General features: G+C 69.9%; 124 protein-coding genes (1 of these 124 only partly in view). 67 read left to right on the top strand and 57 right to left on the bottom strand.

Annotation, left to right across the window (positions count from 1 at the left end; genetic code table 11):
* The 6 genes in view from AC0693_RS31635 to AC0693_RS31610 are tightly spaced (at most 20 nt apart) and all read left to right on the top strand, a layout consistent with a single transcriptional unit that may run on beyond the window.
* On the top strand, positions 1–183 hold the final stretch of the coding sequence (locus AC0693_RS31635) for a cytochrome P450 family protein (protein ID WP_478803633.1). The gene continues 1,083 nt to the left of window position 1, outside the view; the window shows 183 of its 1,266 coding nt (coding positions 1,084–1,266); its start codon lies beyond the left edge, outside the window; it ends in the stop codon at positions 181–183.
* 20 nt (positions 184–203) lie between these two features.
* Positions 204–707 carry a LuxR C-terminal-related transcriptional regulator gene (locus AC0693_RS31630; protein ID WP_478803632.1) on the top strand — a complete coding sequence of 168 codons (504 nt, stop codon included), beginning with the start codon at positions 204–206 and terminating at the stop codon, positions 705–707.
* Positions 704–1,381: a hypothetical protein gene (locus AC0693_RS31625; protein WP_478803631.1), complete on the top strand. Its 678-nt coding sequence runs from the start codon at positions 704–706 to the stop codon at positions 1,379–1,381. Before AC0693_RS31630 ends, AC0693_RS31625 begins: the two co-directional genes overlap by 4 nt.
* Entirely contained in the window at positions 1,378–1,548 is a 171-nt protein-coding gene (locus AC0693_RS31620) for a hypothetical protein (RefSeq protein WP_478803630.1), read from the top strand. The genes AC0693_RS31625 and AC0693_RS31620 overlap by 4 nt, the downstream gene beginning before the upstream one ends.
* On the top strand, positions 1,545–2,477 hold the full coding sequence (locus AC0693_RS31615; RefSeq protein ID WP_478803629.1) for an SAM-dependent methyltransferase: 933 nt from the start codon (positions 1,545–1,547) through the stop codon (positions 2,475–2,477). The genes AC0693_RS31620 and AC0693_RS31615 overlap by 4 nt, the downstream gene beginning before the upstream one ends.
* Entirely contained in the window at positions 2,474–3,040 is a 567-nt protein-coding gene (locus AC0693_RS31610) for a hypothetical protein (protein ID WP_478803628.1), read from the top strand. Before AC0693_RS31615 ends, AC0693_RS31610 begins: the two co-directional genes overlap by 4 nt.
* A gap of 14 nt (positions 3,041–3,054) precedes the next feature.
* Here AC0693_RS31610 and AC0693_RS31605 read toward each other — a convergent pair whose 3' ends face one another.
* Complete coding sequence (locus tag AC0693_RS31605) at positions 3,055–4,521, bottom strand: peptide deformylase (RefSeq protein WP_478803627.1); 1,467 nt, start codon at positions 4,519–4,521, stop codon at positions 3,055–3,057.
* A gap of 215 nt (positions 4,522–4,736) precedes the next feature.
* Between AC0693_RS31605 and queC the strand changes: the two genes are divergently transcribed.
* The 32 genes from queC (at position 4,737) to AC0693_RS31445 (ending at position 39,580) form a co-directional block, all read left to right on the top strand.
* Positions 4,737–5,447, top strand: coding sequence for a 7-cyano-7-deazaguanine synthase QueC (gene queC / locus AC0693_RS31600; protein ID WP_478803626.1), 711 nt, complete (start codon positions 4,737–4,739; stop codon positions 5,445–5,447).
* Positions 5,444–6,145 carry a 6-pyruvoyl trahydropterin synthase family protein gene (locus AC0693_RS31595; RefSeq protein ID WP_478803625.1) on the top strand — a complete coding sequence of 234 codons (702 nt, stop codon included), beginning with the start codon at positions 5,444–5,446 and terminating at the stop codon, positions 6,143–6,145. The genes queC and AC0693_RS31595 overlap by 4 nt, the downstream gene beginning before the upstream one ends.
* Positions 6,142–6,858 carry a 7-carboxy-7-deazaguanine synthase QueE gene (locus AC0693_RS31590; protein ID WP_478803624.1) on the top strand — a complete coding sequence of 239 codons (717 nt, stop codon included), beginning with the start codon at positions 6,142–6,144 and terminating at the stop codon, positions 6,856–6,858. The genes AC0693_RS31595 and AC0693_RS31590 overlap by 4 nt, the downstream gene beginning before the upstream one ends.
* Positions 6,848–7,297: a DUF6884 domain-containing protein gene (locus AC0693_RS31585; protein ID WP_478803623.1), complete on the top strand. Its 450-nt coding sequence runs from the start codon at positions 6,848–6,850 to the stop codon at positions 7,295–7,297. The genes AC0693_RS31590 and AC0693_RS31585 overlap by 11 nt, the downstream gene beginning before the upstream one ends.
* Entirely contained in the window at positions 7,294–7,863 is a 570-nt protein-coding gene (locus AC0693_RS31580; protein WP_478803622.1) for a phosphoribosyltransferase, read from the top strand. Before AC0693_RS31585 ends, AC0693_RS31580 begins: the two co-directional genes overlap by 4 nt.
* Before the next feature lie 51 nt (positions 7,864–7,914).
* Positions 7,915–8,613 (top strand): PIG-L deacetylase family protein, encoded by a 699-nt coding sequence (locus AC0693_RS31575; protein ID WP_478803621.1) that lies wholly within the window; start codon positions 7,915–7,917, stop codon positions 8,611–8,613.
* On the top strand, positions 8,613–9,320 hold the full coding sequence (locus tag AC0693_RS31570; protein ID WP_478803620.1) for a WbqC family protein: 708 nt from the start codon (positions 8,613–8,615) through the stop codon (positions 9,318–9,320). Before AC0693_RS31575 ends, AC0693_RS31570 begins: the two co-directional genes overlap by 1 nt.
* The gene (gene folE / locus AC0693_RS31565) at positions 9,320–9,916 is read left to right on the top strand and encodes a GTP cyclohydrolase I (RefSeq protein ID WP_478803619.1); all 597 of its coding nucleotides are present in this window, start codon (positions 9,320–9,322) and stop codon (positions 9,914–9,916) included. The genes AC0693_RS31570 and folE overlap by 1 nt, the downstream gene beginning before the upstream one ends.
* Before the next feature lie 134 nt (positions 9,917–10,050).
* On the top strand, positions 10,051–10,602 hold the full coding sequence (locus AC0693_RS31560; protein WP_478803618.1) for a formylglycine-generating enzyme family protein: 552 nt from the start codon (positions 10,051–10,053) through the stop codon (positions 10,600–10,602).
* Positions 10,599–11,702 (top strand): glycosyltransferase family 4 protein, encoded by a 1,104-nt coding sequence (locus AC0693_RS31555; RefSeq protein WP_478803617.1) that lies wholly within the window; start codon positions 10,599–10,601, stop codon positions 11,700–11,702. The genes AC0693_RS31560 and AC0693_RS31555 overlap by 4 nt, the downstream gene beginning before the upstream one ends.
* On the top strand, positions 11,699–12,502 hold the full coding sequence (locus tag AC0693_RS31550) for a reverse transcriptase domain-containing protein (protein WP_478803616.1): 804 nt from the start codon (positions 11,699–11,701) through the stop codon (positions 12,500–12,502). The genes AC0693_RS31555 and AC0693_RS31550 overlap by 4 nt, the downstream gene beginning before the upstream one ends.
* Before the next feature lie 18 nt (positions 12,503–12,520).
* Positions 12,521–13,900, top strand: a complete 1,380-nt coding sequence (locus tag AC0693_RS31545) for a glycosyltransferase family 4 protein (protein WP_478803615.1) — start codon at positions 12,521–12,523, stop codon at positions 13,898–13,900.
* On the top strand, positions 13,897–14,724 hold the full coding sequence (locus AC0693_RS31540; protein WP_478803614.1) for a 5'-3' exonuclease: 828 nt from the start codon (positions 13,897–13,899) through the stop codon (positions 14,722–14,724). Before AC0693_RS31545 ends, AC0693_RS31540 begins: the two co-directional genes overlap by 4 nt.
* Positions 14,721–15,491 carry an HAD family hydrolase gene (locus tag AC0693_RS31535; protein ID WP_478803613.1) on the top strand — a complete coding sequence of 257 codons (771 nt, stop codon included), beginning with the start codon at positions 14,721–14,723 and terminating at the stop codon, positions 15,489–15,491. Before AC0693_RS31540 ends, AC0693_RS31535 begins: the two co-directional genes overlap by 4 nt.
* 64 nt (positions 15,492–15,555) lie before the next feature.
* Positions 15,556–16,878, top strand: coding sequence for an aminotransferase class I/II-fold pyridoxal phosphate-dependent enzyme (locus AC0693_RS31530; RefSeq protein WP_478803612.1), 1,323 nt, complete (start codon positions 15,556–15,558; stop codon positions 16,876–16,878).
* Between the two features lie 330 nt (positions 16,879–17,208).
* Complete coding sequence (locus tag AC0693_RS31525; protein ID WP_478803611.1) at positions 17,209–19,209, top strand: ATP-binding cassette domain-containing protein; 2,001 nt, start codon at positions 17,209–17,211, stop codon at positions 19,207–19,209.
* Between the two features lie 86 nt (positions 19,210–19,295).
* Complete coding sequence (locus AC0693_RS31520; RefSeq protein WP_478803610.1) at positions 19,296–19,742, top strand: HIT family protein; 447 nt, start codon at positions 19,296–19,298, stop codon at positions 19,740–19,742.
* Complete coding sequence (locus AC0693_RS31515) at positions 19,739–20,776, top strand: phosphotransferase enzyme family protein (protein WP_478803609.1); 1,038 nt, start codon at positions 19,739–19,741, stop codon at positions 20,774–20,776. The genes AC0693_RS31520 and AC0693_RS31515 overlap by 4 nt, the downstream gene beginning before the upstream one ends.
* Complete coding sequence (locus AC0693_RS31510; protein ID WP_478803608.1) at positions 20,760–22,139, top strand: MFS transporter; 1,380 nt, start codon at positions 20,760–20,762, stop codon at positions 22,137–22,139. Before AC0693_RS31515 ends, AC0693_RS31510 begins: the two co-directional genes overlap by 17 nt.
* A 113-nt stretch (positions 22,140–22,252) precedes the next feature.
* Positions 22,253–23,734 carry an NUDIX domain-containing protein gene (locus AC0693_RS31505; protein WP_478803607.1) on the top strand — a complete coding sequence of 494 codons (1,482 nt, stop codon included), beginning with the start codon at positions 22,253–22,255 and terminating at the stop codon, positions 23,732–23,734.
* Between the two features lie 147 nt (positions 23,735–23,881).
* Positions 23,882–25,132, top strand: a complete 1,251-nt coding sequence (locus AC0693_RS31500) for a protein-L-isoaspartate O-methyltransferase family protein (RefSeq protein ID WP_478803606.1) — start codon at positions 23,882–23,884, stop codon at positions 25,130–25,132.
* Entirely contained in the window at positions 25,129–25,941 is an 813-nt protein-coding gene (locus AC0693_RS31495) for a class I SAM-dependent methyltransferase (RefSeq protein ID WP_478803605.1), read from the top strand. The genes AC0693_RS31500 and AC0693_RS31495 overlap by 4 nt, the downstream gene beginning before the upstream one ends.
* Positions 25,938–27,320 (top strand): phosphotransferase, encoded by a 1,383-nt coding sequence (locus AC0693_RS31490; RefSeq protein ID WP_478803604.1) that lies wholly within the window; start codon positions 25,938–25,940, stop codon positions 27,318–27,320. The genes AC0693_RS31495 and AC0693_RS31490 overlap by 4 nt, the downstream gene beginning before the upstream one ends.
* Before the next feature lie 33 nt (positions 27,321–27,353).
* A complete protein-coding gene (gene fxlM, locus AC0693_RS31485) occupies positions 27,354–29,729 on the top strand; it encodes a methyltransferase, FxLD system (RefSeq protein ID WP_478803603.1) in 2,376 nt (791 codons plus the stop codon).
* Positions 29,726–30,592 (top strand): hypothetical protein, encoded by an 867-nt coding sequence (locus AC0693_RS31480; protein ID WP_478803602.1) that lies wholly within the window; start codon positions 29,726–29,728, stop codon positions 30,590–30,592. The genes fxlM and AC0693_RS31480 overlap by 4 nt, the downstream gene beginning before the upstream one ends.
* Positions 30,593–30,625: 33 nt before the next feature.
* The gene (locus AC0693_RS31475; protein WP_478803601.1) at positions 30,626–31,510 is read left to right on the top strand and encodes a glycosyltransferase family 2 protein; all 885 of its coding nucleotides are present in this window, start codon (positions 30,626–30,628) and stop codon (positions 31,508–31,510) included.
* 60 nt (positions 31,511–31,570) lie between these two features.
* Positions 31,571–32,338 (top strand): PIG-L deacetylase family protein, encoded by a 768-nt coding sequence (locus AC0693_RS31470; protein ID WP_478803754.1) that lies wholly within the window; start codon positions 31,571–31,573, stop codon positions 32,336–32,338.
* 948 nt (positions 32,339–33,286) lie between these two features.
* Positions 33,287–34,180, top strand: a complete 894-nt coding sequence (locus tag AC0693_RS31465; RefSeq protein ID WP_478803600.1) for a hypothetical protein — start codon at positions 33,287–33,289, stop codon at positions 34,178–34,180.
* A complete protein-coding gene (locus AC0693_RS31460) occupies positions 34,177–35,910 on the top strand; it encodes a hypothetical protein (RefSeq protein ID WP_478803599.1) in 1,734 nt (577 codons plus the stop codon). Before AC0693_RS31465 ends, AC0693_RS31460 begins: the two co-directional genes overlap by 4 nt.
* A complete protein-coding gene (locus AC0693_RS31455; protein ID WP_478803598.1) occupies positions 35,907–38,051 on the top strand; it encodes an integrase in 2,145 nt (714 codons plus the stop codon). The genes AC0693_RS31460 and AC0693_RS31455 overlap by 4 nt, the downstream gene beginning before the upstream one ends.
* A gap of 47 nt (positions 38,052–38,098) precedes the next feature.
* On the top strand, positions 38,099–38,464 hold the full coding sequence (locus AC0693_RS31450) for a hypothetical protein (RefSeq protein WP_478803753.1): 366 nt from the start codon (positions 38,099–38,101) through the stop codon (positions 38,462–38,464).
* A gap of 249 nt (positions 38,465–38,713) precedes the next feature.
* A complete protein-coding gene (locus AC0693_RS31445; RefSeq protein ID WP_478803597.1) occupies positions 38,714–39,580 on the top strand; it encodes a helix-turn-helix domain-containing protein in 867 nt (288 codons plus the stop codon).
* Positions 39,581–40,035: 455 nt separating this feature from the next.
* Here AC0693_RS31445 and AC0693_RS31440 read toward each other — a convergent pair whose 3' ends face one another.
* The 10 genes from AC0693_RS31440 to AC0693_RS31395 form a co-directional block, all read right to left on the bottom strand.
* Positions 40,036–40,230 carry a hypothetical protein gene (locus AC0693_RS31440; protein WP_478803596.1) on the bottom strand — a complete coding sequence of 65 codons (195 nt, stop codon included), beginning with the start codon at positions 40,228–40,230 and terminating at the stop codon, positions 40,036–40,038.
* 31 nt (positions 40,231–40,261) lie between these two features.
* On the bottom strand, positions 40,262–40,495 hold the full coding sequence (locus AC0693_RS31435) for a hypothetical protein (RefSeq protein WP_478803595.1): 234 nt from the start codon (positions 40,493–40,495) through the stop codon (positions 40,262–40,264).
* A complete protein-coding gene (locus AC0693_RS31430; RefSeq protein WP_478803594.1) occupies positions 40,492–40,668 on the bottom strand; it encodes a hypothetical protein in 177 nt (58 codons plus the stop codon). The genes AC0693_RS31435 and AC0693_RS31430 overlap by 4 nt, the downstream gene beginning before the upstream one ends.
* On the bottom strand, positions 40,665–40,925 hold the full coding sequence (locus AC0693_RS31425) for a hypothetical protein (protein ID WP_478803593.1): 261 nt from the start codon (positions 40,923–40,925) through the stop codon (positions 40,665–40,667). Before AC0693_RS31425 ends, AC0693_RS31430 begins: the two co-directional genes overlap by 4 nt.
* Positions 40,922–41,104, bottom strand: a complete 183-nt coding sequence (locus tag AC0693_RS31420) for a hypothetical protein (protein WP_478803592.1) — start codon at positions 41,102–41,104, stop codon at positions 40,922–40,924. Before AC0693_RS31420 ends, AC0693_RS31425 begins: the two co-directional genes overlap by 4 nt.
* Before the next feature lie 242 nt (positions 41,105–41,346).
* Entirely contained in the window at positions 41,347–41,715 is a 369-nt protein-coding gene (locus tag AC0693_RS31415; RefSeq protein WP_478803591.1) for an STAS domain-containing protein, read from the bottom strand.
* A 124-nt stretch (positions 41,716–41,839) separates the two neighbouring features.
* Positions 41,840–42,283: a response regulator gene (locus tag AC0693_RS31410; RefSeq protein ID WP_478803590.1), complete on the bottom strand. Its 444-nt coding sequence runs from the start codon at positions 42,281–42,283 to the stop codon at positions 41,840–41,842.
* Positions 42,280–43,950, bottom strand: a complete 1,671-nt coding sequence (locus tag AC0693_RS31405; RefSeq protein ID WP_478803589.1) for a sensor histidine kinase — start codon at positions 43,948–43,950, stop codon at positions 42,280–42,282. The genes AC0693_RS31410 and AC0693_RS31405 overlap by 4 nt, the downstream gene beginning before the upstream one ends.
* The gene (locus AC0693_RS31400) at positions 43,947–45,182 is read right to left on the bottom strand and encodes a PP2C family protein-serine/threonine phosphatase (protein WP_478803588.1); all 1,236 of its coding nucleotides are present in this window, start codon (positions 45,180–45,182) and stop codon (positions 43,947–43,949) included. Before AC0693_RS31400 ends, AC0693_RS31405 begins: the two co-directional genes overlap by 4 nt.
* A gap of 81 nt (positions 45,183–45,263) precedes the next feature.
* Positions 45,264–46,430, bottom strand: a complete 1,167-nt coding sequence (locus AC0693_RS31395) for a PP2C family protein-serine/threonine phosphatase (protein WP_478803587.1) — start codon at positions 46,428–46,430, stop codon at positions 45,264–45,266.
* Between the two features lie 149 nt (positions 46,431–46,579).
* Between AC0693_RS31395 and AC0693_RS31390 the strand changes: the two genes are divergently transcribed.
* Entirely contained in the window at positions 46,580–47,056 is a 477-nt protein-coding gene (locus AC0693_RS31390; RefSeq protein ID WP_478803586.1) for a MarR family winged helix-turn-helix transcriptional regulator, read from the top strand.
* Between the two features lie 163 nt (positions 47,057–47,219).
* On the opposite strand, the gene AC0693_RS31385 is transcribed toward AC0693_RS31390, so the two are convergent.
* Entirely contained in the window at positions 47,220–47,669 is a 450-nt protein-coding gene (locus AC0693_RS31385; protein WP_478803585.1) for a MarR family winged helix-turn-helix transcriptional regulator, read from the bottom strand.
* A 625-nt stretch (positions 47,670–48,294) separates the two neighbouring features.
* Between AC0693_RS31385 and AC0693_RS31380 the strand changes: the two genes are divergently transcribed.
* The 3 genes from AC0693_RS31380 (at position 48,295) to AC0693_RS31370 (ending at position 50,611) form a co-directional block, all read left to right on the top strand.
* Positions 48,295–48,735 carry a GFA family protein gene (locus AC0693_RS31380; protein ID WP_478803584.1) on the top strand — a complete coding sequence of 147 codons (441 nt, stop codon included), beginning with the start codon at positions 48,295–48,297 and terminating at the stop codon, positions 48,733–48,735.
* Between the two features lie 379 nt (positions 48,736–49,114).
* Positions 49,115–49,447, top strand: coding sequence for a GFA family protein (locus AC0693_RS31375; RefSeq protein WP_478803583.1), 333 nt, complete (start codon positions 49,115–49,117; stop codon positions 49,445–49,447).
* A 234-nt stretch (positions 49,448–49,681) separates the two neighbouring features.
* A complete protein-coding gene (locus AC0693_RS31370) occupies positions 49,682–50,611 on the top strand; it encodes a carbon-nitrogen hydrolase family protein (RefSeq protein ID WP_478803582.1) in 930 nt (309 codons plus the stop codon).
* Positions 50,612–51,103: 492 nt separating this feature from the next.
* Here the strand turns inward: AC0693_RS31370 and AC0693_RS31365 are convergent, their stop codons facing one another.
* Positions 51,104–52,402 carry a sporulation protein gene (locus AC0693_RS31365; RefSeq protein ID WP_478803581.1) on the bottom strand — a complete coding sequence of 433 codons (1,299 nt, stop codon included), beginning with the start codon at positions 52,400–52,402 and terminating at the stop codon, positions 51,104–51,106.
* Between the two features lie 280 nt (positions 52,403–52,682).
* Here AC0693_RS31365 and AC0693_RS31360 point away from each other — a divergent pair, with 280 nt between their 5' ends.
* The 6 genes from AC0693_RS31360 to AC0693_RS31335 all read left to right on the top strand — a co-directional run bounded on the left by AC0693_RS31360 (position 52,683) and on the right by AC0693_RS31335 (position 60,870).
* Entirely contained in the window at positions 52,683–53,525 is an 843-nt protein-coding gene (locus AC0693_RS31360) for a class I SAM-dependent methyltransferase (protein WP_478803580.1), read from the top strand.
* Between the two features lie 94 nt (positions 53,526–53,619).
* Entirely contained in the window at positions 53,620–54,963 is a 1,344-nt protein-coding gene (locus AC0693_RS31355) for a UDP-glucose dehydrogenase family protein (RefSeq protein WP_478803579.1), read from the top strand.
* A gap of 1 nt (position 54,964) precedes the next feature.
* Positions 54,965–56,305: a putative PEP-binding protein gene (locus tag AC0693_RS31350; protein ID WP_478803578.1), complete on the top strand. Its 1,341-nt coding sequence runs from the start codon at positions 54,965–54,967 to the stop codon at positions 56,303–56,305.
* 90 nt (positions 56,306–56,395) lie between these two features.
* The gene (locus AC0693_RS31345) at positions 56,396–57,859 is read left to right on the top strand and encodes a Gfo/Idh/MocA family oxidoreductase (RefSeq protein WP_478803577.1); all 1,464 of its coding nucleotides are present in this window, start codon (positions 56,396–56,398) and stop codon (positions 57,857–57,859) included.
* A gap of 32 nt (positions 57,860–57,891) precedes the next feature.
* Positions 57,892–59,448: a glycosyltransferase family 4 protein gene (locus AC0693_RS31340; RefSeq protein WP_478803576.1), complete on the top strand. Its 1,557-nt coding sequence runs from the start codon at positions 57,892–57,894 to the stop codon at positions 59,446–59,448.
* Between the two features lie 135 nt (positions 59,449–59,583).
* Complete coding sequence (locus AC0693_RS31335) at positions 59,584–60,870, top strand: UDP-glucose dehydrogenase family protein (protein WP_478803575.1); 1,287 nt, start codon at positions 59,584–59,586, stop codon at positions 60,868–60,870.
* A gap of 503 nt (positions 60,871–61,373) precedes the next feature.
* Here the strand turns inward: AC0693_RS31335 and AC0693_RS31330 are convergent.
* The 4 genes from AC0693_RS31330 to AC0693_RS31315 all read right to left on the bottom strand — a co-directional run bounded on the left by AC0693_RS31330 (position 61,374) and on the right by AC0693_RS31315 (position 65,445).
* Positions 61,374–62,618: a cytochrome P450 family protein gene (locus tag AC0693_RS31330; protein WP_478803574.1), complete on the bottom strand. Its 1,245-nt coding sequence runs from the start codon at positions 62,616–62,618 to the stop codon at positions 61,374–61,376.
* 2 nt (positions 62,619–62,620) lie between these two features.
* On the bottom strand, positions 62,621–63,952 hold the full coding sequence (locus AC0693_RS31325) for an MAB_1171c family putative transporter (protein WP_478803573.1): 1,332 nt from the start codon (positions 63,950–63,952) through the stop codon (positions 62,621–62,623).
* A 3-nt stretch (positions 63,953–63,955) separates the two neighbouring features.
* Positions 63,956–64,495: a toxin gene (locus AC0693_RS31320; RefSeq protein WP_478803572.1), complete on the bottom strand. Its 540-nt coding sequence runs from the start codon at positions 64,493–64,495 to the stop codon at positions 63,956–63,958.
* Positions 64,496–64,689: 194 nt separating this feature from the next.
* A complete protein-coding gene (locus AC0693_RS31315) occupies positions 64,690–65,445 on the bottom strand; it encodes a helix-turn-helix domain-containing protein (RefSeq protein WP_478803571.1) in 756 nt (251 codons plus the stop codon).
* Positions 65,446–65,744: 299 nt separating this feature from the next.
* On the opposite strand from AC0693_RS31315, the gene AC0693_RS31310 reads away from it, so the two are divergent.
* The 3 genes from AC0693_RS31310 to AC0693_RS31300 are packed head-to-tail and all read left to right on the top strand — an operon-like array spanning position 65,745 to position 68,008.
* Positions 65,745–66,239 carry a hypothetical protein gene (locus AC0693_RS31310; RefSeq protein WP_478803570.1) on the top strand — a complete coding sequence of 165 codons (495 nt, stop codon included), beginning with the start codon at positions 65,745–65,747 and terminating at the stop codon, positions 66,237–66,239.
* Positions 66,236–67,507 (top strand): MAB_1171c family putative transporter, encoded by a 1,272-nt coding sequence (locus AC0693_RS31305; protein WP_478803569.1) that lies wholly within the window; start codon positions 66,236–66,238, stop codon positions 67,505–67,507. Before AC0693_RS31310 ends, AC0693_RS31305 begins: the two co-directional genes overlap by 4 nt.
* A 45-nt stretch (positions 67,508–67,552) precedes the next feature.
* A complete protein-coding gene (locus tag AC0693_RS31300; protein ID WP_478803568.1) occupies positions 67,553–68,008 on the top strand; it encodes an NUDIX domain-containing protein in 456 nt (151 codons plus the stop codon).
* Positions 68,009–68,014: 6 nt separating this feature from the next.
* On the opposite strand, the gene AC0693_RS31295 is transcribed toward AC0693_RS31300, so the two are convergent.
* A complete protein-coding gene (locus AC0693_RS31295; RefSeq protein ID WP_478803567.1) occupies positions 68,015–68,914 on the bottom strand; it encodes a helix-turn-helix domain-containing protein in 900 nt (299 codons plus the stop codon).
* A 1,086-nt stretch (positions 68,915–70,000) separates the two neighbouring features.
* Between AC0693_RS31295 and AC0693_RS31290 the strand changes: the two genes are divergently transcribed.
* From AC0693_RS31290 to AC0693_RS31250, 9 genes are all read left to right on the top strand, one after another.
* Positions 70,001–71,359, top strand: coding sequence for a hypothetical protein (locus AC0693_RS31290; protein WP_478803566.1), 1,359 nt, complete (start codon positions 70,001–70,003; stop codon positions 71,357–71,359).
* On the top strand, positions 71,356–72,027 hold the full coding sequence (locus AC0693_RS31285) for a DciA family protein (protein WP_478803565.1): 672 nt from the start codon (positions 71,356–71,358) through the stop codon (positions 72,025–72,027). Before AC0693_RS31290 ends, AC0693_RS31285 begins: the two co-directional genes overlap by 4 nt.
* Positions 72,024–72,188, top strand: a complete 165-nt coding sequence (locus tag AC0693_RS31280; RefSeq protein WP_478803564.1) for a hypothetical protein — start codon at positions 72,024–72,026, stop codon at positions 72,186–72,188. Before AC0693_RS31285 ends, AC0693_RS31280 begins: the two co-directional genes overlap by 4 nt.
* Positions 72,185–72,436 (top strand): WhiB family transcriptional regulator, encoded by a 252-nt coding sequence (locus tag AC0693_RS31275; RefSeq protein WP_478803563.1) that lies wholly within the window; start codon positions 72,185–72,187, stop codon positions 72,434–72,436. Before AC0693_RS31280 ends, AC0693_RS31275 begins: the two co-directional genes overlap by 4 nt.
* Before the next feature lie 130 nt (positions 72,437–72,566).
* Positions 72,567–72,788, top strand: a complete 222-nt coding sequence (locus AC0693_RS31270; protein WP_478803562.1) for a hypothetical protein — start codon at positions 72,567–72,569, stop codon at positions 72,786–72,788.
* 14 nt (positions 72,789–72,802) lie between these two features.
* Positions 72,803–73,177 (top strand): fic family toxin-antitoxin system, toxin component, encoded by a 375-nt coding sequence (locus tag AC0693_RS31265; RefSeq protein WP_478803561.1) that lies wholly within the window; start codon positions 72,803–72,805, stop codon positions 73,175–73,177.
* Between the two features lie 779 nt (positions 73,178–73,956).
* Complete coding sequence (locus tag AC0693_RS31260) at positions 73,957–77,406, top strand: DNA polymerase III subunit alpha (RefSeq protein WP_478803560.1); 3,450 nt, start codon at positions 73,957–73,959, stop codon at positions 77,404–77,406.
* Positions 77,407–77,411: 5 nt separating this feature from the next.
* The gene (locus AC0693_RS31255; RefSeq protein WP_478803559.1) at positions 77,412–78,431 is read left to right on the top strand and encodes a DNA polymerase Y family protein; all 1,020 of its coding nucleotides are present in this window, start codon (positions 77,412–77,414) and stop codon (positions 78,429–78,431) included.
* Between the two features lie 403 nt (positions 78,432–78,834).
* Positions 78,835–79,878, top strand: a complete 1,044-nt coding sequence (locus AC0693_RS31250) for a hypothetical protein (RefSeq protein ID WP_478803558.1) — start codon at positions 78,835–78,837, stop codon at positions 79,876–79,878.
* A gap of 333 nt (positions 79,879–80,211) precedes the next feature.
* Here the strand turns inward: AC0693_RS31250 and AC0693_RS31245 are convergent, their stop codons facing one another.
* A complete protein-coding gene (locus AC0693_RS31245) occupies positions 80,212–80,790 on the bottom strand; it encodes an MmyB family transcriptional regulator (RefSeq protein WP_478803557.1) in 579 nt (192 codons plus the stop codon).
* A 550-nt stretch (positions 80,791–81,340) separates the two neighbouring features.
* Between AC0693_RS31245 and AC0693_RS31240 the strand changes: the two genes are divergently transcribed.
* Positions 81,341–82,573 carry an MFS transporter gene (locus AC0693_RS31240; protein WP_478803556.1) on the top strand — a complete coding sequence of 411 codons (1,233 nt, stop codon included), beginning with the start codon at positions 81,341–81,343 and terminating at the stop codon, positions 82,571–82,573.
* A gap of 76 nt (positions 82,574–82,649) precedes the next feature.
* Positions 82,650–83,093: a hypothetical protein gene (locus tag AC0693_RS31235; RefSeq protein WP_478803555.1), complete on the top strand. Its 444-nt coding sequence runs from the start codon at positions 82,650–82,652 to the stop codon at positions 83,091–83,093.
* Positions 83,094–83,181: 88 nt separating this feature from the next.
* Here the strand turns inward: AC0693_RS31235 and ligA are convergent, their stop codons facing one another.
* The 3 genes from ligA to AC0693_RS31220 all read right to left on the bottom strand — a co-directional run bounded on the left by ligA (position 83,182) and on the right by AC0693_RS31220 (position 86,468).
* Positions 83,182–85,239, bottom strand: coding sequence for an NAD-dependent DNA ligase LigA (gene ligA / locus AC0693_RS31230; protein ID WP_478803554.1), 2,058 nt, complete (start codon positions 85,237–85,239; stop codon positions 83,182–83,184).
* Positions 85,240–85,469: 230 nt separating this feature from the next.
* Positions 85,470–85,943: a hypothetical protein gene (locus tag AC0693_RS31225; protein ID WP_478803553.1), complete on the bottom strand. Its 474-nt coding sequence runs from the start codon at positions 85,941–85,943 to the stop codon at positions 85,470–85,472.
* Between the two features lie 36 nt (positions 85,944–85,979).
* Positions 85,980–86,468, bottom strand: a complete 489-nt coding sequence (locus AC0693_RS31220) for a hypothetical protein (RefSeq protein ID WP_478803552.1) — start codon at positions 86,466–86,468, stop codon at positions 85,980–85,982.
* Positions 86,469–86,781: 313 nt separating this feature from the next.
* Between AC0693_RS31220 and AC0693_RS31215 the strand changes: the two genes are divergently transcribed.
* The gene (locus tag AC0693_RS31215; RefSeq protein WP_478803551.1) at positions 86,782–87,681 is read left to right on the top strand and encodes an ATP-dependent DNA ligase; all 900 of its coding nucleotides are present in this window, start codon (positions 86,782–86,784) and stop codon (positions 87,679–87,681) included.
* 118 nt (positions 87,682–87,799) lie between these two features.
* Here AC0693_RS31215 and AC0693_RS31210 read toward each other — a convergent pair whose 3' ends face one another.
* Positions 87,800–88,744: an alpha/beta fold hydrolase gene (locus AC0693_RS31210; RefSeq protein ID WP_478803550.1), complete on the bottom strand. Its 945-nt coding sequence runs from the start codon at positions 88,742–88,744 to the stop codon at positions 87,800–87,802.
* Complete coding sequence (locus tag AC0693_RS31205) at positions 88,741–89,298, bottom strand: N-acetyltransferase family protein (protein WP_478803549.1); 558 nt, start codon at positions 89,296–89,298, stop codon at positions 88,741–88,743. The genes AC0693_RS31210 and AC0693_RS31205 overlap by 4 nt, the downstream gene beginning before the upstream one ends.
* A 188-nt stretch (positions 89,299–89,486) precedes the next feature.
* On the opposite strand from AC0693_RS31205, the gene AC0693_RS31200 reads away from it, so the two are divergent.
* Complete coding sequence (locus AC0693_RS31200; protein ID WP_478803752.1) at positions 89,487–89,768, top strand: HU family DNA-binding protein; 282 nt, start codon at positions 89,487–89,489, stop codon at positions 89,766–89,768.
* Between the two features lie 135 nt (positions 89,769–89,903).
* Positions 89,904–90,170, top strand: coding sequence for a hypothetical protein (locus AC0693_RS31195; RefSeq protein ID WP_478803548.1), 267 nt, complete (start codon positions 89,904–89,906; stop codon positions 90,168–90,170).
* A 102-nt stretch (positions 90,171–90,272) separates the two neighbouring features.
* On the opposite strand, the gene AC0693_RS31190 is transcribed toward AC0693_RS31195, so the two are convergent.
* From AC0693_RS31190 to AC0693_RS31170, 5 genes are all read right to left on the bottom strand, one after another.
* Positions 90,273–91,949, bottom strand: coding sequence for a serine/threonine-protein kinase (locus tag AC0693_RS31190; RefSeq protein ID WP_478803547.1), 1,677 nt, complete (start codon positions 91,947–91,949; stop codon positions 90,273–90,275).
* A gap of 82 nt (positions 91,950–92,031) precedes the next feature.
* On the bottom strand, positions 92,032–92,814 hold the full coding sequence (locus AC0693_RS31185) for a DUF4097 family beta strand repeat-containing protein (RefSeq protein ID WP_478803546.1): 783 nt from the start codon (positions 92,812–92,814) through the stop codon (positions 92,032–92,034).
* Positions 92,815–93,261: 447 nt separating this feature from the next.
* A complete protein-coding gene (locus AC0693_RS31180; protein ID WP_478803545.1) occupies positions 93,262–93,822 on the bottom strand; it encodes a hypothetical protein in 561 nt (186 codons plus the stop codon).
* 661 nt (positions 93,823–94,483) lie between these two features.
* A complete protein-coding gene (locus AC0693_RS31175) occupies positions 94,484–94,855 on the bottom strand; it encodes a hypothetical protein (RefSeq protein ID WP_478803544.1) in 372 nt (123 codons plus the stop codon).
* A gap of 693 nt (positions 94,856–95,548) precedes the next feature.
* Positions 95,549–95,836, bottom strand: coding sequence for a hypothetical protein (locus AC0693_RS31170; RefSeq protein ID WP_478803543.1), 288 nt, complete (start codon positions 95,834–95,836; stop codon positions 95,549–95,551).
* Between the two features lie 257 nt (positions 95,837–96,093).
* Here AC0693_RS31170 and AC0693_RS31165 point away from each other — a divergent pair, with 257 nt between their 5' ends.
* Entirely contained in the window at positions 96,094–96,414 is a 321-nt protein-coding gene (locus tag AC0693_RS31165; protein ID WP_478803542.1) for a hypothetical protein, read from the top strand.
* Between the two features lie 189 nt (positions 96,415–96,603).
* On the opposite strand, the gene AC0693_RS31160 is transcribed toward AC0693_RS31165, so the two are convergent.
* From AC0693_RS31160 to AC0693_RS31075, 18 genes are all read right to left on the bottom strand, one after another.
* Entirely contained in the window at positions 96,604–97,035 is a 432-nt protein-coding gene (locus AC0693_RS31160) for a DUF6354 family protein (RefSeq protein ID WP_478803541.1), read from the bottom strand.
* Positions 97,036–97,274: 239 nt separating this feature from the next.
* The gene (locus AC0693_RS31155; protein WP_478803540.1) at positions 97,275–97,466 is read right to left on the bottom strand and encodes a hypothetical protein; all 192 of its coding nucleotides are present in this window, start codon (positions 97,464–97,466) and stop codon (positions 97,275–97,277) included.
* Between the two features lie 383 nt (positions 97,467–97,849).
* On the bottom strand, positions 97,850–98,059 hold the full coding sequence (locus tag AC0693_RS31150) for a hypothetical protein (protein ID WP_478803539.1): 210 nt from the start codon (positions 98,057–98,059) through the stop codon (positions 97,850–97,852).
* Positions 98,060–98,146: 87 nt separating this feature from the next.
* The gene (locus AC0693_RS31145; protein WP_478803538.1) at positions 98,147–98,482 is read right to left on the bottom strand and encodes a hypothetical protein; all 336 of its coding nucleotides are present in this window, start codon (positions 98,480–98,482) and stop codon (positions 98,147–98,149) included.
* 83 nt (positions 98,483–98,565) lie between these two features.
* Positions 98,566–98,724 carry a hypothetical protein gene (locus AC0693_RS31140; protein ID WP_478803537.1) on the bottom strand — a complete coding sequence of 53 codons (159 nt, stop codon included), beginning with the start codon at positions 98,722–98,724 and terminating at the stop codon, positions 98,566–98,568.
* On the bottom strand, positions 98,721–99,392 hold the full coding sequence (locus AC0693_RS31135; protein ID WP_478803536.1) for a DUF6354 family protein: 672 nt from the start codon (positions 99,390–99,392) through the stop codon (positions 98,721–98,723). Before AC0693_RS31135 ends, AC0693_RS31140 begins: the two co-directional genes overlap by 4 nt.
* Before the next feature lie 469 nt (positions 99,393–99,861).
* Positions 99,862–100,059 carry a hypothetical protein gene (locus tag AC0693_RS31130; RefSeq protein WP_478803535.1) on the bottom strand — a complete coding sequence of 66 codons (198 nt, stop codon included), beginning with the start codon at positions 100,057–100,059 and terminating at the stop codon, positions 99,862–99,864.
* 20 nt (positions 100,060–100,079) lie between these two features.
* Complete coding sequence (locus tag AC0693_RS31125; RefSeq protein WP_478803534.1) at positions 100,080–100,595, bottom strand: hypothetical protein; 516 nt, start codon at positions 100,593–100,595, stop codon at positions 100,080–100,082.
* Between the two features lie 75 nt (positions 100,596–100,670).
* A complete protein-coding gene (locus tag AC0693_RS31120) occupies positions 100,671–100,940 on the bottom strand; it encodes a hypothetical protein (RefSeq protein ID WP_478803533.1) in 270 nt (89 codons plus the stop codon).
* 372 nt (positions 100,941–101,312) lie between these two features.
* Positions 101,313–101,543: a hypothetical protein gene (locus tag AC0693_RS31115; protein WP_478803532.1), complete on the bottom strand. Its 231-nt coding sequence runs from the start codon at positions 101,541–101,543 to the stop codon at positions 101,313–101,315.
* A gap of 74 nt (positions 101,544–101,617) precedes the next feature.
* Positions 101,618–101,962: a hypothetical protein gene (locus AC0693_RS31110; protein ID WP_478803531.1), complete on the bottom strand. Its 345-nt coding sequence runs from the start codon at positions 101,960–101,962 to the stop codon at positions 101,618–101,620.
* 105 nt (positions 101,963–102,067) lie between these two features.
* Positions 102,068–102,259, bottom strand: a complete 192-nt coding sequence (locus AC0693_RS31105) for a hypothetical protein (RefSeq protein ID WP_478803530.1) — start codon at positions 102,257–102,259, stop codon at positions 102,068–102,070.
* Between the two features lie 170 nt (positions 102,260–102,429).
* A complete protein-coding gene (locus tag AC0693_RS31100; RefSeq protein ID WP_478803529.1) occupies positions 102,430–103,473 on the bottom strand; it encodes a hypothetical protein in 1,044 nt (347 codons plus the stop codon).
* A gap of 147 nt (positions 103,474–103,620) precedes the next feature.
* Complete coding sequence (locus tag AC0693_RS31095; RefSeq protein ID WP_478803528.1) at positions 103,621–103,752, bottom strand: hypothetical protein; 132 nt, start codon at positions 103,750–103,752, stop codon at positions 103,621–103,623.
* 107 nt (positions 103,753–103,859) lie between these two features.
* Positions 103,860–104,612 carry a hypothetical protein gene (locus tag AC0693_RS31090; protein ID WP_478803527.1) on the bottom strand — a complete coding sequence of 251 codons (753 nt, stop codon included), beginning with the start codon at positions 104,610–104,612 and terminating at the stop codon, positions 103,860–103,862.
* Positions 104,613–104,742: 130 nt separating this feature from the next.
* Positions 104,743–104,964 carry a hypothetical protein gene (locus AC0693_RS31085; protein ID WP_478803526.1) on the bottom strand — a complete coding sequence of 74 codons (222 nt, stop codon included), beginning with the start codon at positions 104,962–104,964 and terminating at the stop codon, positions 104,743–104,745.
* A gap of 350 nt (positions 104,965–105,314) precedes the next feature.
* Entirely contained in the window at positions 105,315–105,641 is a 327-nt protein-coding gene (locus tag AC0693_RS31080) for a hypothetical protein (RefSeq protein WP_478803525.1), read from the bottom strand.
* 262 nt (positions 105,642–105,903) lie between these two features.
* Positions 105,904–106,488 (bottom strand): LPD29 domain-containing protein, encoded by a 585-nt coding sequence (locus AC0693_RS31075; RefSeq protein ID WP_478803524.1) that lies wholly within the window; start codon positions 106,486–106,488, stop codon positions 105,904–105,906.
* A gap of 467 nt (positions 106,489–106,955) precedes the next feature.
* Between AC0693_RS31075 and AC0693_RS31070 the strand changes: the two genes are divergently transcribed.
* Entirely contained in the window at positions 106,956–107,297 is a 342-nt protein-coding gene (locus AC0693_RS31070; RefSeq protein ID WP_478803523.1) for a hypothetical protein, read from the top strand.
* A gap of 177 nt (positions 107,298–107,474) precedes the next feature.
* Here the strand turns inward: AC0693_RS31070 and AC0693_RS31065 are convergent, their stop codons facing one another.
* From AC0693_RS31065 to AC0693_RS31020, 10 genes are all read right to left on the bottom strand, one after another.
* On the bottom strand, positions 107,475–107,714 hold the full coding sequence (locus AC0693_RS31065) for a hypothetical protein (protein ID WP_478803522.1): 240 nt from the start codon (positions 107,712–107,714) through the stop codon (positions 107,475–107,477).
* 102 nt (positions 107,715–107,816) lie between these two features.
* Positions 107,817–108,128 carry a hypothetical protein gene (locus tag AC0693_RS31060; protein WP_478803521.1) on the bottom strand — a complete coding sequence of 104 codons (312 nt, stop codon included), beginning with the start codon at positions 108,126–108,128 and terminating at the stop codon, positions 107,817–107,819.
* Between the two features lie 163 nt (positions 108,129–108,291).
* A complete protein-coding gene (locus AC0693_RS31055) occupies positions 108,292–108,435 on the bottom strand; it encodes a hypothetical protein (protein WP_478803520.1) in 144 nt (47 codons plus the stop codon).
* Between the two features lie 439 nt (positions 108,436–108,874).
* Positions 108,875–109,537 (bottom strand): hypothetical protein, encoded by a 663-nt coding sequence (locus tag AC0693_RS31050; protein WP_478803519.1) that lies wholly within the window; start codon positions 109,535–109,537, stop codon positions 108,875–108,877.
* A gap of 199 nt (positions 109,538–109,736) precedes the next feature.
* Positions 109,737–110,111, bottom strand: coding sequence for a hypothetical protein (locus AC0693_RS31045; RefSeq protein ID WP_478803518.1), 375 nt, complete (start codon positions 110,109–110,111; stop codon positions 109,737–109,739).
* Positions 110,112–110,137: 26 nt separating this feature from the next.
* On the bottom strand, positions 110,138–110,404 hold the full coding sequence (locus AC0693_RS31040; protein ID WP_478803517.1) for a hypothetical protein: 267 nt from the start codon (positions 110,402–110,404) through the stop codon (positions 110,138–110,140).
* Between the two features lie 104 nt (positions 110,405–110,508).
* Entirely contained in the window at positions 110,509–110,844 is a 336-nt protein-coding gene (locus tag AC0693_RS31035) for a hypothetical protein (protein WP_478803516.1), read from the bottom strand.
* 68 nt (positions 110,845–110,912) lie between these two features.
* Positions 110,913–111,164, bottom strand: coding sequence for a hypothetical protein (locus AC0693_RS31030; protein WP_478803515.1), 252 nt, complete (start codon positions 111,162–111,164; stop codon positions 110,913–110,915).
* A 60-nt stretch (positions 111,165–111,224) separates the two neighbouring features.
* Entirely contained in the window at positions 111,225–111,464 is a 240-nt protein-coding gene (locus AC0693_RS31025; protein ID WP_478803514.1) for a hypothetical protein, read from the bottom strand.
* Positions 111,465–111,543: 79 nt separating this feature from the next.
* Positions 111,544–111,816, bottom strand: a complete 273-nt coding sequence (locus tag AC0693_RS31020) for a hypothetical protein (RefSeq protein WP_478803513.1) — start codon at positions 111,814–111,816, stop codon at positions 111,544–111,546.
* Positions 111,817–111,963: the final 147 nt, after the last annotated feature.

The following is a 111,963-nucleotide window of genomic DNA, read 5'->3' as shown; positions in this document are numbered from 1 at the left end:
GCCCACCTCTGCCTCGGCGCCGAGCTTGCCCGCATCGAGATCCGCACCGCCCTCGACGCGCTCTTCACCCGATTCCCCCACCTCCAGCTCGCCGTCCCGGCCGCCGACCTCGTGCCGCTGCCGAGCTTCATCTCCAACGGCCACACCGCCATCCCCGTCCGCCTCGGCCGCCCGGCCGCCTGACCACCTGACCTGGAAACCTGATGGCCACGACCCACGCAGCTCCCATAACCCCGCTCACCGCTGCTCAAAAGCGGATCGCGGGCCACCTCGTCTGCGGGCTCACCAACAGCGAGATCGCGGGCGAGGAACACCTGGCCCACGACACGGTGAGCTCCCACATCCGCGTGATGCGCCAGAACCTGCACTGCCCCGCCCGCGCCTCCCGCGCGGTCCTCGCGCACGCCCTCCTCAGCCACCAACAGGTGGCCCCGCCCCCGCCCGCGCTGCACCGAGCCTTCGAGGCGGATAAAGACGACAAGCGGCTCATCCGAGCCATCGCCGAGCACTCATCACCGGCCGACATCGCCCGCGCCGCAGGCATCCCCGCCGGTGAACTCCGCAACCGGACCGACGGCCTCGTGCGCAGGGCGGGCGCTGGCAATGTCGCTCACCTCATCGGACTCGCCCACTCCCTGGTCCTCCTCGGCGGCCCCGGACAGGCCGAGCCGAACCGAGCCGCCAACCCCGAGGGAGTGGACCGGTGACCAACGCCAGCACCACACCAGCCGCCACGGACCGGGCGGAGTCCCCGATGAACGGCGTACCGGCGCGCTCGCCGTACGAGATGCGACCGCTGAACACCGACGCCGAACGCGTGGCCGCCGCCACACTCGTCGAAGAGCGCGCCGACTGGCTCGCCGACCGCGGGATCGCGGTGCCCTACCACCACGAGGCCGCGTACCGGGACGCCTGGGCGGAGGCCGTGGGCCTGTACGAGGACAACACCGACGGCGAGAAAGTCCTGGTCGGGTGCCTGCTCCTGAACCGGCAGCCAGACCTGCGCCCTGGGGACACCGACACGGAGGGGCCCGGTCTGGGTATCTCGCTCGTCTACACGGCACCCGGCCGCGACGACAAGGTCGGGTGGCTGATCACGCTCTGGGCCTCGGACTTCGCCGACCGGATCAACGCGCGGTGGGTGCACGCCGAGGTGCCGTCCCGGCGCGCGGGCGGCGACAACACCCCGAGGCGGCTTCTCGATCACCTCCGCTCCATCGGATGGCTGGTCACCGGTACGGGGCTCAGCAGAGACGGCGAAGACGTCACCCGACTGCGGCTGACCGCACAGGACCGGCACGGCCTCGCTGCGATGGTCCACTGCACCGTCCCCCTCAAGCACACCGGCAACCCGGAGCCGAAGGACGAGGACCCGCGATGAACACCTCCACCCTCCCCGGCCGCACGCACGGCCCCGGCCTCGCACCGTCGCCGGACCGCGCAGCGGCCCGGGCACGGGAAGTCGAGTCCGCGCCGCTTCCCGAGACGACCCTGCTTGCCCCGTGGCACACCGCCTGTCTGGCCGCCTCCGTCGGCGATCTCCTGTGATCCAGCTCTTGCCGCACCGAACCGACTTGGAAGCCCGCATGCGACCACCTTCCGGTCCCTACGCCCGCCGCTCCCGTATCGACGTCTCTGTCCCAACCAGTGCTCGTGTCCACGATGTTCTCCTCGGCGAGCAGCACTACCAGGCAGACCGCGACTTCGTGGAAAAGGTGTTACGGGTCGCGCCCTGGATCAAACAGGCTGCCCGGGACAACCGTGTGCACGGCCTGCGTGCTGCCGAGTACCTGGCCCGGGCCGGCATCACCCAGTTCGTAGACCTGGGCGCCGGCATTCCGCGCGGCAGCCGGGACGGGGACGTCCACCACGTCGTGCGAGCGGTGCAGCCCACCGCCCGTGTCGTATCCGTCGACGCCGATGCCATGGCCGACGCACACCGTCGGACGCAGAACGAGGACCTGCGGGACGCCGCGATCCAGTACGACATCGCGGATATGGCCGGGCTCTTGGCGCACCCGGCGCTGCAAGCCCTCGACCGGCGACGGCCGATCGGCGTCCTCGCCCACGAGGTCCTATCCGAGATCCCGGACACGGACACGGCGGTTCGCCTCATGGCCGAACTGCGCGAATGGCTGCCCCCGGGCAGTGCGATCTCGCTGACCCACGCCGCTGGGGATACCCGGCCTGCCGACCCGGTCAGGGCAACCGCGATCGCCAATCTCATCCGGCTGTACCGCGAGGCTGGAACCACCTTCCACCCGCGGACTCGCTACGAAGTCGCCGCGCTGGCCGGGCCCTGGCCGCTCACCGACCCTGGCATCGATCTCGTGGGCCGCTGGCGCCCGCGTCAACTCGGCAGCCTGGCTCCGATCGATGCCGCGTACGCGTTCATCGCGCGCTCGCCACTGCCCCAGCACGCGGCAGAGCGACTCGCGGACGATGCTGGACTGCACGGCGAGCAGGACAACCGATGAGCGGGCGCACAACGCGGCCCGCGACCGGGCTCACTGATACCGCCCACATCATCCTGGCCCGCTGCACCCAGGGCCTCTACCCGGTGGGAAGCGTGCTCGCGCGCGCCGCTGATCTCGCCGTCGAGCTGCGCGTTCCGGAGGTGGCGGTCAATTCGGCGCTGAGCAGTATGGCCGCTTCCGGGGTCCTTGAGCGCACGCCCACACACCGTTATCGGGTGGCCGAGCAGCAGCTCTGGAGGGTTCACCTTCCGCGGCCAAGCCTGAGCGCGAGGATCGCGGCGGAGCAGATCAAACGGGAGATCCTGGACTGCTGGCACCCGACGGGGCGGGACCTGCCGTCGCTGTCAGCCATCTCCAGCGGGATGCGAATGAGCGCGGACGACGTCAAGCGTGCCCTACGCGACCTGGCCGCTGAAGGGCTGATCGCGCTGCGCCAACCAGGGCGCCCCGCGCTGGTCCTCTACGAGGCGCCCGAGAATGACGCTCCTTGCACCCCACACCTGGCGTACCCCGTGCCCGGCGCCCGCTTCGACGCCTCGAGCTGTCCGGAGCGTGGACGGTGAGCAGCCGGCTCTCATCAGTAGGTCCAGTTCTGCCCCGTACCGCGATACTCCTCGACGGGGATCGGCTGGGTGCCCGGATCCATGCGGGAGCGGTAGAGCTTGCCGTCGAGGTGGTCGACCTCGTGCAGGACCAGACGGGCCAAGCCGTGTTCGAACCTGGTGAGCTTGGGCGTCCCATCGATGTCCGTGTGGGCGATGACGATGTGGAGCGGCCTGGGAACGAGGCCACGCACATCGAAGAACGACAGGCACCCTTCGTACTGCCGGTCGGCCTCCGCCGAGGACTCCGCGACGGTGGGGTTGAGCAGCATGATCGGAGTGGAGCAGTCGCCGGGTGGGACGACCACGGCGGCAGCGCGGCCGATGCCGATTTGCGGGGCGGCGATACCCATTCCCTTCCCGAAATCGTGGAGCTCTTTGACGCGTGCGATCGCGTCGCCGAGTTCGCGGATGACGCGGCGGGCTTCGTCCGCTTCGGCGGGAAGGTCGAAGGGCTGCGCGACGGTCTGGAGGAGCAGGTCGCCTTCCTGGATGATGCCGGCGGCGGCCATGAGGGCGCTGGGGGTGGGGGTGTTCACGGTCTCGCTTTCTGGACGGTGTGCGGTCTTCAGCCGCCACTCCAGCCGATACCGGGCGTGGAGGGGCGGGTCCAGGGTCGTCCAGGTGTAGACCGTGTGGTCTGCATCTGCGGCCTGGGTGGGGGGTGTGCGCAGGGGCGCGAAGTTCGCGCTGAGGGAGGTCTCGGTGCCCCAGACGGTGGGCTGCATAGCGGTGGGGAAGGCGAGGCTCACGGTGAGTTCGCGGGTGGGCAGGCGTACGGCCCGCTGGAACCAGGGGCCCCATTTGTCGGCGCTGACCGAGTAGCTGTAGGTGATCTCGGCTTCCTGACCCGGGTAGAGGGGGAAGCGGGTGCGCGCATTCGCGAACTCGAGCCAGACCTCTTTGAACGCGTCGCGGTCGTGTTTGACGACGCGCCCCATCTGTTCGTCGCCGCAGTGAGCTTCCAGCTGGAGTTCTTCCCAGGTCAGAGGACGGGCCCGGTACAGGGCGTTGGAGCGTTCGGGTTCGCCGGGGTAGCGGTCGACGGCGATGCGGACGAGGTAGCGGGTGATCGGGTCCGCGCCGGTGTTCCGCAGCCGTCGATGCATCGTCAGGTGGTAGACCGAGCCGTCGTAGCGCAGGGCCGCGGTGTCTTCGAGGACGAGGATGCCCGCGGACGGAGGAGCATCGGCTACCTCTGGGGCCGGCTGCGTGCCACCGTCGTCGTCTTGCCACGCTTTCCAGAGTTTGCCTCCCGCGTCGAGCTCCTTGTCGAGACGGCGGGCAAGATCCGAGGAACCGCGTTCGCGTCCGGACTCGAGGTGGCTTACGTACGACGGCGAGATGTGCAGGCGTCGGGCCAGGTCCGCCTTGGACAGGCCCCGGATCTCGCGGGAGTGCGTCAGTTCGGCGGCGAACGACGGTTCCCCGTGGCCTGGCATTTGGCGCCCCCTGTACGTGAGTTCGCGGACTACGTGAGTGAGCGCGGCTCACCGATGCCTCATCCTGCCCGCTTCGGGCTCACTGTTACCAGGCGGTGGCGGAAGTAGTCCGACCCCGCTCGCGCGGCTGGCGGATTCCTCCCCGTCGGCAGACCCCAGGTCCACACAATCCACTGCCCCGGACACGGTCCGGGGGACCTCGGAAGGGCACACCCATGCCTCGAACTGCCGTACCGCGTCACGCGGTACTCATCTTCTCCGGCGGCCTGGACAGCGCTGTCACGGCCTACAAGCTCCGCGACGAGGGCGTCACCGTGAGCCTGCTCTCGTTCAACTACGGGCAGCGCCACGTCAAGGAGCTGGCCCACGCCGCCAACCTGGCCGATCAGCTCGGCGTGTCCCACGACATCGTCGACCTGACGTCCCTGGGACGGATTCTGAGCGGCTCCGCCCTGACCGACCCGGCCATCGAGGTGCCGCACGGCCACTACCGCGCCGAGACCATGCGCAGCACGGTCGTCCCGAACCGGAACGCGATCATGCTGGAGATCGCGGCCGGTGCCGCGGTGGCGGCGGGGGCAGACGCGGTGGCGTTCGGCGCGCACTCCGGGGACCACGCGATCTACCCCGACTGCCGGCCGGAGTTCTTCACCCTCGTCGAGGCGTCCATGAAGGCGGGGAACGAGGGGCACATCGACGCGGGCTTCCAGCTCGTCGCACCGTTCCTGAACCTGACCAAGGCCGACATCGTGCGCGAGGGCGCCCGGCTGGGTGTGCCGTTCGCGCTGACGTGGTCGTGCTACGAGGGAGGCGAGGTGCACTGCGGTGCCTGCGGGACATGTGTGGAGCGCCGGGAGGCGTTCGCCGAGGCCGGGGTGGCGGACCCGACCCTCTACGTGCTGGCGCAGAAGGGCGTCGTCCGATGAGCAGCACGCAGCCACTGTTCCGGATCGGGAAGGGCTTCCGCTTCGAGGCCACGCGACGGCTCGACGACGGACGCTACGACGGGCACTCGTTCACCGCTGAGGCCGTGCTGTCCTCCGCGGTGCTCAGCCCGGAGGGCTTCGTCGCCGACTTCGGTGACCTGGCCCCCCTCAAGCGGTACATCGACGAGGCTCTGGACCACCAGATCCTCAACGACTGCGTCAAGGACGTCTCCAACGAGGGGATCGCCGAGCACCTCCTGGGGTGGGCACGCGACCACCTGCCGTCCGACGTCGTGTCCGTGCTGGAGGAGGTCCGGGTCCGGACCGGGAGGCCCCAGCCGCTGCCGTCGGCCGCTTTCGCCGCGTTCGAGGCTTCGCACCAGCTGCGCGGGCTGCGCGACGGTCATCCGTGCGGGCGTCTGCACGGCCACTCCTACGTCCTCAGCGTGCCCGTCTCCGCCGTCCCGCGCCTAGGGGACGTCCCCGTGCTGCTGCGCAACCATCTGCGCAGCGCCGTGCACGGCCGAGTCCTGAACGAGGTGATCCCCGGTCTGAACCCCACCTCGGAGAACCTCGCCCGCCACTTCTCGCAGTGGCTGGCGGACCGGGCCATGGGAGGGGCCGGCTGGAACGGGGCGTGCGTACGGGTCTCGGAGACGGAGACCAGCTGGGCCGAGTACGCGGGAGGCGCGGCATGAGCGCGCTGCAGCACGCCGGGTTACGGATCCGGGTCTCGGAGAAGTTCGGGAGCACGGTCCAGGGCGAGGGCCCCAGCACCGGGGTGCCCGCGTGCTTCATCCGCCTCGCCCTGTGCAACCTCATCTGCTCACCGTGCGACACCCCCTACAGCTGGGACCACAAGCGGTTCGACCTGCGCAAAGAGGCCCACTACGAGAGCGTCGAGGAGCTGCTGGCGTGGGCGGTGGACCAGCCCGAGGACCTCGTGGTCATCACCGGCGGCGAGCCGCTGATCCAGATGGCCGGAGTGACCGAGCTGGTCAAGGGGCTGCGGGCGGCTGGCCGGACGGTGGAGATCGAGACCAACGGCACCATCGCCCCGGCCGAGGCCTTGGTGGCGGCCGGGCCGTACTTCAACGTCTCCCCGAAGCTGTCCCGGTTCGGAGCGGCCATGCCGGAGACGCGGCGGCTGGTCCCCGACGTTTTGCGGGCCTTCGTCGCCACCGGGCGGGCCCGCTTCAAGTTCGTCGTGTCCGAGCCCGCCGAGGTGGCCGAGATCGCCGCGCTGGAGGCGGCCTACGCCCTGACCGGCATCTCGGTGATGCCGGAGGGCACCGACCCGAAGGTGATCCTCGCGGGGATGCGCACTCTGGAAGGTCCGGTCCGCGAGCGGGGCTACCGGCTCGGCATCCGCCTGCACGTGCTGCTGTGGGGTGACGAACGTGGCCGCTGAGCATGCCGTCACCGACGGGCTGGTGGTCGTGGCGTGCTGCAAGGAGAAGCGGGTGACCGCCGCTCCCTTGCCCGCGCTCGACCTGTACGAAGGGTGGGTCGTCCCGCTGATCCGCGACAGGGTCACCGAGCGCGGCGGGCCGCGGGCCCGGGTTTTGGTGCTGTCGGCCTTGTACGGGCTGGTGACCGCCGACACACCCGTCACCACGTACGAGCAGCCCATGACCGAGGAGCGGGCGCGCGTCCTGGCCGGGACGGCGCCGTCGGTCCTGCGCCGGCATCTCGCCCGGTTCCCCTCCTCGGAGGCCCTGCTGCTGATGGAGGCCCCGTACGCCGAGGTGCTGGGCACGGTCCCGGTGACCAGGACACACCTGATCACCGACCCGATGGACCGCCACGCCGACATCCACGCCGTCCTGGACTCATGGAGCTGGCCGTGACCACCCGCGTCTTCGAGAACCGACGCGTCTGGCAGCTCACTCAGGGCGAGTTCCTCGCCGCGGCATGCCTGATCGCCGCCCAGGAAGCCGAATACGCACCGGTGGCCGTCCTCGGAATTGCCCGCGGCGGTGTCCGCCTCGCCGAGGTCGTCGCCGAGCAGCTCGGCGTCCCGGCCGTCGTCGTCCGGGCCCGCCACAACGCGCCGGTGGGCATCCAGCAGGCCGCCACCGGCAGGGTCCTCCTCGACCACGGGCACAACGAGGTCGCGCTCACCGCGCTGCCCACCGCCTCGTCGCTGCTGGTCGTCGACGACATCTGCGGCTCGGGAGCAACCCTGCACGCGATCGCGGAGATGCTCACCGCCACGGTGGGCCCGTCCGGTGTCCGTACGGCCGTGCTGTGCCGCAACGAGGGCTCCGACTACCCGCTCGACAGCTGGGGCTGGGGCGTCGCCGACTGGGTCCACTTCCCCTGGGAGCCCGCCCCGGAATCCGGCCGCCTGGAAGCCCTTCCCCCGCTCACCCGTCTGCGCAGCCAGCCCCAGGCCCCGCGAACCCGCACCTGAGGGCGCTCCCTACGCCCGTTCCCCTTCCACGGATCAAGAGGAGGCAGGCCCATGTTCGGCCTGAGCCCCGGCGACCACGTTCTCGCGGTCGCCCCGCACCCCGACGACGAGACGCTCGGCGCCGGGGGCACCATCGCCCGCCTGACCGCCGCCGGAATCCACGTGCACGTCCTGGCGGTGGCCTGCCTGACCCAGCCCCGGTGGGGAACACCCACTGACAGCCGACTGCGGCACGAGGAGTTCAACGCGGCCTGTGACGTCCTGGGCGTCAGCGGCCGCCACATCGCCTGGAGCGACGACCACCGGGCCGGCGACCTCGCCGGTCACGCTGCGGAACTGGTCCGCCTCATTGAGGCCGGCCCGGACCTGTCCCTGACCGCGCTGGAACCGGCCGCGCTCCTCATCCCGGCGGCCGGAGCCGTCCACCAGGACCACCAGGTCGTCCACCAGGCCGGATACGCGGCGGCGCGGCCCACCGGAGCATTACGCCACTGGCCCCGGATGGTCCTCGGCTTCCACGGCCCCGAGGACCACGCCTGGAGCCCGCAGTTCCCGCGCCCCAGCGTGTGGGTGGACGTCACCGGCACCGCCGCGGTGAAGGACAAGGCGCTGGAGTGCTACGCCCGCGAGCTGCGCGACGGCGAACACCCGCGGTCCCTGGACCGGATTCGGGCGCTCGACACCGCGGCCGGGGCGTCGTGCGGCGCGGAGCGGGCGGAGGTCTTCGTTGCCTACCGGATGGCCTGCTGATGGGCGGGAACGTGCTGGTCGCCCACCAGCCGGCCTACCTGCCCTGGCCCGGCTACTTCTCACGGCTGGCCGACGCGGACGAACTGGTCCTTCTGGACCACGTGCAGTTCACCGAACGGGGCTGGCAGAACCGCAACTACATCCGCGGCACCGCCGGACCGGTCAGGCTCACCGTGCCGGTGCGGCGCCACTTCGGCCAGAGCATCAACGACACCCGGATCGCGGACGACGTCTGGGCTGGGCGGCACTGGCGCAGCCTCGCCCAGACGTACGGGCACGCCCCGTACTGGCCCGCGCACCGGGAGGCCCTCGAAGCCCTCTACCGCACGCCTTGGACCCATCTCGCGGACCTGAACGAGGCGCTGTTGCGGTTGCTGCTCGACGCGTTCGGCCTGCCGTGCACGGTGGTCCGCACCAGCGAACGGCCTCCGGCCGGACGGCAGACCGGCATGCTCATCGACCTCTGCCGGCAGCGGGGCGCGACGCGCATGCGGGTGGGGACCGGTGCGCTGGCCTACCTCGACCACGGCCTGCTGGCCGAGCACGCAATCACGGTCGAGGTCGCCACGTACTCGCATCCGCGCTACGGCCGGGCACCGGGCTGGAGTTCGGGTCTGAGCGCGCTGGACTTGCTGCTGCACGAAGGTCCGAACGCCCTTTCCGTTCTCCGTGCCGGTGCACGGACCGAAACGAAGGCCTGTGCCTGATGACGAGCCTGGACGACGCCGTGGCGCGCCCGCGCGTGGATGTGGCGCGGGTGGCCGACCTGTACCGGCAGCTGCTGGAGGCGGTGGGTGAGGACCCCGAGCGTGAGGGGCTGCGCGGCACCCCGGAGCGGGCCGCCCGCTGGTGGACGGAATTCCTCGACCACGACCCGGGCCGTACGGACACCGTCTTCGAGGAGGACCTGCCCGCCGGCACGGACCGGGTGGTCATCGTGCGGGGCATCGTGGCCTGGAGCCTGTGTGAGCATCATCTGCTGCCCATGCGGCTCGAGTTGACGATCGGGTACCGGCCGTGCGGGAGCGTGCTGGGGCTGTCGAAGTTCGCCCGGATCGTCGCCGCTCACGCGCATCGTCTCCAGCTCCAGGAGCGGCTCGTCGACGGCGTCGCCGCGGATGTGGCCAAAGCGACCGCATCATCGGACGTTGGGGTGGTCGCCGATGGCGCCCACATGTGCATGAGCATGCGGGGGGTGCGCCAGGATGCGGCCCGCACCCTGAACCGCAGCCTCAGCGGCGCGTTCGCCGACGGGGGAACCCTCGGCGGCCAGCTCCTCGCGGTTGCCGGGGCCGGGCGGTGAGCGGGGGAGCGCCCGGACAGGGCCGTCTTTCGCCGGAGGCAAGCCCGCGTGTGCTGGTGAGCGGACCGGTTCTTCCTCCGGGGAGCGTGCCTGCTGCCCGGGACCCTTCCACGGTAGCGGCAGAAGTGGATCCGGTGGAGTGGATCCGCATATCCGGCGGCCCCGTGCCGGCCGGGGAGTGGCACCCCGCCCAGGAAGTGGCCACGCTGTGGTGGGCGTCGACGCCGCTGGCCGTCGCCGGGCTGCCGGTCACCGGCCTGACACTGCCCCAGGCCGCCCAGCTCGCGCACCGGCTCGGGGCTCGGATTCCGACGTCCGCCGAATGGGAGTGGATGGCCTCAGGGGCGGTCCGCCGCTTCCCCTGGGGCGACCAGGTGCCCGGGCCCGGGCACGCCAACCTGCGCGGCCTCGGCCCCGGCCGCCCCACGCCCGTTCGGTCCCACGCGGCCGGCCGCACCCCGGACCGCCTCTGGGACGTGGGCGGCAACGTGTGGGAGTGGACGACGGCGCCGTGGCGCCGCGACCGGATCGCCCTGCTGCGGGGCGGCTCCTACAACTCCCTGTCCCAGTACGCCGAGTGCGCTCACGTCAACGACGTCCCGCCCGGCATCTGCTCGCCGGGCATCGGGCTGCGCCCCGTCCGTGACACCGCCCCCACCCCTGCGACCACTGGAGCCACCACGTGAACATCGCCTTCGTTCTGCTCACCCACAACCCCGACGAGCCCGCCGGGATCGAGCGCAGCATCGCCGCCCTCGCCACCGGCCTGCGTGAACTCGGCCACCGCGCCCTGATCATCGCCGCCGGCCCCGCCACACCTGACGACGGCCCGGACCTTCTCCGCCTGGACAGTCTGACCCTGCCGCGCCCCGCGGTGGAGGAGAACCTCACCGCCCTCCTCGCCGATCCCGCACCCGTGGAGCAGGAGGTGCGCCGCCTCCTGGCGGGGAACGCGGTGGATCTCGTGTGCTGGGTGGACGCCGTGTGGGGACTGGGCTACCTCAGTCCGGCCCCGGCGCACATGGCCACCGCGCTGATGGTGCACGTCCCGCGCACCGACGCCCCCCTCTACCAGAGCCTGGGCCACCGCCCGGGCCGGGTCCTGACGGTCAGCGATTTCATGATCGAGGAACTGGCCCGCGAAGGCGTGGACACCGGCGAATGGGCCGTGGTCTCCAACGCCCTCATGCACACCATCACGCCGCCGGCGCCGGAGGAGCGGGAGGCGCTGCGCGAGCACGGACCCGTGCGGATCGTGGCCCGGGCCGAGCCGCACAAGGGCATCGCCGAACTGCTGAAGGCCTACCCGGGCGGGCTGGGCAGGCCGCTGCAGATCGTGCTGGCCGAGGCCGGATTCGAGTACTGGCCGGGCATGCAGAACGAGGTGGTCACCGAGTGCCGGGCCCTGGCCGCCGCCCTGCCCGACGTCGAGATCCTCCCGGCCCTGCCCTGGCAGCAGGTGCCCGGCTTCCTCGCGGGAGCCAGCTCCACGGTCATCTCCTCCACCAGCCCGGAGACGTTCGGGATGGTCGCCGCGGAAGCCCTGTCCGTGGGCACGCCTGTGGTCGGCTACAGGCTCGGGCACCTGCCCGCCCTCACGGGGCCGGCCGGGCGGATGACCGCCCTGGAGAGCGGACCCGAAGCCCTGTGGAAGGCACTCACGACCCTGCTCGGCGACTCGGCCGCCTACCACGAGGCCTCCCGGCACGGGCCGCGCCAGGTCGTCGCCCACACGCCGGCCGCTGTCGCCCAGGCGTTCCTGACCGCCACCGGGATGATCAGGTGACCAGCCGTACGGCGGCGCACTCCCTGATGCGCCAAGCCGTCAGCGAGGGGGCCCTGAAGCGAGCCGCCCGCCAGTGCATGGGCCGCACCGGCTCCCCCGGCGCGGACGGCATGACCTGGAGAACCTTCCGCCAGGACATGCCCGCCCGCATCACCGGACTGTTCGCGGCGCTGTCGGCCGGAACATGGCGGCCCGGCCCGTTGCGCACCGAAGAGTTCGACGCCTGGGGCAAACGGCACACCATCACCATCCCCACGGTCACCGACCGGATCGTCCACCGGGCGCTGCGCAACGCCGTCGAGCCCGTCCTGGAGCGGGACGCCTACCCGCCCTGGATGTTCGGCTGGCACCGGCGGGCCGGACGGCCCCTCGCGGTCGCGGCCGCCGCCCGGCACCTGAACGCGGGGCTCACCTGGGTCGCCGACATCGACGTCGCCGCCGCCAGCCACGGCGTCGCGTTGGAGGACGCGATCAGCTCCGTCGCCCGCTTCATCCACGACGGGAGCGTGCTCGCCCTACTGCGCCGCATCCTGAGCGCGCTGCCCGACCCGCTCGCGCCGGGCAGCGGCCTGAGCCCAATGCTGACGAACCTGAGGATGACCCCCGTCGACCAGCAGCTGACCGGACGGACGGCCGTGCGGATGACGGACAACTACACCCTCTTCGCCGCCACCGAGCCCGAGGCGGAAGCCGCCTACCGACACCTGACCGGCCTGCTCGCCACGCACGGGATGCAGCCGGCCGAGGCGAAGTCGAAGATCTGGCGCCCGAACCCGGAAGACCTCTACGCCGCCGGCTGACCTGGAAGGAGACACCTGTTGTCCACGTCCACGACCAAGGCGCTGCTGTACTGCGCAGTCAACGGCATCGCGAACAACACCAACGGCATCGGCCGCCAGACCAAGACCTTCTTGGCCACCCTCGCCCGCCACCACCACCGCCTGAGCGCGCACGCGGGCGCCTTCACCCCGTACCTCGCCGTCCCCGAGCCCGGCCCGGCCACCTGGGGCTACAACGAGGACGACCTCCGCTACGCCCGCCGTGTCGTCGAGGGCCTCGGCGGCGAGGTGATCACCCTGCCTTACGACACCCGCCGCCCCTTCTGGCACCCGGATACCTGGCGGCTCCTGTCCGCCGAAGCCGCCCGCGCCGCCGGGCACCTGGCCGACCGGCACGAGGAGGTGCTCGCCATCGGCGTCGACACCCCCTTCGCAGGTCTCGCCCACCACACCCACCCGGGGGTGGAGGTGCTGCTGGCCCTGTTCTCCACCGCCCGCATCACCGAACGCCCCCACCCCGACCCCGGCCGCGTCGCCTGGGAGGAAGAGGCCATCGCCGCCGCCGGCCTCCACCCCCGCACCTGGGTCGCGGACATCGGCGACTTCCTCACCCGCCACCTCCAGGACCACTACGGGCTCGCTCCGGGCACGCTCCGGGCCTGGCCGTCCGGGCTCGACCTCACCGCCGCCGACCTCGCCCCGCCGACCGGAACCGAAGCCGAACGCATCGTGCGCTCCCTCGGCATCCCCGCGGGCCGCCCGGTCGTCGCCGCGGTCGGCCGCACCGACCACACCAAGGGCCTCGACCTCCTCATCGAGGAACTCGCCCCCCTGCGCGAGAGCGTCCACCTTGCGATGGTCGCCGTCCCCACCGACGACAACCGCGCCGCCCTGCTCGACTTCTACCGGCAGCGCAGCGCCGACCTCGGGCTCAGCGCCACCATCATCGGCCGCTACGACCGGAACATCCCCCGCGCCCTGGCCGCCTGGCCCGACACCTTCGCCATGGCCGTCCCCAGCCGTGGCGAGACCCTGGCCAACATCGTCTTCGAAACCGCCCTGTGGGCCCAGCACAGCGGCGCCGTCGTCCTGGCCCCGAACATCGACGGCTTCCCCGAACAGATCACCGACGGCCACAACGGCCTGCTCTACGACCCCGCCCCCGGCGCCCTGACCGCAGGCCTCCGCCGCGCACTCGCCCTGACCAGCAGCGAACGTGCCCGGCTACGCGCCGCCGCCCACCACAAGGTCCTCAACCAGCGCAACGCCGCCGAGCACCTCGTGACGCTCCTGGCCACGTTCTGGCAGTCCCGCGCCACACCGGTGGCTACACTCCATGGTCATCCGGCAACGGATGCCCGTACGCCACGGTCAAAGGCACCCACCAGCACGCACCATCCCCTGGAGGCCACGCCATGACCGCACCCCTGCTGCTCGTCGACGGCCACTACCTCCTGCACCGCGCCTGGTTCGGATTCGCCGCCCGCATCACCAGCCGCGACAAGACCATCGACCGCACCGGCGTCTTCGGCTTCGCCGCGCTCCTGCGCAAAGCCCAGGCCCAGCACGCCGACGGCTTCGAGATCTTCGTGGTCTTTGACTCCGAGGACGGCTCCCAGGCCCGCGCCGGACAGGACAGCGACTACAAGGCCCAGCGCCCCGCTCCCGAGCCCGGCCTGATCGAGTCCCTCGCCCTGGTCAAGAACGCCCTCGACCACAGCGGCGTCCGGTGGATCGAGCAGGACGGCTGCGAGGCAGACGACGTCATCGCCACCCTGGCCACCGCCGCCCGCGCCAACGGCCGCGCGGTCGACATCATGACCACCGACAAGGACTACATCCAGCTCCTGGCCGACCCCAGCGTGCGCCTTCTGAACACGGGTTTCGCCATGGAGCGCCGCTACACCGCTGGCGAGCACATCCTGCCCCGCTACGGCGTCCTCGCCGAGCAGTGGCCCGACTTCCGCGCCCTGATGGGCGACCCCGCCGACAACATCCCCGGTATCCGCGGCATCGGCGCCAAGACCGCCGCCCGGCTCCTGACCGACGCACGCCGCCTCGAGAACATCCCCGCCGACGAACTGCGCCCCACCTGGACGCAGCAGTGGCCGCAGGCCCTGCGCTGGCGCGAAATGATCAAACTCGACACGAAGACGGACCTCCCCGACGACCTCCTCACCGCCGCGCCCGCCGCGCCGCTGCCCAAGGCCCCGCACGTCCTGGAAGCGCTCGGCCTGTGGTGAGCTCCTCCAAGACCGCGATATGGGACTTTGACGGGACGCTCGGCCACCGCCGGTACGGAACCTGGGCCGAGTGCCTCCTGGAAGTCCTGGACGTCCAAGAGCCCGGCCACCGCTGGGCCTTCCCCGAGATGTTCGAGGCTCTCGCCACCGGCTTCCCCTGGAATGCACCTGAGGACCCCCACCCGCACCTGAGTGACCCCGACGCCTGGTGGGACCACATCACCAGCGTCGTCGCCCAGGCACTCACCCGCCTCGGGCTCTCCCGTCCGCAGGCCGTGGCTGCCGCGACCCGCGCCGCCTACACCGACCCTGCTGCGTGGAGCCTCTACCCGCAGACGCTGCGGGTCCTCGACCGGCTCACCGCGCACGGCTGGACGCACGTCCTGCTTTCCAACCACGTGCCCGAACTACCCGCCATCCTGTCCGCCCTGGGCGTCGACACGCGGTTCCAGACAGTGATCAACTCTGCCGCCAGCGGCTACGAGAAACCCCATCCCGAAGCGTTCCAGCTCGCGCGGGCGGCCGCGGGCCCCGCACGCCGGCTCGTCATGATCGGCGACAACCCACAGGCCGATGCCGCAGGGGCCCGACGCGCGGGCATCGACGCCATCTGGGTGCGTCGAGACCAGCACGCCGACACGCCCGACCTGAACGCGGCCGCCCGCATCCTGCTGGCCTCTGAGCTTGTTCCGAAGGGGCGCCGTCCGGCGCTGCACGAGGTCCCCCCGTTGCAGCCAACTGCCCCCGAGGCGCTCCCTATCCGGTAATCTCGCCGACGTCCGCACCGCGGAAGCCCGGCAGCGCCCCGGTCCATGGCGCACCGGAGCCACCGTGCACGACACCATCCCGGCCCCCGCGCAGGCCGACTGCCTAACCGCTTTCGGAGCCCTTCGCGGCGGCGCCGACCCGGACAGCGAGACGACCCTTGAGCTCGGGGAGGGCTGCAACCGCTATCCGCCCTCCCCGGACCTCGCCCGGTACCTCTCCGCCCTGCTCGATCGCTTCATCCGCGACGGAACCCTCTCGGCGTACGCCGGCCGTAGCCGGGCGGGCGCCCGGGCGGCGATGGCCGAACTCCTCGGCAGCCACCTGAACATGAGGCTGGACCCGTCCGACATCTTTTTCACCCGCGGCGGCACCGAGGCCATCAGCCTGACCATCGCGCATCTCGCCGAGACCGGCCACGGCCTCGTCCTCCCGCTGCCGAACTACTACGCGTTCGACCAGTGCGCTGTCCGCTGGGGTGCCCCGGTGACCGGCTACTACCGGTATGACGGCACCCTCTACTCGACCGGCATGCCCCCGGCCCCGCGCACCTGCCTCGTGGAAGTCCTCCCCAACGGCGTCACCGGCGCCCGCCACGCTCTGCCCGACCGAGCCGAACCGGACTTCACAGTCCTCGACGTCCCCTTCCAGATCGGGGCCGAAGGCCCGCAGCCCGCCGCGATACTCCGCGACCGAGCTCACGGCATCGACCTGAGCAGGGCCGCGCTGATCCTCACCGCCTCCAAGGACCTCTCCCTGCCCGGGCTGCGCGCAGCCGTAGTTGTCACCCGCAGCAAGGCATTGCTGCAGCACCTGGCCCGCGACCGGTTCGAGCGGATGGCCATGAGCGGCGACCCCGTCGGCGAGGTCGTCATGCTCTTCTACGCCTCCCTCCTCACCGTGATGGAGGCACCCGTCGAGCAGACGTCCAAGCTCGTCCAGATCGCCCAGGACAGCATCCGTCGAGCAGGGCTTGCAGAACTCCCCGAGGAGGGGATCTACCGCCGTGTCCGCGACCACCTGAACGACATGGCCGAACGCTTCCGCGGCAACGCTCACGCACTCGACGGCCCGGGATCCCCCGTGCGGCGCATCCCGGGCATGGAGCCAGCCGCGGGCTACTCCGCGTTCGCCGGACTCAGCATCCCCCAAGAGGACTTCCTGCCCTGGGTGGTGCGGTGCGGGAGAGCGGGGCTGCGGCTCAACCCGACGGTCGTCCACGGCGGGACCTCCGCTGCCTGGGAGGCGCTGTATCCGGGCGGTCAGCTCCTGCGGCTCAACCTCTCGGAGAGCCCGGCCACTTTCCAGCGGGGCCTGGACATGATCCGCCACCACACGTGCCGTCCTACTCCGGCCCCCGGTCTGCGGGAGGACCGCGCAAGCCCCTGATCGGGTGCCGCATGGCGCCAACCACTCGAACGTGTGGATTCAAAAGCGACCAGGCAGGCGGCCCTTGCCTTGTACGCCAGGACCGCATTCACGTTCGAGATATTCGCCCGTCTGAGGCCGTTACGGCCCCGGATTCGGGGCGTTCTTAGAGCACCAGTACCAACCGGCACACCCAGACGGAGGACGCATCATGAACGCTGAGCCCACTCCCACTCATCGCCCCGGATTCGAACACCGGCGGCGGTTGTCGCTCGTCATCCAGCTCTGCGGCCTCCAGCAGTCCGACGTCTCCGCGCGCCGAGCAGCACGACTGGATACGAGGTGGGGGGTATGAGCAGCGGCAGTGATGCAGACGCCATCCGCCCGGGGGCGGTGCCCGGTCCGCGCGCTGCGGAGCTTCCGCTGCCGCCCACCGCCGTGCCCGGCGGGCAGCACGACGGTGACATCGCCGACGGCCTGGAGGAGGCGTACTGGTCCGTGTACGACGGTGCCGCGTCGAAGGCCACGGTGGGGCAGATTCTCGCGCGGCTGCCTCGGATCGTGCGCCAGATCGGCCAACTGGCCTGGAACACGGACCGGGCCGCGACCATCGCGGTGGTGGTCCTGCAGCTGGCGTCGGCCGCGATGATGGCGTTCGGGCTCATGGCCTCGGTGGCGGTGCTGGGGGAGCTGTTCGCCGAGGGGCCGACCCCGGACCGGGTGTGGGCGGCCATCCCTCAACTCCTGGTCGTGGTCGGGTTCCTGTCCGCGCGTGCGCTCCTGGAGGCGGGCGTCGCTGTCGCGCAGGCCAGGGTGACGCCGAAGATCCGTACCGCATTGGAGACGGATTTCCTCACCCTGACCGCTCATGTGCGGCTGGAGGTCGTCGACGACGCGGACTGGCACGACGAGGCCTACCGGGCCAATGACAGGGGTCTGTTCTACGCCCGGCAGATCGTCGGCCAGGTGGTCTCCCTGGCCGCGGCACTCCTCGGGCTTGTGGGCACCGCCGGCGTCTTGGGTGTCCTCCACCCGGCCTTGCTGCCGCTGCTCCTGCTGTCGGTGCTGCCGGTCGGCGCGGCGGCCGTGCGCAGCGCCCGGGCGCGCTTCCACTCCTTCAAGCGGTGGAACACGTTGCAACGCAGGGTGCGAATCTTCTCCTGGTTGCTGTTGGAGCGGGATGCAGCGGCCGAGCTTCGCTCGGACACGGCTCAGGGTGCGCTGCTGGATGAGCACTACCGGCTGACGACCCGGATTGCCGAGGAGGACACCCGCCTGGGCGTGAGTTCGGCCGGGCTGACCCTGGCGGGCCGGGCGGTCGGCGGGATCGGCACCGGCATCACCTACACGGCGCTCGGCGCCATGCTGATCGCGGGCTGGCTGCCGCTTGCCGCCGGCGCGGGCGCGGTACTCGCCATCCAGGCTGCCCAGTCCTCGCTGACCCGGCTCGTTGACGTGTCCCACCTGGTCTACGAGCACGCCATGTGGGTGGACGACCTCCTGGCCTTCCAGGAACGCTGCCGCACTCTCCAGCCGCGCCGCAGCGGACAGCGCGCCCCCGAGACGGTGAAGACCGTCACCTTGGACAACGTGTCCTTCACCTACCCGGGCAAGGACACCCCAGCGTTGAACGGCATCTCCATGACCCTGCACGCAGGGCAGACGGTCGCATTCGTGGGCGTCAACGGCAGCGGCAAGTCCACTTGCGCACGGCTGCTCGCCGGGCTGTACGAACCCCAGGGCGGGGGCACGGTCTGCTGGGACGGCGTGAGCGTGTTGGACATGGACGCCGAGTCGCTGCAGACCCGTGTGGGTTGCGTGCTCCAGGACCCGGTCCGGTTCCCGTTCAGCGCGCTGGCCAACTTGACCATCTCCCGGGGCACCCTCACCGAGGCCGACCCGCAGCGGGCGCTGGACGCCGCGCGGGCCTCCGGCGCCGAGCAGGTCATCGCCGGGCTGCCCGGCCGGTGGGAGGCGCTGCTGTCCAAGCGGTTCCGCGGCGGCCAGGAACTGTCCGCCGGCCAGTGGGCGAAGATCGCCGTCGCCCGCGGGCTGTACAAGAACGCCCCCGTCCTTCTGCTGGACGAACCGACCGCCAGCATGGACCCCCGCGCCGAGCACGCCGTGTACGAGGCGGTCCTGCGAGACAACCCACGCCCCGATCAGATCACGGTGCTGATCTCCCACCGCCTGGCGAGCGTCGTCGGCTGCGACCGGATCTTCGTCTTCGACGGCGGCCGCATCACCGAGAGCGGCACCCACCAGGAGCTGATGCGCCTCGGCGGCGACTACGCCGCCATGTTCACCCTCCAGGCCGCCGGCTACCGCGCCGAGGCTGGGGAGGCGGCGTGATGCCCGACCACGCACAGCCCCGTCCCGCGTCGGCCGACGTATGGCCGGAGCGCTTTACCGACCATCGCCACGGCACCAACTGCCCCATGTGCACCAACGACTTCGCGGCCGACGACATCGGCTGGGGCCTTCTGGTCCGGCGCGGGGAGGTCAGCAACGCCTACCTATGGCGCAGCGGCCAGGTCCGCGGGTACGCCGTCGTGATCTACACCGGTCGGCATGTTGCCGAGCCCACCGAGCTGGACGAGGGGGAGGCGGCGGCGTTCTGGCGGGACGTCCTTGCCCTGGGCCGGGCGGTGGAGGCGCTCTACGAGCCGCTGAAGATGAACTACCTGCTGCTGGGGAACCAGATCCCGCACGCCCACTGGCACTGCGTTCCGCGACGCGAAGCCGGAACGGACCCGGCGCCGGGCGGCCCGCTGCCCTTTGCGGCGCTCGATCTCGGACGGCAGGACGAGGAGCAGCTGCAGGCGGATGCCCGAGCACTGCGCCAGTTGCTGCCTCCCACCAGTCGGCCGGGGGTGCGGCGATGAACGGCGCCGAGTCGGACGTGATGGTCGTGGCGGGGATCCTGACGCTGTTCTACCGGATCGTCCCGACCGTGGTCGGCGAAGGCCCTGCGGGGACCGCGACCCGCAACTACGTGGCCCGGGACAGCGACGGAGCCCGGTGGTTCGTGAAGGCCTACCCGACGGGCACTGATCTGGACGCGGAACGCCAGGCGCTCGAGCTCGGCCAGTTCGCGAGGCTCGGCCGGATCCCGGTTCCGGTAGTGCGCAAGACCCTGGACGGTGACCTCATCGCGGCCGCCAGCGGCATGGCGGTGTCGGTCGCGGCGTACATCGAGGACGCGGAGACGGCCGAGGGCGGCCTGTCCGGCGACCGGTGGGTCGCGGTGGGCGAGACCGTCGGGCGCCTGCACCGGACCCTGGCCCGGCACCCGGCCGGACCTCCGCGCCGCGTGCCCGCCCGGGAAGTCTGCGATGTGAAACGGGCCCGGCAGCGCCTTGACCGGCTGCTCGCCCTCTTCGCCAAGAGGCCGCCCACCTTGGGGTTTCCCGCCTGGGCACGCGAGACCGCCGCCCGACGGCTCGACGCGCTGCCCGCCGTGGCCGCCTTGGTCAAGGGGCTGCCGACGACGTTGACGGTGCAGACCGTCCACGGCGACCTGGCCTCGCCCAATCTGCTCCTGCGGGGACAGCGGGTCGCGGCATTGATCGACTTCCGGCCGCCCGGTCACCGCAGCCCCGCCTGGGAGCTTGGGCGGATCGTCCTGGACCCGCGGACCGTCCTGGCGCAGCCGCAGTGGCCCACCGGCCTCGCTGAAGCTGTCGCTGCCTACCGGGCAGCCAACCCGGCGCTGCCGGCCGAAGAACTCCTCGCCGTACCCCGCCTCGCCGCCGGGTACCTGGCGTGCACGGTGTATCCCCTGTCCGAGGCCGTCGATGACCCGGCCGCCGTCACCCCCGAACTCGAGGCGTACGGCCGCAACCGGCAGGCGGCCATGGGCGAGCTGTGCGAGCGCCTGCCGGAAGCCGAGGAGGTGCTCCATGACCTCCTCCGCTGACCCCTCCTCCGGCGTTCAGCCGTCGCTGTGGCGGCACCATAACTTCCGCCGCTACCTGACCGGGCAGGCAGCCAGCGTGACCGGCAGCTCGATCAGCAGCATGGTGATCCCCGTGCTGGCGGTACTCGAACTGGACGCGACCACCGCCGAGGTCGCCTGGCTTACCTTTCTGGTCCAACTGCCGCCCGCACTGCTGGCGTTGCATGCCGGGGCTCTCGCCGACCGCCACTCCAAACGGACGCAGATGATCGCCGGCGACCTGGTCAGCGCCGCCGCGCTGGCCAGCGTGCCGGTGGTGGCCGCTCTGGACCGGCTGTCCCTTACCCAGCTGATGCTGGTCGCGGCCGTGCAGGGCGCGGCGGGTGTGCTGCACGATGCCGCCGCGATCAGTCTCCTGCCCAGCCTGGTCGACCGGTCCCTGCTCCAGCGGAGCAACAGCCGCATCGGCGGGCTCTTCGCCGTCGCCGCCACCGCGGGCAGCAACCTCGGCGCCGCCCTGACCGCGCTCCTCGGCCCGGCTCGGGCGCTTCTCGGAGACGTCCTGTCCTACCTCGTCAGCGCCTGGTGCACCGCCCGCATCCAGGCCCCCGAAAGCCCCCGGCCGTCAGCGGAGGGCCGCCGGCTGCACACCGAGATCGCTGAGGGCCTGCGCTACGTGAACGACGACCACCGGCTGCGCACCTTGACCCTCGTCAACGCGACGACATCGTTCGCCCTGGCGCTCCTCAATACCTTGTGGGCGCTGTACCTGCTCCGGTCAATCGCGATGAGCGCGACCGCCTTCGGGGTGGTCCTGGGCATCGGAGCCCTGGGCGCGGCGGCCGGGGCTCTGGCCGCGCCCAGGCTCGCGGCCCGGTACGGGCCCGGGCCGATGATGCTCGGCGCGCTCGCGATCACCCCGCTCACCCAGATCCCTCTGCTCCTCGCCTCCCCTGGCCTCCTCTGGCAGTTCGCAATCGGTGGTGCGCTGTTTCTTCAGCTGGCCTGTGCCGCGGCCGCGGGGACGACCCAGCGCACCATTCGCCAGGTCGTCACCGCCCACGGCATGCAAGCCCGGATGCAGGCCGTGAGTACCTGGCTCACCTCCGGTGCACGGCCGGTAGCCGCGCTCCTCGCCGGCGGGCTCGGCACCTGGATCGGCGTGCGCCCCACCCTGGTCGCTGGCACCTGCCTCCTCCTCGTCCCCCTCATGGTTCTCTACCGCTCCCCGCTGCGCAGCCTGCTGGACATGCCCAGCGCGCCCGCCGTGGCTGCTACTTCAGCCGAGTCCGTCACACCTCCCACGCCGTCGGGGCCGACCGTCCCCCATCCCGCAGTCGCCGCGGATGTGCGGCACGACCGCTCCTCGGAAGGCGGCCCGTGAACACGAACCCGGACACGGCCCTTGGCCCCGAGCCGTCATCGACGAGCCCGCCGCCAGGCGCGCCCCTGCCTCCCAGCCCATACATCCCGTCCCACACGTCCCGAGGTGATCACGTGCCGCCCTCCCGCTCTGATATCCGCGCGACCATCGAGACCTATCTCAGCCGGCATGCCGAAGAACGACAGCCCTTGGAAGGGCTGCTGGCTGTCCTCGACGGCGCCGAGGAGCCGTCCAGCCGCGCCACGCTGCCCGGACACGTGACCTGCAGCGCCGTGGTCATCGACCGCGACCGCCGGGTACTCCACATTGGCCATCGGGTGACAGGGCTGCTCCTTTGCCCCGGCGGCCACGTTGAGGCGGGTGACCGTACGCTCCTGGCCGCTGCCGTGCGCGAGGTGTGCGAAGAGGCCGGGCTCCGCCCCGGCGACCTGTCCCTGACCCCGCAGTTCCTCGACGAGCCGATCGACGTGGACGTGCACGACATCGACGCCAACCCGGCCAAGGGCGAGCCAGCTCACCAGCACTTCGATATCCGCTTCGCGTTCTACCTCACCGCCGAGCAACCGCCTGCGCTTGCGCTGCAGGACGAGGAAGTCGCCGGAGCCCAGTGGCTCCCGTACGCCGACGTGCGCTCCCCGACGCTGCGTGCCAAGCTCCTGGACGCCGAGGCGGACGGCCTCGACGGGCGCCCGGAGCCCGTCAGCGCCAACGCCCTGATCCACGACGGAGCCGGCCGGTACCTCCTTCATCTACGCGATGACCGGGAGGGCATGTGGGAGCCCTGGGTCCTGGCCCTCGTGGGAGGCAAACGGTCGCGGGACGATGCCAGCCTCGAGGCGACACTGCGACGTGAGCTTGCCGAGGAGGTGCCGGGTCTGGAGCCGACGGAACTGGTGCCGTTCGCCGTCCAGGAGGCGACGAGCGTCGACGGCCTTGCCGTGCCCATGAGCGTCTACGCCGGGCGCTGGAGCGGTGATGCCGAGGCGGTCGATCTCGGCGAAGGTGTCCTGCTGAAGTGGTTCACCGTCGACACCCTCGACCGGCTCCGGCTCAGCCCCGGACTCGGAGACCTGATCCGCCGCCACGCGGCCGAACATCCCACCGTGGAAGAGCCTCCGGCCGATGCTCGTCCTCTGCCCGGCGAGGCCCCGGCCGGGACCGTGCTGCACGTTGTCGGCGTCCACCTCCACCTGGAGCACGAGGGCAAGGTCCTGCTGGGGCTGCGGCACCCGGACTCGGCGTACGCGGGCGGATCATGGCACGCCCTCGCCGGACACCTGGAAGCGGAGGCGGCGACCGCCGGTCTTGCCCGCGAGGCGTTCGAGGAGGCCGGGCTGGTCATCGATCCGGCCGACCTCGAGCTCGTCCACACCGTGCACACGGTGGACCGGCCCGGAGCCCCGCCGAGAATCCAGCTCTTCTTCCGCCCCCGCCACTGGGAAGGCACCCCCGAGGAACGCGAACCCGACCGGTGTCTCGCCTGGCAGTGGTGGGACGCGAAGGACCTGCCGGAGCCGATCGTCCCCTACACGCGCGTCGCGATCGAGGGCATCCGAGCCGGCCGCCCCTACAGCGAGCTGGGATGGTCCCGGTGAGCGGCTTCGCGGCGATCGGCGCCGCCTACGCCGCCCCTTCGCGCGGCGCGCGCGGCCGCCTGCCGCAGGCGTCTGGGGCCCGCCGCCTGACCGCCATGCCCGCAGCGCCGGCGCCCTGCCATTCGCCGCGTCAGGAAGAGGACGGTCATGTCCGCTGACCTGTCCACCCCGACAGGTGCCCGCCGCGCCGCGATGGTGGAGCGCCTGGAGGCCGACGGCGTGCTGACCGATGTCCGGCTGCGCGAGGCGCTGCTGTCGGTGCCGCTGGAGGTGCTGCTTCCCCACGCGTACGTACGGGTGAGCGATCCGGGCGTCGAGCCGATCGAGTGGCGCCTGCTCGACGGCGCGCACCCGGATGACCGGGCCGAGTGGCTCGACCTGGTCCACAGCGGCGAGTCGGTCCTGCTCCAGCGCGACGGGGAGCAGCTCGATGCGCTCGTACGCGGGCCGGTGACCGGCGGGCACATGACGTCGATGTCGACCTACGGCCAGGCCACCGTCGAAGCGCTTCAGACGCTGCAGCTGGGTCCTGGGCAGCGGTACCTGGAGCTCGGTCCGGGCCCGGGAGTCTCTCTCGCGCTCGCCGCTGCCGTCACCGGTCCCCGCCTCGCCGTCGGCGTCGAACGGGACGGTCGCATGGCCGCCTTCGCCCAGCACAACCTCGGCCGGCTCGGTCTGGGTGCGACGGTCGTGGAGGGTGATGCTCTTGACGGGCACCCGGCGGGAGGAGTGTTCGACCGGATTCATTCCGGCATCGGCGTGCCCTGCGTCCCGTCGGCGTGGGTGGAGCAGCTCGCGCCCGGTGGGCGGCTGCTGACGACGCTCACCACCCGCACCCCGAGCTGGCCCGGACAGCTCCTGACCACCCGTACCGGGGCCGGCGAGATCGAGGCAGTGCTGCGAGGGCGGCCGCGTGGATACCGGCCCATGCTCGGCTACCGGTGGCTCGACGCGGCGCCGATGCGGCCCCGGATCAAGGCGGAACCCGGCGTACTGCGACCGACCCGGCTCGCGCCGCCGCCGGATGACGCGTACGGCTTCTGGCTCGCGGCCGCATATCTGGCGCCCGGGCTCGTCCGCGACTTCCAGGCCGAGACGATGACGATCGCCGCCCCCGACGAGGACTCCTGGGCGGTCGCCGGGCCCGGCGAGGACACCGTCCGCGTCCACGGGCCCCGGGACGTGTGGGCCGAGCTCGAGGACGTGCACGCCCGCTGGGTCCTGGCCGGACGGCCCGACAGGTACCGGGTGACCGTGCCGGAAGGCGGCGGGCCACAGCACGTCGCCTCCGGCACCGACCCGGGCGCCCTGAACTGGGTCCTGCCTCCGCTCGTGCCGGTGCCCCACCAACCCGCCGCCCCCTGCCCGACCGAGCACCACACGGAGAAAGCCCTGTGAGCCTCTTCCACGCCACGGCGGACGCCTACAGTCGGCACCGCCCCGGCCTCCCCGACGAAGTTGCCCACCTGCTCGCCGGCACCGTGCACGGCATCCGTCGCCCGGCTCTGCTCGATCTGGGCACCGGAACGGGCCAAGTGCCGGCCGCCCTGCTGCCTGTCCTGCCGCAGCTCGCCCGCCTGGACCTGGTGGGTACCGACCGGGACTTGCTCCACCAGGCCGATCTCGCCCTCCGCCCTCTTCTCGCCGGCCGGGCCGCCGCCTTCCATCCCGTCCGGGCCGAGGAGTTCACCGCGCCCGAGGCCGGATACCGGGCTGATCTGGTCACCTGCGCGCGGGCCTTCCACTGGATGGACCGCCCGGCCGTCCTGGCCATGGCCGACCGTGTCACCGCCCCCGGCGCCACGCTGGCGATCATGGGCGACGGTAGCCCCTGGACCCACACGGCGCCGTGGACCGTCGCGCTGCGAGAGCTGATCCAGTCATACCTCGGCGCCGAACGCCGCGCCGGAACCACTGGGACCTACGCGGAGCCGGGCCGCCGGTACGAAGACGACCTGGCCGACTCCCCGTTCAGCGACGTCGAAGAGCACCATTTCCCGCTCCGCCGCGTGTGGACCCCGGACAAGGTGATCGGCTACCTGCGCAGCACCAGCTTCGCCCACCCCGACCTCTTCGGCGAGCGGCATCCCCGGTTCGAGACCCAGGCCCGGGCCCTGTTGGAACAGCACGCGGCGACGAAGGACGGGCTTGTCGAGGACGGGGTGTTCGATGTCCTGCTCGCCTGCCGACCGGGAGGTGCCCGGTGAGCGGCGGCGAGCGGCACTCGGTGCCGGTGGACGTGCACTTGATCGCTGTCCGCGAGGGGGAGAAGGGGCCGGAGGTGCTGCTGTCGAGGCGGGCCGGCACCGTCTACGCCGCGGGGCACTGGCACTTCCCCTCCGGCCACGTCGACGGTCCTTTCGAAGACGTCGTCACCGCGCTCGTGCGCGAGGCGTACGAGGAGACGGGCCTGGTGGTGGATCCGGACGACGTGCGGGCCGCGGTCACCGTCCACCACAGGGCGCCGGTCGGGAGCGCGCGGGTCGGGTTCTTCTTTGAGGTCCGCCGCTGGTCCGGGACGCCGGACGTCAGGGAGCCCAAGGTGTGCGATGCCATGGGCTGGTTTGCGTTCGACGCTCTGCCGGAGCCGATGGTCGCCTACTGCCGCGCGGGGCTGGAGGCCTATCGGGCTGGCGTTCCCGTGGCGGTGCACTTCCAGGAGCCGGGCGATCCGGTCGGGCACGCCCCGGCTGTCGACCGGATCCGCCTCATTCCCGCCCCGGGCCCCGATGAGCCGCAGCCTGGGCGGGAGGTGCGGGAGTTCGCCGAGCGTGCGGTAGGCCGGATCACTGCCTGGACGGACGTGTCCTGGGCACGTGAGGAGAGCCGCGTATGGCGGGCGCGCGGCACCGAGGGCGGCACCTGGTACGTCAAGACCCACCAGAACGACCGCTTTCACCAGCGTGAAGTGGCCGCGCTCCGGGGCTGGGTGCCCGGCATCGGTCCGGCGGCGCCTCGCCTGGTGGCCGCCGACGAGCAGTTGCGGGCCGTGGTGCTCACCGCGGTGGTTGGCCGGTCCCTGCACGGCGCCCGGTACGCGCCCGAGCAGCAGCGCCACATCTTCCACCGCATCGGGCAGCTCGCGGCCGCCATCCACACCAGCGCCCCACCGCGCCCGGCCGCCAGCACCCTGCCCCTGGGGAAGCTGGAACGGCACCTGAATGGCGCCCGGCCTCACCTCGCGGCCGGGGACGAGGAGTTCATCCGCACCACCGCTGAGAAGGCCGCCGGCCTGCCCGCCCCGGATGTGGTGCCCACACACGGTGACTTCCAGTACCGCAATCTGCGCTGGGACGAGGCCGCCGATGTCCTTTACGTGATCGATTTCGAGCGGTCAGAGGAGGGCCCGGCGATCAGGGACTTCGTGAGGCTGTCCGATGCCTGGCACGGCCGCCCCGACCTCCTGGCCGCCGTAACGGATGGCTACGGCCGCCCTTTCACCCCGGACGAAGAGGCCCAGCTCACGGTCCTGTCCGTCCTGGATGCCGTCTCCGGCATCTCCTACGGCGCCGCCCACGACGATCCCGAGCTCGTCGAGCGCGGCCGGCGCACGCTGGCCCGGCTCCGCGCCGTACAACGCCCCTGAACACCACCACGCCTACGTACGAGGAGCAGCACGTTGACGTACACCGCCCGCGATGAGTGGGAGCAGCACTTCAGCGACGGCCGGGGGTTCCGGCAGGTCGGTGAGCGGGAGCGGGAGCTCCTCGCCGAGCACACCTCCGCCCCGGATGGCGGCGGCCGGGCGCTCGACGTGGGCTGCGGCGCCGGCGAGCTGGCCGCCTACCTCGCGTCGCTCGGCTACACCGTGGACGCGTGCGACTTCACGGACAGCGCGCTCGCCCGGGCCCGCGAGGAGCACGCCGACGTCGAGGGTGTGCGCTGGCTGCACCTGGACATCGAGCGCGACGACCCTGCCCCGCTGCATGAAGAGGGGTATGACCTGATCACGCTCCGCCTGATGTACCCGTTCGTACAGGACAGGGGGCGCGTCCTTCACAGGCTGGGTGAGCGGCTGAGGGACGGCGGCGCTCTCGTCATCATCACCCCGGTGGCGGAGACAACGCCCGAGGAGCGGCGCGGCATCGCCTTGGACGAGGACGAGATCGCCGTGCTCGCCGCCGGATGGGAGACGGTGGAACGGCTGGACGCGGACGGCCTGGCCGTCCTGGTCCTGCGCGGCCCCTGCCACGCCGATACGAGGGCCGTCGAGAAGCGGCCGACCACCGCCCATGCCCTGACCGGCGCCCTCGCGGTCGTCACCGACGACGCTGGCCGGGTCCTGCTCGGCCGGTCCCGCCGCGGCATGCTCGAACTGCCCGGCGGCAAAACCTGCGGCCCGGAGGACTTCGCCGCCGCGGCGGTCCGCGAGCTCGCTGAGGAGACGGGCCTGGTCGCCGACCCGGCGGATGCGTACGTGGTGACGACGCTGGTCGACGACAGCCACGGCATCCCGAGGCTCACGGCCGTCGTCCGGATCACCGCGTGGACGGGAACCCTGATCAACGCGGAGGCGGACAAGTTCGACCGCTGGGAGTTCTTCGACCTGCACGCTCTCGCCTGTGCCGGGGACGTCTTCGTCCCGGCCGCACTCGCGATCGACAGCGTGTGGCCCGGCGTCATCCCGGACCTGCCGCCTGTGGTCTCCTACCCGCTCGCCACCGATCGGCCGCCCGTGCCGGGCGAGCCGGATGAGGCCGCCCGGCTGCGCCAGGCGATGGCCCAGACGGTCATCGACGGAGGCTGGGCCCTGTCCGAGCCCGTCCGCGACGCGCTGCGGACCGTGCCCCGCCATCGTTTCGCCCCGGAAGTGAACCTGGCGGCCGCGTACGACGGCGGCGACCGGGCCGTCATCACCAGACGTGACGAGGCCGGGACGGCCATCAGCTCGGTGTCCGCGGCCTGGCTCCAGGCCGACATGATCGAGAGCCTGCGTCTTCGGCCGGGTGCGATCGTGTTCGAGGCGGGATCCGGTGGCTACAACGCCGAGCTGATCGCCCACGTCGCCGGGCCCGACGGGCGTGTGGTGAGCGTCGACATCGACCCGTGGGTCGTACGCCGCACCCGCGCCTTCCTCATGGAGGCCGGCAGCGGACGCGTCACCGCCGTCGAAGCCGACGCAGCCCTCGGCGCACCCGCCCACCTCGTGCCGCGCGGCGGCTTCGACGGCAGCGTGATCACCTACAACTGTTGGGGCATCTCTCCGGCCTGGCGCGAGCAGCTGGCCGAAGGCGGGCGCCTGGTCATGCCGCTGGAGATGGGCGGTTACACCCGGGCGATCGAGTTCGAGCGGCGTGGCGAGCTGTTGCACGCCCGCCGCTTCACCTACTGCGGTTTTGTCCGGGACCAGGGGCAGCAGGCCCGCCCGGCCCCGGTCGTGCCCTTGTTCGGGGCGGCGCTGACACTGCGCTTCGACGACGGTTCCCCCACCGACACGAAGGGCCTGGAGGAGGCGCTGCGCGGGCGGCGGCACGAGGTCGCGACCGGCGTGACCATGGGGGCGGCGAACTCCTACTTCGGCTCCCTGCAGCTGTACGCGGCCACCACCCTCCCGGCCTTCTGCCGCCTGCACGCCCATCAGGACCCGGAGGAGGGGGTGACCGGCATCGCGAAGGATCGCGACGCCCCCGCGATCGTCGGCGAGGCCTCGCTCGCCTACCTAATCCACGTCCAGACCAAGGACGGCGACCGCCCGGAGCACAAGGAGTGGGAGTGGGTCGCCCATGCCTTCGGCGAGCAGGGGCCCGTGCTCGCCGAGCGGCTGGTGGCCACGGTCCGGGCCTGGGACCGCCACGTGCGCGCCGACGACAACGACCAGCACGCCGATCCCGTCCTGACGGTCTACCCGGCCGGGACGCCCGACGATCTGCTGCCCGCTGGGGATGTTCTGGACAAGGAGCACTGCCGCCTGGTGTTCCGGTGGCCTGGGCGTGACGCGCTGCTGTCCCGCCCCGTTGGGCGCCTGGGGGCCGGCGTCGTGACGGAGGGGGTGTGACGGTGGAACCGGCGGTACGCGAGGCGGTGTTCACTGCGCCGACGGAGCGCGGTGACCAGGAACGGATGCGGCGCGCGCACGCGGCTGCCGCGCGACACTTCCAGGTGTCGGGGTCGGGGCCGGAGGTGTGGGGGTGGCAGGGCCGCACCCTGGGGCGCCGGGCCGGGGACTGCTGGCTGCGGGTCGTTTCCGCCGCGCCGGACAAGGCAGGCGGACGGTTGTGGGAGGGCACGGCGGCCGCGGACACGCTGGTGCCGCGGTCGGTCCCACGGCCGCGGCTTCGCGGCGTCCTCGACTGGACCGCGTCGGACGCCGCCTACCGGGCCGATCTCACCGAGTACGTGCCCGTCCCACCCGTCACCAGCGGCGGTCCCGCCCTCGCCCAGGACATCGCGCTGCCCGCCACCTGGTGGTCGGACCTGAAGAGCGCCCTCGGCACACTGGCGACGGTGCCCACCGACCGGGAATCCGTACGGCAGGGCTGGGTCGACCGGAACTTCCGCCGCTTCCTCGGCATCGACCCGGTGCGGATCCGCGAGATGACGACCGGGCACGCCGATCTGCACTGGGCGAACCTCACCCGCGCCCCCCTGGTCCTGCTCGACTGGGAGAACTGGGGACGCCTGCCCTTCGGCTACGACATCGGCCTCCTCCACGCGTACACGCTCGCCGCGCCCGCGACCGCCGCCCGGATCCGGCGCGAGTTCGCCCACGTCCTGAACACGGACGCCGGCCGGACCGGCGAACTGGTCGCGCTCGCCCAGCTCCTCCAGGCGTGCGCCCGAGGCGTCCACCCCACCCTCGCCCCTCTCATCACCCGCCGGGCCGAGCACCTCACCGGCACCCCCGTACCCGCTCCCTGACCCGACCCGGCTGCCGCCGGTGTGGAGGAACCCGTGCCCGACCCGCGTATCGACGTCGTCGTGCTGACGATGAACGACAGGCCGTCCGAGGAAGCCGCAGCCCAGGAGACCCTCCTCGCGCAGACCGGTGTCGATGTGCGGGTGTGCGTGGTCGGCAACGGATGCGAGCCCGAAGCCGTGCCGCCCGGCGCGCTCACCGTCCGCCTGCCACAGAACATCGGCATCCCGGGCGGACGCAACGCCGGTGCCGACGCCCTCGGCCGGGAACCCGATCCGGCCCAGTGGTTGTTCTTCCTCGACAACGACGCCACCTTCCCCCGAACCGACGTCCTCGCCCGACTCATCACCGAAGCCCAGCAGCACCCACGTGCCGCATACGTACAACCGAGACTGACCGGACCAGACGATGTGACCACGCCGCGCCGGTGGGTCCCCCGGCTGCGCGCGAGCAGTCCGGAGCGGCCCGGCACGATCACCACGATGACCGAGGGCGTCGTACTCGTGCGCCGAGAAGCGTTCGACGCGGTCGGAGGGTGGCCAGCCGAGTTCTTTCTGTACCACGAGGGGCTCCAGTTGGCGTGGCGGTGCTGGTCTGCCGGGTGGACAGGCTGGTACGCCGCCGGGATCCGGATGCACCACCCGCTCACATCTCCTACTCGGCACGCGCTGTTCCACCGGCTCGCCGCCCGCAACCGGATCTGGGTCGCCTACCGCAGCCTCCCCGCTCCGCTCATCCCGCTCTACCTCGCCGTGTGGGCCGCGATCACCGTGGCCCGGGCCGTGCGCGTCGGCGGGCTGAGCGAGACGCTGGCCGGAACGCGCGAGGGCTGGACGACCCGCCGCGCCCTGGAGCGGCGCCCGATGAGCTGGCGCACAGTGTGGCGGCTGGCCGCCACGGGGCGCCCGCCCGTCATCTGACCTGCACGAGCATGAGCCAACCGAAAGGCGTGACCTGTGAGTTCTTCTCCACCGTCGCTGATGGTCGTGTTCGCACACCCGGACGACGAATCCCTCCTCGCCGGCGGAGTCCTCGCCCAGCACGCCGTCGCCGGCGCCCGCACCGCGGTCGTCACCGCCACCTGGACCGCCGACAGCCACCGCGCCCCCGAACTCGCGAACGCCCTTATCTCCCTGGGCGCCGGCACGCCGCGCCTGCTCGGCTACGCCGACGCGCGCAACCCCGACTCAGCACCCGACGGCGCCGTACGCCTCGTCGACGCGCCCCTCGACGAGGCCGTCGGCCGCCTCGTCGCACACATCCGGCAGTTCCAGCCCGATCTCGTCGTCGGCCACGGCGCCTTGGGCCAGCTGACCGGGCACCCGGACCACCGGCGCACCCACCAGATCACGCTCCTCGCCGTTGAAGCCGCCGGCCTGCCGCACCTGTATCCGGACGCGGGCGAGCCGTGGCAACCCGCCGCCTTCTACGCAGCCACCCACCCTCAGTCCGGGATCGCCGACCTCGGTCCGCTGCTCAGCAGGGTCGGTAAGACCCTGCTGACCATGCCCGACGAGTACGTGACCGCCGCCGTGGACGTGACGGCCTGGCTCGACAGCAAATGGGCCGCCATCAGCGCACACCTCAGCCAGCTCCACGGCGAGCGGCCGCTTCCCGCGCTGTTGTCCCGTGCCGACGCCAGGCGACGGAACCGCATCCTCGCCACCGAGTACTTCACCCGTCTCGGCCTCCCGCGCTGGGGCCCGGTCGCCTCAGCACTCACGGCCGTTCCACCCGGACCTCGGTGAACCCGCTTCACGACCCGACCAGCGGCATCGGCCCCGGGCCGATGCAGACAGACAAGGAGCCCCATGCCTAGTTCACCCCACCACTCCGGCCTGACAGCCCCTCCCGCCACCCCGAGCACCCCGCCGGGTAACACGAACCCGGCCGTCGATGCACCGGGCACAGCCGTCGCGCTCAGGACCGGACGCTGCCAGTGCGAGCACATCGTGTACCAGGTGCACGGGGCCCCGGACGATCCGCACACCTGCTTCCCTGATGATTGAGTGAGTTCAAGGGACTCACAGGGGTGGCAGATGGACGAGTGGTGGCTGGTGTTCGTGCCGGATCCGGAGCAGTGGGGGCCGCTGCCGGAGGAGGGAGTGCTGGGGGTCCGCGACTTGCCAGCAGCCTTGGACGCGGTGGGGCTTCGGCCGGGCGATCCGGTTTTTGTACGGCCTGATTTCGTGGTCGATCCCGAGCTCCTGGAGTTCGTGCTCTCCCCGGAATTTCGTCCTCTAGAGCGGGAAACTCGGCGGAATTACGCAGTGGATATCAGGCTGTTGCTGACTTGGTTGTGGCGACGCGGGATCCCATGGCGGCAGGCGACCGAGGGCGACTTGCGCGCGTACAGGGAATTCCGGTGTGACTCGCCGCTCAACCCAAGCCGAATCAGCGGGGCGAAGTGGGATCGGGAAGCGTCGGCTTTCACACGACTCTACCGGTGGGCGAAGGTCACCCCGCTGCCGGTGGACAGCCAGCGCCGGACAGACCGCGCAGCGGACGCCCGCAGCTCGCGAGTGTCGTGGCTGACACCGCGAACCTGGGGTCTCTGGCAGGACGTGGGCCTTCGCGGCCTCCGTCCCGACGGGACACCGGTGCCGGGCTGGGACGGGCGGACTGAGCTTCGGAACACCTCGTTCGTCGGGTTCACGCTGAGCTCGGGACTGAGGAGGCAGGAATCTGGCGCCATCTTGACGTTCGAAGTGCCGTCCCGCCCGCTGCGCTCGGGCCGCTACTGCCACGGGCAGGTGGCCCGGGCGTTGTCCCGGTCGAAGCGAGACCGGACCTTCTACGCGTCGGTCGACTCACTGCGCCAGGTCAGCGCCTACGCGGAGTCGGAGAGGGCCTGGGCGGTCGCACGGGCCCAGGCCCAGGGACGCTACGAGAAGTTGCCGCTGATGCGGCTGATCACGAAGGTCACGACGGGCCGCGCCCCCACGGTCCACTGGGTCGACCGCGACGGCGTCCAAGGCCGACGTGACCTGAACCTGCTCGACTGGCGCGAGCGGCAGTGGCTGTTCGTCGAGGGACCACAGGGCCCGGAGCCGGCATGGCTGTGGCTGACCGAGCAGGGACTGCCCATGCTGCCGGGCCGCTGGAACACCGTGTTCCGGCAGGCCAACCAACGCTGCGAACAGGTCCTGCTGACCCCGGCGGAGCGCGAGACGCCCCGGCTGCTGCGGGTCGCGGAGATCCGCGGGAAGGTACCGTACGCGACGCCCCATTCCATGCGGCACTCGATGGCGCTCTACATGTTGATCCTGCTCAACGAGTTGATGGACAAGAAATACGGGCTGACCGCTGCGGACCGGCGCGACTTCGCCCAGCTCTACGGCGACCCGTGGTGGCTGGTGAAGACCCTGTTGGGGCACAAGGACGTTGAGACGACGAAGGAGCACTACCTCAACCCGGTCATGCATCTGCAGCTGGAGTCGATCCTCGCCTTCGACACCGAGGACGAGCACGACAAGACGGACGAGACGAAGGATCTAAACGGTCTGTTCGCCCGGCTGGCCCGGGAGACCTCCGGGATCCAGGACGTCGAGCTGCTGGTCGACGCCCTGTCCGTCGCGGCGGCGTCGTGAGCGGGCGGGGACGCAAGGCCGTCCTGCCGCCGCCGGACTTCCAGGCAACCGAGCGGATAGCCGCCGACGGACTGCAGGTCACCGTGGTGAACAAGGAAGGCTTCGAGCGCGTCTTCGACTTCGCCGCGATCGCCGTGCCCCAGCCGATGCGCTGCTCCCTTGCGCGCGCGTTCGCGGCGCAGTCCATGGGGTGGAACAGCCACGCGAGCGGTGAGTCGTATTGGCGATCTATCGAGGTCTTCGCCCGGTTCCTCAAGGGCCAGGGCCAGCCGGCCGAGGATCTGGGGGATCTCACCTCTGCCACGCTCCGGCTCTGGCGCAACAATCACAAGGACACCCCCGGCGGGCGGGAGGCGCTGGGCAAGATGCGTACGCTGCTGAAGCGCGAGCCGCGGCTGGCGCAGGGCCTGGCTGCAGAGGAACTGGCCCGCCCTGTTCCGAAGAAGGGCAAGCCGTCCAAGCAGTCCTACCGGCCGTCGGAACGCGACCAGGTGCTGCTGGCCGCCGAACGGCAGTTCCGGGCCGCGCTGCTGCGGATCCGGGAGAACACCGTGCTGCTCGCCCGCTACCGGGCGGGTGTACTGGAGCCGGACATCCGTGACTGGAGAATCGGGGCGGTCCTCGAGCACATCGCCGGCACGGGCGAACTGCCCGGATACCCGGACAAGGACGGGAAGGTCTACACCCGAGCCGAGCGGCTCCTGCGCGGAAAGAACGGCGGGAAGACCACAGATCGGCTGTTCCTGAGCCGGGCAGAACTGACGGCCCTGGCCGTGATGATGACGGACCGCTACGGCTGGAATCTGTCGGTCTACGACCGTCTGCATGTGCCCGTCACCACCCCGTCCGCGGGAGAGACCGCCACGGTCACCTACGAGGTCCTGGTGGAGAAGCGCCGCTCGGGCGAGGGGCGCTGGTTCGACACGGAGAACTACACCGACTCCGGCGCGGACTCGCCGGGCCGGCTCATCACCCAGGCCCTGGAAGCCACGCAGCACGGGCGAGCCCTGGCCGCCTCCCTGTCACCGGGCCACGACCTGCTGATGGTCGCCCGCAACCGGCGCCGTACTGACGTGGACTCCAATCTGGACCGGCCCCGGAACGTCGGCCCGCTGTGCTTCGGAGTGTCCAAGGCCGATGCACGAGTATGGGCGAGAAGTCACAAGATCGGCTCGCCCTTCCAACGCGCCCGCAGGACCACCGTCACGACCACGGGCAAGCCGCTGCAGCACAAACGTGGCACCCACGAGAGCGTCTACGTCCTGCCCGACGAGAACGTCCAGGAGGCCGCCGTGGACGTGATCGCGGCCGGCGCCGAGGAAGCCCTCGAACAGGCCCGCGACTACACCTTCAAGGGGCGCCTCGCGGACGCGGCCGGCGCGACCCACCAGGAGACCGCGACCGCGGACTGCGCGGACGAGGAGACCAGCCCCTGGCCGGACCCCAGCGGCGGCTGCGGCGCCGACTTCCTGCTCTGCCTGTCCTGCGAGAACTCCCGGGTCCACACCGGCCACCACCCGCGCCTCGCGCTCCTGCGCCGCCAGTTGGTCTCACTCCGCTCCAGCTGGCCGGAGAAACTCTGGCGAAAGCGATGGGATGAACACCTCCAGCGACTCGATGACCTGCGGACAAAGGTCAACGAGAGCACCTGGGACGCCGCTCTGACCCGGATCACCGACCGCGACCAAATGATCGTCGACCACCTACTCAAGGGAGACCTCGCCCCGTGACGACAGCTCTGACCCTCGAGGCCGATCCCTACATCCTTCCCCTGCCGGGGCCGGAGAGCCCAGTGGTCCTGGACCGGTGGATCAGCGCCGGCAACACCCACCCCAACTCCCGCTACAGCGACGACGTCTGGTCGATGGGACCGCTGACCGACAATCCCGGGGACAGCCTCCACAAGATCAATCTGAGGAGGTGCCCCGCCTCCCTGCGGAGCGAGTTCAGGCGCCTCATCTGGGTCCTGATCAACGGCGAGCTGCGTCCCACCTACGTGCAGGAACGGGGCTTTCAGAACCGGTCACGCGACGGCGTGATCAGCATGCGCGACAACATCCTGCAGTGGTTGAAGTTCGCGCGCTGGCTCGACCGGCAAGAGGTGTCCCAGGTCAGCGACTGCACGGTGGAGCACTGGAAGGCGTACGCCGCCAAGATCGCCAGCAGCGGCTGCACGCGCGTTCATTCCCAGACGGTTCTTAACTGGCTCTCGGACCTGTGGGCCTTCGACCAGCTGTCCGTTAGCCCCTGCGGCATTACGCAGCCGCCCTGGGAGAGCGAGGGCGTCGACGACTACCTGCCGGCCGCGACCGGGGAGGCGGGCGGGGAGAACAAAACTGAGCCGCTGGACCCGACCGTGATCGGCCCCTTGCTGACGTGGTCGATCCGCTTGGTCGAGGACTTCTCCGGCGACATCCTGGCCGCCTGGGCCGAGCGCGGCCGCATGCACGCCCGCGTGAAGGCCACCCCGAGCACCCGAGGGGGCCTGGCTGCCGTCAAGAACTACCTGCAGCCGCTGCTCGATTCCGGGGCCCTCTTGCCCGCCACCGTGAGCCGAAAGCACGGCATCACCCTGGCCCACCACTACGTCGCCGCGGTCACGGGAGCCAGCTGGAACCAGGTCCACGACTTCTCTACTCGGCGCGGGCTCCGCGCTCTCGTCGCCCGGCGGCCCGGCCCCAGCCCGATGCAGGTGCCGGTGACGGGCCGGATCGAGGGGCGCCCCTGGCGCGAGTTCATGGACTACGAGGAGACGCCGATCCTGGTACGGCACCTGGCCACGGCCGCCGCCATCGTGATCCTGTACTTGACCGGGATGCGCCCCCAGGAGGCCCAATCGCTGCGGTCTGGCTGCTGCCCCGATCCGGAAGCCAACGAGGACGGCTCCATGCCGCGGCATCTGATCCGCTCCCACCACTACAAGAACGTCCGCGACTCCGACGGCCACCACATCTCCGCTGGTGAGGAGCGCGCAGTCCCGTGGGTCGCGATCACGCCGGTGGTAAACGCCATCCGGGTGCTGGAGCGGATCGTCCCCGAGGGCGAGCTGTTGTTGAGTTCCACCCATCACGACGTCGTCAGCCAGCGCAAGCACCACGGTGCGTTGAAGCGCAGCAGTCTGGGTCGGCGCGTCGAGGCCCTCGTCTCGTGGATCAACCAGGAGGCCATCGCCCAGGGCCTGCCCGCCCAACAGGTGCCGCCGGACCCGCACGGCAACCTTGGACTGAGCCGTCTGCGCCGCACGCTCGCCTGGCACATCGCCCGCCGGCCCGGCGGCCTGGTCGCGCTCGCCATCCAGTACGGCCACATGCGCACTGCCCTGGACGCCCGCACCTCCACCGGCTACGGCAGCCGCGCCCGTCGGGGGTTCCACGGGGAGCTCGACGTCGAGACCACTCTCGCTGCCGCGCAGACCGCAGCGCGGCTGCGCGACGCCGCGGCGGCCGGCGAGAAGATCTCCGGTCCCGCCGCTCGACGGGCTCTCATCGGAGCAACCTCGATCCCCAGCTTCGAAGGCGCCCTGACCACCCCGAAGGCCGCCGCCAAGTTCCTCGCGCGCGACGGCCTCGTACTCTTCGACAACCCCGACGCGTTCCTCCTCTGCGCCTTCAAGCGCGACACCGCCCTGTGCGACCCGGATCCCGGGGCGACAGCACCCAACCAGTTCGCCTGCCAGCTCGGCTGCGGCAACGCGATCCGCACCGACAGCCACGCGCAGGCCGCGCGGGAGCACGCTGATCGGCTCGATGCGCGGGCAGCCCTCGTGCCCCAGCCCTTGGGTGACCGGCTTCGCCTGACCGCCGGCCGCTTCCGCGCTCTCGCCGACACCCACGAAGCCACCGCCCAGACCGCTGAGGAGGCCATCGCGTGACCCCACAGCCCCGGCCCGACAACGAACGGACCCGCATCCGCGAGGCCATGGACCGGCTCCTCACCAAGCAGCCCGAGACCTCCGACGGCAGCCTCACCGTCAAAGCCCTGGCAGCCGAGGCCGGCGTCCACCGCATGGCCCTCTACAAGCGGCACGCGGACCTGAAGACCGAGTTCGAAGAACGCGTCCGCACGGAGACAAAGCAGGTCCCGGAGACCGAGAAGCAGCTGCGGGTGACCGTCACCAAGCTCAAGAAGACCATCGCGAACCAGCGAGCCGAGCTCGAAGAGCTGCGACAGCTGGTGACCAACCTGACCCTCGCCAGCGCCGTCCTCACCCAGAGGCCGGACGCGTCGGCGGAGCCTGCCCCCGCACCGGACAACGTCATCCCGTTCCGTCCGCCGACCACCTGAGCCGACGACCATGGGCAACCGCCCCGGCTCGAACAGATAACTGAGCACATAAGTCCGTACGCGATGGTGCACGAAGTCGTACCCGACTGGGGATCTTCGCTGGCACCTCCCCCTCGATTCTGTCCTATGCCGGGGTCATGGCCCGTTTCGACCGCCGAGAGCACGACGGCATGGCACGTGATCAACAAGTCCCTTCCCGTGACAACCTTGGGTCCAGGACGATGACATGAGGCCGGAGGTAGCCCGCCCGTGGTGGCCAGCAACAATCCCACCGTGGGGAGACGCCGCTTGGGGGCGGAGCTGCGCCGGCTCCGCCAGGCCAGGGGGCTGAAGAGCACCGAGGTGGCCGAGCGGCTCATGGTCTCCCAGCCCAAGATCAGTCACCTGGAGAACGGCCGCCGCGCGATCAGTCCCCGCGATGTCCGCGATCTGTGCGCGATGTACGGAGTGACGGACCCGCAGGTCATCGACTCGCTGATGGACATGGCCAGAGAATCCGGCCGGCCGGGCTGGTGGAACCGTTACGGCGACCTCCCCAACAGCGTCTACATCGGCCTGGAGACGGACGCCGCCTCGCTCCACACCTACGCCCCCCTGGTGATCCCCGACCTGTTGCAGACCCCCGCCTACGCGGCCGCGGTCATGGAGGAAACGATCCCCCTGCCCACGGCCGAGCAGGCGGCCACACGCCTGAAGGCGCGGCTGCGCCGCCAGCACCGGATCTACGCCCCGGCGTGTCCGCTGCGTCTGTGGGCCGTCCTGGACGAGTCGGCCCTGCGCCGCGTCGTAGGCTCGCCCGACATCATGCGCGAGCAACTGGAGCACCTGAACGCACTCAGCGACGAGCCGCACATCACCATGCAGGTCCTCCCCTACGCGGTGGGGGCGCATCCGGGCATGTCCGGACAGTTCTCCATCCTCAGGTTCCCCGGCAACACCACGGCGGGGGTGGTGTATCTGGAGCAGTTCACCAGCGATCTCTACCTGGAGAAGGCGTCCGACGTGCAGCGCTACGGCGTGATGTACGACCACCTCCAGGCTCAGGCCCTTGATTGCGAGTGCACCCGCCGGTTCATCACCGACGTCATCAAGTCGCGCATCGACGCCAGCTGCTGAGTGCGGCCCCGGGGGGCGCCGTCAGGACGTTCGGGGCACGGGCGCGGACCCGGGGGTCCAAGTCGCTGGCCGCAGCCCCCAGAAGGCCGGAGGCGCTTCGCGTTGACGCGGAACCGTGTCCTTGCGGGTGGGCGGTGCGTTGAGCTCTGTGACGCATGCACTGGTCTGGACCCCCACGTCGGGCCGGTGCGGTCCGCGGCCCTTGATTCCGCGCTCTGGCGTCGGGGCCGCGTCAGCTTCCCCCGAGGCATATGAAGGTCCTGGCCTGCCCCGAGCGGTCAGGGCCTTCGTGCTGCCGGGCGCTGTCCATGCGTCCCGTCGGGGTGATGGACTGATGGGGCTGCCGGACCGGCGGGGCCCAACCACGGTGTCACCGGTCCGGCAGCCCTCAAGCGCGGCGCCGGGGGCCTCGCGGTTCCTGGGGGTGCGTTGCGGGCCGTGCCCGCGCCGCGCGGTCAGGGTACGGGCCAGGGGTAGCGGCGGGCGAGGATCGTCCACTCCTCATCCGCCAGGCCGGGCACGGCCCGGCCATCGCTCTCCCACCGCGCGGCGAGCTCGGCGAAGATCGGCTCCAGGTCGGGGCGAGGAACCGTTTCACCGCCACTTCGCTGCACGCCACCGCGGGGCGTGAGCCGCATCGTCGTGTTCACGCCTCCTTCAACGCCGCCCAGGCCGTCCGGGTTACCTACGGGCGCGGCGGACTTCGCGGAGGGCGGTGCGGGCCTGGTCGGTGGTGAGGAGCAGGTTGAACTCGTGGAAGGCGGTGTCCAAGACCGCGTCGGGTGTCGGCTGCTGGCCCTCGGGTGCGCGGCGGATTGCGAGCTGGGCGGCGCCGCGGGCCACGATGGCTTCGCGCTCGGCGTCGTCGAGGGTGGAGTCGGTGAGCGCGGCCAGGACCTGCCGCCACAGCGTCACCGCCGGCTCCCGTCCCAGAGCGCAGGCACCGCGGCGACCGGCTCCAGCTCCTCGGTGTCCAGGGTGGTGTCGTCGTACTCGCCCGGGGCGGGACGGCGGCCGAAGGGTCCGTCCTGCCCCGGCAGGGCCCCGAGCACGGGGGCACCTTTCGTACGGTGGGCTGCGTAGATCATGCGCTCATGTTTCCCGCCATTTGACCCGGAATGCTCGCGACCCTCTGAAGGGCGGCGAAGTCGGCGTGCGCCTGCTCGACGGCTTCGGGGCACCCCGCCCGCTTCTCGTGCTCGGCGAGCGCCCGACAGATGCTGGACAGGCTCGGGTTCTGCTCCTTGCGGCGGCCGGTGGGGATGATCAGATCGGGTTGGATCTGCTCGACCGTCTCACCGCCCGCGCGGCGGCGCAGGACGGTGTGGAGCATGTCGTCGGTCATGACCGGCGGCCGGCCGCCGCGCTTGCCCTTGCGGGCCGCGGCATCGAGTTCTGCTGGATGCCGAGCTGGGCGACGCTGGCGCTGAGCATCCCAGTGATCAGCTCGTCGAAGGACAGAATCTGCTCGCTGACCCGAGCTGGCAGCCCCCCACCCTGACCGCCGGTGCACTGTGCCGTCATGTGCTGCCTCCCGTCTGCCCTCGAACACATAGCGAGGCAACCTACCCGCGGCCCGCGAATGATCACCTGGTGCCTGGGCCAGCTCCCAGCAATCTCTGACGACACTCCTCGGCTCGCCCGAGGCCCCCTTTGCACGTGGCCGACATCCCTGGGCCCGGCTCCTCCACTGGGGAGCGGTACATGCCGACGAAACCTCGTAGCCTCACCGAAGAACGCGTGCAACGTACGCGCTGTCCCCGGGCCTAGCGGGACTGTAGGGCGTCCTGGGCTGGGCGTGCCTGTTGTGGGGCGAGGGCCTCCTCGATGCTGTCGGCGGTCGTGAACAGGGTGCGGGCTTGTGTGATTTCCAGCAGCCGGTCCAGCCGGTCGGGTATCGGGCCGGCCAGCACCAGGCGGCCGGAGCGCAGGAGCATGATCATTGTGTTGAGCATGGCGGAGTCCGCGAAGGTGATCTGGCTGACGTCCAGGACGATCCGGCGCAGGGCGGGGTCGGCGGTGGCCTCGATGGTGGCGGCTTTGAGCGGGCCCAGGGTGTCGTGGTCGAACTCCCCCGCGCAGACGATGACGCGTACGCCGCCCTCGTACTGCAACACCGTTACCTGCTGCTCCATCTGCATACTCCTAGCTGCGTTGAGCCTGTGTGCATGGGCCATGCCCGCTGGCGTGGAGGACCGCCGGCCCCGGACGCGGCCGGCGCCGGCCTTCTCGCTCCTGCAGCAGGCGCATGTGTTTCGGTCAGGTGCGGGGGAGGCGGACGACAGTCACGAAGAAGTCGTCGATCTGCCGGATGGCGGAGACGAACTGGTCGAGATCGACCGGCTTGGTGACGTAGGCGTTGGCGTGGAGGCGGTAGCTGCGCAGGATGTCTTCCTCGGCGGAGGAGGTGGTCAGGACGACGACGGGGATGTGGGCGAGGTCGGGGTCGGACTTGATGCGCTCGAGGACTTGGCGGCCGTCGTACTTGGGCAGGTTGAGGTCCAGCAGGATCAGGTCGGGGCGTGGGGCGCTGGTGTACTCGCCTTGGCGGTAGAGGAAGTCGAGGGCTTCCTGGCCGTCGCGGGCGACGTGCAGGGTGTTGCCGATCTTGTTGTCCTCGAAGGCTTCGCGGGTCATGAGCTCATCGCCCGGGTCGTCTTCGACCAGGAGGACTTCGATGGGCTGGACGGTGGGGCTGTTCACGCGAGGGCTCCTTCACGGGCTGACGGCTGTCCGTCGTGGGACGGGGCGGGGGGCTGGGCGGGCAGGATGAAGCAGATCCGGGCGCCGCCGGTGTGGGTGGTGTCGATCCAGATGCGGCCGCCGTGGTGTTCGATGAGCTTTTTGCACAGAGCCAGGCCGATGCCGGTGCCGGTGTAGGCGTCGCGTCCGTGCAGGCGCTGGAAGATGACGAACACCTTGTCGGCGAATTCCTCCGGGATTCCGATGCCGTTGTCGGTGACGCAGAACAGCCACGTGTCATCCGCCGCGTCACTGTCGCGGGTGACGCTGATGTGCACGGTGGGGGCGCGGTCGGGGGCGCGGAACTTGATGGCGTTGCCGATGAGGTTCTGCCACAGCATGGTCAGCAGGGTGGGATCGCCGGTGATCTGCGGCAGTTGCTCGGGCCGTTCGATGTGCGCACCGGCTTCTTCCACGGCTACGGCGAGGTTGGCCAGGGCCTTGTTCAGGGGGGTGTCGAGGGCGACGGGTTCGCGGGCGTCGTTGAAGCGGCCGACCCGCGAGAAGGTGAGCAGGTCGTTGATCAGGACCTGCATGCGCTTGGCGCCGTCGACGGCGAAGTCGATGTACTGCTTGCCGCGGCCGTCGAGCTGGTCGCCGTAGCGTTTTTCGAGGAGCTGGCAGAAGGAGGTCACCTTGCGCAGCGGTTCTTGCAGGTCGTGGGAGGCGACGTAGGCGAACTGCTCGAGTTCGGCGTTGGAGCGCCGCAGTTCTGCCGCCTGGGCGTCCAGGTCGTGTGCCTGCTGGGCCAGGCGTCGTTCCTGAGAGCGGGAGGCGGCGAGTTCGTCCACGATGCGCCGGCGCATGTCCTCCACGCCCAGGGCCACCGAGCGCAGGTCGCCGGGGCCGCGTGCGGTGATGCGGTGGCCGAAGTCGCCGTCGGCGATCCGCCGTGCGTCGGCGCGTAGGTGGCGCAATGGCCGGGCGACGATGAAGTGGAGCATGACCGCCATGACGGTTCCGATGAGGAACACGGCGATGAGCATGGCGACGAAGGACCAGTTGCGGATGGAGCGGGTGTGGGCGAGTTTGGCTTTGGCGTGCTCTCGGGCCTGTTCGAGGTGGGTGTTCTGCTGGTCGAAGAGGGTGCGCAGGTGGTCGAACGCCTGGCGTCCTTCCTCCATCGTTGCCCGGTCACCGTCGCCGACCGGCCCCCTCTGCGCTGCGGTGATCAGCGGGGTCGCGTAGCGGCGGCGCCAGTCCTCTGCTGCCTGGCGAAGCGTGCGCAGGTCGTTTTGCAGCTGCTTGTCATCGGCGATCAGACCGCTCATGGTCGCCGCGTAGGCCTGCTCGGCCTGCACGCCCTCGGTGTACGGCTTGAGGAGCTGGCGGTCGCCGGTGATGGTGTAGCTGCGTGCGCCCAGTTCCTGGTCGATCAGCGCGGTCTGGAGGCGGAAGGCTTCTGCTCGGGCGGGCTGGACCTGGTTGATGAGCCGGTCGGAGACCGCAGCGGTCTGTGCCAGCTGGTGCGAGCCGATGGCCGCCGCCACCAGCAGGATCGCTCCCATCAGCGCCAGGACAAGGTGGACCCAGCCCTGCACCGTCAGGCGGCCGGCCGGTGTGAAGCCCTCGGGCCCCTCGACGGATGCGTTCGCCGGCGGGGCGGTGGGTGGGCTGGTGGTCGTCACGTGCGTGTCCATTCGAGGTGTACGAGGGCGAGGTCGTCGAAGTGCCCGCCGTAGGGGGCCGACAGTGCCTGGGTGCGGGTGATGAGGGTGTCCAGGAGCTGGTCGGCCGGCAGGTGCGCGTGGTGGCGGACGAGGGAGAGGAGTCCTTCTTCGCCCAGACGCTGTCCCGCCGGTCCGGTGCGGCCCTCGAACAGGCCGTCGGTGAACAGAAGGAGGGCTCCGGCGGGGGGCAGGGGCATGGTGGTCTGGGACCAGGTGGCCAGCCCGGCGGGAATTATGCCCAGAGCCGGCCCCGGGCGGGTCTGCAGGAGCTGCGCCGCCTGTGCGCCGGTGATGAGGAGAGCGGGCGGGTGGCCCGCCTGCAACACGACCGCTTCGTCCCGGCCGGGGGTGAAGGTCACGGTGGTGAGGGTGGTGAAGATTTCAGCCGAGGAGCGTTCGGCGTACAGGATCTCCTCCATGAGGCGCATCAGGTCGTTGCCCCGTGCCCCGGCCATGGTGAAGGAGCGCCAGGCCACCCGCAGGCAGACGCCCAGGGCTGCTTCGTCGGGTCCGTGGCCCGAGACGTCGCCGATCATGGCGTGCACGCTGCCGTCCGCCGATTCGACGACGTCGAAGAAGTCGCCGCCCAGGAGGGCGTCCGCGCGCCCGGCTTCGTAGCGGGTGGCGACCCGGATGGTGTCGGACCGCAGCAAGGGGGAGGGCAGCAGTCCGCGTTCCAGGCGGGCGTTCTCCGCAGCGCGCAGCCGGCTGGCCTGCACGGCGGCCGCGGCCTGCTCGCTCTGGCGGCGCTGGATGGCGTAGCGGATCGCCCGCCCCAGCACGGACGGCTCGATGAGGCCCTTGACGAGGTAGTCCTGGGCGCCGGCTGCGACGGCGGCCAGGCCCGTGCTCTCTTCGGCGAGCCCGGTCAGTACCACCACAGCCGCGCTGGGTGAGGTGCGAAGGATCTCCCGCAGCAGGTCCAGGCCCTGAGCGTCAGGAAGGTGCAGATCCAGCAGGACGCATGGCGGGGACTGCGCGTCTTCCAGCATGGCCCGGGCCTGTGCCAGCGTCCGTGCCCGCCGCAGCTGTGTGGCCGGGGCGGCGTCGAGGAGAAGCTCCTCGACGAGAAGTGCGTCCCCGTCGTCGTCCTCGACGAGCAGGATCTGCGCCAGGGCTGCCGGGGGAGGCGGAAGCCTGTCCTGCCCGCCGTCGGCCGACGGGCCGACGGCGTCGATGAGCCCCACCATGATTCCTCCACTTCGCCGCCCTGTCGGCGGCTCCGCGAGAGAATACTTGTCGTCGCTTAATGGTTGCAACGGGGGCTCGTCCTACTCCGCTTCCGCAGTCCCACCCCGCCAGTCCAGGCACACCACCATCGCGTCATCGGCCGGCGCCGGAGTGCCCCTCCACTCCTCCAGTGCGCGCAGCACCGCGGCCGGAACCTGGGCGGCGGGCAGCAACCGGGTGTCGGTCAGCGCCCGGGCCAGGGCACGCTCCCCGTACTTCTCACCGGCCGCCGAAGCGGCGTCGTAGATGCCGTCGCTGACGAACAGCAGCCGGTCCCCGCGCACCACATCCATGTGCTGGACGGCGTAGGGGGTCTCCTCGACCATGCCCAAGGGCAGCTGGGCATCGAAGGGCACCAGTGAGGCTCTCCCGTCGCGCAGCAGCCAGGCTTGGGGGGAGCCGGCGTCCACCACTTCGACCCGCCCGGTGGACAGCTCGAACCGCAGCAGCAGCGTGGAGACGTGCATCCGCCCCTGGTAGTGGGCGTACAGCGCCTGGTCCGCGAGTGAGGCTTGCCCTGCCAGCTCGGTACCGCCGCGGCGGGCGTTGCGCAGGGCGTTGACCGTCAGATTCGTCAGCAGGGCGGCATCGATGCCCTCACCCATACCGTTGGTCACGGTGAGTGTCAGGTAGTCGGCCTCGGCGCACCAGTCGAAGTTGTCGCCGTGGATCTTGTAGGCCGGCTCGAGCTGGGCGCCCAGCTCGTACTCGGGACGCGAACACGCCCGGGCCGGCAGGAGCTGCCACTGCAGCTCGGCCGCCAGGGTCAGCCGCCGGGTGCGGCGCGCCTGCAGATACAGGTCGGTGTCCCGCTCGGACATCACCAGCTCCCGCCCGAGGATGCCCGCGATCACCTCCAGCTCGTCCACGTCACATGCCTCGGCCGGCAGCGTCAGGCGCAGCACACCCAGCCGGTCCCCGCGCACCGTCACCGGAACCAGCGCCTCCACCCGCCCGGGCGCTACTTCGCGGACCGTGGTCTCCTGCGAGCCGAACAGGCGTCCCAGCTCCCCGGTGAACGCGGAGATCGGCTTGCCCGTGTAGGGCGGGATCGTCACCGGCTGCAGCACGGTCATCCCGTAGTCCGCCAGCAGCAGCTCCACCGGCTCCGCACCCCAGTGCTGCCCCAGCAGGTCACGCAACGTGTCCAGCAACCGGTGCGGAGCCGCGCGTTGCAGAGCCCGCTCCAGCGCAAGAAGAGTCTTCACCTTCGGTGGACCGCCTTCACAGATCGCCAGCCGCCGGTGCGACTGGGGGGAGAAACATGCACGAATGCGAAAAGACGACCTCATTGAGTCGTGAAACATCGGGGCGGCCCGTGGGCGACAGGTCGGCTGCGGGATGACACAGTGGGCAGGTGACCCACTCCCCCCCTTTGCCCACCCAAGTAGCCGAGGCGGCCAGCCGCGCCCTCGACCTGATGGAGGAAAGGTGGGCGAACACGCCCGATGTGAGCATTGCGCCCTTGTCGCCCTCGCAGCTGCGCGTGCTGTACACGCTCGAAGATCACGACGGCACGAGCCTACGCACTCTCGCGCGAACACTGGCGATCACCTCTGCGGCCACCAGCCAGCTCTGCGACCGCATAGAGGCCGTCGGCTTCCTCGAACGCGCCGCCAACCCCCACAACGGGCGAGAAGTGCAGGTCCAGATCACTGACCCCGGACGCGCCTACCTTGAACGGCTGCGAAGCGAACGCCAGGAAGTCCTGATGCCGATCATCGAATCCCTGCCCAGCCGCGACCGCGCCGCACTGCTGGACGGCCTGTCCGCCGTGACCACCGCGACCGCCGCCGAGGCACCCCCGCCGGCGGCCACAGCGCGCGGGGCCTGACACTGTCTCGACCATCGCGCTCCCCGTTTTCGAAGGCGAACACGCCTTGCCTGCCCACGAGGACGCAGACTTCTACCCCGGTTTCCGGATGCCATTCTGGCCCAGGAGCAACGGTTGTCAAATCTTAACGATCGGCGCGCCAGTCAAGGTACTCCACGCTGCGCTACCCACCTGAGGCCATCCCGCCCGTGTACTCCCAGACGCGAGACTGATGCAACGCGATCATGCCCTGCAGGAGAGCCTGGCGACTGCGCAGACCCAGCGGCTTCAACAAGCGCCGAAGCTCCTCCAGGCGCTGCTCCTCCACCTCACGCAGCAGCTCCTGTCCGTCCGCGGACAGCCTGATCAGGGTCTCCCGACGGTTACTGGCGTTCTCCTCTTTCACCAGCAGACCAGCACCCTGCAGCCGGCCGATCAGCCGACTGATCGACGACGGCATCGACCCGGTCGCCTCAGCAATCTTGGTGGACGTAACGACACCGGCGGCGCCCACCAGCTTCAGTACACGGAACTGAGCGGGCGGAACAGCAGGCGCGACACGACGGTCGACGCACTCCCACAGCCGAACAAGCCCCTCCGCTGTTTCGGCGACGCCCCTCTCAGACCCGCTCAAGCCGACCACCTTCCCGCGTTCACGCCCCGACGCCGCTCCAACCCGCCTGCAGACGTCACCCAGCGTAAGCCACCGCCCCAGTCCGCTCCGCCGCGCCCTTGACCGGCTTTGGCGATCAAGGGAACCGTGGTTGGTGCTGACATTGATCACGGGCGACCAGCGCAGTGATCGCCCCCGGGGCTGGGGATATCCCCGAAGCAAGATCAAGGCCAGCCGCCGGAAGGGGCTGAAAGCCGGATGGTCTGTCAGAACTCGCTCTCACTCAAAGAATGGAACGGGGACACCACCGCGCCAAGGGCGCCCTGGCGCTCCGGGCCCGGCCCGCACGGCCCCTTCGGCCGGCGGCCCGCCACGGGCGAGGACGACGACACAGATGTGGACATCGCGGCCCGGCGGGTCATCGATCCGCGGCACCCTGAACACCGACAGCTGGCGCGACGCCGGATGGACCGTGCGCGCCCTCGGCCGCCCCAGAGCCGCGGCTTCGTCGCCCGGCCCCGTGACCCCTCCGCAATCGGCGCACGCGGTCGGGCCACGCCAAAGCCGCCAACAGCGTCCTGGCGATCATGAAAGCGATGGCACACTGATCTGCCCAACTTGCCCATCACACCCGGGAGATCACCTGATGAACGCCACCCCCACCGCCGACGCCCAGCGATCCGAACCAGCCGAGGATCGCACCGGCGGCTGCCTCTGCGGTCGTGTCCGCTTCACCGCCCAGGGCCCCGCAGTGTTCCCCCACACCTGTGAGTGTGAACATTGCCAGAAGCTCGGCGGCGCCCCCGTGATGTGGTGGGTGGGCTTCAAGACGATCACCTGGATCGGCGAGGGTGGCGAGCCGACCTGGTACGAGACCTTCCCCGGTGAGGCGAAGCGCGGCTTCTGTCCGACCTGCGGCAGCCGCGTCGCGGCGATCGACAGCGACATCCCGGAAATCGGCATCAACGTCACGGCCCTCGACGACACCAGCGGCGAAGACCTCGTGCCGATCCACGCGTCCTTCCACGGCAACGCCGTGCGCTGGCTGCCCTCGGTGGCACAGACAGAGCCCAGCGCAACCGACTGACCCGAGACAGTCCATGGACGCTCCGGGTACCTCAATACGCGCAGGGCCGCCTCCTCGACGAATTCGGACTGCCGCCCCCACCGAGGTGCGAAAGCGGAAGTGAGAGTCAGGGCTTTGAGTTTTCGGGCGGTGCCGGTTTCGAGGAATCTGGGTGCGTCGAGAAATGGGGGCATCGTGGATGAACTGCGAGCCGCTCGCGAATGGGCTTACCGATTTCATCGAAGCGGTCCTCAACGCATCCGTAAGCACGGCAGAATTGGCCTTACAGGAACTGCTCATCCCGCCCGTCAGATGGCTGTCCCAGTCCTTCGACAGCCACCACCACGCTCCACCACGAAGAGGGGGGCACAAGACGTGAACACAAGCACTTGACAGGGAATTGTGTTCTTGCCGGCACGAGACACGGATCTCCGGCGGCCCCGCGGTCCTCTGGGTCGGCTTCCGCAAGGACGGGCTGGCGTGGACCGGTCCCGGCGGCGAGCCGACCTGGTACGCCACCTGGCCGACCCTGCGCCGAGGCTTCTGTCCGCGCTGCGGAACACACCTCGTGTCGATCGCCGACGACTCCGACATGATCATGGTCACCGGATTCAGCCTCGATGACCGCAGTGGCACTGACCCCGTCGGCCACTCCTTCCGCGACGAGGCGGCGCCGTGGATGGTCATCACCCTCGCTCCCGACCCGCTCGCGCCGGAGCCCGCCTCGCGGTGACGCTCTCGTACGCCGCTGGAGCACAGGCTGGCTGCGAGACCCCGCTGTCGCCACTGCCTTCCGGCGCCGCTGCGCCACCAATGGCTTCGACCGCATGCAGCTCATCCAGAGCTAGCACTCCGCCGGCCTCTACCCCCGGCCTCGGCGCCAATAAGGGCCCCCAGCCCCGCTGACCACCCATTCCCGTGCTCGCTTCCTTCAGGCCCCGAGCAAGGACTCGCCGATCGGAGAGAGATGATGACGACTTTTACACTCGACGAACGCCCCAGCCTCTCCAGGACATTGCGGCTGGCAGTCGCGCAGAGCACCGTGCCGGAAAATCCCACTGACCGAGGAGCACTTCGAGCGGCTGGACAGGAGATCCGGGCCCTGATGGCGGAGGCAGCCGGGGCGGGCGCGCAGCTGGTGCAGTTCCCCGAGGGGGCAATCGTCTATCCGAGCAAGCATGTGGTGGCGGCCGGCACGGACGGCGAGCTGGTCCCGGCCGACTGGAGCCGTGCCGCCTGGGACGTGCTCCGTGAGGAGGCCGAGTCGATCGCCACGCTGGCGGGGGAGCTACGGTTGTGGACGGCGTTCGGGTCGCTTCACCCGCTCACACCGCCGAACCGGCCCCACAACAGCCTCTTCGTCGTCTCCGACTGTGGCGAGCTGGTCGCCAGGTACGACAAACGGTTCCTGTCGCATACCGAGGCCTCTTACCTGTACACCCCGGGGCGGGATCCGTTGGTCTTCGAGGTGGGTGGCATCCGGATCGGCTGCGCGCTGTGCGTGGAGGCGAACTTCCCGCCGCTCTTCGCCGAGTACGAACGCTTGGACGTCAACTGCGTCCTACTCTCCGTGATGGTCGACGACGCTCCGAGGGCGCGTGTCGCCCAGGCATACGGGACGCTGTACAACTACTGGCTCGGCTACGCCGTGCCGGCGCAGTTCAGCGCAACGGTGCCGTCCGGAATCGTGGCGCCCGGCGGCCGGTGGCTAGCGCAGTGCCCCGCCGACGGGCAACCCGCTCTGGCGGTCGCGGACATCGACCTTGACTCGACCGACCCGGACATCAACGTGGCCCTTCGGTACGCCCGGCCATGGCGCCGCCAAGCGCAAGGAGGTCTCTACAAGGACCGGCTGGTAGCAGGGGACCCGCGCAGCGACATCCGCACGGCCTTCTGATACCGGCCTGCTCACCTGTTCCAGATAGCTCGGCGGCCCGCCGGGCCCCAGCAGTCCGCCCGCGACACGACGGCCGGCCTGCCATGCCCTGGCGGCCGCCGGGCGGAGGCTGCCTTCCAGGACCGCCCCTGGCGCCCTGGGCTAGAGCCGCTCGCGGAGTTCGCCGAGCTACGGATCATCCGCTGCACCACCCCCGCGCCGACAATCGCTCAACGCGTCACCGACCGTGCCCACAACGACAGCCAACGGGTCGCCCATGGTGACAAGGCCCTGCTCGCCGACATGGAGGCCAGCGTCTACGACCCCGACCAGTTCGTCCCGATCAGCGTGGCCGCTCCGAGCCTGTTGGTGGACACCTCCGACGGCCACATGCCTGGCATGACAGAGATCCAGAGCTTTCTGCTAAGGCCGGGTCACCCAGGCGATACCGGGCGAGGGCCCATTCGTGGCCGCTCTCACACCAGCGACCAGCCGTGACGGTGCGTACAGAAGCTAGGTGAGGGCAAGGTGGCTTCGGCGGATGAAGTCGGCTACCTGGGGCTCGCGGCGCCAGGGGTTCAGGCTGTCGGTGAACCTGCGGACGTAGTCGTGGGCACGAGCGGAGCGCACCTTGCTGAGGATCTCTAGGGCTTGGGTGCCTGTGGCAAGGCCCTGGTCGAGGTCGTTGGCCTGGAGGTGGGTTGTGCCGATGACCGCCAGGCGGATACCGACGGCGCGCGTGTAGACGCCGGGGGGCATGGCGTCGGCCTGCTGGTTCCAGCGCAGAGCAGCGGCCGCGTTCCCGAGGTCCCGGAAGATCTCGGCGGCGTCCGCGCTGATCCTGGCGTGAGTGAGGTAGGCGAGCCATTCCGGGTCAGGGGTGCCCGGCCGGATCGAGTCGATCAGATTCTCCGAGGCGGCCAGCGCGGTCGCGGCCGCCTTCTCGTCACCTGCGCGTCCGTATGCGCGGGCGGCAGCGAGCTTGGCGAAGGCCAGTACGCGGGGTGCCGCCGTGTGCCTGGCGCGTTCGTAGGCGCCCTCGGCCATGTCGATGGCTTCGGTGACGTACCCGCGGAGGAAAGCTTGGAGGCTCATGGTGGCCAGTACGTAGCAGCCGGTCTGGAGGTCGCCGGAGCTGCGGGCCAGGCGCAGAGCTTGAACGAAGTGACGTTGGGCGATGTCGTGATGGCCCATGTCGAATGCTGACCAGGCGGCGACGCGGGCGAGTTCTGAGGTGACAGTGAAGAGCTCGCTGCCGACGGCTTCGGTGTAGGTGCCCAGGAGAAGGGGCGCGGCGCGCTGCTGGAGGCAGTCGACGACGGAGGAGGCGTGCCAGTTCCCGCCGCCGAACTTGGAATCCCACTGGCGGGCTTCATCGGCTGCGGCCCAGAGTTCGTCCAGGTCGCTTCGGCCGACTCGCTGTCCGCCGGTTCGGGGCGTGGCGGGGTCGGCAGGGTTGGCGAGCCAGCGGGAGACCGGGCTGCCGTACGCGCTGATGGCGAAGGTGCCGGCTGTCAGTAGGGTTCGGCGGTCCACGGTGCTCCAGTACTCGGCGGCCAGACGCAGGGCGTCCTCGGGGTCTCTGGGGAAATCCAATCCGAAGTCTTTCCCTGGCTGTTGCACCTCACCCATGCCTATGTCGTTGACGCTGACCGGCCGGCCGAGGCGTTCTTCCAGCGCAGCGGCGATGCAGGCGGGCGTCGGAGGCCTGGGGATCATGCCGCCGGTCCAGTTGCCAACACTCGTATGGGTGTATGCGGTCGTGCCGTTCGTGAGCTCGTTGACCCGGTGGGCCAGAGACTTCCTGCTCATGCCTGACGCGGTCAGGAGCTTGAACAGGGCCTGATTGGGCGTCTTGGGGCGACGGTGAGCCGCGGGCATACGGACCCCTCTTGACGGTGGTGTCCCCGGCGGCAGTGTTCACGCCGGTCCGAACTGCCGAGCCTATCCGCCGGGGCTGACAGGGACCGGCGGTCTGCGATTTGTGTGCCCCCTCTGTGTGCCTCCCCGCAGACCGGCCCCGACGGTTTCCTGGGTCTCCCGCCGGTTCACGCTCCGCGCCCGGCATCTGCGGCCAGCCTCGGAGGTCTTGGTGAGACAGAACGTTCAACCCCCTCGGTACGACAACGCCGCGGGGATCTTCGCCTCGTGCGGTACGTCGTACGTGGCCTACCGCCGTCGCCACACCCCGGCCGTCGTCGACTACCTCGCCCATCAGTTCAGCGGGACGGCCGAGCAGTCCCGGGTCCTGGACCTGGGGTGCGGGCCCGGGACCCTGGCGCTGGACCTGGCCGAGCGCGGCATCTGCGTGACAGGGGTCGACGTCTCGCCGGAGATGCTGGCCGCGGGCCAGGACTGGGCAAAGACCCGCGGCATCCGGTCGGTCACCTGGAAGGAGGCCGACGCCACCGAGGTGGCGACCCTGACGGAGGACGGCGGCCTCTTCGACGGGGCCACCGTCGCTGACTCCTTCCACTGGATGGACCGGCCCCGAGTCCTGGCCGCCCTCGAGCAGGCCGTCCGGCCGGGCGGGTTCGTCGCGGTCGTCGGCTATCGGGCGCCCGGCACACAGCGCGAGTGGTGGCATCCGCTCCTGGAGCAGCTGCGGCTGCGCTGGCTGGGCTCGGCCAACCTCGCGGGACCGGGCGGTGCCTATGTGGAGCCGGCCGGTGGCCACGAGGAGGTCCTGCGCCGGTCCGCGTTCAGCCAGGTGTCCGTCCTGCGCGTGGACTACCAGCGGATCTACTCCCTGGACGAATTGGTCGGCCTGCAGCGCACTTACGCGTACTCCTCGGCGGCGACGCTGGGCGAGCGGCAGGCAGCCTTCGAGGAGGACATGCGCGGGACGCTGACGGCCGCCTGCCCCGAAGGCGTCTTCACCACCGACCTCCAGGCCGCGGTGATCATCGGCCGCCGTCCGGGCGACGCCGCCTGAGAACCACCCCGTCCTTCGCGGTGCGTGCCTGATCCGGATCGCACCGCGGCCAACACCTCCCGCGTTTGGTCGCGGGTTCACATGGGAGAGCTGGATGAAGGTCATCGTGATCGGCATGGGCCGCTTGGGCGTGCCCTACATGACCGCCCTGGCCGAGCTGGGGCACGACGTCCTGGGCGTCGACATCAACCCCGAGACGCTGGCGGCGCTGATGGCTGGGCGTTGCCCGTTCGACGAGCCTGGTGTCACGGACTACATCGCCAAGCACAGTGAGGCGGGTCGGCTGCGGTTCACCGATTCCTACGACGAGGCGGTGGCCCACGGGGATGTCTTCTTCCTGGCGGTGCCGACGCCGCAGCGCGAGGGCGCGCAGACGATGGACCTCGGGGCGGTCGAGGAGGCCATCGTCGGTATTTCCCGTCGGCTGACGCGGGACGCGGTGGTGATCGGGAAGTCGACGGTGCCGGTGGGGGCCGGTGCGCGGCTGGCTGCTCTGGCGGCGGAGGAGGCGCCTGCGGGGGTGGCTGTGCGGGTGGGCTGGAGCCCGGACTTCCTGCGGGAGGCGCTGTCGATGGAGACGACGCTGCACCCCGCGCGGCTCGTTCTCGGTTCCTCGGACGCCGACCGGCCGGTGGTGGAGGGGGTCGTCCGCCGGGTGTGGGGCGGCTGGCTGGAGGCCGGGGTGGAGCTGCTGAGCACCGACTTCATGACCGCGGACCTGACCAAGGCGGCCTCGAACGCGTTCTTGTCGACGAAGATGTCGTTCGCGAACCTCGTGGACGACGTCTGCCAGGCCGCGGGCGCGGACTTCGGGATCGTCTCCCGCGCGATGGCGCTGGACCCGAGGATCGGCCAGTTCGGGCTGACGGCCGGCCTGGGCTGGGGCGGCTCGTGTCTGGGCAAGGACATCCGGGCCTTCGCCGACCGTGCCGAGGACCTGGGCGCGGTCGCCGCGGCTGGGTTCCTGTCCACTGTGGACCGGGTCAACACCGGGCGCCGGGTGCTCGCCGTCGGGCATGCGGGCGCGGTCCTGTCCGGCGGTCTGGACGGCGCGGTCGTCGCGCTCTGGGGTGCCTCGTTCAAGCCGTCCGTTGGCGACATCAGCGACTCCCCCGCCCTGGACGTCGCCCTGCGGTTGCACCGCGCGGGGGCGCAGGTGAAGGTGCACGACCCCAGCGTGAATGATCTGGTGCGCCGCCAGCACCCGGGGCTGACGGTGGTCGACTCGCCCGCCGAGGCGCTTGTCGGTGCGGGTGTGCTGGTCGTGGCCACCGACTGGCCGCGCTACTCCGCGCTGGACCCGGCATCGCTCACCGACAGCACCACCCGGACCGTGATCGACGCCCGCCGCTGCCTCGACGCCGCCCGCTGGCGGGCCGCCGGCTGGGACCACCAGACACTCGGCGTCTTCCGGCACACCCTCGCCCAGGAGGTCTGACATGACCGCGTTCGGACACGTCACGACGCATCGCGGGGTGAGCGGGAGCCGGGGATGGGTCGTCGCTCCGATCCACGCGCTGGGTGACCCGGCGCCGCAGAGCCGCTACGTCCTGGTCGCTGACGACCTAACGCCAGCCGACACTGCCGGGCTGGACCTGGCCCTGGTGGCCGGATTCTGCACAGCAGGCGGAGGCCCCACCTCCCACACCGTGCAGGTGGCCCACAACCTGGGCATCCCGGCCGTCGTCGCCGCCGGCCCTGCGGTGCTGACCGTGGCATCGGGCACGGTGTGCGCGCTCGACGGCGACGGCGGCCTCCTGCATGCTGGCCTGCACGGTGCGGACCTGGAGTCGGCGAGGATCCGGGAGCGCGAGCACGCGGAGCGGGACCGGCTGAGGCGCGAGCGCGCACTGGCCGCGGGCCCGGTCGCAGGTGGGGTCACACTGTCCACGACGTTCGTGAAACCGGCACAGGCCGCCGAGTTCGCGCGCAGCGCCGCGAGCGGGATCGGGCTGCTGGCGACCGAGCTCCTCTTCCTGGGGCACGAAAGCGAGATCACCGACGAGGACGCCCACTTCCGCGCCTACACCGAACTGGCCCGGGCCGTTGGGGACGCGGAGATCACCGTTCGGACCCTGGACATCGGCGGCGACAAGCCGGTGCCCGCACTCAACCTGCCGCAGGAAGACAACTCCTTCCTCGGCGTGCGCGGTCTGCGTCTGGCCCTGGCCCGCCCGCAGGACCTCCTGATCCCGCAGCTGCGGGCGCTGTACCGGGCGGCCGCGGACGGCGCGCGCGTGCGGATCATGTTCCCGATGGTCACCACCGTCGAGGAGTTCACCCGCGCCGCGACGATCGCCGAGGACATCCGCAGCGAGCTGGGGGCGCCGAAGGTGCCCTTGGGCGTGATGGTGGAAGTACCCGCCTGCGCCCTGACCGTCGACCTCTTCGCCGAGCACGTCGACTTCCTCAGCATCGGCACCAACGACCTGACCCAGTACCTCCTGGCGACTTCCCGCACCAACCCGGCCCTGGCCCACGACATCGACCCGCTGCACGTCGCGGTGAACCGCACCGTCGCCCAGGTCACCGACGCCGCCGCAGCAGCCGCCATGCCGGTCACCGCCTGCGGAGGGCTCGCGGCCAGCCCCGTGGGCGCCGTTGTCCTGGCCTCGCTCGGCATCACCGGCCTGACCGTCACGATGGCGGCGATTCCCGCCGTCCACGAAGCCTTGTCCCGCCTCGATGACCAGGCGCGCCGCACGATCCGGCACCAGGCCCTCAACATCGGCGGCACCGGCCACCTCACCGAGCACGTCACCGCCCGCCTGGCCCTCTGAGCTGGCGGAGTCCCATCCCTCTCACTGGCCCGGGGCATCAGCCGTGCCCCGGGCCCGCTCCCGACATCCGACCGGAAGGGTCGCCTCGCCATGCCCTCGAGCAGCCCCCGCCCGATCAACGTCCTGCTGATCGGCGGCTGCGGCCACTGGGCCGCCACCGAGAACCACGTCCCAGCCATCCTCGACCTGCAGCACCAAGGGTTCCCCGTCCGGGTCAGCGCCATCTGTGACCCGCGCGACCCCTACGACAAGAACCTGCTGTACCACATGCCCGCCCTGATGGACCTCCTGCGCTGGGACCGCCCCCAGTGGATCCAACCCCGCCCCAAAGAGAGCAGCGAGGACCTGGAGAGCCGCCTGGACGCCGCGCACGCCCTCCAGCCGTTCGACGTCGCGATCGTCGCCTGCGACCCCGTCGCCCACTACCCCTACCTGCACTGGGCGACCCGCCGCGGCATCCACGTCCTGTGCGACAAGCCGATCCTCGCCGTCGCGGACGCCGCCTGGGACGTCCACGCCGCCGCCACCCTCGACACCCAGTTCGACACCCTCCTCAAGGCCCACCGCGACCGCCCGGGGCATCTGTTCGCCCTGCCCATGCGCCGGCGGGCCAACGACGCGTTCGTCGATTCCTCCCGCCTCATCACCGAGGTCTACGAGGAACACGGTCAGCCGCTGACCATCGGCACCGTCAACGTGACCGGAGGTCACTTCCGCCTCCCGGAGGAGTACGCCCTCGGCAACGCCCACGGCTATACCAGCGGCGTCGGCGCGCTGACCTTCTCCAGCTACCACTACATCGACCTCATCGCCTGGTACCTGAGCCTCGCCCAAGGCCCCGTGACCACCCTCCGCATCACCAACCACTTCGTCAGGCGCGTGCGCGACTACCTCGACACCGGCCAGAACCGCCCCCTCGAAGCCCTCCTGCGCTCCCTCTCGCAGACCAGCCCGGCTCCCACCAGCTCCGGCGGCGTGGACCGGCGGACCGGGCTCGCCGAGATGGACTTCGCCTTCACCCTCGAACTCCTCGACGACGCCGGCCGCGCCCACGGCTACCTCGCCTACTCCTTCACCTCCAACAGCTACTCCCACCGCCAGGTCGGCGCCCTCGAGGCCGACCGCGCCGGCCACCTGCCCTTCCGGGAGAAGGGCCGCATGTCCCAGTTCGTCATCGACCTCCACCAGGGCCCCCTGCAGCACGTCCGCGTCAGCAAGAACGACATCGTCGGCGACCGCTACCGCATACGGCTCGAACACCGCCGCAACCCCCTGATCGACCCGTCTGGCGGCCGCCACGCCGACACGGTGTATGAGAACGCGCACAGCGCGAGCAAGGTCACCCCGAAGGCCATGACAGCTGAGTTCCTGCGCCTCGCAGCGGGATGCACCCCGGACGAGAGGATCGCCCGCCGCATGACCCACCTCGAAGGCCAGAGCCTCACCCAGCGGATCTACGCCGGTATGTACCGGCTGATCGCCGCCCGCCACGAGGCTGACACCGCCGGCCATCAGGACGCCATCCCGTCAGTCCTCATCGACATCCCGCGCTGATACCGCAGTCCCAGCACTCGAAGGACACCTCAATGAGCACTGACCCGGCCGTGGACCACGGCATCCTCTTCTACCCGCGCGGCGGGTCCTCCCTCGTCGTCAAGAACCTCACCGAGCAGACAATCGCCGCCGGCCGCGCAGCGCGCATCTTCGCTGGCTCCCTCGGGCAGCGGGGTGCCTACTCCCACGCCTCGACCTTCTACGACGGCCTGCCGCTGACGGTCTCCGACTACAACCCGGCCGCCGCCGCCCACGCGCACGGCCAGGACGCCCTTGCCCAAGCTGTGCCCCTGCACCCCAGCTACGAGGACCGCACCGGCGCTCCCGACCGGGTCTTCGCAGCCGTCGCCCCGCACACCGCCGACGCCATCGAGGCGTACTGGCGCCGCCACCTGACCGCCCACCAGGCAGGGAAGGCCGGGGTCCTGCACCTGCACCACCTCACGCCCCTGCACGGCATCGCCCGCAGCGGCGGCTTGCCGGTGGTCACCACCCTGCACGGCACGGAGCTGAAGTTCCTCGCTAACGCCCAACGCCGCCTCCGGCTCGCCAACGCCCTCGGCCTGTCCCTCGCCGCCCTCGGCCAGCAATACCGCCAGGCCCCCCGGGCCGCCCTGCGGCGCATCACCCAGACCGCCGGTACCCCCGACCTTGACGAGGCCCAGGCCCTGCTCACCGACCGCTGGCAGAGCTGGACCCACGCCCAGCACTGGGTAGACCGCCTGCGCGCCTACGCCCGAACCAGCGACCGGATAGTGGTCATCTCCGAACAGGACCGCGTTCTGGCCCAGTCGCTGGGCGAGATCTCCGACAGCCGAATCGACGTCGTACCCAACGGCGTCGACACCGAACGCTTCGCCCCGCCCGCGGCCTTCGACGACACCGATCGCCACAAGATCCTCACCCGGTGGCTCGTCGACGACCCCCAGGGCTGGGCGCCCGGAGAAGCCCCTGGCAGCATCCGTTACACCACCGCCGACGTCCGCCGTATCCTCCACGATGACCAGGGCCGCCGACGCCCGCTCCTGCTGTGGATGGGCCGCTTCCTCGCCTTCAAACACCTCAACCTCCTGCTGGAGGCCATGGCCGTCCTGCGCGACCGCGCGCAAGTCAGCCCCGCGCTGCTGATCCTGGGAGGCCATCCCGGCGAATGGGAGGGCACCCACCCCCACACCCTCGCCCGCGCCCTGGGCATCACCGACGACGTCTTCTTCGCCGGCTGGCGCCCCCACAGCGACCTCATCGACGGCCTACACTGCTCCGACCTCCTCACCGCCCCCTCCGTCGACGAGCCCTTCGGCCTGATCTACCTCGAAGCGATGGCCTCCGGCACCCCCGTCATAGCCTCCGCCAGTGGCGGCCCCCTCGGCTACGTCACCACCCGCGGCCCCCACGCGACCGGCTGGCTCCCTTCCCCCGGCGACCTTCCCGACCTCGTCACCACCATCGAGCAGGCACTGGCAGGCCCCGCCGAGCTCGCCCGCCGCGGCAAGGCCGCCCGCCGATTCGCGCACGACCACTACTCCTGGCGCTCCCTTACGCCCCGCTACCTCGACATCTACGACCGCGTCCTCGCCGACCGGTCGTGAACCGCCCGGCATCCCGACGAAACGCGGTGATTCCACCCGGGTGAACCCCGCCGAGTAGGGTGTCGCCCGTCATCAGAGCGGCACCCGGGCAGTCCGACAATCCGCCTGACCCGGCACGAAGAGAATGGGTAGACCATGGCAGAGCGAGGCATCGCGGTATTCGGCGCCGGATACATCGGCCTGGTGACCGGCGCGTGCCTCGCCGAGCTCGGCCACCACGTCACGGTCCGCGACATCAACCCCGAACGCGTCCGCATCCTGCGCGCCGGGGACGTCCCCATCCACGAACCGGGCCTTGGCGAGATGATCGCCCGCAACAAGGAGCGCCTCACCTTCACCGAGGACCTCAACGAGGCCCTCGTCGGCGCCGAGGTCGCCTACGTGTGCGTGGACACGCCGCCCTCGGCCTCCGGCGACGCCGACCTCACCCGCGTCTGGGCCGTCATCCGCTCCCTGACCAACGCCCAGGATCTGCGCGCCGTCGTGATGAAGTCCACCGTCCCCGTCGGCACCGGCGCCCGCGCCCGCGTCTTGCTGGACGAGAACGGCCTGTCCCACGTCGGATACGTCTCCAACCCCGAGTTCACCGCCGAGGGGCGGGCTGTCACCGACTTCATGTCCCCGGACCGGATCGTCATCGGCCAGGACGACGCCACCGCCGGCGCCCTCGTCGCCGCCCTCCACACCGGCATCAACGCCCCCGTGGCCACCATGGACGTCAAATCGGCCGAGATGGTCAAGCTCGCCTCCAACGCGCTCCTCGCCACGAAGATCAGCTTCGCCAACGAGATCGCTACTCTCTGCGAAAACACCGGCGCCGACGTTAGCGAAGTCCTCGGGGCCGTCGGCATGGACCACCGGCTCGGCGCTCACTTCCTGCGACCGGGGATCGGCTGGGGCGGCTCCTGCTTCCCCAAGGACAGCGAAGCCCTGCGCCAGATGGCCTCCAACACCGGCTTCCACCCCCAGCTGCTCACCGCAGTCATCAACGTCAACAACATCCAGAAGCGCCGCGCGGTCCAGCACCTCAAGGACGAGCTCGGCGACCTCGCCGGCAAGTACATCGCCCTCCTGGGCATGGCCTTCAAGCCCGGCACCGACGACATGCGCGAAGCTCCCTCCACCGTCCTCGCCAGCCGCCTGCTCGCCGAAGGCGCACAGGTACGCTCCTGGGACCCGCTGGCCCGCCCCGCCTCCGGGGAACCCTGGGACTCGGTGACCCGCTTCGCAACCCCTCAGCAGGCCCTCGAGGGCGTGGACGCAGCGGTGATCGTTACCGAATGGCCCGAACTCGCCGAGCTCGACTGGACCGAGGCGCACAGCCTGATGCGTACCCCGGTCATGTTCGACGGCCGCAACCTCCTCGACCCGGCCCGCCTGCGCGAGATCGGGTTCCGGTACACCTCTGTCGGCCGCCCGTAAGCCGGGGCCGGTCCACGGACGGGCGCCGCACGGAACGAAGGTAAACCGGGCATCGTTCAGGCGGTACCCGGTTAGCACCCTGCCTGCAAGATCCTGAGAGCGTCTCCCTGTGCGCCTTCCGCTCACTACGTAGACCGGATGCTGTCAATCACCCTCCACCCCTTCGCCGAAGCAGGATCCAACGGGCACGGCGAACTGCGGCATCTACGCCTGGGGCGGAACGCTTCGTTCTGGTGCGCTCGGACCTTGCAAGTTCCAGGGCTCGCGCGCCTCCACCCAACTGGCAATTGGCCGCCCGGGCGACGCGCTAGCCACCTTCGCGGCCGCCGCCCGGGGCGACGGCGGCGCGGTACGCACCCGCGCCCTCTACCTCACCCGGCGGGCCGACGCACAGTTGCGCCAGGGCCACCAAGTCAACCCTGGCCGGTAGGCTTCGCGAGGCGTTGAGCGGATCGGTCATCGCAGACCCGGAGGACGTCAGCGCGCTCCTTCGACAGAGCAGACTAGCGAGGCGCCGGGCCCTGCACGTGGATGCCGCCCAGCGATCTCGTGGTCAGGTCAGCGCCCGCTGCTGCCTGCCAGAAAACCGGCAGGCGACGCAGTCCACGTTTATGGAAGGAAGGCCACCACTCCAACGCGCTGACCGGGACCGCCAGCTCGATGCGGTTGCGGCGTGCGAGGAGGCTTGCGAGGGCAATTTCGGCTTCGAGGCGGGCCAGTGGTGCGCCAAGGCAATAGTGAATTCCGTGGCCGAAGGCGAGGTGGCCGCCATAGGGGCGGGAGGGGTCGAACTGGTTGGCTTGGGGGAACTGCTGCTCGTCGCGGTTGGCGGATATGAGGGAGACCCAGACGCGGCCGCCGGCGGGGATGGAGACTCCGCCGATGGTGAGGTCTTCGAGGGCAAACCGTCGTACGCCCAGTGGGAAGGGCGGGTTCCAGCGCAGCGCTTCTTCGACGACCGCGCGGAGCGGTGTGGTGCCGGCGCGAACGGCGGTCATCTGCTCGGGGTGGAGAAGCAGGGCCAAGACGGCGTTGGCGATGAGGTTGACGCCGTTGTCGTAGCCGGCGAAGAGCAGGAGGAACGTCATGGCGACGAGCTCGGGCTCGCTCAGGCTGTCGTCCTCATCACGGGCCTCGATCATGGCGCTGAGGAGGTCATCGGTCGGGCGGCGGCGCTTGTCGGCGATCATGGCGACGAGGTAGCGGTACATGCTGCGCATCGCTTCCCGTGAGTCGGCGGCGGCGCCAGGCTCTGGGGACATCAGGGAGCTGGTCCACGCGCGGAAGTCACGGCGCCCTTCATCGGGGATGCCCAGCAGCTCGCAGATGACTTCCATGGGCAACGGGTTGGCGAGTGCCTCGATGAGGTCGACGCTCGGACCGTCGGCTGCGTCGAGCAGGTCGTTGGTGATCGCCTGGATGCGTTCTCGCAGGCTCTCCAAATGCCGTGGGGTGAATGCTTTGGAGACCAGACGCCGCAGTCGCGTGTGGTCGGGCGCGTCCATGTTGAGCAGGTGGGCGTCGAGCTCGGGCGGCATGGACGAGGTGTACTCACCGCTGGTGCGGGCGTTGACCTTGTTCAGGGACAGTCTGGGGTCGGCGAGGGCTTCGCGGACGTCCCCGTAGCGGGTGACGACCCATACGGGTTCGCCGTCCGGGGTGGTGGTCTGGTGAACCTGGCCTACGGCCCGCAGCTGTGAGTACCGGCCATGCGGGTCGGCGATCAGCTCGTCGTTGAAGATGTCCATGGTCAGGCCGCCGCCGCGGCGCTGGCGCGCTGGGTGGTAGCCACGACAGTGGCTACGACGGGGGACTTGCGGTACGCCTCCGCCACGCGGGTCAGCCAGTCGGCCTCTCGCAGGATGTCACCGCCCGCGGGATCGTGAGGGAGCAGCGGCTGTGAAGTGCCCTGGTCGGATCCGGTGGCCCGGGCATGAAGGGCAGCGGCGATCTGGGCGGCTTCAACGACTGCCTCGAGGTCGTCTCCAGTGAGACCTTGAGCTTCGCCGAGTGCGCGCGCGGTTTCGGCGACCTCGCTGTCGTAGTGCGGCCGGAGGGACAGCTGGCCGTCGCGGATCTCCACCACCTGGCGGTGCCGGAGCAGACGCAGGTCCCGCGCGGTGTGCTCGACTTCGGCGTCGTCGTGTGGGCGCAGGGCGAGGCCACCGTCACGGACCTCAAGAACCTGGCGGCGGAGAAGCCGGGGCAGGGTGCGGATCGTCCAGCGTGTCTGCCGGGGCGCCGGGGCCAGGAGCACGATCTCGGGGAAGGCGCGGGTCATGTCCCGCCACAGCGGATAGAGCTGTCGGTAGGCACGGTAGTCCGCAGTGAACTCCCGTCCCCTGCTGAGGCCGACACCCCATGCAGGCATGGTGAATCCGATGGAGAAGGCGGCAGCGGCCACGCTGGCCGACATCGGGGCGATGTCATTGCTGGCCACGGCGAGAGGGGAGTCGCCGAAGAGCCCCCACACCAGCGAGGAGGTTTTGAGCACGGAGTACCCGAGCCCGAAGCCGGCGCCGACGGTGACCGTGCGCAGCCCGCGGCACAGCCACGGCGCGTCAACGGCCTTTGCGTACCTCCAGCACAGTCGGACGAGGCCGGTCATGCTGACGGTGAACAGGGTGAAGTACACGAGAAGGAAGCCGGTGATGTACGGCGTCCGGGCGTAGAAGACATCGAAGTCGATCGGGCGTTCAGCTTCAGATACGTCGCCGAGGAAAAACAAAACGATCATGCAGATGATCGTTGTCACCGAATAAGCGACGATCACCCGATGGCGCAGCCGGATCTTGGACTGGGCAGACGACCAGCTGACGAGCAGGGCGACGAATGAGGCCAGACAGACAGCCACTGCGACGTAGGTGATCAGCGTCGCAATGTTCGGATAGTCGAGCGCGGAGTCGATGCGCACGTACAGCCATGGTGAAGCCGTGACGAAGGGCGACGCAAAGGTTCCGATGGCCAGACACAGCAGCCGGAGCTCGCGATTGGTCCAGTCCTTCATGAGGTCTCTGAACTTGTAGGCGAAGGCGGACCACGTGATGAGCGCGAGGATCGCGTAGACGACGTTCTGGAGCACTACTCAGATCCTTCGTCCGCTGCGCGCCAGCAAGGAGCGCTCAAGGTGATCCACGAGGTTCGCCACACCGGCGGGCACTTCCCGGGCGGCCTGGCGGCGCTGGGATTGGCCGGCCTGCATGGGAAGGAGGGAGGCCACGACCTCGGCCTGCTGCTCCTCAAGATCGAGATACGAGGTACGGGCCAGGACCGTGCGGACCAGGGCCGGATCGAGGTTCGGCATGAGCAGTTGCGAAACCTCGTCCTGATCGGAGGGCAAGGATCGGTGGTCGAGGAGCATGTGCCCGATCTCGTGGGCCACGATGTGCTCCTGGTGTGCCCGTGTGGTGTTCGCTTGGTAGAGGATGTAGTCGCAGTCGTCGGTCTCTACCCACAGCCCGGAGGGACTCCCCTCGTAGACGGGGATGGCCATCGGCAAAACCGAGAGCGGCCTGCCTCTCCTCTGCTCGATGAGATCGCACACCTCGTTCACGTCGTAGGGGGCTGGAATCTCGAGCTGGCGAACCACCTTTCGGCAGTAGTTCAGCAGCGTCCTGTTGTCCATCCCCGCTTCCCCCACCTGTTCGGCAGTGCCCTGCCAACGTACGAATTCCACTGAGCCCCCGAAGTCATCCGAATGAGAACGGCCACCTGAGCGCTTACGTCCGGATGAGCGGGACAGGAGCCTATATCAGCCTGTTTTGGCTGGTCACGCTCAGGCGGCTGTCGGCCGCCGCCCGAGGCGAAACGCAGGGCAGGTCACATGCGCTGCCGCTTGCCGGCCCTTCCGAGGTGTTCGATGACCGGCACGAGTGCAGTGAGTGCGTCCTCATCCAGTTCAGCGACAGCCCGCAATGCGACCTTTCGGGCCCCCGCTTCCTTGAAGGCGTTGAGCAGGGTGAGGTCATCAGAGACCTTGGCAGCGACGCCGTCATCGAAGAAGTAGGGAACCGGCACGCCAAAAACCTCGGCGAGACCCTGCAGTTGCTTGCTGGTCGGGTCGTCCCAAGTGCCGGCGCGCAGTGCAGCCACGCGACTTGCCGAGATGTCAGATCCGCGAGCCGAGACGGCCTGGGCGACCTCCTCGTCGGTGTAGGGCCCGCGCCCTCGCGGGTGCACGACGTCGAAGAGATGGGTGAGTCGGGCTGCCAGGCTTACGGCGGATGGACGGGCCGAGAGGGCCCCGTCGGCCTGCGGCCCGGGAGCGCTCTTCTGTTCCTTGGAGGGCAAGTCAGTCTCACCGAGGAGGTATCCCACCGTGACCTTGAACACGCTGGCCAGGGCTACAAGTGTGTCGAGTCCGGGGTTCGAGACCTTCTCGCCCTTGATGTTGTGCACCGTCTGGTGGCTCACAGTCGGTCCCCCGAGTTGAGCCGCTATGTCCCTACTGCGGTCCGCGACCTCGTCGGCGTTGCTAGGCCCGGATCCGTCCGGATGCCTGTTGTCCATGAGCCACTTGAGACGCTCAGCGAGCGTTCCCCGGCGGGAAGGCGCCTCACCCATCCTGCTGATCACTACTCTCCTCGGCCGGGTCTTGCACGTATACCGCGCATAACTCTAGTGCGTTTGACATTCGATCACCCCAGCTAGGCTGCCCTCTAAGCCGCTTGACAGGCTGACGTTCCGTCCGCCTATGGTCGGGCCTGTAAGTCAAGCTGGCTTGATGGACCATCCTCCGGGAGCTGGTCCGGACTTGTCCAGCGGCAACCGGGGGGTAGGACCAGAACATGCGCTGGAGGCTTCGCCGCTCAAGCAAGCCAGCAGTACCAAGCCATCGAGCGGTTCGCAGGGAAGCTCAGCAGATCGTCGATGCCATGCCGGTGCCGGAGCCCTTCTCGCTCGAGGGCCTCATCGCCGCCATCGAGGCCGAGCGCGGGCGGAGCATCCATTTGATCCCGGTTCCGGACCAGCTCCTTGCCGGCTCGTCGCTGTGCGGTCTCTGGATGAAGCAGGAGAGCGGCCAGTTCGACTTGATCTTCTACCCCCACAGCACCAGCAGGTTCCACCAGGAGAAGATCATCCTCCATGAACTGGGCCATCTCTGGTGCGACGACGCCGACGGTGTCACTGGCGAGGAGGCCGCCGAGCTCCTCGGAGCCTTCTCACCCGCGCTGATCGAAAAGCTGGTCAACAGTGAGCAAGCGGCAGCGCGCCGTCGGTACGGGACCCATCGGGAAGTTCGCGCCGAGACAGTCGCTGACTTGATTCAGCATCAGGCATACACCGCCGAACTCATGATCGAGCCGGATGACGCAGTGCTCCGCTCCCTCGCCGAATCACTTATGTACCCAAGCAGGAGACGCCCATGACGGATGCAATCTCGTATGTCATCGCGGGGATTCTGCTGCTGCAGGCCGCCTGGAGGGCTCCGGCGGCGCTGCAAGGCCGTGCCCGCGAGAGATCGCTCTGGGGCACCCTGACCGCCATGTCTCTCGCCTGGCTGATGCGTACCGACTCCGGTAAGTGGCTCGTCAACCACGTCGGCATCTTCGATCTCGCCACGCTGCTCAAGCACCTTCTCACGGTGGCCGCGCTGGGATCTCTGTTTCGCTACGTCACAGCGGTCGACGCCGCCGAGGTCCGGACCGGCGGCGTTGCCGGCCGTCGGATCCGTATCACCGCAGGAGCGCACCGCCATGCCAGCATCGTCGGCGGTGCTGTCTCAATCGCCATGGCCGCGGTCTTTCTTCTGGGGCTCCACCGAACCGAAGTGCCCACGGCGCCGGAGTTCTTGGAGCGCCACACTGGTGAGCCTGCTTTGGCTGTGTACATGGGGCTGTTTTATGCGTTCTCCGGAACGGTGATCGGCTTGTGTGCCTACCAGTGGGGAAGCAAGGCAACCGCTGCCCGTGGGACCGCACTACGTGCAGGGCTGTGGTTGATGACCACGGGCATGATCATTGGAGCCCTGTACGCGGCTGTCCGGATCATCTATAGCGTGCTGGCTGCTGTACACCCGGTCTCCAACGCCCACGCTGCAGTTCAGGAGGTCGTCACCGACATCCTGCTGTATAGCTGCTTCCTCCTCTGGGGTATCGGCGTCGTCGTTCCGGCAACTCAGGCGGCGAGGAACCGCTACGAGGTCCTCGTCAAGACCGTCAAGCTGCACCCGCTGTGGCGCGACCTCGCGTTGGTCAACCCAGACCTGGTCGCCGTGCCTCCCAGCCGCCTCCTGCCGGGCAGCCGTCTGGTTGCCCCGGTGAACACAGCTCGCGACGTGCTCTTCGGTGGCATGTCTCCGGCGTTCCGGCTCGGCCGGTACATCACCGAGATCCAGGACGCGATTCTGGAGCTGCGCCGCCGCGCTCCCGAAGACCTTTACATCCAAGCCCTGCAGACGGCCGAGCGCGATGGCGGCGATCCCACGATCCAGGAGGCACGCGCCCAGGCGCTGTGGATCCGAGCTGCGCTGGCTGCTGCCGACCGCCCGGCGGGCCAGCCCGTCGCCTTCCCGTCCGACCGCTGTGAAAGCCTCGCCGCGGAGGGAGCCTGGCTGCTCAGCGTGGCAGCCGCCTACACCGAAGTCACCCCCTACGCGGTGGTTGCCCTTCTCGCAGAGGAAGGCCAGCGGGCCTGACCCGGGCCTTGTCCACCGCACCCCGCTGATGCACAGGAGCACACCATGGAAATGACGGAGACCCACACCCGCATAGGTGCCTCGGCCGCAGCCATCGTCACCGACTCCGAGGGCCGCGTCCTGATCGTGAACCCTCTCTACAAGCCGAGGTGGAACCTCCCCGGCGGCCGCGTCAACGCTCGGGAACTGCCCCGTGTGGCCCTCGCCCGTGAACTCCGCGAAGAGCTTGGTCTCGATCTGCCGATCGGGGACCTGCTTGTCCACGCATATGTGCAGACGGGCGGCGACGGACACGCGTACTACGTATTCGACGCGCCCACGCTTTCACCTGAGCAGAAGGCGTCCATCCGGCTCCAGGAAGACGAACTCGGCGAGTTCCGCTTCGTCGAGCCTGCTGAACTTGATGCGGAGCTGATCCCCCCGCACGCGCTGGCCGCTTGGAAGGCGACGCTCGTTGCCCGCGAGGAACAGCGCTTCCAGTTCGTCGAGGTGTCGATGTAGGGCGTCCTACTCGGGTCGGCCCCCGCTGCCCGGGTCCTTGGGCAGGTCGGACTTGATCCGCGCCACCGTTTCATTGATGAAGTCGAGCATCTGCGGTGTGAGCGCGTCGCCGTCGCCTCGTGCTGCCATTCCCGAAAAACCACTGGTGAGCAGGCGTGCTGCGCTGACGATGCGGTGAACTGATTCGTCCTCACTCGCCAGGAACGCCGGAGGAGCGTCCAGGGCAACGGCCAGCGCCTCGAGCTGTTCAGTCGAGGCGCTGGTCTGCGTGCCTGAACGAAGAGCAGCCACCAAGTCGGCCGTGAGTACCGGCCGGCCAGCCGTGGAGTTTCCACGTGCAGCGAGCCCGGCGTCGTCTGGCTGCTCGCCAGGTTCACCGAGTTCAAGCAGATATGCGATCCGCTCGGCGATGGTGTGGGGCACACCGGAGGCCGGCTCGGCGCTCACCTGCGCGGGAGGTGCCGTCGGGGTGCTGGGGTCAGGGACGGCATTCCCGAATGAACGCTCCTGAGCGGCCAGCAGGACCGGCACGGAGACACCGTATGCCTTGGCCAACAAGGGGACATAGTGATCGGACAGCCGTCGCTTCCCGCCTTCCGCCTTGCGTAGGGGGCTGGCGCTTCGCGTCCGGAGAATCGCCTCGGTGTCCTTCTGGGAAAGCCCAGCGTCACATCGAAGGTCCCTCAGATCACGTAGCCCCTCGCGAGGGAACAGGGCATCCAGGCCGACACCGAGCAGGGCGGCGATCTTCGGAAACTTCTCCGGCGCCGGCGCTGCCCGCCCGGCCTCCCAGTTGGCTTCAGAAGTATCTGAGACACCCAGGGCCGCAGCCAGCTGGGACTGGGTGAGGTCGGCTGCTCGGCGAGCCCTGCGCACGTGGCTTCCGTCGAAGCGGCGATCGGGCATGGGTTCTCCTGCGGCTTTGGTGCTTGATTGAGGGAAGCCCTCACTCTAGCGACTTGATTGGGTCCGTCGATTGAGGATAACTTCATCCCAGTGACCGTGGTGGTCAGACTCTGGCATGAGGGTCTCTTTTGGCATGCCTTAGGTCGTTGCCACAAGCCCGCACCGGGAGGTGCCAGCCAGCAGGACTTGAGCTGCCATGACCACTGGCCACTCACGAACAGTCGTGTCCAGCAGCATTCTGGGAGGGGGAACCCGATGTCAGCAAACACGGAGGACATCAAGAAGGCAGGACGCAACGCGTCCCGAAGCAACCACTGGGTCCGCCCGGGGCGGGGATTGTGCGCATCGCAGGCGCCCACCGAACCGAGGCCAGCGGTCCATGTAGGGCGCCGAGCCCAACGGAAGTCGTCTTCCCCGCTCTCCCAGCCGGTCGGCGGCGGGATCGAAGGCCAGCTGTTCGAGCTCAGCGTCGTCCCTGCGGCCCCCGAGCCCGCTCCTTCAAACTCTCCGACGCGGGCCCAGCCTCGGATCTGGCCGCTGATCGACCATGATTTCGCCCAGCGGGAGCTGGTGGCCATGGAGATGCTCACCGCTGGCGTCCATCCCACTCGCGTGAACGAGGCCACTCGCCTCGGTACGGTTGAGATCGCCCGCCTGGTCGGCGTTTGCGCAGAGGAAGCGAAGAATCCTGCCGTCGTTCCTGTCGTGGGACGCACCCCGGCGCGGCCCCATCGAGGCGTCGCGCTGCCCCGTCCGCAGAAGCCGACGGCGGCTCGCCTGCACACACGTCTCGAGCCACCCCGTCCGGCCACGCTCTGTACTACACGCCGGCAGGACCAGCGCGCAGTCAACGGACCGCCCCAGCAATTGGCTCTCTCCATCTCGGCAGCCCGGCACCCGCGCGCGCGGCGCCAATACCGGCCTCTTTCTAGCAGGCCCGGCGCCCCGTCCTGCGTACAGCTCGTCTTGATCGCCGCTTAGCCGCCGCCCAGCTGCGACACCCACCCACACCTTCACGGCACTCCTACAGCCCGTCCGTCACGGGCTCCCGTTGTGCTGCCCTGAAAGTCCCGTAAGGACCCCGAGTTGAGCACATCCCCATCCAGCCCCGATCCGCGCGCCCTCTCCGTCGAACCGCACGGACAGTGGATCGCGTCGACCGTCGGGCGCATCGCCAACGGGGCGTACTCGTGGATGCAGGCGGTCCACTGGGTTCACCGCTTCGCTGGCTTCAGCAGCGCCCGCACTCACGGTCCCCGCCAGCTCAACACCACCACCCTGCTCGTTGCCCAGGAGCTCGCACGCCTCGAGCCGTGCCGCCCCGGGGTGGCCTACCTCGTGCGCAAGCTCAAGGTCTCCGCGCGCACCGTGAAGTACCACCTCGGGCTTCTGCGCGAGAGCGGACTGCTGACCTACGTGGCCAAGGGCACCCGGCTGCGCGGCGGCCAGAACCACGCCAGCGAGTTCGTATGCACCATCCCCCCGGCCTTCGACCAGACCCTGGGGCTACGGACCTGCGCGTCCGACAAGTACATCCGGGCCATCACCGGGGTCTCCGATCACGGCCGGCCCGTCCTCGCCCGCCTCGGAACCGATGCCCAGCGCAAGGTCCGACGCCGCCGCAGCAGCTGCACCGGAACCCGTCGCTCCGCCACACGCCGTTGCACCCCAATGGTGGGTGGTTCCTCAACGTCTTCTTCCACCGGTTCTAACTCGCTTCCCTCTGAAGCGAAGCTCGACAACGGGAAGCGCACCACCACCCCCTCGAAGAAACGATCCGTCGCGGGCCGCCGCCTCAACACCGTCGGCCGCCGTCACCAACTCGCCCGCGAACTCACCCAGCAGGTCCCCTGGCTTGCCCGCGCCAGCGCCCCCCGAATCGCATGGATCGTGCGCCACGTCGCCGATGCCGGCTGGACGGTCGAAGAAGTCATCGCCGTCCTTGCCCAGCAGGACCCCGCCCGTACCGTCCACCGCCCCAGCGGGTTCCTCGCCGACCGCCTCCGCGGCGCCCACAAGCTCTACGACACCCCCGCCCGGCGCCAGGCGATCGTCGAATGGTGGCGCGACAGCAACAAGGCCACCAAGGCACGGCACGCCGAATGGGACAGCCGCTGGAACGCCCCCCGCAGTGCTTCGATCGCCCGGGCCGTCGAGACTGCCTTCGACCAGCTGTGCCGTCCCTCCCGGAGCCAGGAAGCCGAAGAGGCAACCGCCACCCCTTCGACCGTCGGCGCCGAGCTGGTCGACCTGAGCCAGCTGACTCCCGCCCAGGTGGGCGAACTCCGCGCAGCCGCGCTGCAGGACCCGTCGCTGATCACCACCACCATCGAGGCCTGCGGCGAGCCGTACGCGCGGCGCCTCTACACCAACGAACTCGTCACCCGGGTGCAGCGCCTGGCAGCCGCCGGCCGCGTGTTCCTGCACAGCTGGAGGGCAGCGTGAGCCAGTCCGAACAGGTCGTCGGAATCGACCTCGCCCGCCAGGCCCTCAGCGCCGCGCGCGCCACTGCCCGAAGGCAGGGGGCGACCAGCACCGCCAAGCAGCGCCACAGGCCGAAGGCCACCTCCTCTGGGCGGGACCGGCGCGAACCCGCGGGCCTGGAATGGATCCTGCTCCAGGTCCAGGCCGAATACGGCTGGGAGACAGGCAAGCGAGGAGGCGAGGTGCTGACCAACTGGGCGTCCATCGTCGGTCCCGCCGTCGCAGCACACCTGGAAGCCGTGGCGTACGACAAAGACACCCGCCTCCTGGAGATCCGGCCCGACTCGGGCGCCTGGCTCACCCAAGCCGGCCTCATCAAGACCGGCCTCATCAAGAAGATCAACGACGCCCTCGGACCGGACTCCGTCCGCGACATCAGCATCCTCGGCGTCGGCAGCAGGCCCTATCGAACCCCCACCAGGAACTCTGAGCCCGCCGCCCTGCGTCAGCCGGCACCCGCGGAGCACCCGCACGCACGCATCCGAGTCCGGGAGGACGCACCACCAGGCTTCCACCGCGCTCTTCAGATCCACCAGCAGGTCTGGGCGGCGCACAAGGCAGCATCCGCGCCGAGCACAGACCGGCCCGCCACACACCACCGCCGCACCGAGACGGACACCTCACGATGAACAACCCCAGTCACCCCGTGCCCCAGCGGGACGGAGTCCCTGCTTCCCGCCGGCCGAGCGCGTCGCACATCACCGACGCTGAACTCGACGAGCTCTTTCGCGAGCGTGACGGCTACCTGCGCCTCGCCGCGCTCCTGGTGATCCGGGGCGGCCTGCGATGAACCTGGAACTGCCGCACCGAGACGATCTGATCATCCCCTGCGCCAAAACGGACCCGGAGGTCTTCCAGCTCACGAAGTGGAGCGACAGGGCCAAGCAAATCTGCGCCGCCTGCCCCATCAGCACCGCCTGCAAGACCAGTGCTCGGCAGAACCGACTCTGGGGCACCTGGGGCGGAGAGACGAACGACGAGCGAGTGGCCGCCGGCTTCGTCCCGACCGGGTGGGGCAAAAAGATCCGCAAGAACTGATCACCGAGTCACGCTGGGACGCACGGTGCCGTGACTTTCGTGCTGGTGGCAGTAGCCAACCCTCCAGTGCCACCAGCCGGATCCGGAGAACGCCTTTCCTGCACCCGCGTGCCACGGCTACCGTGAACGCATGGCCGAGCTCCGCATCACTCTTTCCGACGACGTCCAAAGCCTCCTGGAACGGAACGCCGCGGACGCCGGTGTTCCCGCGGAGGAGTACGCCGGCCGTCGCCTTGCCGCCGATCAGCAGCACGCCGCCTTCCTGGCCGGCGCCCGCCTGTTCATCGCCGAACACCTCGACCTCGCCGAGGGCACCGCTGAAGCTACGGCCGCGGCCCGCGACGCCGCCTGACCCGGAGACCGAACGTGCAGCTGACCGTTGACCGCATCTGGATGCTTGAGATCGCCCAATCCCTGCTTCCCGGAGAGCCAGCTGTCACCGACTGGGGGGCCCTCACGGCAGCGGAAGCCCGGCACGCGGCCACCATCATGGACCACGACCCGGCGTACACGACCCCCGAACAGCGGGCCGCAGCCCTCCTTCACTGCCTGGTCCAAGTTCCGGCCCTGGAGCACAGCAACGCCCTGTTCGGACTGAGCGTTGCCGCTGGCTTCCTCCACGCCAGCGGCAGGTCGGCCAAGGTCACCAGCTCCGATGCCGAGTCACTCGTCGCCGGAATCCGCGACGGAAGTCTGGACGTGTGGGCCGTCGAGGCGGCGCTCACGGCCTGGACCAGCTGAGGTATCCGCGCCGGACTCACAAGACCGGCCGTGAGATCGAACCGGCAGTCTCACGTCCCCGCCCCCACGAACGCCGCCGCAGACCGACCGGGTCAGCGGCGGCGTTCGTGCCGGTGGCGTGCCGCTCATCCGGATTTGCCGAGTGCTCAGCCGAACGTCCCCGTAGCGGTGTGCCCGACGGACACGGCCCCCAGCTCAAAGGCGGAGTCGGGCCACGTGCCCAACGTTTCGCGTCGAGCTTGCCGACTGGCGCCGAAGGCCGGACCCACCCGGTGGGTTACGTGGTATCCGCTGCCGCCGGCGTCTCGGGGCGCCGGCGGCAGCAGCCGTTAGGGCATTTCGTTCAGGATGCGGGCCGCGAGTTCCGCCTCGCCCTCGCACAGGATCTTGTTGCCCTGCTCGTCCTCGTCCAACGGGCACTACATCGGGCCGCCGGGCGAGACGGGGCCGAATCAGCGTGGTGGAGGCCCAGAACCCGCCCGTACGGCAGGGGAAGACCTGCACTTTCCCGGACTGGCGGAAGGGTGCAGGACGGGCGAGAGAAAGGCGCAGGGCCGCCGGCTCTCCTTTGCTCACCCGTGACGGTAGGGGACGGCCGGGGGCTGTGCCGTGCGCCGCGCCAGGTCGGGGCGCAAGGGCCCGCCCGAACGGGTGATCCAACGTGCGACAAGTCGTGATCACAGGGCACGACGAGCTACAGTGACGTACAAACGTTCGATTCACTTTGGGGTGGTTTGAAACGAAAATGGCTGAGGGGGACAAGTGACGGGACACAGCACATGCCGGCCTTTACCCACTTGCACGTCGCATCGGGATACTCACTCAGATACGGCGCCGCTCATCCCGCCGAACTTGTCCGCCAAGCCGCTGACCTGGACATGGGCAGCCTTGCGCTCACCGACCGGGACAACACCCTCGGGCTGGTCCGCTTCGCCAAGGCCTCCGCCAAGGCCGGAATTCGCCCGATCTTCGGCGTCGACCTGGCCATCGCTCCGTACGCCCCGCAGGCTGCCGCCTCCCGCCGCCGCACCCCGGCCCGCGGCGGAGCGCACGTCGAAGAACCCCCGATCCGCGTCGTCCTCCTCGCACAGAACCGCTCCGGATGGGCACGCCTGTGCCGCCTGGTCTCCGCCGCCCACGCCAACGCCGACGGCGGACCCCCGCTCCTCGACTGGCCCACACTGCGCGAGCAAGCCGGAGCCGGCCTGACCGTGCTCCTGGGCGCAGTATCCGAACCAGGGCGCGCCCTGTCCGCAGGCCGTCCCGACACCGCCGAGCGACTCCTCGCCCCCTGGCGCGACCTCGGCGCCGACCTGCGCCTCGAAGCCGTCTGGCACGACCGCCCAGGCACCGGCCCCGGCTCGCTGCGCCTGGCCGCACGCACCCTCGAGCTGGGCGACCGCCTCCGAGTGCCGACAGTTCTGACCACAGCCGCCCGCTACGCCCACCCCGGCCAGTCACCTCTCGCCGACGTCCTGGACGCCGCCCGCCTGCTTCGACCGATTCCGCCGGCCGACCGCGGCATCCAAGACCCGGGGACCCGCTGGATCGCCGACCCTGCCCGGATGGCCACGGCCGCCGAACGCATCGCGCAATGCGCCGGCGGCGACCGCCGACGCGCCGAGCAGCTCCTGGCCGACACCACCGCCGCAGGAGAGGAGTGCCGCCTCGACCCAGTGGCTGACCTGGGCCTCGGACGGCCGCACCTGCCCGAGGCGCACCTGGTGGGCGCCAAGGACACCGCGGACGCCGCCCGCCTCCTGCGCGAGCACTGCGAGAGCGGACTCGCCTGGCGCGGCCTGGACCGCCGCCCCGCAGCGCGCCAGCGGATGGACGAGGAACTCGACGTCATCACCCGGCTCGGCTACGCCTCGTACTTCCTCACTGTTGCCCAGGTCGTCAAGGACACCCGGGCCCTCGGCATCCGCGTCAACGCACGCGGCTCGGGCGCCGGCTCGATGGTCAATCACCTGCTCGGCATCGCCCACGCCGAACCGATCACCCACGGTCTCGTCTTCGAGCGCTTTCTGTCCCTGCGCCGGACCGACCTCCCCGACATCGACCTCGACGTCGAATCGGACCGCCGCCTCGAGGTCTACGACGCGATCATCAGCCGGTACGGCACCGACAGGGCCGCCCTCACCGCGATGCCCGAGACCTACCGCGCCAGACACGCCCTCCGCGACACCGGCATGGCCCTTGGGATCGCGCCAGAGGTGATCGACAAGGTGGCGAAGGCCTTCCCACATATCCGTGCCTGCGATATCACGACGGCCCTCGCCGAGCTGCCCGAGCTGCGCCCGCTGGCCGCCGAAGCAGCAGACGGCCGCTACGGCGACCTGTTCAACCTCGCGCAGGGCCTCGACGGGCTGGCGCGCGGAGTGGCCATGCACCCGTGCGGAGTCGTCATCTCGGACGCCACCCTGCTGCAGCGGCTCCCCGTCCAGTCGACCCCTGGCGGCTACTTGATGTTGCACGCGGACAAAATTGACGTGGAGGACCTCGGACTGATCAAGCTGGACGTCCTCGGCGTGCGAATGCAGTCCGCCATGGCCCACGCCGTCGCCGAGATCGCCCGCACCACCGGCCGGCCCATCGACCTGGACGATCACAAGCAAGTTCCCCCTGACGACTTCTTCGCGTTCAAGCTCATCCAGGAATCCGACACCCTGGGCTGCTTCCAACTCGAAAGCCCAGGCCAGCTCGACCTGCTCGCACGCCTACAGCCCCGGAACATCCTCGACGTGGTCGCCGACATCTCCCTCTTCCGGCCTGGCCCGGTGGCCGCCGATATGCCTCGCCTCTATGTCGAAGCCCGGCACGGCAACCCGCCACCCTGCCCGCACCCCGACCTGGCCCCGATCCTCGCCGACACCTCCAACGTCCTGATCTGGCACGAGCAGATCATCCGCATCGTGGCCACCCTCACCAACTGCGACCTGGCCCTCGCCGAACTCGCACGCCGAGCCCTCGGCGACAAGGAACGCCTGCCACAGGTACGCGACTGGTTCATGACGACCGCCCGCGCCCGCGGCTACGACCAGACCGTCCTCGAAACGGTCTGGGAGAGCCTGGCCGCGTTCGGCGCCTACGGATTCTGCAGGGCCCACGCGACCGCGTTCGCGGTGCCGGCCCTGCAATCCGCCTGGCTCAAGGCCCACCACCCGGCAGCCTTCTACGCGGGGCTGTTCACACACGACCCCGGTATGTGGGCACTGAGAATCTTGGTACAGGACGCCAAGAAGCACGGCGTGGAGGTCCTGCCCGTGGACATCAACACGTCCGCCGCCGACCACCGGGTCGAGCCCGCTGACGACGGCCACTTCAACGTCCGACTCGCGCTCTCCGGCGTTCGCGGCATCACGAGCCAAGAGATCACCCGGATCACTGCCGGGCAGCCCTACTCCAGCATCCAGGACTTCTGGCAGCGGGCCCGCCCGTCCCTGCCGCTCGCCGAACGACTGGTCAGCATCGGAGGCGCCGACTCCCTGCGAGGCGCCGCCAGCCGGCGCGACCTTCTGCTCCAGATCACCGAGCTGCACCGGCACGCCCGCCAGCGCTCGCTGGCCGACGGCCAGCTCCCACTCGACGACGGACACGTCCTGACCGCAGACCCGACAGGTCTGCCCGAGATGACCTCCCGCGAGGCCTTGGCCGCCGAACTGGAGATCCTCGGCGTAGACCTCACCCGCCACCTCTTGGACCACCACCATCAGCTCCTGCGCGAACTCGGCGCCACCAGCGCCCGGCGCCTGCAGGCCCTCCCCACCGGCCAGCAGATCCTCGTCGCCGGGGTTCGAAGTGCCACCCAAACTCCCCCGATCCGATCCGGCCGCCGAGTCATCTTCACCTCCCTCGACGACGGATCCGGCCTGGTCGACGTAGCCTTCTTCGACTCCAGCCACGAGGCATGCGCCCACACCGTGTTCCACTCCAACCTCCTGCTGGTCCGCGGCCGCGTCCAGCGCCGCGGCCGACGCGCCACCGTCGTCGCCGAAATGGCGTGGAACCTCGACGAACTCGCCGCTGTACGGCGCGACGACGGCCCCGAGGCACTCCAGCAGCTCCTGGGCTCCGCAGCCCCCCGAACAACGACAGCCCCGTCCACCCGCCGGATCCAGATGGAGACTGGCGCGCACCTCCACCCCTGGGCAGACCTCCAGCCGGCCGGCACTCAAACCGCCGACTTCAAGATCCCAGCCCACTCCAGCCCCGGAAGCGCGGGGTGACCGCCGTGAGTACCCCGTACGTCCTGCGTATCCACTACGACCTGCACCCCGGCGCCCACGACCTCTACACGAACCTGCTCACCCAGCTCGAGGACTTCACTCCACGCGTCCAGCCAGTCGAACCGGCCTCCGCGGACTGTGAGATCGGAGGCGCACAGACGTACTTCCGCCGAAGCCACCGCGAGATCGCCCAGCTCATCCAGCTCAGGGCACTCGCCCACTACGGCGTCCGCACCGCCATCGGCGGAGGCCGCTCCCCGATGATCGCCGCCATGGCCGCAGACGCCACCGCCCTCGGCGCCGTCACCTGCATCGACCCAGACCCGCAGGCCACCGAGCGATGGCTGCGGCCACGGCCCCTGATCACCCTCTACGGGGCCGGCCCCGCCACCGTCCGGACGCTCAGCCGCTACGGACTGACCACCATCGGCCAACTCGCCGACACTCCGCTGGTCACCGTCCAGAAGATCCTCGGCGCCGCCGGCCGCCTCCTCCACGAGCGAAGTCACGGCATCGACCCCCGTACGGTCACCCGGCAAGAACCCGCCCGCTCCTCCTCCGCGGAGTACCGCTTCCCCCACGACGAACTCGACACTCACCAGCACCGGCGCGCCCTGCTGCAACTCTGCGAGCAGATCGGATTCCAACTGCGCGACACCCACCAGGCAGCACGGCGCCTGGCCCTGACCGTCCGCTACTCCGACCAGGCCACCACACAGCGCACGAGAACGCTCCCGGAGGCCACCAACCACTCCGCCGCCCTGACCCACACCGCGTACGACATGCTGGAGGCCCTCGGACTTCAACGAGCGCGCGTGACCGGAATTGGGCTTCGTGGCGAAGTGCTCACTCCTGCCGAGACCACGCACCACCAGCTCACCTTCGACCACTCCGACGACCGAGCCCGGAAGCTTGAAGCGGCGGCCGACCGCGCCCGCGCCCGGTACGGTCCGGACGCGGTCCGTCCCGCCACCCTCGCCGGACGAGCCAGGGTGGCCGAGGCGCCCCCGCGGGCTCGGCCCTGATGTAGGGGGCCAACCTACTTCAGCCATCGAGCCCGTATCTCAGCAGTAGATGAGCATTCGACGGTTTACTTGGGCAGATCAGCAAAGGCGGTGATCCAGAATCCTGGACGCGCCGGGCACCGTCAGCCTGGACCGCTTCTTCATTACGGTCTAGTAGTGCCCTACACTCCGGCGTGCAGATTCGGCAACAAACATCTGCGTGCCTCCCCGGAGTGCGCCTACGTCGGGGATTGTGAGTGCAATCTGACGGTGCTGCTGATGAATGGTCGGACGCTGAACCTGCCCAGCCTAGTCGGTAGAACTGCAGGTCGATGTGCCGCACCGGAGGGCTCGTCAGCGGCTGGCAGAGTAAGTAGTCGGTGGAGGCTTGGCACTCCGCACACAGAACGAAATGGCGGGCCACATGACCGAGACAGGGCCTAGCGGACAGATTGGCGCAGAGGCGCCGAAGCCGACTACGAGCGTCACCACAGCGCTGGACGTGCACTTCCCACCCGTCCCCAATGGAGTCGACTACCTTGTCAGCGTGGTAAGGCTGCTGCGCAGGAAGAAGGGGGAAGGCGACCCCAGCCCACACGACCTAAAGTACGCCGTCCTGCACCTTCAGGCGGCCTGCGAGGTACTTCTCAAAGCGCGCTTGCGGCAAGAGCACTGGACTCTGGTCATCAAAGACGCCAGCCAGACGAGTAAGCAGAAATACGACGACGGCGAGTTCGACAGCCCCACCAACGCGGAAACCATCCGAAGGCTCGTGCAGGTTGTAGGCGTCCAGATTGATAGGAGAGACAAGGAAGCCATCCTCGCCTTGGCCGGCATCCGCAACCAGCTTCAGCACTGGGGGCTGACAGAGACGGCGGCGGCCGTTGAGAGTCATGCTGCAGACGTGCTCGACTTCCTGATTCGCTTCCTAGACGAAGAGCTTCTGGACAGGATCGACGCCGACCAGCGAGCGGCCATTGCCGACAACATGCGCGAAGTCCGGTCTGGGTTGGGAAGCATCAATGGCTACGTCACGATTCGCATGGATCGCCTGCGCATTCAACTCAAGGACGTGGCACACCACACGGTGCAGTGCCCGGACTGTACCCAGTTCGCGCTTCACGTCGACGGCGCGGCCAACAAGTGCCTCTACTGTCCCCGCCCCTGGAAGGCCGACCAGTTGGCCGTGGCATACGCCACCAAGATCCTCTACCAGCCCAGGATCCGTCGGTACTACAAAGGCAGAGGGAAAATCCCCTGGAGCGTGGATCTGGGCGATCTGGAGACGGTACTGCGCGACGAGGCGCTCCGGCGGGGGCTGGGTTGGCCTGGAGAGACTGAACCCGCCGAGTGCCCCCACTGCCAGATCCGGGCGCTAGTCGGGGGCGTCGCCACTGCGCTTGCCCCGGACCAGCCGGTGAACATGTGCTTCCACTGCACCGAGACCTTCGAATGCCTGGAGTCCTGATCCCGGCCCAACCGGGCGTACGGCCTGGTGCTCGTATGGCTACAGCCAGAGGACAACTGCGGGCAACTGCCCAGGCCAACAATCTCCACCTCCAGCGTGGCAATCGCACTTGCCACGACGACGGACCGCTCCAGTGCGGGGCCGGCCGTGTTTCCGCAGGTGAGGTGTAGGCGTGACGCGACAGCCAGGATGGTTCCGTCGCTCTCCATCACATGTCCGTCTGCCCTAGCTGCAACGTCCGGTGGGAGTGCTCATGTACCTCGGAGTCCTACACCTGACAAGCGGCCGCCCGGAACCCATCACGAGGATCGAGCGACCGCCACTGCGGCTGGTTCATGACCGGGCGAAGAGCAGGGTGATGTGACGGGCTCCAGGAGCTTCCACTGGCTCTGACTCGATCAGGGTCACCCAGCCCGGACCCATCCCGGGGTGATGAATGCGGCGCCGTGAATTCCGGGGCACCCCGCCAACCTCCGTCGCCTTCCGAACCTCCGGATCGCGATCGGCGCGCGCGAGGAGTTCGCGGATCTCCGCATCACCGGGATGGGCTGCGCGAGCGGCACGTAGGCGAGCAGTGGCGTCAGGAACCCAAGAGTGCGCCCAGTCCATCAAGGTGTGCTCTCTGGCTTCCCGGTTGAACAGGATCCACTCAATAAGATTCGCCGGTGTGTCGCCCCCGTTGAAGAGCAGCCGGAATCCGGCATTCGTAGCAGAGATAGTGAAACGTCGATCAATGAGGCATGCCATGTCGGCCTGTCCCTCGACGGTTTCCGGCCAGCCCTCGGGAATGACCAGGCCGGCGTCCGGATCCAGGGCGCGCGGAGGCTCTGACCCCAGGATCAGTAGGTGCACCTGCCGGTACTCCTCCTGACTCATGCCCAGAACTTTCGCCAGCGCGTGCAGGTACTCCATGCTGGGGCGATAGGTCCCGGATTCCACCCTGCCGTAGAGGCCCACGCCGCGATTCATGGCCAGATCTACATCAGTTTGCGATATACCCTCCACCCGGGGGCCGGGTCGGCGCCCCCGGGTTGGCAAATTGAGATCCTGGCGGCAAACCGCGCGCCGTCGGTCACGAAGAATTGCCCTTGCGGCACTTACGGACACCAATCCACCCCCGGCATACACGGAATTTACGGGTGAGATATTACCGGAGTTACGCCTTCGTTGTTTGATGCTCGGCTGGCCGTCAAGATTTCCGATGTGTAGGTGATCGACAAAGGCCCCGAAGTTGGAAGGCGCCCGAATTATGAACAATTCGGATACGCCGGGAGAGTTCCTAATTGCGGCCCATGTTGACCCGACACCACCGCACCTCCCGAGCCCAGCCCCCCGGCGACTCGGGACGCCGGCGGGCAGGCGAACACACCAGCCCGCCCGCCGGCCTGCGGGGCGCCGCCCCCTCCCACCGGCGGCGCCCCACCCTCCCCGGACCGCAGCGCCCTTCCTGCTGGAGCCCCCCATGCCCGCCACACTCGCGTCCCCGCACGTCGTGAACGGCCCCCTCCGGCAGCACGACTCCACCCGCCGGAACATCAGAGCACTCGTCGCAGCGACGTTCCTCACCCGCGCCGCCGGCTTCACCTACCCCTTCCTGCCCTACCTCCTGGCGGATAAGGGCCAGGGCAGCCGCACGATCGGAATCACCCTCGCGGCGTTTGGGCTGGGATGGCTCGTCGGTTCTGTGCTGTGGGGATGGCTCGCCGACCGCATCGGACGGCGAGCCGCGCTCGTCACCGCCATGGCGCTGGGCACCCTGGTCTTCCCCCTCGTCGCCTGGACCGACCACCCAGGCGCTCTGCTCGCCGCCGTTCTCGCCGCGGGAATCCTCTACGACGCCCCCCGGCCCGTGTTCACGGCAGCCATCGCCGACCTGGCGCCCGACGGAGAAGAGCGGGCCGCTCTCAACGCGCGCCGCAACTACACCGTCAACGTCGCAGCAGCAGCCGCCGGCGCCGCCGGAGGTCTCCTCGCCGGCCCTGCGGGCATCGGAACCCTCATCACGCTCAACGCGGCCGCCTGCGCCCTGAGCGGCATCATCGCCTGGCACTTCATCGACATCCCCCACAAAGACAGGCAGGCCCGAGGATCCGGATCGCACCATGACGTCCTGCGCGACCACCGGCTGTGGCTGCTCGTCCTCACCAGCCTTGCCGCGCTCACCTGCTGCGCGAGCCTCTTCTCGGCCCTGCCCCTGATCATGGCCGACCGCGGCCTGACCGTGGCCGACTACGCCTGGACCCAGGCGGCCAACGCGGCCGCGGTACTGGCCACGTCTCCCCTCCTGAACCGCTGGCTCACCCGCAAAGGAGCCCGCTCTCGACCCATGACCGACCTTCTTGCGGCCGGGTCGTTGATGCTCGGCGTCAGCCTGGTGGCAGCCGCACTCGCCACCAACCTCACCGGCTACGCAATGGCGGCCGCGGCGGCAGTCCCGGGCGAGGTGGTCGTGTTCGCCGCTGCGGCCGACATCCTCAACCGGATCGCACCCGCCGAATCCCGAGGGGTCTACGCCGGAGTCTGGGGCACCACGCTGGCCGTAGCCGTCATCATCGCCCCCCTCGCCGCCAGCTGGGCACTCGAGACCGGCGGCCCCCTGCTTGTCGCGGCCACCATGGCGATTTCGGCGATGCTCGGAGCCATCCTCTGCCGCCCCCTCTCCGTAGCCGTCAGAGGCCGGTCGGAAGCAAGCTGAACAGGTGCACTGTCAGTGGTGGCAAGTACACTTATCAGTGCAAGCTCGGGTGTTGGGCACCCGGCAACTACGGCCCATGGAGGACAACTTGCTGCCCACGTCCAAGGAACTCGACCCTGACAACCCCTGCCAGGCCGCACACGTCGGGCACTCCCGCGTACGCAAGGCGGAGGCGATCGCGACCGAGCTCTACCGCACCGTGCTGGGCCAGAACCTGACGCCGGAGAGGATCGCGGCGATCACGCCCGACGACATGGCCCGGGCCGCCCGGAGCGTTGGGGTCAACGGCCCCAACAGCCAGGACAGCGTCGAAGGAATCCGGGCCGTCCTGACGGCGTTCGCCAGCATCTACCAGAGCGGCGTCCGGGAGTCGGTGCCGCCGTCGTCGCAGCCGAGCTCCGCGACCGCGGCGACGAGCAGCACACCAACGGCGGGCTCCGACACCATCGGAGTGAGGGTGTCCGACCCCTCCGGCGCAGTGATCTCCGTCTTCATCACACCTGCCAGCCGGGCTCGGTAGCCCGTAACCCGCCCGGCACCCGGACGGCCACGAACATGCGGAAGCCCCCGTCAGCGCTCGATAAGCGCTGACGGGGGCTTCCGCATGTTCAGGACAGGAAGGCGGCGATTCGCTCGGCGAACTCGGCCTCGGTCTCGATCCTGATCCCCGCTTCGGTGGCCTTGGCCACCTTGCCGCCTGATCGCTCACCCGCAACCAGGAGGGTTGTCTTCCCCGAGATCCCGCTGGAGGATTTCCCGCCCGCCTGCTCGATCAGTTCACGGACCTTGTCCCGGGTGTCGAACTTGGCGAGCGCGCCGACCATCTTGCCCGTGACCACGACCGTCTCGCCAGCGAGCGGCCCCGCTGCTCCGTCTCCGTCGGCCATGCCCGGCGCCTGAGGCTCGGTGAGGTTGACCCCCGCGGAGGCCAGCTTGTCGATCACCGGGCCCAGCGTCGCCACCTGTTCGACGATCGCGGTCGCCTTGGTGTCGCCGACCAGCTCCACCGCGGTCATGGCGGACACGTCCGCGGCCCGGATGGCCTGCATAGAGCCGAAGTGCCGTGCGATCCGGCGGGACATGCCCCGTCCGGTGCCGACGACCCCCAGCGCGCAGAACACCCTGGACAGGGGCTTGGCCTTGGCAGCCTCGATCTGCTCCAACAGCTTCACCGCCCGCTTCTCGCTGCCCGCAGCGGCAGCGAGCGCCGCGTGGTCCAGCGTGAAGAGGTCGGCGATGTCGCGGACCTTCCCGGCCTCGACGAGCGCGCGCACGTACTTCTCGCCCAGGCCGTCTATGTCGAGCTGGTCGCGCCCGGCGGCGTACAGGATCGCGGCGATGCGCCCGCAGGCGACAGGCTGGGAGCAACGCCACCGCTCCTGGGACTTGTCGATCGGGCCCTGGCAGCCCGGGCACACCGACGGGGGCTCGATCACGCGCTCCTCGCCGGTCCGCAGTTCCACCACCGGGTTCTCCACGCGCGGAATGACATCGCCCGCTCTGCGTACATTCACGATGTCGCCGATACGCAGGCCCCTGCGCTCGATGTCAGCGGGGTTGTGGAGCGTGGCGTGCTGCACGACTGCCCCGCCGATCTCCACTGGCTCCAGCACCGCCGTCGGCGCCAGAACTCCGGTCCGGCCCACCGCCCATGTCACGTCCAGCAGGCGGGTACGTCGCTCCTCAGCGGCCAACTTAACGGCGGTTGCCCAGTGTGGGTGGCGCGAACCGTTCCCGGCCACCGCCTGCTCGGCCAGGTCGTCTGCCTTGACGACCACCCCGTCGATTCCGAAAGGCAGTCCCGCGCGCAGCGCCGCGATGCGGTCCACCTGCTCCTGAACCTCGGCGATGGTCTTGACGACCGTCAGCCCGGCGGGCGTGTCCGCGGCCGTCTGGATGCCCATCTCGGACACCCACCCCATGACCTCCGAGTGTGTCGAGTCCGGGAGGGAGGTACCGCCGTCGAGTGCGACGGCGCCGAACGCCCAGAAAGTCATCTCCACGGTGTAGGCCCGGCCCTTGGCCCGCAAGGTGCCGGCCGCTCCGTTGCGCGCGTTGGAGAAGGGATCTGCTCCATGGGCGGTACGGATCTCGTTTGCACGCTCGAACTGCTCAGTGGTCAGCAAGACCTCGCCGCGCACTTCGAAGGAGACGCTGGTGGCGAGCTGGAGGGGGAGTCCGACGATCGTGCCGATCGCGTGGGACACGTCCTCACCGCTCGTTCCGTTGCCGCGGGTGACAAGCTGCACGAGCTGGCCGTTGCGGTACCGGGCCACCAGCGAGGCCCCGTCCAACTTCGCCTCGACCGCGTAGCCGCCCGCGACCGGAGCCCCCAGGCGCCGCACCAGGGAGGTGTCCCAGTCCCGCAGGTCCTGGGTGGTGAACGCGTTCGCAAGACTCAGCATCGGAGCCGTGTGCTCCACATCGCCCGCGGGCAGCGCCCCGCCGGCCACCTTGTCCACGGGGGACTGCGGTGAGACGTCTGCCGGGTGGGCGCCCTCGTAGGAGGCGATCGCGGCGACGAGCTGGTCGTACTGGAAGTCGTCGAGGGGGGAGCCGCCCGAACCGTAGTAGGCAAGGCAGGCATTCCGCGCCCTTTCCACCGCCCCGCTGTACTCGTCGAGACTGTTGAGCGCGGGCTGCGCGGAGGCAAGATCCAAGGTCATGGGCACATCCTGTATCGAGGGTCTGACAACGCAGGTCCTCCGGGCGATCGAGCCGGGAGGACCTGCGTCGTGAGGGGCGTGGCCTAGCGGCCGGATCGGAAAGTCCTGATGGGGATGCGTGGCCGTCCCTGTGTCCGCTGTGGGCAAAGGGGCTCCGCGCCCGACTCGTCCGAGCGAGATACGACTCGCCATATGCCTGAAATTCTAACACATGTCCACTTAACCATGCGTCATCGTTGCCAGTGAGGCCCGGTCTCCACGAACTCGCCGGCGACCAAATCCACCTCGAGATTTGAGTTGTGCACGGGGTGCGCGAAGCGGGAGAACTCGGCGAGGCGGGCTGCGGCCGGACTGCCGGACAGGTCCACCCTCGCCTCCCTCCCGTCGCCGTACTTGAAATACACGGAGGCCGCATCCCAGTACGTGCCGTCTGGCTCGTCCTCCGTCGTGCAGAACTCCACCGACAGCACGGGCGCCCTCGGCGCCCCTGCCCCGAGCGCGGGGAGCGCCGCCTCCGCACGCAACAGCGCGAGCAGGCTGGTGGTGACGCGCCGGTGTGACTCCAGCGCGCACTCCGAAACCAGGGCGCGGAGGCAGGTGTCGTTCAGGAGGCTGATGATGCGGCGCGCCAGGCGGCGTCCGGTTCGGGCAGGAAGCCTGGCGGGCCGCGCGGTAGTGGTCGTGTCGAGCAGGGGTACCTCCACGTGTGCGATGAGGGAGTGGGCTGCCGGCTACGCGCGTCAGTGCGGCAGGGTGATCCGCATGGGCTCGCAGTACACGGGCTTCTCGAATCGGGTGAGCGCCTCCAGGGCCTCCCGTACCGCCGAGTCTCGCTGGAACTTCTCGTGCGCGGTCCGCCGTCCGCCGTTGTAGATGAAGACCTCTGCGGTCGCCCATCCTCCGTCGCTCTCCGAGCGGAAGGCCACGGCGGTGGGCGCCTCGACGCCCTGCTCCTTGAAGAACGCGGTCAGTGCCCGGCGTAGGGCGCTCCACTTCCTCGCGGGCACCCTGTACGGGCTGGGGGTCAGGTCACCCATCGGCTGGCCGCTACGGTCGTAGCCGCAGCGGGTGCAGTGCGAGCGCTCCTTGGCGTTCTCGATCGCGCAGGCATCGTTTCGGCATGGCCAGGCCAGTCCGCTCTCATGGAGGACGGCGGCGAGGACTTCGCGGGCGTTGGTGAACTGGACACGGTCCGCAGCGGCGAGGAGGGCGTCAAGGATCTCAGGCAAGTGCAGCTCCATAGGTCAGGTGGCAGGGTGCAGGACTTGCGGGATGTGCCGCCGACGGGGAGAGACCCCTCGCCCCGTACGTGATCAAGTATACGCAAAAATAAGTCTAAGGTACACTCATCCGTGCGACTGTCTGGTGTTTCGCGAGGTCTCTTCGAAGGCTCTCGCGCAGCCGCCCCGATGGGCAGTCGGTGCGCGGACCGTTCGCCCCATCCGACTAGATCGGACACAGGGTCACCCCATCGGCCGCAGCGAAACCCATCCCCGGGGCGCGCTGCTGCCATGGCAGGCGGCGGGTGCCCATTCTGGGGCTATGCCCGCCGATGTCATGCGCCCGCCGGTACCAGTCGCCCTCTCCGCGCCGACCCGTACGCTGCCCACCGCGGCGGGATTTGCTTTCGAACCTAAGTTCGATGGCCATCGGTTGGTTATGTTCCGCCTCCACGAGGGTGTGGTCCTGCAGACCCGCAGCGGCCGAATCGTCACCCGCGCCTTTCCTGACCTCGTTGCCGCGGCGGCCGCCCTGCCTCCGGGATGTGTCCTGGACGGCGAGGTACTCGTCTGGACGGGCCAGCGCACCGACTTTGGCGCCGTGACCGCACGAGCCGGGTCCAGTCCCGCCCGCGCCGCTCGCCTTGCCGAACAACTTCCGGCCTCGTACGCCGCGTTCGACATCCTGGCGCTCGACACGGACCTCCGATCGAGACCGTTTCGCGAGCGCAGGGCTGCCCTGGAACAAGTGCTGGCCGGCCTGGGGCCACCCATTCAGCCGGTGCCCATGACTACCGAGCGGCAAACCGCGCTGCTCTGGTACGAAACTCTCCCGGACGCGATCGGCACCGAGGGGTTGGTCATCAAGCCTCTCAACTCGCTCTATCCGCGACGAGAACAGCGTGTCTGGCAGAAAATGAGGCACACCCACACCCGCGAGGCCGAGGTCATCGGGGTTGTCGGCAGCTTGGTCCGTCCGGCGGCTCTCGTCCTACGTTCAGGCCGCCGAGCCCCCGTCGTCTCGGGGGCATTGACGGCCGCAGTGCGCCTAGAACTCCTCAAGGCCCTTGCCTCGCGACCTGAAAGCGGCAGTACTGAATTTCGGCAGCAGGGGGAGACAAGGTACCTGCCCGTAGCACCTGGTCTCGTGGTCGAAGTCGAGGAGGGGACAACCCGGCACGCCGTTGTTCCGAGGATCGTCCGTGTGCGCTCAGAGCTATGAGTCGACGGGGAGCCAGGGAGCGCCCCGGGCCATCCGGGCATAGGCCGGTCCGGCCCATGACGGCCTTGATCCGGCCAGCGCGCCGAGACGCGCCTGAACGGATATCTGACTAGCTGAACTACCGCCGCCTGCGCGAGGCTGGCTGGGTCCGCAGGAGACGACCGGACCACCGTCCGAGCCGGACACCCTGCAGTCCGGCCCGCAGGGACATCGCCGGCCGATGCGAGACCGCCTCCTGGCTCGCCAGGCGCAGGACCGCCTCTACCTCGGCGGGCGAGCGGGTGGGAAGCCTGTGACCTCCACCCGCGACGAGGTGCAGGCGCGCACCGGGGATCTCCTGCACCAGCCGAAGTGCGTGGAGGGGCCCTGTGAGCGGGTCGAGCTCACCCACCAGGATGTGGACGGGAACCCGAGCGAGAACCCCTACCTGGCCGACCACGTCGTGCTCCATCAACGCGTGGAACCACGCGGCCGCAACCTCGATCGCTGGCTGCGTGTACGGGCGGGGTCGGACGACGTTCCGAACGACCTGGGCAGGGCCTGGTACACGCAGACAGGCCGCAGCCATCGTCCGGCGCGTACGGGCCACCATGCGCCGCCGCAGGGGATGATCAGCCCCGGACAGGTCCAGCCCGCCGAGGGTGGCCGAGGCCAACAGCACTCCTGTAACGGGTGCCCCAATCAGGTGGGGATGCCTGGCTGCGAGCCCAAGCACGCTCATGGCCCCCATCGAGTGCCCGGCCAGCAGAACCGGAACGCCCGGAGGAACACCAGCGGACACGATCGCGGCCAGGTCGTCTGCCAGCACGCCGATCTGAGCGGTCAGCGAACCCGACGTCGACGCCCCATGTCCCCGCTGATCGAACCGGATGACCCGGATGCGAACCCCTGGGAGGTGAAGCCGACGAGCGTGCCGGTCCCAGACCGAGGCCGCCGCTTGCCACCCGTGGGCGAGCACGACCACAAGGTCGGGATCGGCCGCTCCGGTTACGTGCAGGGCGAGCCGCGCTCCGTCCGGCCGGTCCAGGAACGAAGTGGGCGCCGATGCGCTGGAAGCAGTCACGCCGGCCTCCATCCTGTGATGGTGGCGGTGACCGTGTTTCCCTGCTGGTCGTGGAACCTCGCACCCAGACTCCGCAGGATGCTCAGCATCCGTGCGTTGCCCGTGCCCGTCAACGCGGTGATGTTGCGACAGTCAAGGCGGCTTCGTCCCTCCTCGATCGCCATCACAGTCAGTGCAGTGCCCAGGCCAAGGCCCTGCCAGGAGTCGTCGACCATCAGCCCCAGGTCGTACTCGCCTTCATGCTCGGTACGCAGAAGCTGCACCACCCCCAGGACGTCATCGGCGGCCGCAGACGGAGCTGTTACCCAAGTCCGGCCCCGCTTGGCGTCGACCTGCCGGCGCCACTCGATCTCACGCAGCTCACGCCGCGGACTGAAGTACCTGGCCGTTCGACTTGCAAGTGCCGAGCGGTGGTGCAGGCGGTTCACGGCGGGCAGATCGGCGAGCACGGCGGTGCGGACCACAGCGACGACGCTGCCGTGGTCCGGGTGCCGGAGCGGCACGACGATGGTGGTCTCGGGTGGTGTGGGGGGAGGGGCGACGTGCAGGTTCACGGGTGTGTCCCTTCGAGGTCGGCGTGGTCAGCGTCGCGCCGTTGAACCCTTGCACCACATGCCTGTGGACGAGGGAGAGTGTTCGCCCGATGTCAGGCAAGTGACCAGCGAGGTCAGGAGTCGTTGTCAGAGGCACATGGCAGCATTCGGAGGCAGCAGTTCCGTCCATGACCACCCAGGAGTACGACATGAACCGCAGTGAGCTGGTGGCCGCCCTTTCTGAGCGCGCCGAGGTGACCCGCAAGGACGCCGACGCCGTTCTGGCCGCGCTCGCCGAGACCGTCGGCGAGGTCGTCGCCAAGGGCGACGAGAAGGTCACCATTCCCGGGTTCCTGGCATTCGAGCGCACCCACCGTGCCGCTCGCACCGCGCGAAACCCGCAGACCGGAGCGCCGATTGAGATCCCGGAAGGCTTCAGCGTGAAGGTCTCCGCCGGTTCCAAGCTCAAGGAAGCCGCCAAGGGCGCCTAGCCCAGCAAAGGGACTGCCTTAACCCGCAGCTGTCGAAGACATGACGGTGCCGTCACCGACGAGGTGACGGCACCGTCATGTTCACCCGGGAGCGCCCTACGTGCCCGAACATCGCAGCACTCTCCAGGAAGACTCATGGCCAGCAGCGAGCCAGCTCACGACGACCAGCCCGTCACTTACCACGTGACCTTGCGATTCCGGCCTGGGTCGGCCGGTGTCACCGGCACGTGGGCCGACGGCGCGGTTGCCGAGCGAAAATTCACCGGTTTCGTCGGTACCTATGGCAGCGTGGCCGGGATCCAGATCCAGCTGCTCGCCGAGTTTGCGGATGGCACTCGCTCCACGGTCGAGACATGGCCGAAGGAGCCCCCCGAAGCATCCAGCGGTCGCTCCGGAAAGTGAGCATGCCCCAGCCGGCCCCCGCCTGAGGTTGGCCGCGCGAAGCGCAACGCGGGGCCGGAGATACTCGGCGCCAGCACCGAGCTGGCTCGTGAATCCTGTGGACTAGTTGGTGAGGGCGTTGGTCAGGTGGGGCCCCACATATCCGACGATCACGCTCCCTGTTGATCCCCTCGTGTCATCGAGGAAGTGCACGCGCGGATACGCGCCGCCCCTGCCGAGTCGAAGATGCGCCACCATGGTGGCGACACCCCCCGCGTCCACCGAAGGCGGGACCGGCAACATCCGCTCGTGTCCCCAGGACCGCATCGTCGAGCTGGACTCGGTCATGGAGATCTGCGTGACAGGGAAGATCGCCGAGCCAGGCGGTGCAGCCTGGCAGTGCTGGTAGAAGTTCCCCTGGAAGCCCCCCTGAGCGGCCTGGGCATAGCTGCTCAGCGCACGGAAGCCCATCCAGGCCTTCGCCGCCCACGAAGGCGCCCGGCGGTCGCTGTCCAGGGCCAACGCCAGCCCGCGCTGGGCAGTGACGAGCAGGCCAGGGAGACCTTCGAGCTGAGTCCAGAGCTCTTCGAACGATCGGGGAACGACCGGAGCGGCAGTCTCGACCACCGCGTCCTCGTATCTCCCCTGTCGAACCAACCGGGCCCGCAACTCGGCGGCTTCGGCCTGGGCGCGTTCAAGCTCGGCGAGAGTATGCAGGTGGTTCTCGACCTCGTCATCCCACCGGGTCGAGGCCTGATGGAGGGAATTCTCCATCGCGGCGACGCGGCGTTCCGCCAACCGTCGTGATGCCTCGGCGTCGCCGAGAGCGGTGTCGGCAACGTCAAGGAGTTCCCTGAGCTCGGTCACCTCCTGGTTCAGACGTTCCAAGTCCACAGCGGAGGCGGTTGCTACGGCCGCGACCTGAGGGCGTGATTCGCGACGCCGCCGGGTCTCGTCGGGGAACGCGAGGGCCAGCAGTTGCTCGGGCATGGGCTGCTCCGCCGCGATGCGGTGGACCGTACGCGGAATGCCCTTCCAGGCGTCGTCCCCCGGGTCCTGAAGGCGAGCTGCGGTGATGTACCTGTGCCTGGCGCCATCGACCGGCCACGCAGGATCGACCTCGGGCAGGAACGTCCTGACCGCTCCCGGAGCAATGCGATGGGCTTCGCCGATGGCCGACCGGAGGGCATCCACCGCAGGTGTCCCGTCCAGCAGGAACACGGACGCGGATCCGGCGGACTGGGTGAGCGCCTTCTCGACTCGTCGGCTCCAGAGTGAGTCAGGGCGCACCGGGCGGGCGGCCACGACCGCAGGGAGCCGGCGGTCCGGGTCGCACAGCACGGAGATGAGGGCGTCGACCCCCCGCGCCGGGACGAGCAGAGCGTTCGTTGTCAGCTGGGCGGGGCCGTCGGCCGGGCGGCGCAGCGCAGCGGTCAGTTCGGAGATGATCCGGGGGCGGCCAGCGCTCAGGGATGCCCCCGAGTTGGGGAACACCTCCAGGTTCACGGCGACAAAGGAGAGCTCGGCGCCAATCCGTGCGAGTACGGAAGTCCGCCAAGTGGCGGCCTTCCGGTCTTCGCGGAGTTCGATCCGCAGCGCCTCCTCGGCGCCCAAGCGATCGTGAAGGGTGTGCGATGAGAGAACGGTCGAGTTGTCGAGGTGGTGCGTACCCGAGGCGGAGGGTGCGTCGCCGAACTTTGCACGGAGCCAGTCGGCGGTGATGCGGCGCACGGTCTGCAGAGCGGCGTCGTCCTCGGTGCGGAATACGGCCCGATGGGCCACGGTGCTGTTCAGATCCACGTCAGGCCTCTCGGTTCGATGGTGCGGGTTCACGGCATGGGCCCGGCTCACTGCTGCGGAGCCGGGCCAGTTCAGTCGCTGGCTAGCGGATGCGGCCGGACACCGTGCGGGCACGGACGGCCAGGTGGTCGGCGCCGGTGATGTCGATGTCCCCCGAAACAGTGGTGGCGCTCATACGGCCGCTGGCCTCGGGCATTGCACGTGCGGTGACCTGGCCGGAGACGTTCCTCGCGCGGAAGGAGGAACCGTGCCAGGCGCCGATGCTCATCGCGCCGGACTTGGAGTCGATTTCAACTCGGCGGTCGACGCGATCGGCGTGGATGGCGCCGGAGATGGTGAACGCCCGGAGTTCAGCTACGTGGGTAGCGAAGATGGCCCCGGACTCGGTGCGGGCTTCGAGCACCTCGAGGACGCCCCCGGTGGCATGCAGCGAGGCGGACGTCGTAAACAGCTGGATGCTGGAGGACGCCGGCACGATGACATCCACGGTGATCGGGGAACCGGCCTCGGTGCTGGCGAAGTTGGTAGGAACACCGTTGTGGAACACGTAGTTGGAATTGCCGCTGCCTCCCACCGAGAAGACACTGCCGGTGACGTTCCCGTGGAAGTTGTAGACCGAGCCGCTCGAACTGAAGACGTTGGTCCGCGCCGGCTGCGGTACCGCGACCTGGACCAGACCGTTGACCTCGGTGATCGTCGTGTCTTGCACGGCCTCTACGTTCGCGCCGGTGGTGTCAGGCGTGCCAACCACGATCCGTGCCCGTGTCGCGCGAGGGTCGACCGTGACGTTCACCTGACCTGTGTGGCTGGTGACGAACACAGCTACGGGGCCGCTGGTCTGGGCGATGTAGGGCTCGTTGCGCACTGTTGCTCCTTCGGCAGACGCTACTGCGCCGTTGGGGGTATGGCCGCAACCTCCGGCCGACATCTATTAAGGTACAGCTATCGTCGATCGATGTCCACTCATCCATGCCAAACTAGCGGTGTCGCCGCTGCCCTGGCTCGGGTGTGTGCTCGAGGATTGGCTGTGCGCTGAGCGAACGTCGCCGCTTCGCCCTGTCGGGCGGGAGAACCGAAGTTGGCCCGGGAACCCGCTCCCAAGGCTTCGATCGGCGCTGAGCACGGCCCGGCCGTGGGAGCTTGCCGGAGGCGATCGGCAGGCGCCACTCCCGGGGAGACCTCGCCGAAGACGTATCCCGCGACCGTGGCCCACCTCCATGACCGTAGTCGCCGCGACCGACAGGGGGACCACCACACGAAACCGTTGTCCGGCCTGCTTGGGCAGAGAGGTAGCGGCCATGCCGAAGGCGGTCTACTTACGATCGTCCCGGTTGCCGCCGACGTGGTAGCGGCGACGGAGGTGGGCGGCGGGCGGGGTGTTGAGGTAGTCGCCCCAGTGGCAGGCGGAGGGATGGGGGCAGCTGGTGACGTGGGTGCTGCAGTCCTTGCAGAGCACGCCGCGGATGAGGTGGGTATGGCGGTTGTAGTCGAGATGCTGGGCGAGGCTGTCGCCGCAGGCATGGCACATGCGGCCGCCGACGGCTATGTATTCGGTTCGGTACTTGGCGCGCCAGCTACTTCGAGGTCCCGTGCTGTAGGGGTCCCAGTCGCCCTCGTGGACACTGATCTGACAACGGTGCGTGGGCTGGACGAGGTCGGGCCGCTGCTCTTCGGCCGTGATGGTGAAATCCCAGCCCGCCGAGGTCCACCCGGTGGTGCCGAGGAGGCCAGTGTTTTCGACGCGGTACCGCTCGCCGTCGGTCCACCACCCGAAGTCCTGGGAATGACGGACAACCGCTCCCGGGCCCAATGGGGTCGAGTGGAGGTCCAGGAAGGCACGGGCCGGGGCGGAGCAGATCAGGGTGCCGCCCATGCGCAGGTGCCATCGACCATCGGAGCCCAGGACCGCAACGCTGGGAAGGTGCCCGCGGCGCCTGCTCCGGCGTCGACAGGTAGGCCCCAGGTGCTCGAGTGCTCGCGCCAAGAGGTCGGAAAGGCGCTGTTCATCCAGGTGCGGGTGTCGGGCCATCAGGTCCAAACGCCGGTGGTCCGGGAGCGCGTAGAGGTGCGAAGAAGTCATGAGGCAACGCTGAGTGCGGAGCCCTGTGGATCAGGAAGACGCGGTAGGCCGGCGCTCTGCCCGAGATGGATGTTCTCGGGCTCTTCGGGACGTGCCAGCCGGCGGTGGCTACTGTCCGCGCCCAGGCAGGGCGAGGGCTTCGCGGTGCCAGGCGCGGGTATCGGTAGCTGGACATTGCGGCGGCGGAAGCGGCGGTGGTTGCGGCGCCGCTCGCCGTGACGGCCGGGGAACGGCCGGTCCTCGTCGGGCCACTGGGGAGTCAGGCGGCGGTCTGGATCCGGCGGGCCCGAGATGGCCTGGCTTTGCGCCGTCCTGCGGCCAGGCGCTGGAGGCGAGTGGCGCGCCATGCCCGGAGGCCGCGGATGCGGTGGAGAGCCACGTGGGCCAGGAGCAGGGGCGGGACGGCTGTCCACCGGACGCAGGCGCGGGGCCCCGCCCGCGCCGGGCGGGATGGTCAGGCGGTGCCGGTCTTCGCGAGCTCGGTGTCGACCTTGGCGAGGTGGGCGGCGAGGCGGGCGACGGTGCGCCGGGCGTCGGCGACGGCGTCGTCCAGGGCCTGGGTGAGCGTGTCGCGCATGCCGAAGGCGTCGCTGATGTCGGCGCCGTGGGTGACGCGGGCGAGCTCGGCGTTCTCGATGGTGACGGTGGCGGTGAGCACGACGTCGTCGGGGTTCGTGCCGTCGCTGTAGAAGTAGCTGGTGTCCTCGGTGGTGGCAGGGCGGACGTGGACGTCTACGAGCATGCCCTTGTGCCGGAAGAGCGCCTTCCCGTGGAGGTCGAGGCGAAAGCCGGGGTCGGATCCGGGGCTGGGGCGCAGCTGCTTCATGGGCCTCTCCTCGTCATGTCATGGGCGCGGATTGGCGCCGGTGTGTGGGTGTTGGGGGCCGCCGTCCCGCGCCGGGAGGGCGGCAGGATGGCGGCCGTTGAACGGGGGGCCCCGCTCGCATGCATAAGAATACCTGTAAACTGATCATGAGTCCACCCATCCATGCTAAATATCGCGGATGGCGTGTTCGGTGAAAGGCGGGGGAGAACGTGGAGGGCATGAGAACCAGCCCGGTGAGAGTGTGTGACTCGCACCCTGTTCTCCGAGGTCATGACACTGCTGGAGGGGTGTTGTGAGCTGTGGGCGCGCTATCGCGACCGCCACGCTCCCCTGCCCGTCAATGCCCGGGCCTCAGCGAACTCCGACAAGCGCCTACTTGTCTCGTCCTCGTGCCAGTAGACGCGTCGTGAGTTACGCGGTCGTACCCGGTCTTCGGACCCAAGGGGTTAACACCTCGACCGTGGGGCTCGCGGCCGGCCCCGAGACCTGCCTGGGACACACCTACGGGACGCGTCTCTCAAAGGCTAGTCTCTCAAGCGCGCTGGTTAACGGCCGCGCGCGTGGCCGCTCGTACGCATCCGGGAAGGGGGCGGATCCGCCCTGAAGGCGGCTCTGCCCCCTCCTCGTACATTTCGTCGGGCCGACCGGACTTCCACGACACGCGAAGTTCGGCGAGCGGGCCTGTCGGCGCGGTCACGAAGATCGGGTGAACCCGTGCTGGGACGCCCAGTCGGGATCGCGCCGGGGAACGACGACTGGCTGCTGCGCGTCGCGCCAGGAGCGGACGTTGTGGATGCTGCGCTGGGGGTGCCCGGCGTAGGTGGCACCGATTGCCGCCGCCAGGATGAGCTGGGCGGGCCACCACCAGGTGCGGGCGCGTTCTTGCCGCCCGGCCCAGGCGATGAGGCGGCGCCCCGGCCGCCAGCAGCGCAGCACGTATCCGGCAACAGCCCCAACGGTGAGAAGGAGAACGGTAATCACCACGCGAGTATCACCTGCAGACGGACAGCGGGGCGGATTAGGCCTGGCCACAGCATGTGAGAGGGCAGCCCCCCACCCTGTTTCACGAGGTGGCTGGCGGCTGCGACGCTGTTGCGCTCGAGGTCGATCCTCTGTCCGACGTGGAGAAGCTCCCTGCCGGGGGGACCCTGCCGGCGAGAATGGCGGGATCGGGCTGGCACAAGGCCAGCTCGACGGGTGGCCGAAGCCCCTGAACCGAACGATGAAAGGAGCAGTGGATGGACGAGACCGAGGGCGTCGCGAAGGCCCTTGCCGAGTATTACCCGGAGGCCGCGTTCGATGCCGGGGGCGCGGTGGTGACAGCTGGCTTCTTGGTCTCACCTGGTCTCCCCGGAACCGTACGGGTCGGCCACCGCTGCCCGTTCCCCAGCCTCGCGAACGGCCGGACCTTCGACGACGTGGCTGTCGAGGAGAGTCTTCAGACCGCCGTCTACGGACAGTTGCTGCGGGAACAGGGCTGGATGGTGGACGACCGGACTACCAACCGGCCCCGCCTCCTCGTCTCCATGCCCTCCACCACCGGCGCGCGCCCCAGGTAGCTGCTCACGCGCCGGGTCCGGCGGGCCGACAACGCCGCGCGCAGCTGGTTTGCGGCGGTGACGGCGACGGCTGCGGCGGGTATCACCGCTACGGAGCGATGTCCTTCCAGCTGGCGGTCGGCAGGGTCGGCTGGTGCCAAGGACCACCGCCCCATGGTGTGCGCAGCGGCCGGAAAAGCCGCTGCGGATCTACGGCTGCCGTCCGGCCATGGCAGGTCCGTGAGGGGCGCCGTCGTCGTAGATGCCGCCAACGCCGGATTCCTGGGCCGGCAGATAGGGGCGCACCACGCGCATCGCCGCGGCGGTGAGGACCTCGGGGCTCCCCCCGCTCTGGTGGACACGGGTGAGCGCGGCCAGTAGCTCGCCGTGCAGGGCACCTGTGGTCCCGTCGGCCGGCTCGCTGACGAGGGTGAAGGCTGAGGTCGCGAACCGGTGGAGAGCGATCCGGGTGGTCGTGTTGACTGCGCCCGGCCGACGGTCGTGGACCACGAGGCACACCGCGCGGGCGACCCCGACCTCTACGACTTTCAGCCGGCGGTCCCGCGCGGCCATGGCCGGAGCGTGGTCCTGCCAGACCTGGCCGATGCGGACCCAGGTCTGGCCGATCAGGGCGGTGTCCATGAGGGTTGCTCTCCTTGTGGTCTGGGCCGGGCGAAAACTGGTGGGCAGGCGCGGGCCATCGTAGGCATGCCGGCCTGACGCCGGCGGGCTCCAGCCCGCTGAGCTGCAGCCGGTCCTGGGCGTGCTGGCGGTGCGCATGGCGCGGTCGTACGGGAGGCCTTACGGCTCACCTGGCAGCATGGGCCCGGGGCTGGGGAGGCTGCGCCCGATGGAGTGCTGAGTTCCCAGGGGATCTGGGGTCACGGGGTGAGACGGAGGATGAGGTGATTGCCGGGCGTGGGCGGGTCGGCCTCGGCGAGTTCGGTGAGGATGACGTCGAGACAGGGCATGGGGTAGCTGATCGCGGCGCTGGTGGATCCGTCGGCATAGCGGGTCAGGGCGTGCACTCCGCTCCAGCGGACCCGAGCCCCGAACTGGATAGCGGTGAGCACGACTTCGTCAGTTTTGCGCCGGTCGCGGCCGTGGAGGGTGCCGCGGACCACGTCGATCGCGGTCTGATGGAGCAGCCGGGGAAGGTCGCTGGCGTCGATCGGGGGCAGCGCGTGCTTGGCGGCTGTGTGGCGGCAGTCGGCCAGGATCGCGGGGAATCCGGGCGGGGTGAACAGGCCGCGGGCGACCCAGTCGGAGTCCTCGTGAAGGGTCAGGAGTTCGGTGCACTCGCGGTCGGGGGTCAGCGGGTCCTGCGCGCGCAGGCGGGCGCGGGCGCCGATGATGCAGATCTCGGTACGGGGGTGAATCGGTGTCTCCTTCGTGAAGGGCCGCAGCCACTCCGCGCGCAGGATGGCGCTTGGACGGACTGCGCGTACGGGCCGGGTCAGGCGGACGGGCTGGAGGACATGAGGCGGTAGCTCTGGGTGATCTGCACGACGGGGACGGGCCGGTCGAGCTTGCTCTCGATCTCCGTTTGGTGAGCGAGCGCCGCGTCGCGGGTGGTGGGTCGGCCGAAGCGAATCCACCCGCCGCTGCTCTGCTGGGCCTGGACCATCCATCGGTGCTCGTCGGGATACGGCCTGCTCTGGGTCATGGGTTTTCCTTTAGGAGTAGGTGCAGCGGTCGCCGGTGCGGACGCGGTCCGTCGGCGCTGGCGGGGCGTAAGCCGCCGGAGTGCGGATCAGCGGTCCGGGCGGCCAAGGACGGCCACGGTGGTCTTGTGGACGCAGGGGCCGCAGAGCCCGCAGCGGGGAACGCCCTCGTGGGCGAGGTCGACGCGGACGCTGAAGTCCTCCCGGCACAGCAGGCACGGCACGTGCGCGATCCGCGGTATGGAGACGGCGACGAGCGGGCTCTGCTGCGGAAGGGTGACTGGCTCGCCGAGTTCGGCGAGGGTCAGGACCAGCAGACCGGCGAAGGGGTGCTCGGCGGTGGCCGAGACGGTGAGGTCAGGGCCGTCGGGCAGGACACGGAAGACGTCGGCCGGGCGGAGGCGGGCTGCGGGGATGGTGTTCACGGTGCTCCTTGCGGGCAGGGGAAGGTGTAGGCCGGCTGGCTGCGTCATGGCGCGCGAAATGCCCCATTGCGCGTGGAAGCGGGCTACGGGTCGAAGACGACGATCAGCACGGCCGTGCCCAGCCAGGTCAGCAGGGCCGCTATGCCGGCGACGAGGAGCGCTGTGGAACCGCTGGCGGTGAACGCGTAGGTGAGGGCGCCGCTGGCGCCGCCGAGCACCAGTCCGGCGAGGAACAGCCTCATCCGGCGGCCACCGGGGCGGTGTCGTTGGGGGCGGGCACGTCGGCCGCTCGGAGCGCGTCAACGGTGGCGCACGGCCAGTTCGTGCCGCACTGGAGGCAGGATCCCTCGGCGAAGGGGCTGCCGTCCACCTCGCGGTGCAGGGCGCGCGCCGCCTTGATCGCGGCCGTGCGGGCACGGTCGAGCTTGCGCTGGGCGAAGGCCTCCCGTGCAGTCTGGTTGATCCCGTCGTGCAGGACTGTGACGGCATTGGAGAGCCAGGCGTGCTCGGCGTACAACTGCGCGAGCTGCTCGTCGGTGATGGCGGCGGCCGTCAGCCGGACCGGCGTCTCACCGGAGACCGGGCGCGGGGCGAGAGCGTCGAGGGCAGCGGCGGTCAGCGCCGCGACCCCGCCCCGGACGTCGTAGACCGGCGCCAGGGCGGCCATCAGGCGCGCTCGCAGCGCACCGCCGGTTTCGTCGGCAGTTGCGTCCTTGACGAGGCAGAAGGCACTTGTGTTGAAGCGACGGACGGCGATCCGCGCCTTGCGTCCGGCCATTCCCTGGAGGTCGTGGACCACGACGCACTCTGCGGTGTTGCTGTCCAGAGAGAGGATCTCCAGCTGGCGGTCCCGCGCGCTCATATCGGGGGCCATGTCGCGCCAGATCTGGCGTACTCGGACATCAGTCATGTGCGGGGTCTCCTCGGATACATGGCGGGCCGGGCGGTGGGGGCAAGAGACCGCCGTCCCGCGCCCGGTGGGGGTCGGGGGCGGGACGGCGGTGGTCGGCCGAGGGGGGCGGCCGGGGGTGCCGCTGCCCCGTAGAGAGGGGCTGGGCGCTTGCACAGGAACGCCCGTGCACAGTAATGGTACAGGATATTAGATCATGTGTCCACTCAACCATGCGGAATGATGGATCTGGTCGGTAGTCGCGGAGGCAGATCGTGGGCGGCGCGGCTTCGCTGGTGGGGATGCCGGGCTCGGACGCCGCCGCAGTTACCAACGGCCAGCCGTCAGCCAAGGGACCAGCCCCGGTGACGGGCTGGGCAGCCGCCGGAAGCGTGTGGCAGGCCCTCGCAGGCCCTGGCAGGCTGAGCGGGGGAACCTGGCCGCTGCTTGGGTAGTGCCGGCCTGGAGCAGCGGGCTGCAGGGGGCGCTGCTATTGCTGGTCGGCCGCGATCTCGAGCGCGTCGAGCGTTGGGTACTGCCAATGCGGCTTGCACGGATCCAAGCGGGTGCGGATGCCGCCGCGGCGGCCGATGCGCAGCAGATCGCTCAGCAGCGCACGAGTTTCGCTGCTGCGGGCGAGGGCGGAGGCTGCCTCGTCTGTCACGAAGACTAGCGGGAGGTCGCTCATCGCAGTGATCTCCTTCTCGTTCACTTCGGCTCGGCCGGCGACGGGGCCGGGGCTGTGACTCCCTCGTACTGAGGGAGCCGGGCCGACTCTATGTTGTAGCCGAAAACGTCCAGTTCGTGGGCAGGGTCTGGGTGGTAGTCCTCCCACCAGCCGATGCCGCCGTCGAGAAAGAACCCGAAGCACCCGTCGTTTCCGTCCTCGCCGAACCATTCCAGCTCCCAGTCGAAGTCGTGACCGCTGGCGAGGGCCGCACGACTCAGCCCCTGGACGATGCCGGAGATCACGTGGATCCGGTCGTCGTAGTCGATGTGGGCGGCGGCGATGTGGGAGGGCCGGCCCTGCGTGTCGGATACGGCGCCCGGCGCCGGAATCAGCAGGAGCTTCTGCGACTTGACGAGGTCTGCGAGACCAGCCGCGGAGAGCTCGGAAGGCGTGACGCGGAACGGTAGGCGGGATTCGAGAGACTCCCAGAGCGCGGCCAAAGGCAGCGGTGGAACGAAGGTAAGGCTGCCGGTGACGTGGTAGGTGACGCTCACGCAGAACTCCTTGGGGATGATTTTCGAAAGGGTGGCCGGCCCCGGGCGGGAGGGCCCGCCCAGGGGCTGCCGCGGTCAGGCGAGGCCGGCGGCCTTGAGCACCTGCCGGGAGACGAGGTACGCCCCGCTGCGGAGGATCGGGTTGCGGGTCTCGTCCTCCCAGGACAGGCGCTCGCCCAGGTAGCGGGGGTCGGACTTCTGCCGGGCGGTCAGGCTCGTCCCAGCAAGCTGTGAGACCAGCTCGTCAACATTCGCCTCCAGGAGGTGCGCGGCCGCGCGGGCGATGACAGCGAGCTGCTCGTCGACGTTCGCCGGGATGTTGGCGGGGGAGGTCTCGCTGCGCATGGTCTGCTCCGGGAAATCCGCGGGGGACGGCGTCTCCGCCCCGCTCCGACATTCATTAAGATACTCGCTACACATGAACATGTCCACCTATCCGTGCGGATTGGTGGTCCTGGCAGCCGCCATGCCAGCCGGAAGGTCAGCTGCGCGGAATTCGGTTGGCGCCGCGGCGGCCGGAGAGTGCGGGGCGCTCGGCGCCAACGGCGCACCCGGAACCGCGGCACAGCTGCCCGGGCTCGGCGTGCGAGAACGGCGTCATGGTCGACGCGTCGAGCAGCCCCGCCCGGCCGCAGCCCGCCCAGGGGCGGGAGTCGCCCCGCTGGGTGACCGCACGATGCACCCGGCGCGCGCAGTGTGCCCGCGCCGGGTGGGGTCTCAGCGGGTGTGGTGGGCCATGGGGTCCCAGTCGTCGCCATCCGTCGATGCGAAGTTTCCGCGACGGGGCTGGGAGGGGGCCATGTGGGGCCGGGTGGCCCGCTTCCTGCGGTCGGCGTACTGCTCGGCGTCGAAGTACTCGGGGCCCGGGGGGTGGGTATGCGTGCAGCGGGCCAGGGGGTCCCACTGGCAGCCGTCCTGAGGGTCGAAGTCCTGGGTGGTGTTGGTCATGAAGGCCTTTCAGGTGCGAGAGGGGGCGGCTTAACGAGGAGCTGTGGCGGCGAGGGTGTCGGCCGCGGGTACGGCTACGCCGTCTCGCGGTAGGCGGCCAGGGCGGCGAGCTGGACGCTGTGGTCGCAGGTGGTGCACTCCTTGCGGGGCTTACCGGAGTTGGTGCAGACGGCCATGTTCTTCGTCAGCGTCTTCTCCAGCCGTGCCACGCTGCGCGCGATCAGGGCGGCGAGGCGGTCGGTGCGTCCTTCCCGGGCCGCCCGGTGGTGTGCCTTGAGGGCGTCTTCGTAGAGGCTGATGCGGATGTTGACGGTGTCGGTGTCCTCCATGGCCCAGCCCTGGGGGGTGCGACCGAGGGGGGTGTAGACCACGGTGGTGATGTCGACGCTGTGGCGGGGGAAGCGGGTGAAGGTCTGCATGGGAAGGCTCCTCGGCGGGTGGCGTGCGGGGGGCGGCTGCGATTGGGCTCGGCGGTTGTGTGGCGGGCCCGCCCCGGGTTGTGCCCGGGGCGGGCCCCCGCCGTGTCAGGGGGAGGGGGACCCCAGGACGGCGATCTCGCCGAGGGCGGGGAAGTGGGGGCGGCCGTTGTCCATCCGGACAGTGAAGTAGCCGTCGGCGTGGGTGCCGGTGACGACTCCCTCGTCGCCGACGTACGCCTTCGACCCGAGCGACTCGATGTCGGTGGTGAGGCAGATGTGCCGTCCCTGGATGTTCATGCTGGCCTCCATTGCCTGTGGTGTGCCGCCCCCTCGCTGGCGACATTCATTAAGGTACAGGCAATCGGTAAAGATGTCCACTCATCCATGCGGAAACTCTGGCTCGGGTCCCACGCGGGAGTCAGCCCTCCGGGCCGGGAGGGCATCGAGGTGCTGGCTCCGCCGCCCGGTCAGCGGTTGCAGAGCCCGGTGTGGTCGGCAGGGTGGGGGCAGCCGTCGGCGCACTGGTGCCCGTGGCTGGCCTCCTCGGTACGCAGCCGGTCGTGGCAGGTGACGCAGAACGCGGGGCTGCCGGGCCAGTGCGCGGCGCGGGCGAGGAAGCCGGTCCCGCCGCAGCGTTGGCAGGCATCGCCAGCCAGGGGCGGCCAGGTGGTGCCGAGGTAGCTGTAGACGTCGTCAGCGTCCAGTCCCGACAGGCTGGTGTGCCCGCTTGCGATCAGCTCGGCGACCTTGCCGGCTGGGACGATCGTGTGGACCAGGCGCCAGTTGCCGACGCCGGCAACCGCGGTCAGGTGGGGTGTGCCGAGCACGGAGCGGGCCTCGGCGGCGGCCCTCATGCTGCCGGTGTAGACGACAGCGGCCTCGGACAGGCGCGGGGTGTAACGGCGACCGTCGGCGCACGTCCATGTTCCGCGCTCGTCCCGCCAAGGGTCGGAGGGGCTCGAGATGGTGGTCGCCCAGGAGGCGGCGATGCGCCGCATCACGGCTGCGGGGATGCCTGCGGCGCCGGAACGGCGTACGCCGTCGATGGTGAGGTCGTGGGTGATTCCCCATACGCGTCTGGCCTGCTGTCGTTCGGCGGGCGTGTACGGCTCCCGCCCGTAGGGGTGGAACGCGCGGGCGGTTTCCCAGTGGATGGCGGGCGTGCCGTCGGCGAGCTGGTCGAGCGCTGCGAGGGCCTGCGCGCTCTCGCAGCGCGTGAACAGGCGGGCGGCGTCGCGTTGGTCAAGGCCGAGGACCTCCCGGCCGACGTCGTCGACGAGCCGAGGGTCGTCCGGTTCCGCAGTGGCGGTGGTGACCAGCGCGCAGCGGTGGAGGGTGTGGCCGGTCAGGTGTGCGGCCCATGCGGCGATGTCCAAGGTGGTGCCGACGCCGGGATCGGTGCCGGCGGGGAGACGGTCTGCGGGGCCGCCAAGCCAGGTGTCCTGGTCGTAGCGGGTGGGGTTCTCGGCGATCTTGCCGAGGATGGCGCGGGCGAGCGCGGCGTTGGGCATGGGGTTGGGCCTTTCGGGGCGTAGCTCTCCAGGTGGGCGGGCGCCGGCATCAACCGGGTGGGGCGCTACCCGCGCTCGCGGCCGGTCCGCGCACGACGGATTGCGGGTCTCGGCGGGCCCGCCCCCGCGTTGGGGCGGACGCGGGCGTCAGGCCGTGAGCTGGCTCGGGTCGAGGTCCCAGGAGAGAAGGTGGTTGAGGGTGTGGAATTCGGCGCGGGCGGTGTGGGGTACGGCCTGGCCAAGGGGCGTGCCGGGGGTGAGGGTCAAGGACACCGTCATGGTGAACGGGGTGTCGGAGTCGGTGCGGGTGCCGAGGGGTTGTCTCCAGGTGGGGCGGGTTCACGGGGGGCGGCCCCGGCGATGGCCGGGGCCGCGTCGAGCGGCCGCTACTTCGGCGGCTGGTGCCGGGGGAGGCGGCCGTTGAGCTTGAGCTTGCGGCTGTCCTCGCAGGTGGGGCACTGGCCGTACGCGCCCGCGTAGTTGCGGCGCACAGTGCCTGCGACGGCGGGCTTGTCGGTGCCCTCGCACGCCGGCGGCTTGGGGGCTCCGACCGTCCACTCCAGAGGCGCGGACGGGTAGCAGACGGTGCACAGATGCGGACCGTGCTCGGCGACGGCATCGGCCTCGGTCCGGCCGGACATGTCGGGCAGCCATCCGATGTCGGTGGTGACGTGGCAGGTTTGGCAGTTGCGCGAGCTGTGGATGTGACCGCCGGAGGCGCGGACGCGGAAGAACCGGGGCCAGCCGCCGCGACGCTCAAACTCTGCGTCGATCAGGGCGGTCGGATCCTTCACCGATGCGTATGCTTCCCGGGCCTGGTCGAGCCGCTCCAGATCGGAGCGCAGCGAGTCCTGCTCCCAGCCGGGAAGCGCGGCGGCCGCGAACAGCGCGCGGGCCCTCTCCTCCGCCTCCCGGTCGCTCGTCGGCCACTCCCGTCGGCGCCCCGCGGACTGCTTTCGCTCCTTGAGCGCGTAGTGCAGATGGTCCAGGGCGCGCCTCGCCGCCGCCATCTGGTCCGCTTCGAACCTGTTCAGGGCGGCGGCCAGTTCGTCGATTTCCGGCGGGCACATGACGGTGAGCTGCTCGGCGGCCAGGGCGAGTGCCTCCGCGATCAGGGACTTCTCGGTGAGGGTGGGCATGGACGGTCCTTCCAGGAGAGGGGGCGCCGGCGGGGTCCCCGGCGCAGGGTGTCGGACTTTCAGTTCGCCGAGCCGGAAACGGCGGTGAGGGGTCGCCCCCGGGGCCGGGGCCCGGGCCTGTCAACGGGACTCAGCTCTGCGCGGGCATCGCCGACGTCGCGGCTTCCGGCGAGAGGGCCGGTGCGGAACTAGGGTCGTACACCTCGATCGTCGTGCCTCCGTTCGCGGCAACCCGCTCGCGCCAGGTGGTGATTGCCTCGCGCGAGGTTCCTGCGGGGAACCTGAGAGGTGCGAACAGGCCGCCATCCCGCAGCCAGTGAAGGAAGGCGACCGGCTCGGTGATCTGGTTCATTGCTGCTCCTCGTCCGTGCCTGCGGATGGGTCCGGCCTGGTGGTGAGGACTTCTTCGCCTCGACATGCATTAAGATACCAGACTGGATTGTTGATGTCCACTCATCCATGCAAACTAGGCGAGTGGGGTGATGTGGCGGAGGCGGGTGTCGGGGTTGGTCACCGGCTGCCAGTCGTCGCCGAGGTCAATGGTGTGTCTGCACTGCCGGCGGAGGTCTCCCACGTTGGCCTGCGCCTGGTCGGCGGCGAGTTACCCGTGGGTGTGGGTGCCGTGCCGTCCGTGGCGTGGTCGGTGCCGGTGGAGAGGGCGGGCCCGGGTTGATTGTGAGGGAGGCCGGCGGGGACTGCTGTTCAGGCCCAGCCCCACTCTTTGGCTCCCGGGCGTTCCATGCTGAGGACGGCGACGACTTTGCCGGCTTCGCGCGCGATCATCAGGCGAAGGTCGTTGTCGTCTTCGCGGGTTCGGAGGCAGACGCGCTCTAGTTCGTACCCTTGGAACGCCCACCAGCCAGCGATGCGGTATAGCTCCTCTTCGCTTACGTCAACAGAGGATACAGCGACGAAGCTGCCGCGCAATATGTGTCGAATGATCCTCATTATCGGCCTTTCCTGCGTGCGACGATCGTGGGCATCCGGAGGGTCCAGCTGTGCCGTGTGGCAGTCGGGGTGCAGGTCCATGTCCGGCACGTTCGGTGGGAACTGGCTGTCCGGCGCTCGGCCGGGGGCTGGCTGGCTGTGCCAGGCCGGGGGTTCGGGCGGGCCGTGCGGAGTGGCCCGGTTGCTCCCGTCTGCGGGCGGGTGGGCGGTCCGGTGTCGGGGGGTGTCCGATGGCCGGGTCGGGACCGGCTTGGCCCCGGGTCGCCGCCGGGTCCCCGCTCGGTTTGGGTGTGGGCTCCCTGGGGCCCCCGGGCGGGTCCCCGGGGGTTCACCGTTCGGGGGGTCAGGCGTTGCGGTTGAGCTGGAGGTTGTTGAGGAGGGGGTGGCCGTTGTGGGTGCGGTTGTTGGTGGTGACGGTGATGTTGGGGGCGGTGTAGCGGCCGGGGGTGTTGTAGCTGGCTTTGAGGTGGGCGGTGGCGGTGGCGACGGCGGTGCGGGTGGGGCCGCCGGTCCAGGTGACGGTGATGTCGTAGCGGGCGTCGGTGCGCTGGTTGCCGGTGCGGACGGAGAACTTGACGCCGGGGAAGGTCTCGCGCAGGAGGCGGCGCAGGTGGACGGCGACGAGCTTGGTGGGGATGTGGAGGGCGGCTTCCTGGAGCTCGTCCTCGGTGGGCAGGGGGGTGACGGAGGTGTGGCGGACGTCTATGAGGATGCGGGTGCCCGCCGCGTTGTACAGGGAGTAGCGGTTGGAGGCGTGCCCGCGGGCGACGCGGGCGATGCACCAGTCGCAGGTGCAGGGCTGGACGGTGTAGATGCCGTGGGCCTCGGTCTTGCTGCCGTGGTAGGTGACCTTGGTGCCGGGGTCCAGGCGCAGGCCGAGGTAGCGGGGGTTGTTGATGTCGGCCGCGTGGATGGTGGTGTGCTGCATTGTGTGCCCCCTGGTGTTGGTGATGCGGACCTCCCCGGCCCGACATGTATTAAGATACCCAACCTATGCCAGCATGTCCACCCATCCATGCGAAATTTTTAGCCGAGCTGTCCGGGTGTCGGAGCGCTGGGGTGTGCTGGCGGCCGCAGCGGGCGCCACTGTGGCCTCTTCGCCCGCCACGGGAGAGGGCGGTCCTGCGGGTGTGGCCGATCCGTGGTGGCGCGCCCGGCCCGGCGCCCGGCCCTGGCCGTGGTGCCGGGTCGGCGTGCGGAGTTCGGTGCGGCTTCGCCCCGCCGGGACGGGCCGGCCCGCAAGGGCGCCTGACCGGTGCGCCCATGGGCGGGGATGTCAGTACGACGGGCGACCGTGGTGTCCCGACACCGTCGGTCCCGCGGAACGGGCGCGGCCTTGCCGCCGGCGCGGACTGCTCGATGCTCTTGCCGAAGAGGAAACCGAGGGGGATGTACGTGAGCTCGTTGATGACGATGGCCGCCGCCAGCTGGTGGTTCCCGGTGGGCGTGGTGGCGGTCGCGATGGTGTCGTCGGTACGGCTCTACCGGGCGATCGCGAGGGATCTGTTCCGCGGGGGAGGCCGCTCGCGATGGGGGTTCAGTGCCCGCGAGGTGATCGGCGTGACGCTCCCGTTCCCGATGGGCATCGCGGTCCTGTACTTGCCCACAGCCACGCAGTACGTCCTGGAGCAGCAGCACCTGGCACTGGGCGGCCCGGGCCACGCTGTGGCGTACGTGCTCGCGGCGGTCACGGCCGTGGGGCTGCTCGTGGCCGCCACCCGGTCGGCGACTCACTGAAGGGGCCTGGGCCAGCTGAGGCCCAGGCGCAGATGGCTGGCCCTTCCCAGGTTCTTCGCGGACCCTGCGCCCCAGTCCCGTTCCCGGAGGTGGGGGCCGTTCGGCTCGCTCGGCCGATGCCGGGTGCTGTCGGGTTGGTGGCCGTGCCGGGGCGGGCGTGTTCGGCGGGGCGGTGGGTCAGGGGGTCTCGACGAAGGCGGCGGCGGCGCGGGCCCACCGGATGCGGCCGGCGTAGGCGTCCGGCTCGGCGGCGCATGAGAAGCAGGCGCGTTTGAATGCCTCGGCGCGCAGGCCGTCGAATCCGTACTGCGTGATGGCCGCTGTCCGAGCCTGCTGCGCCTCGTAGGGGACCACCAGGGCGCCGGTGTCGCGCATCGACAGGAAGAGGGCTAGGGCGGTGATGCTCATCTCGTTCATGGTGCCTCCTCCTGGCGGTGTGCTGGTTCAGCTCTCCCGTCGTGCCGGACGGCTGTCCCGCGCGGCGGCGGGGGCCGCGTCGCGCGGTGGCTCGGGGGTATGTCAGTCGTTGTCGGCGACGTGCGCGCAGCAGTCGCAGAGTGTGTCCTCGATCAGGAAGAAGTTCGTGACGGACTCGCCCTGCCGGTAGCCGTTCTCGACGTCGTCCCAGTTGGCGTAGTACGCGATCACGGTGTACTCGGTGACGGTGCACTCCTCCTCGTCCCGCCAGGTCCACTGGTATACGACGTGCTTGAAGCTCCAGATGACCCGGTCGCTCACCGTCATCTGCATCTCCTCCAGCGCGATGTTCCGCTCGTAGGAGTCGGCCTTGCCGTCCTTCAGCCACAGCATCACGGCCGTGTGGTTCTTCATGTTTCCCCCAGGGAAGTCGGTGTTTCGGACGTGAACCCGGCAGGACTCGAACCTGCTGCTGCATCCGTAGTGCGGCGCTCGGCGGGGACGTGTGTGGGATCGGGCCGCAGGTGTCCGGCCCTGCGTGGCGGCCCTGCCCCTTGTGGGCAGGGCCCGGACGGGGCTAGAGGGGAATGCGCGGGGACTGGGTGTCCAGGCGTGCCATGCGGCAGTCGGGGCACAGGTCCATGTCCTGCTCGGTCTCGTTTCCGCACGGCTCGCCCCAGCCGGGGCAGGTGCGGTTCGAGGTTGTCTGAAGGTCGGTCATGGTGTGCCCCCTGGTGTTGGTGGTGCGGACCTCCCCGGCCCGACACGTATTAAGATACCTGCTTTCCGTCTACGTGTCCACTCATCCATGCGAAATGCTCCGTCGGGTTGTCCGGGCGCCGGAGCGCTGAGATGCGCTCGCGGCCACTGCGGGCGCCGCGGTGGCCTCTTCGGCCCGTGCGGGGAGGTCGGTCCTATGGTGGTGTGCCCCGGGCCGGCCCGGCCTGACCTGGCGTCTGGCTCTCCGGTCTGTCGCGCGCGGGCGGGCGTGTGCGGTGCGGCGGGCAGCTTGCCGCGCCGAGGTGGTCGGCCGGGAGGGGGTTGTGCCCGTGCCGGCCGGAGACTTCGAGACCTGGGCGCCGCGGGCTGTCGAACAGGCCCGGGGCGGGCGGGTTTGGCTGCCGTCCGGCACGGGTGCCGGGCCCGCCCCGGTGGCGGGGTTACGGCTGCGGGTGGACGGTGATGCGGGTGCCGGGGCCGAGGGCTCGGGCGCCCGTGCTGAGCGCGGTCGCCATTTCGAGGAGGCGGGCGCAGTCGGTCCACCGGGTGTTGGCGGTGTAGCGGCGGCCCTGGCGGGGGATGGCCCGGCGACTGTCGAGGTGGGGGTAGCCCAGGTACAGCTCCCCGACGAGCTGGAGGCGGCCGTGGACGCCCCGGGTGGAGTGGAAGGGGAGGGAGAGGGTCGGGGTGGCCGTGTGCCAGCGCCGTTCCAGGTCCTCGCGTACTTCGGTCAGGGCGGCGGCGGGGTGCTCGGCGAGCGGGACGCGGGAGTAGACCTTGATGGCCTTGCGCTCCATCCGGCTGAGCTTGTCCCACAGGCCCCAACCGTCCTCGGTGAGTTCGTCGGAGTTCAGCAGGAGGTGTGCCGCCTGGTCCTCGGCGTGCGGCTGGAGGTAGCCCGCGATGAAGGCCTCGACCGCTTCCGGGGCGTCGGTGCGACGCAGCCAGAGTTCGTCGTGTCCGTCGACTGCGGTCCAGCCCTCGCCCTCCGGGCTCCAGCGGATGTCGGTGGCGTACGGCTGGGGAGGTGTGACCGTGATTCCGACGGCGTGCTGGCTGGTGCGTGCTGCGCGGAGGATCTGGCGGTAGAGGCTGCGTCGCATGTCCGGCTCCTGGTGTTGGTGGTGCGGACCTCCCCGGCCCGACATGCATTAAGTTACCTGACACTGCGATGAATGTCCACCCATCCATGCGAAATCTCGGCGTCCTGGTCGGCCGGCGCCCGTGGGGCGCCTGGTGGAGGCTGGTGTCGTGGTCCTGCCCCTGGTGGCGCGCGCCAGCCGGCGGGGCGGGTGCGGGTGGTCATGGTCGGGTCTCGCGGCTGGTGGCCGCAGGGGCGGGGCCGGGGGAGGTCGGCCCGGCCGCGGAGGCTGGCCCGGTGCCGGTTTCGTTGGGGAGTGCGGGCTGGGTGGTGAGGGGATAGGGGCGCAGGGTGAGCCAGTCGCACCCGCCGTGCGCGCGGAGCGATCCGTCCGGGCCGGGCTCGGCCGAGTCGATGCCGAAGGTGGCGTCGATCTCGCGCGCGCGGTCGAGGAAGTCGCCGGACGCGAGGCCGGGTTCGGTGTAGATGCCGAGCACCCGGCCGCCGGCGTGGTCCTCTCCCGTTTCCAGGAGCCAGACCAGCGGCTGATGCTCTGGGAACTGGGGATGCGCGGCGTACGGCGTCGGGTCGGTCAAAGAGGCCTCCAGGGGCAGGGGATGGGTCAGTTGTGGGGGGTGGCGGTGCGGGTGTTCATCACGTACCGGGCGGCGATCCAGCCGCTGAAGAGCGGGACGGTTCCGGCCTGTGCGCCGCGCCGGATGCGGGCGACGGCGGTGGGGTCCTTCTTGATGTGGGCGTGCATCGAGGTCGGGGCGAGCTGGGCCCGGACCTGGGAGGCGGGGGTGGCTTCGAGGTAGGCGAGGGCCTCGGCGACCAGGGCGAGCCGCTCGGCGCGGACCTGCTCGGGCGTGGGATGGGAAGCCGACACGGGGTCTCCTTCGGTGGGGCGGGGCGGTGTTGACGGGGGTGGGCGGCGCCGCAGCGCCCCACGGGGTCGCTGCGGCGGGTTGGTGTTGCGGGCCTGGGACGGGTTCAGCGGCCGGTGTCGCGGACCGTTTCGAGGACGTGGGTGAGGGCGGCGCCGAGCTGTTCCTGGCCGGGGGTCTGGCTGAGCAGGAGGACGTGGAAGGCGAGGGAGACGCCGTCGATGGCGGTTCCGGGGTTGGCTGCGGTGTAGCGGATGGCCAGGACGTAGGCGCAGACGGCGGTGACGAGGTGCTCGTCGTCGAACTCTGGCAGCAGCTCGTCGACGGGGCGGCCGCTCAGGTCGGCGCTGGGCTGGATGTGCCGGGCGATGAACAGAGCCTTGGCCTCCTGGCACTCGGCGGCGGTGAACGGGGCGGTGAACAGGTCGGGGGCGATGGTCATGGTGAGCTCCTTTGGTTGGGGGTCGGGGGCGGGTCCGGCGGGCGGCGTGCCTGGCACGGAGGCGGCCGTTACCTCCGGGGCTGGAGAGCGGTGTGGAGGCTGGAGTCGATGTCGTCGCCGAGGTCGCTGCGGGCCTGGAGTTCGGCGTCCGCGAGCGCGTCCCGGCGCGATCCGTCGATGCCGTGGTCGGTGACGTCGCGGCCCTGCTGCGCGGCGGAGGCGGTGTGGTCCAGGACGCTCTCCAGTGCGGCGCGCAGCTGTGCGGCGGTGGCGGTGGCGAGGAGCTGGCGGATGGTCTGCTGGCGCTGGACGGGGTTCATGGGTGCCTCCTTAGGCGGATTGGCCGGGGTAGCGGTGCTTTCGGGTTGGTGTTGGGGCTGTCAGCGGGTGTGTTCGGGGCAGGTGTAGAGGGGGATGTAGTGGTTGCTGTGTGCGGCCTTGATGAAGCGGTTGACGGTGCCGGGGTTCGCGCACTTGGGGTGGCCGAACTGCGAGGCGTATCCCGTCCGCTCGCCGGTCATGACGTTGGTGACGGTCACGCGGCGCCAGGTGGCGGAGCACGGTCCGTCGGTGTTGTGCGGGACGTTGGCCGGGTCGCGGGTGATCGTGGTCTCGGGCATGGCGGAGTGTCCTGTCCTGTCCGTACGGGCGGTGCGGGCGGGAGCGGTGGCGGGCGGCCTTGTGGCCGCCCGCCGGGGGTTACGCGTAGGCGTCGGTGGTGCAGTCGATGGAGCAGACCAGGCGTTCGAACCGCTCGCGCAGGACGGCGAGGGCGGGGCGGATGTGCTGGGCGGTGACGAAGGGGTTGATGCCGAAGTGGGTGTGCAGGATGCGGGCCATGTCGGCGAGCAGGACCGGGGCGAGGGTGTCGGGGGCCGCGTTGCGGCGGGCGGCGGCGATGGTCATGTCGGCGGCGTCCCGCAGCGTCTCGTTCTGGAGGGGCTGGAGGGGGAGGCGGGTCATGGTGGTCATCGCGGGGCTCCGTTCGGTCGTGCGGGGGAGGGGGCCGGGGGCGCTGCGCCCTCCCGACATTCATTAAGGTACCCGACTATCTCTGTCGTGTCCACTCATCCATGCGAATTGCTGTGCGCCGCCGAGCATCTCGGTGACGCCCCTCGC

The organism is Streptomyces sp. NPDC043876, assembly GCF_056435825.1.
Note: the sequence above shows the minus strand (reverse complement) of the source record. Positions and strands in the feature narration are given on the sequence as shown.

Excerpts from the sequence above, each read along its gene's own strand:
- AC0693_RS31340 (WP_478803576.1), top strand. The coding sequence starts at position 57,892 with ATGAGCACTGACCCGGCCGTGGACCACGGCATCCTCTTCTACCCGCGC.
- AC0693_RS31180 (WP_478803545.1), bottom strand. The coding sequence starts at position 93,822 with ATGGGCGGCACCCTGATCTGCTCCGCCCCGGCCCGTGCCTTCCTGGAC.
- AC0693_RS31320 (WP_478803572.1), bottom strand. The coding sequence starts at position 64,495 with ATGGACAACAGGACGCTGCTGAACTACTGCCGAAAGGTGGTTCGCCAG.
- AC0693_RS31160 (WP_478803541.1), bottom strand. The coding sequence starts at position 97,035 with ATGGACACCGCCCTGATCGGCCAGACCTGGGTCCGCATCGGCCAGGTC.
- AC0693_RS31200 (WP_478803752.1), top strand. The coding sequence starts at position 89,487 with ATGAACCGCAGTGAGCTGGTGGCCGCCCTTTCTGAGCGCGCCGAGGTG.
- AC0693_RS31195 (WP_478803548.1), top strand. The coding sequence starts at position 89,904 with ATGGCCAGCAGCGAGCCAGCTCACGACGACCAGCCCGTCACTTACCAC.
- queC (WP_478803626.1), top strand. The coding sequence starts at position 4,737 with ATGCCTCGAACTGCCGTACCGCGTCACGCGGTACTCATCTTCTCCGGC.
- AC0693_RS31240 (WP_478803556.1), top strand. The coding sequence starts at position 81,341 with ATGCCCGCCACACTCGCGTCCCCGCACGTCGTGAACGGCCCCCTCCGG.
- AC0693_RS31520 (WP_478803610.1), top strand. The coding sequence starts at position 19,296 with ATGTGCACCAACGACTTCGCGGCCGACGACATCGGCTGGGGCCTTCTG.
- AC0693_RS31575 (WP_478803621.1), top strand. The coding sequence starts at position 7,915 with ATGTTCGGCCTGAGCCCCGGCGACCACGTTCTCGCGGTCGCCCCGCAC.
- AC0693_RS31175 (WP_478803544.1), bottom strand. The coding sequence starts at position 94,855 with ATGAAGCAGCTGCGCCCCAGCCCCGGATCCGACCCCGGCTTTCGCCTC.
- AC0693_RS31275 (WP_478803563.1), top strand. The coding sequence starts at position 72,185 with ATGAACCTGGAACTGCCGCACCGAGACGATCTGATCATCCCCTGCGCC.
- AC0693_RS31165 (WP_478803542.1), top strand. The coding sequence starts at position 96,094 with ATGGACGAGACCGAGGGCGTCGCGAAGGCCCTTGCCGAGTATTACCCG.
- AC0693_RS31035 (WP_478803516.1), bottom strand. The coding sequence starts at position 110,844 with ATGACCATCGCCCCCGACCTGTTCACCGCCCCGTTCACCGCCGCCGAG.
- AC0693_RS31090 (WP_478803527.1), bottom strand. The coding sequence starts at position 104,612 with ATGCCCACCCTCACCGAGAAGTCCCTGATCGCGGAGGCACTCGCCCTG.
- folE (WP_478803619.1), top strand. The coding sequence starts at position 9,320 with ATGACGAGCCTGGACGACGCCGTGGCGCGCCCGCGCGTGGATGTGGCG.
- AC0693_RS31425 (WP_478803593.1), bottom strand. The coding sequence starts at position 40,925 with ATGACCGACGACATGCTCCACACCGTCCTGCGCCGCCGCGCGGGCGGT.
- AC0693_RS31030 (WP_478803515.1), bottom strand. The coding sequence starts at position 111,164 with ATGAACCCCGTCCAGCGCCAGCAGACCATCCGCCAGCTCCTCGCCACC.
- AC0693_RS31430 (WP_478803594.1), bottom strand. The coding sequence starts at position 40,668 with ATGATCTACGCAGCCCACCGTACGAAAGGTGCCCCCGTGCTCGGGGCC.
- AC0693_RS31590 (WP_478803624.1), top strand. The coding sequence starts at position 6,142 with ATGAGCGCGCTGCAGCACGCCGGGTTACGGATCCGGGTCTCGGAGAAG.
- AC0693_RS31305 (WP_478803569.1), top strand. The coding sequence starts at position 66,236 with ATGACGGATGCAATCTCGTATGTCATCGCGGGGATTCTGCTGCTGCAG.
- AC0693_RS31400 (WP_478803588.1), bottom strand. The coding sequence starts at position 45,182 with ATGGTGGGGCTCATCGACGCCGTCGGCCCGTCGGCCGACGGCGGGCAG.
- AC0693_RS31415 (WP_478803591.1), bottom strand. The coding sequence starts at position 41,715 with ATGGAGCAGCAGGTAACGGTGTTGCAGTACGAGGGCGGCGTACGCGTC.
- AC0693_RS31595 (WP_478803625.1), top strand. The coding sequence starts at position 5,444 with ATGAGCAGCACGCAGCCACTGTTCCGGATCGGGAAGGGCTTCCGCTTC.
- AC0693_RS31235 (WP_478803555.1), top strand. The coding sequence starts at position 82,650 with ATGGAGGACAACTTGCTGCCCACGTCCAAGGAACTCGACCCTGACAAC.
- AC0693_RS31300 (WP_478803568.1), top strand. The coding sequence starts at position 67,553 with ATGGAAATGACGGAGACCCACACCCGCATAGGTGCCTCGGCCGCAGCC.
- AC0693_RS31080 (WP_478803525.1), bottom strand. The coding sequence starts at position 105,641 with ATGGACCTGCACCCCGACTGCCACACGGCACAGCTGGACCCTCCGGAT.
- AC0693_RS31270 (WP_478803562.1), top strand. The coding sequence starts at position 72,567 with ATGGCCGAGCTCCGCATCACTCTTTCCGACGACGTCCAAAGCCTCCTG.
- AC0693_RS31280 (WP_478803564.1), top strand. The coding sequence starts at position 72,024 with ATGAACAACCCCAGTCACCCCGTGCCCCAGCGGGACGGAGTCCCTGCT.
- AC0693_RS31120 (WP_478803533.1), bottom strand. The coding sequence starts at position 100,940 with ATGCGCAGCGAGACCTCCCCCGCCAACATCCCGGCGAACGTCGACGAG.
- AC0693_RS31330 (WP_478803574.1), bottom strand. The coding sequence starts at position 62,618 with ATGGACATCTTCAACGACGAGCTGATCGCCGACCCGCATGGCCGGTAC.
- AC0693_RS31105 (WP_478803530.1), bottom strand. The coding sequence starts at position 102,259 with ATGAACATCCAGGGACGGCACATCTGCCTCACCACCGACATCGAGTCG.
- AC0693_RS31450 (WP_478803753.1), top strand. The coding sequence starts at position 38,099 with ATGGACCGGCTCCTCACCAAGCAGCCCGAGACCTCCGACGGCAGCCTC.
- AC0693_RS31215 (WP_478803551.1), top strand. The coding sequence starts at position 86,782 with ATGCCCGCCGATGTCATGCGCCCGCCGGTACCAGTCGCCCTCTCCGCG.
- AC0693_RS31620 (WP_478803630.1), top strand. The coding sequence starts at position 1,378 with ATGAACACCTCCACCCTCCCCGGCCGCACGCACGGCCCCGGCCTCGCA.
- AC0693_RS31355 (WP_478803579.1), top strand. The coding sequence starts at position 53,620 with ATGAAGGTCATCGTGATCGGCATGGGCCGCTTGGGCGTGCCCTACATG.
- AC0693_RS31110 (WP_478803531.1), bottom strand. The coding sequence starts at position 101,962 with ATGCAGACCTTCACCCGCTTCCCCCGCCACAGCGTCGACATCACCACC.
- AC0693_RS31085 (WP_478803526.1), bottom strand. The coding sequence starts at position 104,964 with ATGAACCAGATCACCGAGCCGGTCGCCTTCCTTCACTGGCTGCGGGAT.
- AC0693_RS31570 (WP_478803620.1), top strand. The coding sequence starts at position 8,613 with ATGGGCGGGAACGTGCTGGTCGCCCACCAGCCGGCCTACCTGCCCTGG.
- AC0693_RS31365 (WP_478803581.1), bottom strand. The coding sequence starts at position 52,402 with ATGAGCAGGAAGTCTCTGGCCCACCGGGTCAACGAGCTCACGAACGGC.
- AC0693_RS31095 (WP_478803528.1), bottom strand. The coding sequence starts at position 103,752 with ATGACGGTGTCCTTGACCCTCACCCCCGGCACGCCCCTTGGCCAGGCC.
- AC0693_RS31065 (WP_478803522.1), bottom strand. The coding sequence starts at position 107,714 with ATGAACGAGATGAGCATCACCGCCCTAGCCCTCTTCCTGTCGATGCGC.
- AC0693_RS31345 (WP_478803577.1), top strand. The coding sequence starts at position 56,396 with ATGCCCTCGAGCAGCCCCCGCCCGATCAACGTCCTGCTGATCGGCGGC.
- AC0693_RS31150 (WP_478803539.1), bottom strand. The coding sequence starts at position 98,059 with ATGACCCAGAGCAGGCCGTATCCCGACGAGCACCGATGGATGGTCCAG.
- AC0693_RS31525 (WP_478803611.1), top strand. The coding sequence starts at position 17,209 with ATGAGCAGCGGCAGTGATGCAGACGCCATCCGCCCGGGGGCGGTGCCC.
- AC0693_RS31100 (WP_478803529.1), bottom strand. The coding sequence starts at position 103,473 with ATGCCCAACGCCGCGCTCGCCCGCGCCATCCTCGGCAAGATCGCCGAG.
- AC0693_RS31310 (WP_478803570.1), top strand. The coding sequence starts at position 65,745 with ATGCCGGTGCCGGAGCCCTTCTCGCTCGAGGGCCTCATCGCCGCCATC.
- AC0693_RS31260 (WP_478803560.1), top strand. The coding sequence starts at position 73,957 with ATGCCGGCCTTTACCCACTTGCACGTCGCATCGGGATACTCACTCAGA.
- AC0693_RS31470 (WP_478803754.1), top strand. The coding sequence starts at position 31,571 with ATGGTCGTGTTCGCACACCCGGACGACGAATCCCTCCTCGCCGGCGGA.
- AC0693_RS31630 (WP_478803632.1), top strand. The coding sequence starts at position 204 with ATGGCCACGACCCACGCAGCTCCCATAACCCCGCTCACCGCTGCTCAA.
- AC0693_RS31295 (WP_478803567.1), bottom strand. The coding sequence starts at position 68,914 with ATGCCCGATCGCCGCTTCGACGGAAGCCACGTGCGCAGGGCTCGCCGA.
- AC0693_RS31130 (WP_478803535.1), bottom strand. The coding sequence starts at position 100,059 with ATGAGCGACCTCCCGCTAGTCTTCGTGACAGACGAGGCAGCCTCCGCC.
- AC0693_RS31380 (WP_478803584.1), top strand. The coding sequence starts at position 48,295 with ATGAACGCCACCCCCACCGCCGACGCCCAGCGATCCGAACCAGCCGAG.
- AC0693_RS31075 (WP_478803524.1), bottom strand. The coding sequence starts at position 106,488 with ATGCAGCACACCACCATCCACGCGGCCGACATCAACAACCCCCGCTAC.
- AC0693_RS31500 (WP_478803606.1), top strand. The coding sequence starts at position 23,882 with ATGTCCGCTGACCTGTCCACCCCGACAGGTGCCCGCCGCGCCGCGATG.
- AC0693_RS31055 (WP_478803520.1), bottom strand. The coding sequence starts at position 108,435 with ATGACCGACCTTCAGACAACCTCGAACCGCACCTGCCCCGGCTGGGGC.
- AC0693_RS31510 (WP_478803608.1), top strand. The coding sequence starts at position 20,760 with ATGACCTCCTCCGCTGACCCCTCCTCCGGCGTTCAGCCGTCGCTGTGG.
- AC0693_RS31515 (WP_478803609.1), top strand. The coding sequence starts at position 19,739 with ATGAACGGCGCCGAGTCGGACGTGATGGTCGTGGCGGGGATCCTGACG.
- ligA (WP_478803554.1), bottom strand. The coding sequence starts at position 85,239 with ATGACCTTGGATCTTGCCTCCGCGCAGCCCGCGCTCAACAGTCTCGAC.
- AC0693_RS31350 (WP_478803578.1), top strand. The coding sequence starts at position 54,965 with ATGACCGCGTTCGGACACGTCACGACGCATCGCGGGGTGAGCGGGAGC.
- AC0693_RS31605 (WP_478803627.1), bottom strand. The coding sequence starts at position 4,521 with ATGCCAGGCCACGGGGAACCGTCGTTCGCCGCCGAACTGACGCACTCC.
- AC0693_RS31250 (WP_478803558.1), top strand. The coding sequence starts at position 78,835 with ATGACCGAGACAGGGCCTAGCGGACAGATTGGCGCAGAGGCGCCGAAG.
- AC0693_RS31050 (WP_478803519.1), bottom strand. The coding sequence starts at position 109,537 with ATGCGACGCAGCCTCTACCGCCAGATCCTCCGCGCAGCACGCACCAGC.
- AC0693_RS31335 (WP_478803575.1), top strand. The coding sequence starts at position 59,584 with ATGGCAGAGCGAGGCATCGCGGTATTCGGCGCCGGATACATCGGCCTG.
- AC0693_RS31060 (WP_478803521.1), bottom strand. The coding sequence starts at position 108,128 with ATGAAGAACCACACGGCCGTGATGCTGTGGCTGAAGGACGGCAAGGCC.
- AC0693_RS31115 (WP_478803532.1), bottom strand. The coding sequence starts at position 101,543 with ATGACCAACACCACCCAGGACTTCGACCCTCAGGACGGCTGCCAGTGG.
- AC0693_RS31420 (WP_478803592.1), bottom strand. The coding sequence starts at position 41,104 with ATGACGGCACAGTGCACCGGCGGTCAGGGTGGGGGGCTGCCAGCTCGG.
- AC0693_RS31610 (WP_478803628.1), top strand. The coding sequence starts at position 2,474 with ATGAGCGGGCGCACAACGCGGCCCGCGACCGGGCTCACTGATACCGCC.
- AC0693_RS31540 (WP_478803614.1), top strand. The coding sequence starts at position 13,897 with ATGACCGCACCCCTGCTGCTCGTCGACGGCCACTACCTCCTGCACCGC.
- AC0693_RS31025 (WP_478803514.1), bottom strand. The coding sequence starts at position 111,464 with ATGCCCGAGACCACGATCACCCGCGACCCGGCCAACGTCCCGCACAAC.
- AC0693_RS31020 (WP_478803513.1), bottom strand. The coding sequence starts at position 111,816 with ATGACCACCATGACCCGCCTCCCCCTCCAGCCCCTCCAGAACGAGACG.
- AC0693_RS31140 (WP_478803537.1), bottom strand. The coding sequence starts at position 98,724 with ATGAGGCTGTTCCTCGCCGGACTGGTGCTCGGCGGCGCCAGCGGCGCC.
- AC0693_RS31135 (WP_478803536.1), bottom strand. The coding sequence starts at position 99,392 with ATGACTGATGTCCGAGTACGCCAGATCTGGCGCGACATGGCCCCCGAT.
- AC0693_RS31245 (WP_478803557.1), bottom strand. The coding sequence starts at position 80,790 with ATGGAGTACCTGCACGCGCTGGCGAAAGTTCTGGGCATGAGTCAGGAG.
- AC0693_RS31370 (WP_478803582.1), top strand. The coding sequence starts at position 49,682 with ATGATGACGACTTTTACACTCGACGAACGCCCCAGCCTCTCCAGGACA.